Annotated in this window: 105 protein-coding genes, 1 other RNA gene and 3 pseudogenes (1 of these 109 only partly in view); 58 read left to right on the top strand and 51 right to left on the bottom strand. The window is 60.5% G+C overall.

Annotated features, from left to right (window positions below; translation table 11 throughout):
- Positions 1 to 8, top strand: the final stretch of a protein-coding gene (locus NJC38_RS00545; protein ID WP_253110307.1) for a hypothetical protein. 1,138 nt of this gene lie to the left of the window's left edge; only the last 8 of its 1,146 coding nucleotides appear in the window; its start codon lies beyond the left edge, outside the window; the stop codon is at positions 6 to 8.
- Positions 9 to 174: 166 nt separating this feature from the next.
- Positions 175 to 543 (top strand): c-type cytochrome, encoded by a 369-nt coding sequence (locus NJC38_RS00540; RefSeq protein WP_253110305.1) that lies wholly within the window; start codon positions 175 to 177, stop codon positions 541 to 543.
- Positions 544 to 549: 6 nt separating this feature from the next.
- Here NJC38_RS00540 and NJC38_RS00535 read toward each other — a convergent pair whose 3' ends face one another.
- Positions 550 to 711 (bottom strand): DUF6021 family protein, encoded by a 162-nt coding sequence (locus NJC38_RS00535; RefSeq protein ID WP_253110303.1) that lies wholly within the window; start codon positions 709 to 711, stop codon positions 550 to 552.
- Positions 712 to 856: 145 nt separating this feature from the next.
- Between NJC38_RS00535 and NJC38_RS00530 the strand changes: the two genes are divergently transcribed.
- The 4 genes from NJC38_RS00530 to NJC38_RS00515 all read left to right on the top strand — a co-directional run bounded on the left by NJC38_RS00530 (position 857) and on the right by NJC38_RS00515 (position 3,535).
- Entirely contained in the window at positions 857 to 1,324 is a 468-nt protein-coding gene (locus NJC38_RS00530; RefSeq protein ID WP_253110302.1) for a DUF4124 domain-containing protein, read from the top strand.
- Between the two features lie 50 nt (positions 1,325 to 1,374).
- Entirely contained in the window at positions 1,375 to 1,668 is a 294-nt protein-coding gene (locus tag NJC38_RS00525) for a DUF6388 family protein (RefSeq protein ID WP_045489949.1), read from the top strand.
- Positions 1,669 to 1,804: 136 nt separating this feature from the next.
- Positions 1,805 to 2,494 (top strand): crotonase/enoyl-CoA hydratase family protein, encoded by a 690-nt coding sequence (locus NJC38_RS00520; RefSeq protein WP_253110292.1) that lies wholly within the window; start codon positions 1,805 to 1,807, stop codon positions 2,492 to 2,494.
- Positions 2,495 to 2,563: 69 nt separating this feature from the next.
- Positions 2,564 to 3,535, top strand: coding sequence for a magnesium and cobalt transport protein CorA (locus NJC38_RS00515; RefSeq protein WP_253110289.1), 972 nt, complete (start codon positions 2,564 to 2,566; stop codon positions 3,533 to 3,535).
- 83 nt (positions 3,536 to 3,618) lie between these two features.
- On the opposite strand, the gene NJC38_RS00510 is transcribed toward NJC38_RS00515, so the two are convergent.
- On the bottom strand, positions 3,619 to 4,335 hold the full coding sequence (locus tag NJC38_RS00510) for an amidotransferase (protein ID WP_045494564.1): 717 nt from the start codon (positions 4,333 to 4,335) through the stop codon (positions 3,619 to 3,621).
- Positions 4,336 to 4,994: 659 nt separating this feature from the next.
- Between NJC38_RS00510 and NJC38_RS00505 the strand changes: the two genes are divergently transcribed.
- Positions 4,995 to 5,366: a rhodanese-like domain-containing protein gene (locus NJC38_RS00505; RefSeq protein WP_045489942.1), complete on the top strand. Its 372-nt coding sequence runs from the start codon at positions 4,995 to 4,997 to the stop codon at positions 5,364 to 5,366.
- 23 nt (positions 5,367 to 5,389) lie between these two features.
- Here the strand turns inward: NJC38_RS00505 and NJC38_RS00500 are convergent, their stop codons facing one another.
- Positions 5,390 to 6,460 carry a transposase gene (locus tag NJC38_RS00500; protein ID WP_253110286.1) on the bottom strand — a complete coding sequence of 357 codons (1,071 nt, stop codon included), beginning with the start codon at positions 6,458 to 6,460 and terminating at the stop codon, positions 5,390 to 5,392.
- A 63-nt stretch (positions 6,461 to 6,523) separates the two neighbouring features.
- On the opposite strand from NJC38_RS00500, the pseudogene NJC38_RS00495 reads away from it, so the two are divergent.
- Positions 6,524 to 6,685 (top strand): annotated as a pseudogene (locus NJC38_RS00495) (transposase); the annotation flags it as partial.
- A gap of 101 nt (positions 6,686 to 6,786) precedes the next feature.
- Here NJC38_RS00495 and NJC38_RS00490 read toward each other — a convergent pair.
- The 7 genes from NJC38_RS00490 to NJC38_RS00460 all read right to left on the bottom strand — a co-directional run bounded on the left by NJC38_RS00490 (position 6,787) and on the right by NJC38_RS00460 (position 13,985).
- The gene (locus NJC38_RS00490) at positions 6,787 to 7,605 is read right to left on the bottom strand and encodes a transglutaminase family protein (protein ID WP_253110283.1); all 819 of its coding nucleotides are present in this window, start codon (positions 7,603 to 7,605) and stop codon (positions 6,787 to 6,789) included.
- Positions 7,602 to 8,561: an alpha-E domain-containing protein gene (locus tag NJC38_RS00485; RefSeq protein WP_045489938.1), complete on the bottom strand. Its 960-nt coding sequence runs from the start codon at positions 8,559 to 8,561 to the stop codon at positions 7,602 to 7,604. Before NJC38_RS00485 ends, NJC38_RS00490 begins: the two co-directional genes overlap by 4 nt.
- Before the next feature lie 12 nt (positions 8,562 to 8,573).
- Positions 8,574 to 9,983 (bottom strand): circularly permuted type 2 ATP-grasp protein, encoded by a 1,410-nt coding sequence (locus NJC38_RS00480; RefSeq protein ID WP_253110280.1) that lies wholly within the window; start codon positions 9,981 to 9,983, stop codon positions 8,574 to 8,576.
- A 428-nt stretch (positions 9,984 to 10,411) separates the two neighbouring features.
- Complete coding sequence (locus NJC38_RS00475; RefSeq protein ID WP_045489934.1) at positions 10,412 to 10,750, bottom strand: ribonuclease E inhibitor RraB; 339 nt, start codon at positions 10,748 to 10,750, stop codon at positions 10,412 to 10,414.
- A gap of 248 nt (positions 10,751 to 10,998) precedes the next feature.
- A complete protein-coding gene (locus tag NJC38_RS00470; protein WP_045489932.1) occupies positions 10,999 to 11,235 on the bottom strand; it encodes a hypothetical protein in 237 nt (78 codons plus the stop codon).
- A gap of 209 nt (positions 11,236 to 11,444) precedes the next feature.
- Complete coding sequence (locus NJC38_RS00465; protein ID WP_045489930.1) at positions 11,445 to 13,532, bottom strand: LTA synthase family protein; 2,088 nt, start codon at positions 13,530 to 13,532, stop codon at positions 11,445 to 11,447.
- 261 nt (positions 13,533 to 13,793) lie between these two features.
- Positions 13,794 to 13,985, bottom strand: a complete 192-nt coding sequence (locus NJC38_RS00460; RefSeq protein ID WP_253110277.1) for a PLD nuclease N-terminal domain-containing protein — start codon at positions 13,983 to 13,985, stop codon at positions 13,794 to 13,796.
- Positions 13,986 to 14,130: 145 nt separating this feature from the next.
- Between NJC38_RS00460 and NJC38_RS00455 the strand changes: the two genes are divergently transcribed.
- Positions 14,131 to 15,057: a ZIP family metal transporter gene (locus tag NJC38_RS00455; RefSeq protein WP_253110273.1), complete on the top strand. Its 927-nt coding sequence runs from the start codon at positions 14,131 to 14,133 to the stop codon at positions 15,055 to 15,057.
- A gap of 1 nt (position 15,058) precedes the next feature.
- Here NJC38_RS00455 and NJC38_RS00450 read toward each other — a convergent pair whose 3' ends face one another.
- Both NJC38_RS00450 and NJC38_RS00445 read right to left on the bottom strand, forming a co-directional pair.
- A complete protein-coding gene (locus tag NJC38_RS00450) occupies positions 15,059 to 15,583 on the bottom strand; it encodes a hypothetical protein (RefSeq protein ID WP_253110271.1) in 525 nt (174 codons plus the stop codon).
- 74 nt (positions 15,584 to 15,657) lie between these two features.
- Positions 15,658 to 16,182: an ankyrin repeat domain-containing protein gene (locus NJC38_RS00445; protein WP_253110268.1), complete on the bottom strand. Its 525-nt coding sequence runs from the start codon at positions 16,180 to 16,182 to the stop codon at positions 15,658 to 15,660.
- 326 nt (positions 16,183 to 16,508) lie between these two features.
- Here NJC38_RS00445 and NJC38_RS00440 point away from each other — a divergent pair, with 326 nt between their 5' ends.
- A complete protein-coding gene (locus tag NJC38_RS00440; protein WP_253110265.1) occupies positions 16,509 to 16,787 on the top strand; it encodes a DUF3509 domain-containing protein in 279 nt (92 codons plus the stop codon).
- Between the two features lie 100 nt (positions 16,788 to 16,887).
- Here NJC38_RS00440 and NJC38_RS00435 read toward each other — a convergent pair whose 3' ends face one another.
- The 4 genes from NJC38_RS00435 to aroC form a co-directional block, all read right to left on the bottom strand.
- A complete protein-coding gene (locus NJC38_RS00435) occupies positions 16,888 to 17,577 on the bottom strand; it encodes a LuxR family transcriptional regulator (RefSeq protein WP_253110262.1) in 690 nt (229 codons plus the stop codon).
- Between the two features lie 239 nt (positions 17,578 to 17,816).
- On the bottom strand, positions 17,817 to 18,353 hold the full coding sequence (locus NJC38_RS00430; protein WP_253110259.1) for an acireductone dioxygenase: 537 nt from the start codon (positions 18,351 to 18,353) through the stop codon (positions 17,817 to 17,819).
- A gap of 76 nt (positions 18,354 to 18,429) precedes the next feature.
- Positions 18,430 to 19,590 carry an MFS transporter gene (locus NJC38_RS00425; protein WP_045489916.1) on the bottom strand — a complete coding sequence of 387 codons (1,161 nt, stop codon included), beginning with the start codon at positions 19,588 to 19,590 and terminating at the stop codon, positions 18,430 to 18,432.
- Positions 19,587 to 20,678, bottom strand: a complete 1,092-nt coding sequence (aroC, locus tag NJC38_RS00420) for a chorismate synthase (protein WP_045489914.1) — start codon at positions 20,676 to 20,678, stop codon at positions 19,587 to 19,589. The genes NJC38_RS00425 and aroC overlap by 4 nt, the downstream gene beginning before the upstream one ends.
- Positions 20,679 to 20,789: 111 nt before the next feature.
- On the opposite strand from aroC, the gene NJC38_RS00415 reads away from it, so the two are divergent.
- Together NJC38_RS00415 and NJC38_RS00410 are read left to right on the top strand one after the other, a co-directional pair.
- A complete protein-coding gene (locus NJC38_RS00415) occupies positions 20,790 to 21,776 on the top strand; it encodes an alpha/beta fold hydrolase (protein ID WP_253110256.1) in 987 nt (328 codons plus the stop codon).
- Between the two features lie 91 nt (positions 21,777 to 21,867).
- A complete protein-coding gene (locus tag NJC38_RS00410; RefSeq protein ID WP_253110253.1) occupies positions 21,868 to 22,656 on the top strand; it encodes a hypothetical protein in 789 nt (262 codons plus the stop codon).
- A gap of 42 nt (positions 22,657 to 22,698) precedes the next feature.
- Here NJC38_RS00410 and prmB read toward each other — a convergent pair whose 3' ends face one another.
- Positions 22,699 to 23,607: a 50S ribosomal protein L3 N(5)-glutamine methyltransferase gene (prmB, locus tag NJC38_RS00405; RefSeq protein WP_045489908.1), complete on the bottom strand. Its 909-nt coding sequence runs from the start codon at positions 23,605 to 23,607 to the stop codon at positions 22,699 to 22,701.
- A 299-nt stretch (positions 23,608 to 23,906) separates the two neighbouring features.
- Between prmB and NJC38_RS00400 the strand changes: the two genes are divergently transcribed.
- The 5 genes from NJC38_RS00400 (at position 23,907) to NJC38_RS00380 (ending at position 27,499) form a co-directional block, all read left to right on the top strand.
- Positions 23,907 to 24,497 (top strand): cysteine hydrolase family protein, encoded by a 591-nt coding sequence (locus tag NJC38_RS00400; RefSeq protein WP_045489906.1) that lies wholly within the window; start codon positions 23,907 to 23,909, stop codon positions 24,495 to 24,497.
- A gap of 75 nt (positions 24,498 to 24,572) precedes the next feature.
- On the top strand, positions 24,573 to 25,130 hold the full coding sequence (locus NJC38_RS00395; RefSeq protein ID WP_045489904.1) for a Smr/MutS family protein: 558 nt from the start codon (positions 24,573 to 24,575) through the stop codon (positions 25,128 to 25,130).
- A gap of 440 nt (positions 25,131 to 25,570) precedes the next feature.
- Positions 25,571 to 26,116, top strand: a complete 546-nt coding sequence (gene folE, locus NJC38_RS00390; protein WP_045489902.1) for a GTP cyclohydrolase I FolE — start codon at positions 25,571 to 25,573, stop codon at positions 26,114 to 26,116.
- A 59-nt stretch (positions 26,117 to 26,175) separates the two neighbouring features.
- Positions 26,176 to 26,547 (top strand): glutathione S-transferase N-terminal domain-containing protein, encoded by a 372-nt coding sequence (locus NJC38_RS00385; protein ID WP_045494558.1) that lies wholly within the window; start codon positions 26,176 to 26,178, stop codon positions 26,545 to 26,547.
- 202 nt (positions 26,548 to 26,749) lie between these two features.
- Entirely contained in the window at positions 26,750 to 27,499 is a 750-nt protein-coding gene (locus tag NJC38_RS00380) for a YkgJ family cysteine cluster protein (protein WP_253110250.1), read from the top strand.
- 1 nt (position 27,500) lies between these two features.
- Here NJC38_RS00380 and NJC38_RS00375 read toward each other — a convergent pair whose 3' ends face one another.
- The 3 genes from NJC38_RS00375 to NJC38_RS00365 form a co-directional block, all read right to left on the bottom strand.
- Entirely contained in the window at positions 27,501 to 27,887 is a 387-nt protein-coding gene (locus tag NJC38_RS00375; RefSeq protein ID WP_253110247.1) for a lysozyme inhibitor LprI family protein, read from the bottom strand.
- A gap of 238 nt (positions 27,888 to 28,125) precedes the next feature.
- Positions 28,126 to 28,728 carry a glutathione S-transferase family protein gene (locus NJC38_RS00370; RefSeq protein ID WP_253110244.1) on the bottom strand — a complete coding sequence of 201 codons (603 nt, stop codon included), beginning with the start codon at positions 28,726 to 28,728 and terminating at the stop codon, positions 28,126 to 28,128.
- Between the two features lie 46 nt (positions 28,729 to 28,774).
- Positions 28,775 to 29,944, bottom strand: coding sequence for a PLP-dependent aminotransferase family protein (locus NJC38_RS00365; RefSeq protein WP_253110241.1), 1,170 nt, complete (start codon positions 29,942 to 29,944; stop codon positions 28,775 to 28,777).
- A gap of 82 nt (positions 29,945 to 30,026) precedes the next feature.
- Here NJC38_RS00365 and NJC38_RS00360 point away from each other — a divergent pair, with 82 nt between their 5' ends.
- Together NJC38_RS00360 and NJC38_RS00355 are read left to right on the top strand one after the other, a co-directional pair.
- The gene (locus NJC38_RS00360) at positions 30,027 to 30,485 is read left to right on the top strand and encodes a MarR family transcriptional regulator (RefSeq protein WP_253110238.1); all 459 of its coding nucleotides are present in this window, start codon (positions 30,027 to 30,029) and stop codon (positions 30,483 to 30,485) included.
- 114 nt (positions 30,486 to 30,599) lie between these two features.
- Complete coding sequence (locus NJC38_RS00355) at positions 30,600 to 31,793, top strand: benzoate/H(+) symporter BenE family transporter (protein ID WP_253110235.1); 1,194 nt, start codon at positions 30,600 to 30,602, stop codon at positions 31,791 to 31,793.
- 32 nt (positions 31,794 to 31,825) lie between these two features.
- Here the strand turns inward: NJC38_RS00355 and NJC38_RS00350 are convergent, their stop codons facing one another.
- Positions 31,826 to 33,787 carry a methyl-accepting chemotaxis protein gene (locus tag NJC38_RS00350; RefSeq protein ID WP_253110232.1) on the bottom strand — a complete coding sequence of 654 codons (1,962 nt, stop codon included), beginning with the start codon at positions 33,785 to 33,787 and terminating at the stop codon, positions 31,826 to 31,828.
- 182 nt (positions 33,788 to 33,969) lie between these two features.
- Positions 33,970 to 34,905, bottom strand: coding sequence for an LD-carboxypeptidase (locus NJC38_RS00345; protein ID WP_253110229.1), 936 nt, complete (start codon positions 34,903 to 34,905; stop codon positions 33,970 to 33,972).
- Positions 34,906 to 35,067: 162 nt separating this feature from the next.
- Here NJC38_RS00345 and NJC38_RS00340 point away from each other — a divergent pair, with 162 nt between their 5' ends.
- The gene (locus NJC38_RS00340; RefSeq protein WP_253110225.1) at positions 35,068 to 36,072 is read left to right on the top strand and encodes an NADP-dependent oxidoreductase; all 1,005 of its coding nucleotides are present in this window, start codon (positions 35,068 to 35,070) and stop codon (positions 36,070 to 36,072) included.
- Positions 36,073 to 36,075: 3 nt separating this feature from the next.
- Here the strand turns inward: NJC38_RS00340 and pyrF are convergent, their stop codons facing one another.
- Entirely contained in the window at positions 36,076 to 36,774 is a 699-nt protein-coding gene (gene pyrF, locus NJC38_RS00335; RefSeq protein WP_253110222.1) for an orotidine-5'-phosphate decarboxylase, read from the bottom strand.
- 155 nt (positions 36,775 to 36,929) lie between these two features.
- Here pyrF and NJC38_RS00330 point away from each other — a divergent pair, with 155 nt between their 5' ends.
- Positions 36,930 to 37,097 (top strand): DUF2897 family protein, encoded by a 168-nt coding sequence (locus NJC38_RS00330; protein ID WP_084710019.1) that lies wholly within the window; start codon positions 36,930 to 36,932, stop codon positions 37,095 to 37,097.
- A 51-nt stretch (positions 37,098 to 37,148) separates the two neighbouring features.
- Here NJC38_RS00330 and NJC38_RS00325 read toward each other — a convergent pair whose 3' ends face one another.
- Entirely contained in the window at positions 37,149 to 37,961 is an 813-nt protein-coding gene (locus tag NJC38_RS00325) for a transporter substrate-binding domain-containing protein (protein ID WP_253111346.1), read from the bottom strand.
- Positions 37,962 to 38,253: 292 nt separating this feature from the next.
- Here NJC38_RS00325 and NJC38_RS00320 point away from each other — a divergent pair, with 292 nt between their 5' ends.
- Both NJC38_RS00320 and NJC38_RS00315 read left to right on the top strand, forming a co-directional pair.
- Complete coding sequence (locus tag NJC38_RS00320; RefSeq protein WP_045489888.1) at positions 38,254 to 38,796, top strand: exonuclease domain-containing protein; 543 nt, start codon at positions 38,254 to 38,256, stop codon at positions 38,794 to 38,796.
- A gap of 81 nt (positions 38,797 to 38,877) precedes the next feature.
- On the top strand, positions 38,878 to 39,159 hold the full coding sequence (locus NJC38_RS00315) for a pyrimidine/purine nucleoside phosphorylase (protein ID WP_045489886.1): 282 nt from the start codon (positions 38,878 to 38,880) through the stop codon (positions 39,157 to 39,159).
- Positions 39,160 to 39,232: 73 nt separating this feature from the next.
- Here the strand turns inward: NJC38_RS00315 and NJC38_RS00310 are convergent, their stop codons facing one another.
- On the bottom strand, positions 39,233 to 40,999 hold the full coding sequence (locus tag NJC38_RS00310; RefSeq protein ID WP_253110203.1) for an ABC transporter transmembrane domain-containing protein: 1,767 nt from the start codon (positions 40,997 to 40,999) through the stop codon (positions 39,233 to 39,235).
- Between the two features lie 215 nt (positions 41,000 to 41,214).
- Between NJC38_RS00310 and NJC38_RS00305 the strand changes: the two genes are divergently transcribed.
- A complete protein-coding gene (locus NJC38_RS00305; protein WP_045489882.1) occupies positions 41,215 to 41,391 on the top strand; it encodes a PA1571 family protein in 177 nt (58 codons plus the stop codon).
- 53 nt (positions 41,392 to 41,444) lie between these two features.
- Here the strand turns inward: NJC38_RS00305 and pdxB are convergent, their stop codons facing one another.
- From pdxB to rlmM, 3 genes are read right to left on the bottom strand one after another with little or no spacing between them, the layout of a single operon-like run.
- Positions 41,445 to 42,596, bottom strand: coding sequence for a 4-phosphoerythronate dehydrogenase PdxB (gene pdxB, locus NJC38_RS00300; protein ID WP_253110200.1), 1,152 nt, complete (start codon positions 42,594 to 42,596; stop codon positions 41,445 to 41,447).
- Positions 42,597 to 42,644: 48 nt separating this feature from the next.
- On the bottom strand, positions 42,645 to 42,899 hold the full coding sequence (tusA, locus tag NJC38_RS00295; protein ID WP_045489878.1) for a sulfurtransferase TusA: 255 nt from the start codon (positions 42,897 to 42,899) through the stop codon (positions 42,645 to 42,647).
- 54 nt (positions 42,900 to 42,953) lie between these two features.
- Positions 42,954 to 44,018, bottom strand: coding sequence for a 23S rRNA (cytidine(2498)-2'-O)-methyltransferase RlmM (gene rlmM, locus NJC38_RS00290; RefSeq protein ID WP_253110197.1), 1,065 nt, complete (start codon positions 44,016 to 44,018; stop codon positions 42,954 to 42,956).
- A 158-nt stretch (positions 44,019 to 44,176) separates the two neighbouring features.
- On the opposite strand from rlmM, the gene acnA reads away from it, so the two are divergent.
- The 5 genes from acnA to NJC38_RS00265 all read left to right on the top strand — a co-directional run bounded on the left by acnA (position 44,177) and on the right by NJC38_RS00265 (position 51,321).
- Positions 44,177 to 46,921, top strand: coding sequence for an aconitate hydratase AcnA (gene acnA, locus NJC38_RS00285; protein ID WP_045489876.1), 2,745 nt, complete (start codon positions 44,177 to 44,179; stop codon positions 46,919 to 46,921).
- Between the two features lie 104 nt (positions 46,922 to 47,025).
- A complete protein-coding gene (locus tag NJC38_RS00280) occupies positions 47,026 to 47,811 on the top strand; it encodes a CPBP family intramembrane glutamic endopeptidase (RefSeq protein ID WP_253110194.1) in 786 nt (261 codons plus the stop codon).
- Between the two features lie 111 nt (positions 47,812 to 47,922).
- The gene (locus tag NJC38_RS00275; protein WP_045489873.1) at positions 47,923 to 49,488 is read left to right on the top strand and encodes a PAS domain-containing methyl-accepting chemotaxis protein; all 1,566 of its coding nucleotides are present in this window, start codon (positions 47,923 to 47,925) and stop codon (positions 49,486 to 49,488) included.
- A gap of 630 nt (positions 49,489 to 50,118) precedes the next feature.
- Positions 50,119 to 50,448: a hypothetical protein gene (locus NJC38_RS00270; protein ID WP_253110191.1), complete on the top strand. Its 330-nt coding sequence runs from the start codon at positions 50,119 to 50,121 to the stop codon at positions 50,446 to 50,448.
- A 408-nt stretch (positions 50,449 to 50,856) separates the two neighbouring features.
- Positions 50,857 to 51,321, top strand: a complete 465-nt coding sequence (locus NJC38_RS00265) for a hypothetical protein (RefSeq protein ID WP_253110188.1) — start codon at positions 50,857 to 50,859, stop codon at positions 51,319 to 51,321.
- Positions 51,322 to 51,437: 116 nt separating this feature from the next.
- Here the strand turns inward: NJC38_RS00265 and NJC38_RS00260 are convergent, their stop codons facing one another.
- Entirely contained in the window at positions 51,438 to 53,585 is a 2,148-nt protein-coding gene (locus tag NJC38_RS00260; protein ID WP_253110185.1) for an autotransporter outer membrane beta-barrel domain-containing protein, read from the bottom strand.
- Positions 53,586 to 53,970: 385 nt separating this feature from the next.
- On the opposite strand from NJC38_RS00260, the gene NJC38_RS00255 reads away from it, so the two are divergent.
- The 3 genes from NJC38_RS00255 to NJC38_RS00245 all read left to right on the top strand — a co-directional run bounded on the left by NJC38_RS00255 (position 53,971) and on the right by NJC38_RS00245 (position 59,368).
- Complete coding sequence (locus NJC38_RS00255) at positions 53,971 to 55,809, top strand: hypothetical protein (protein ID WP_253110182.1); 1,839 nt, start codon at positions 53,971 to 53,973, stop codon at positions 55,807 to 55,809.
- A 59-nt stretch (positions 55,810 to 55,868) separates the two neighbouring features.
- A complete protein-coding gene (locus NJC38_RS00250) occupies positions 55,869 to 58,808 on the top strand; it encodes an Ig-like domain-containing protein (protein ID WP_253110179.1) in 2,940 nt (979 codons plus the stop codon).
- A gap of 80 nt (positions 58,809 to 58,888) precedes the next feature.
- Entirely contained in the window at positions 58,889 to 59,368 is a 480-nt protein-coding gene (locus tag NJC38_RS00245; protein WP_253110163.1) for a hypothetical protein, read from the top strand.
- Here the strand turns inward: NJC38_RS00245 and NJC38_RS00240 are convergent.
- Positions 59,365 to 60,054, bottom strand: coding sequence for an alpha/beta family hydrolase (locus NJC38_RS00240; RefSeq protein WP_253110160.1), 690 nt, complete (start codon positions 60,052 to 60,054; stop codon positions 59,365 to 59,367). The genes NJC38_RS00245 and NJC38_RS00240 overlap by 4 nt on opposite strands.
- Before the next feature lie 85 nt (positions 60,055 to 60,139).
- Here NJC38_RS00240 and ccoN (NJC38_RS00235) point away from each other — a divergent pair, with 85 nt between their 5' ends.
- The 18 genes and pseudogenes from ccoN (NJC38_RS00235) to NJC38_RS00150 all read left to right on the top strand — a co-directional run bounded on the left by ccoN (NJC38_RS00235) (position 60,140) and on the right by NJC38_RS00150 (position 76,755).
- Positions 60,140 to 61,564 (top strand): cytochrome-c oxidase, cbb3-type subunit I, encoded by a 1,425-nt coding sequence (ccoN, locus tag NJC38_RS00235; RefSeq protein WP_045489866.1) that lies wholly within the window; start codon positions 60,140 to 60,142, stop codon positions 61,562 to 61,564.
- A 10-nt stretch (positions 61,565 to 61,574) separates the two neighbouring features.
- Positions 61,575 to 62,183 (top strand): cytochrome-c oxidase, cbb3-type subunit II, encoded by a 609-nt coding sequence (ccoO, locus tag NJC38_RS00230; RefSeq protein WP_045489864.1) that lies wholly within the window; start codon positions 61,575 to 61,577, stop codon positions 62,181 to 62,183.
- A gap of 3 nt (positions 62,184 to 62,186) precedes the next feature.
- Positions 62,187 to 62,384 (top strand): cbb3-type cytochrome c oxidase subunit 3, encoded by a 198-nt coding sequence (locus tag NJC38_RS00225; RefSeq protein ID WP_045489862.1) that lies wholly within the window; start codon positions 62,187 to 62,189, stop codon positions 62,382 to 62,384.
- A complete protein-coding gene (gene ccoP / locus NJC38_RS00220) occupies positions 62,381 to 63,328 on the top strand; it encodes a cytochrome-c oxidase, cbb3-type subunit III (RefSeq protein WP_045489860.1) in 948 nt (315 codons plus the stop codon). Before NJC38_RS00225 ends, ccoP (NJC38_RS00220) begins: the two co-directional genes overlap by 4 nt.
- Before the next feature lie 221 nt (positions 63,329 to 63,549).
- Positions 63,550 to 64,998, top strand: a complete 1,449-nt coding sequence (ccoN, locus tag NJC38_RS00215) for a cytochrome-c oxidase, cbb3-type subunit I (protein ID WP_162484336.1) — start codon at positions 63,550 to 63,552, stop codon at positions 64,996 to 64,998.
- The gene (gene ccoO / locus NJC38_RS00210; RefSeq protein WP_253110144.1) at positions 64,995 to 65,603 is read left to right on the top strand and encodes a cytochrome-c oxidase, cbb3-type subunit II; all 609 of its coding nucleotides are present in this window, start codon (positions 64,995 to 64,997) and stop codon (positions 65,601 to 65,603) included. The genes ccoN (NJC38_RS00215) and ccoO (NJC38_RS00210) overlap by 4 nt, the downstream gene beginning before the upstream one ends.
- Positions 65,604 to 65,607: 4 nt before the next feature.
- Entirely contained in the window at positions 65,608 to 65,784 is a 177-nt protein-coding gene (locus NJC38_RS00205) for a cbb3-type cytochrome c oxidase subunit 3 (RefSeq protein ID WP_253110141.1), read from the top strand.
- Positions 65,781 to 66,743 carry a cytochrome-c oxidase, cbb3-type subunit III gene (ccoP, locus tag NJC38_RS00200; RefSeq protein WP_253110138.1) on the top strand — a complete coding sequence of 321 codons (963 nt, stop codon included), beginning with the start codon at positions 65,781 to 65,783 and terminating at the stop codon, positions 66,741 to 66,743. The genes NJC38_RS00205 and ccoP (NJC38_RS00200) overlap by 4 nt, the downstream gene beginning before the upstream one ends.
- Positions 66,744 to 66,916: 173 nt before the next feature.
- Positions 66,917 to 67,069 (top strand): annotated as a pseudogene (locus NJC38_RS00195) (type II toxin-antitoxin system VapC family toxin); the annotation flags it as partial.
- Between the two features lie 162 nt (positions 67,070 to 67,231).
- Positions 67,232 to 68,647, top strand: a complete 1,416-nt coding sequence (gene ccoG / locus NJC38_RS00190; RefSeq protein ID WP_253110119.1) for a cytochrome c oxidase accessory protein CcoG — start codon at positions 67,232 to 67,234, stop codon at positions 68,645 to 68,647.
- A gap of 15 nt (positions 68,648 to 68,662) precedes the next feature.
- Entirely contained in the window at positions 68,663 to 69,190 is a 528-nt protein-coding gene (locus NJC38_RS00185; protein WP_253110088.1) for a FixH family protein, read from the top strand.
- 38 nt (positions 69,191 to 69,228) lie between these two features.
- Positions 69,229 to 71,697 (top strand): heavy metal translocating P-type ATPase, encoded by a 2,469-nt coding sequence (locus NJC38_RS00180; protein ID WP_253111344.1) that lies wholly within the window; start codon positions 69,229 to 69,231, stop codon positions 71,695 to 71,697.
- Positions 71,676 to 71,876, top strand: a complete 201-nt coding sequence (gene ccoS, locus NJC38_RS00175; RefSeq protein ID WP_045489846.1) for a cbb3-type cytochrome oxidase assembly protein CcoS — start codon at positions 71,676 to 71,678, stop codon at positions 71,874 to 71,876. The genes NJC38_RS00180 and ccoS overlap by 22 nt, the downstream gene beginning before the upstream one ends.
- Complete coding sequence (locus NJC38_RS00170; protein ID WP_045489844.1) at positions 71,869 to 72,543, top strand: sulfite exporter TauE/SafE family protein; 675 nt, start codon at positions 71,869 to 71,871, stop codon at positions 72,541 to 72,543. The genes ccoS and NJC38_RS00170 overlap by 8 nt, the downstream gene beginning before the upstream one ends.
- An 81-nt stretch (positions 72,544 to 72,624) precedes the next feature.
- Complete coding sequence (gene hemN / locus NJC38_RS00165; protein ID WP_253110085.1) at positions 72,625 to 74,007, top strand: oxygen-independent coproporphyrinogen III oxidase; 1,383 nt, start codon at positions 72,625 to 72,627, stop codon at positions 74,005 to 74,007.
- 101 nt (positions 74,008 to 74,108) lie between these two features.
- Positions 74,109 to 74,843, top strand: coding sequence for a fumarate/nitrate reduction transcriptional regulator Fnr (fnr, locus tag NJC38_RS00160; RefSeq protein WP_045489840.1), 735 nt, complete (start codon positions 74,109 to 74,111; stop codon positions 74,841 to 74,843).
- Positions 74,844 to 75,080: 237 nt separating this feature from the next.
- The gene (locus tag NJC38_RS00155) at positions 75,081 to 75,629 is read left to right on the top strand and encodes an adenine phosphoribosyltransferase (protein ID WP_045489838.1); all 549 of its coding nucleotides are present in this window, start codon (positions 75,081 to 75,083) and stop codon (positions 75,627 to 75,629) included.
- Positions 75,630 to 75,948: 319 nt separating this feature from the next.
- On the top strand, positions 75,949 to 76,755 hold the full coding sequence (locus NJC38_RS00150) for an NAD(P)-dependent oxidoreductase (RefSeq protein ID WP_253110083.1): 807 nt from the start codon (positions 75,949 to 75,951) through the stop codon (positions 76,753 to 76,755).
- Positions 76,756 to 76,847: 92 nt separating this feature from the next.
- Here NJC38_RS00150 and NJC38_RS00145 read toward each other — a convergent pair whose 3' ends face one another.
- The 5 genes from NJC38_RS00145 to dnaX all read right to left on the bottom strand — a co-directional run bounded on the left by NJC38_RS00145 (position 76,848) and on the right by dnaX (position 82,981).
- A complete protein-coding gene (locus NJC38_RS00145; RefSeq protein WP_253110081.1) occupies positions 76,848 to 78,152 on the bottom strand; it encodes an MFS transporter in 1,305 nt (434 codons plus the stop codon).
- A 463-nt stretch (positions 78,153 to 78,615) separates the two neighbouring features.
- Complete coding sequence (recR, locus tag NJC38_RS00140) at positions 78,616 to 79,218, bottom strand: recombination mediator RecR (protein ID WP_045489836.1); 603 nt, start codon at positions 79,216 to 79,218, stop codon at positions 78,616 to 78,618.
- Positions 79,219 to 79,280: 62 nt separating this feature from the next.
- Positions 79,281 to 80,315 (bottom strand): NADP-dependent oxidoreductase, encoded by a 1,035-nt coding sequence (locus tag NJC38_RS00135; RefSeq protein ID WP_253110079.1) that lies wholly within the window; start codon positions 80,313 to 80,315, stop codon positions 79,281 to 79,283.
- A 130-nt stretch (positions 80,316 to 80,445) separates the two neighbouring features.
- Positions 80,446 to 80,772, bottom strand: a complete 327-nt coding sequence (locus NJC38_RS00130) for a YbaB/EbfC family nucleoid-associated protein (protein WP_045489832.1) — start codon at positions 80,770 to 80,772, stop codon at positions 80,446 to 80,448.
- A 64-nt stretch (positions 80,773 to 80,836) separates the two neighbouring features.
- Complete coding sequence (gene dnaX, locus NJC38_RS00125) at positions 80,837 to 82,981, bottom strand: DNA polymerase III subunit gamma/tau (protein WP_253110077.1); 2,145 nt, start codon at positions 82,979 to 82,981, stop codon at positions 80,837 to 80,839.
- Positions 82,982 to 83,153: 172 nt separating this feature from the next.
- Between dnaX and NJC38_RS00120 the strand changes: the two genes are divergently transcribed.
- Positions 83,154 to 83,897, top strand: a complete 744-nt coding sequence (locus NJC38_RS00120; protein ID WP_045489828.1) for a transporter substrate-binding domain-containing protein — start codon at positions 83,154 to 83,156, stop codon at positions 83,895 to 83,897.
- On the opposite strand, the gene NJC38_RS00115 is transcribed toward NJC38_RS00120, so the two are convergent.
- The 7 genes from NJC38_RS00115 to NJC38_RS00085 all read right to left on the bottom strand — a co-directional run bounded on the left by NJC38_RS00115 (position 83,873) and on the right by NJC38_RS00085 (position 94,425).
- Positions 83,873 to 84,616: a GNAT family N-acetyltransferase gene (locus tag NJC38_RS00115; RefSeq protein WP_253110075.1), complete on the bottom strand. Its 744-nt coding sequence runs from the start codon at positions 84,614 to 84,616 to the stop codon at positions 83,873 to 83,875. The genes NJC38_RS00120 and NJC38_RS00115 overlap by 25 nt on opposite strands.
- A gap of 186 nt (positions 84,617 to 84,802) precedes the next feature.
- Positions 84,803 to 84,899, bottom strand: an RNA gene (ffs, locus tag NJC38_RS00110) — signal recognition particle sRNA small type.
- A gap of 217 nt (positions 84,900 to 85,116) precedes the next feature.
- Positions 85,117 to 86,280, bottom strand: coding sequence for a putative zinc-binding metallopeptidase (locus tag NJC38_RS00105; protein WP_253110073.1), 1,164 nt, complete (start codon positions 86,278 to 86,280; stop codon positions 85,117 to 85,119).
- Positions 86,281 to 86,680: 400 nt separating this feature from the next.
- Positions 86,681 to 89,041, bottom strand: coding sequence for an NAD-dependent DNA ligase LigA (ligA, locus tag NJC38_RS00100; RefSeq protein ID WP_253110071.1), 2,361 nt, complete (start codon positions 89,039 to 89,041; stop codon positions 86,681 to 86,683).
- A gap of 101 nt (positions 89,042 to 89,142) precedes the next feature.
- Positions 89,143 to 90,033 (bottom strand): cell division protein ZipA, encoded by an 891-nt coding sequence (gene zipA, locus NJC38_RS00095; RefSeq protein WP_045489821.1) that lies wholly within the window; start codon positions 90,031 to 90,033, stop codon positions 89,143 to 89,145.
- A gap of 239 nt (positions 90,034 to 90,272) precedes the next feature.
- Positions 90,273 to 93,761, bottom strand: coding sequence for a chromosome segregation protein SMC (gene smc, locus NJC38_RS00090; protein WP_253110069.1), 3,489 nt, complete (start codon positions 93,759 to 93,761; stop codon positions 90,273 to 90,275).
- A 4-nt stretch (positions 93,762 to 93,765) separates the two neighbouring features.
- Positions 93,766 to 94,425 (bottom strand): GntR family transcriptional regulator, encoded by a 660-nt coding sequence (locus tag NJC38_RS00085; RefSeq protein ID WP_045489817.1) that lies wholly within the window; start codon positions 94,423 to 94,425, stop codon positions 93,766 to 93,768.
- 156 nt (positions 94,426 to 94,581) lie between these two features.
- Between NJC38_RS00085 and guaD the strand changes: the two genes are divergently transcribed.
- On the top strand, positions 94,582 to 95,904 hold the full coding sequence (guaD, locus tag NJC38_RS00080; RefSeq protein WP_253110067.1) for a guanine deaminase: 1,323 nt from the start codon (positions 94,582 to 94,584) through the stop codon (positions 95,902 to 95,904).
- A gap of 10 nt (positions 95,905 to 95,914) precedes the next feature.
- Here the strand turns inward: guaD and NJC38_RS00075 are convergent, their stop codons facing one another.
- Entirely contained in the window at positions 95,915 to 97,948 is a 2,034-nt protein-coding gene (locus NJC38_RS00075; protein ID WP_253110065.1) for a methyl-accepting chemotaxis protein, read from the bottom strand.
- 460 nt (positions 97,949 to 98,408) lie between these two features.
- On the opposite strand from NJC38_RS00075, the gene NJC38_RS00070 reads away from it, so the two are divergent.
- Positions 98,409 to 99,473: an LLM class flavin-dependent oxidoreductase gene (locus tag NJC38_RS00070; RefSeq protein ID WP_253111342.1), complete on the top strand. Its 1,065-nt coding sequence runs from the start codon at positions 98,409 to 98,411 to the stop codon at positions 99,471 to 99,473.
- Between the two features lie 13 nt (positions 99,474 to 99,486).
- A complete protein-coding gene (locus NJC38_RS00065) occupies positions 99,487 to 100,434 on the top strand; it encodes an ABC transporter substrate-binding protein (RefSeq protein WP_045489811.1) in 948 nt (315 codons plus the stop codon).
- Positions 100,435 to 100,463: 29 nt separating this feature from the next.
- Here the strand turns inward: NJC38_RS00065 and NJC38_RS00060 are convergent, their stop codons facing one another.
- From NJC38_RS00060 to NJC38_RS00045, 4 genes are all read right to left on the bottom strand, one after another.
- On the bottom strand, positions 100,464 to 102,662 hold the full coding sequence (locus tag NJC38_RS00060) for a TonB-dependent siderophore receptor (protein WP_253110063.1): 2,199 nt from the start codon (positions 102,660 to 102,662) through the stop codon (positions 100,464 to 100,466).
- Positions 102,663 to 102,847: 185 nt separating this feature from the next.
- Positions 102,848 to 103,795, bottom strand: coding sequence for a DNA-binding transcriptional regulator DsdC (gene dsdC, locus NJC38_RS00055; RefSeq protein ID WP_253110061.1), 948 nt, complete (start codon positions 103,793 to 103,795; stop codon positions 102,848 to 102,850).
- 32 nt (positions 103,796 to 103,827) lie between these two features.
- Positions 103,828 to 105,177 (bottom strand): D-serine ammonia-lyase, encoded by a 1,350-nt coding sequence (locus NJC38_RS00050; protein WP_290447094.1) that lies wholly within the window; start codon positions 105,175 to 105,177, stop codon positions 103,828 to 103,830.
- Positions 105,178 to 105,195: 18 nt separating this feature from the next.
- Positions 105,196 to 106,539, bottom strand: a complete 1,344-nt coding sequence (locus tag NJC38_RS00045) for a gluconate:H+ symporter (RefSeq protein ID WP_253110059.1) — start codon at positions 106,537 to 106,539, stop codon at positions 105,196 to 105,198.
- A 323-nt stretch (positions 106,540 to 106,862) separates the two neighbouring features.
- On the opposite strand from NJC38_RS00045, the gene NJC38_RS00040 reads away from it, so the two are divergent.
- The 3 genes from NJC38_RS00040 to NJC38_RS00030 all read left to right on the top strand — a co-directional run bounded on the left by NJC38_RS00040 (position 106,863) and on the right by NJC38_RS00030 (position 110,135).
- A complete protein-coding gene (locus tag NJC38_RS00040; protein WP_253110057.1) occupies positions 106,863 to 108,494 on the top strand; it encodes a methyl-accepting chemotaxis protein in 1,632 nt (543 codons plus the stop codon).
- Between the two features lie 145 nt (positions 108,495 to 108,639).
- Positions 108,640 to 109,461, top strand: coding sequence for an aldo/keto reductase (locus tag NJC38_RS00035; protein WP_253110055.1), 822 nt, complete (start codon positions 108,640 to 108,642; stop codon positions 109,459 to 109,461).
- Between the two features lie 146 nt (positions 109,462 to 109,607).
- Entirely contained in the window at positions 109,608 to 110,135 is a 528-nt protein-coding gene (locus NJC38_RS00030) for a hypothetical protein (RefSeq protein WP_253110053.1), read from the top strand.
- 30 nt (positions 110,136 to 110,165) lie between these two features.
- Here NJC38_RS00030 and NJC38_RS00025 read toward each other — a convergent pair whose 3' ends face one another.
- Positions 110,166 to 111,146, bottom strand: coding sequence for an arsenic resistance protein (locus tag NJC38_RS00025; protein WP_253110051.1), 981 nt, complete (start codon positions 111,144 to 111,146; stop codon positions 110,166 to 110,168).
- Between the two features lie 36 nt (positions 111,147 to 111,182).
- Positions 111,183 to 111,803: a hypothetical protein gene (locus NJC38_RS00020; RefSeq protein ID WP_253110048.1), complete on the bottom strand. Its 621-nt coding sequence runs from the start codon at positions 111,801 to 111,803 to the stop codon at positions 111,183 to 111,185.
- Between the two features lie 254 nt (positions 111,804 to 112,057).
- Here NJC38_RS00020 and NJC38_RS00015 point away from each other — a divergent pair, with 254 nt between their 5' ends.
- Complete coding sequence (locus NJC38_RS00015; protein WP_253110046.1) at positions 112,058 to 112,804, top strand: transporter substrate-binding domain-containing protein; 747 nt, start codon at positions 112,058 to 112,060, stop codon at positions 112,802 to 112,804.
- 19 nt (positions 112,805 to 112,823) lie between these two features.
- Here the strand turns inward: NJC38_RS00015 and NJC38_RS00010 are convergent, their stop codons facing one another.
- The gene (locus NJC38_RS00010) at positions 112,824 to 113,453 is read right to left on the bottom strand and encodes a LysE family translocator (protein ID WP_253110045.1); all 630 of its coding nucleotides are present in this window, start codon (positions 113,451 to 113,453) and stop codon (positions 112,824 to 112,826) included.
- Positions 113,454 to 113,585: 132 nt separating this feature from the next.
- Positions 113,586 to 114,021 (bottom strand): annotated as a pseudogene (locus NJC38_RS00005) (transposase); the annotation flags it as partial.

Here is a 114,021-nt window from a genome sequence, read left to right as displayed (position 1 = left end):
CCGTTTGAAAACCAGATCTAAACCAGCGAGGACCTGCCGTCCTTCAAGCAGGCTTTGGCTGGGGTGACAACCCGGCTGACATAGGTTGTCCACGCTCATGACCACAGACCCGGTTTTCCTCATCATCGGTGTGGGTTAGCATCCCGGCCTTGAAAATCGTGCTGACGAGGCCCCATGAACAACACCGTATTACTGCTTTTGGCGCTGTTGGCGGCCGGCAGTGCCTATGGCGCGGGGGATGCCGAGGCCGGCAAGGCGGTATTTACCAAACTGTGTGCCGGCTGCCACAAGATCGGCCCGCATGCACGAGCCGCCTTCGGCCCCCAGCTTAACGGGGTGATCGGCCGTAACGCCGGGGCTACGGCCGACTACAAATACACGGACGCCATGCACAACTCCGGAATTGTCTGGACCCGCGAGAACATCGCAACACTGGTCAAGGATCCCGACGGCATGGTGCCAGGCACCCGCATGAAGCTCTGGTGGATGGGCAATGAGCAGCGCATGGAAGACCTGCTGGAGTATCTGCAGGCCAATCCATAGCGCCGATTACTTATTCTCGTTATAGGGCGGGTAATCGCCTGCCGGTGGCTTGTCGTCAGGTGACTTGGCAGGTTCTGGCGGGTCGATCTGCGGGTCTTCCAGATCCGGTGAATCGGGGTCGAAATCCGGCTTGTCGGTGGGTAGCGGGTCACTTTTATGGGTCGGCATGTGCAGCCTCCGCGACAGGAATGAATGGGCTCATAGCTGTGGGAACCAGGTCGCTGACAATGGTGCAGCCCGGCAGACGAACGGTGCCAGGGACTGTTCCCTGAAGCGCGGCAATGGTAGCCTTGCGCCACTCAGGGAGGAGCACATGAAACGCCGTTCATCATTGATCGCATTCGCGCTGGCTGTTGTTCTGTGCGACTACGCGCAGGGCGAAATATTCAAGTGTGTTTCACCGGAAGGCAAAATCGGCTACGCCGCCACGCCCTGCCCGCTCAATCGTGGTGAAACCACCGTGCAGCGCCCCGGCCCGCCGCTGATGACCCCGGACACGCCTCGTGAGCATGTCCATGAAGTTCATCTGCGGGCAATCAAGAACCTGCAGATCAGCGGCAAGACCAACGCCAAAGTGATTGAGGGCGAGAACTACAAGAAGCTGCAGGAGAACCGGCTTCCCGCGCCCACCGTCGCCTCCAAATGCGCCGGCAAGCAATTTTACAGCGAGTGCTTCGACCCCAGTGCCGGCCAGTCGTCGTTCGACGAAGCGCTGCGCCGCGCGATGGGTAGCAACGAAGCGATACCGCAAGGCTTGCCAGGCAGCATGCGCCAACGATAATGGCGCCCTTGGGCATCAACCGTGATGCCACGCACCCGAGGAGCCGCATGATGAACATGAACGAGTGGCAAGAAGCCGCCTTGGCCAAATACCTGGCCACCCACCCGACGCTCAAGGATGAAATCAGCCAGCTCAGCGCCAAAGAGCAACAGCAACAGGTGCAGTGGGCCTTTGAAGATGCGGCTGATGAACAAGGTATCGAGGCCTGGGAGCTGGCCATCGAGCTGATTGCCGAGTCTGAGCAGCAACGCCAGCAAATGCGCCTGGAAGCCCACCGTCAGGTTGCCGAAGCGCTCGGCATGGAATGGGATGAGTACTGCTCGTTCAACGACATCCAGTCCTGATCCATACCCAGACCGGGTGCAGCAGCCAGCAGCGGTGGCGTGTCCAATCGGGCTTTTGATGACCGGTTAGTCAGTTCTTTACCTGCACCCTTTGCATGGGTAACGTCTGCCGAATACGCCAATAAGGAATTGCGCCATGAGTGATCTGATCTCGTACCAGCTCGAAGAAGGCATTGCCACCCTGACCCTGAACAATGGCAAGGTCAATGCGATCTCGCCGCTGCTCATTGATGCGTTCAATGCCGCGCTGGACCAGGCCGTGCAGGATCGCGCAGTGGTGATCGTCACCGGCCAGCCGGGCATTCTTTCCGGCGGCTACGACCTCAAGGTGATGACCTCAGGCCCGGAAGCGGCGATCGCGCTGGTCGCCCAGGGCTCGACTCTGGCCCGGCGGATGCTGGCCCACCCCTTCCCCATCGTGGTGGCCTGCCCTGGCCATGCCGTGGCCAAAGGCGCCTTCCTGCTGCTGTCGGCCGACTACCGGATCGGTGTCGAGGGCCCGTTCCAGATCGGCCTGAATGAAGTGCAGATCGGCATGACCATGCATAACGTCGGCATCGAGCTGGCCCGCGACCGGCTGCGCAAATCAGCCTTTCACCGCGCGGTGATCAACGCCGAGATGTTCGGCCCGCAAGCGGCACGTGAGGCCGGCTTTCTCGATCAGGTGGTCGCCCCCCAGGATTTGATTGAAACCGCACGCCAGGTGGCCGGGCAGTTGAAAAAAATCAACATGACCGCGCATCGCAACACCAAGCTCAAGGCCCGCCGCGCACTGCTGGAAACCCTCGACGCAGCCATAGAGCTCGATCGCCAACATCTTGTCTGATGCCCGAACTCGCGGCTGCTGCAATACTCTGATCAACCTGAACCAGCATCCGGAAGAAGCGATACCGATATGGGCCGAGTAGTTGCAGCAGCGGTTTACAGCGCAGGCAGAAAAGTTAGCGATATTACTCTGGAAGAAGGTGCAACCTGGGCCGCCAAGCCAGGTCACTTTGTCTGGATTGGCCTGGAAAAGCCCGACCCGCATGAGCTGGCCAGCCTCAAGAAGCAGTTCAACCTGCATGAGCTGGCCATCGAAGACGCCCTTGAGGTGCATAGCCGACCAAAGCTGGAAACCTTTGGCGATGCCTTGTTCATCGTCACCTATGCGCCGGTCAGGGAAAACGGCAAGCTGGTATTCATCGAAACCCACATCTTTGCCGGCAAGGGCTATGTCATTACCTCGCGCAATGGCCATTCGAAGTCCTACAGCGCGGTGCGCCAACGCTGCGAAGCGCGCCCGCTGCTGCTGTCTCACGGCGAGGACTTCGTGCTTTACGCGCTACTGGACTTTGTCACCGAGAACTATCAGCCGGTCGCCGAAGCCATTCATTGTGAACTCGAAGAACTGGAACAGAGCGTGCTCAATGGCGTGATGACCGATGCGCAGATCCAGCGCATTCACGGCCTGCGCCGTGATTTGCTGCGTTTGTGGCGCTACCTGGCGCCCATGGTCGAGGTCGGCGAAGAACTGCAAAAGCTCAGTTTTCCATTCATCGACAAGAACATGCGTCCGTATTTTCGGGATGTCGAGATTCACGTCAAACGGCAAATGGAAGACCTGGCCAACCTGCGTGACCTGGCCAGCCAGACCATTGAAATCGGCTTGCTGCTGGAGTCATCACGCCAGGGCCTGATCCAGAGAAAGTTCGCCGCCTGGGCGGCGATCCTGGCCTTCCCTACCGCGATTGCCGGCATCTACGGAATGAACTTCCAGAACATGCCGGAACTGAACTGGCACTACGGCTACTTCATTGTGCTGGGGGTGATCGTCGGCGGCTGCACCGCGCTGTTTGCCAGTTTCAAGCGCTCAGGCTGGCTGTAGCAGATCATCAGCTCAACACAATACTGGTCAATTAGGTGCTGCTCCCACCGAGGGCATACAGTACCTAATTGAATGTATTGCGACTAAACGGTCTTGTGCGCCACAAAGCGCATCATCCATTCACCCACGATACTGCCGTGGTGATCCTCCACCAGGCTGGTCACTGCGCGGTCGTACAGGGCCGCGCCCAGTGACTCCTGACGAATGTCCATCAACGCTCTGGAATAGTCATGGATGAACTCGGGGTGGCCCTGGAAGCACAGCACCTGATCATTAATGTGATAGGCCGCGAACGGGCAGAACTCGCTTGAGGCAATCACTGTCGCGTTTTCCGGCAGGCGGGTGACCTGGTCCTGGTGGCTGATCAGCAGTGTCAGGTTCTCAAGCGCCGGAGTCATCCATGCCGCCTCATTGCCCAACCGGTAGTGATGAATGCCGACGCCCCAACCCTGGGCAGCACGCTCGCTCTGGCCGCCCAGCAGCAAGGCCAGCAGTTGATGGCCGAAGCAGACACCCAGCAGTTTTTCACCACGCTCGTACAGCCCCAGAAGATAGACCTTGAGGGTCTGGATCCACGGATCGCTCCCAAACGAATCAGCCTTGCTGCCGGTCACCAGGTAGGCATCGAAGCGCTCGCCTTCGGCCGGGTAATCGCCCTGCATCACATTATGGATAACGAACCGGGCCTCGATCGGTTGCCGGGCGAACAGCCGCTCGAACATGCGGCCGTAGCTTTGATATTGATCGACCAGTTCCGGGCGCAGGACATCGGTTTCCAGGATGCAGATACGTAACGGCATGAAGAATTGACCTGAAGCGGTGAAGTTGAGGAGATCGGCGCGCCAAGCCTGCCCTGATACCCCTTGTAAATCAAGGTGTATACGCCGCGCTGCCAGTTCGCTGACAGGTACAGGGTTGTCGCTGGCAGGCCCACCCCGTAAACAGCTTTGCTCCAACCTGAGCTTCAAGGCCGCCAGACGAACGGTAAAGCGCAAACCGAAGTGTCTAATCAGAGGATCGGCCAGATGGCGGTCGGCTTTTGATATTTTTTAGATCTTTCAATAAAAACATAAAGACCAAATAGTTCTAAGCCTTATGAAACGCGGGCTCTAAGGTTAAATCTGTAGAAAAGGCAGGGCGCAATAATTCTTTATACAGCGCCGGGGAACGTCGGTCGGAGACCACACCCAACTGCCCAGATGGCTTTACCTTTGCCAGTCCAACCGATTTCCCGCAAGAAATCCGGTGGGCTGTTGTCGCTCAGGAATAACAACAAAAGGCAGTCAGCCATGCTCAAACACACGAAACTGCGGCAAGCGGGGCTCATTCTGTTCGGCACCCTACTGGTACTTATCGTGCCGAACCTGACCCGTCTGTTCGGCTGAAATAACACCACGTGCTGTCGAATGGCCCAAGTCTGTGCCACTCTTTATCCATCAGGATCAAGGGAGACAGGCTCATGCGTCAGTGGATAGCCCTGGTAACGCTGGTTGCTTGCGCAGGCGCGCAGGCCGGTGAGGTCACTCAGGCCGTCGCCGTGGCCGCTTTGAAAGAAGGCCGCCTAGCGGTGGATGTGCGCAGCCAGATCGAATATGACGCAGGCACTGTCCTCAACGCAGTGCGGGTCGACCCGGTGCGGCTGGTCAACCAGATGAAGCAGGTACTGACCGACCGCAATACGGTATTCGTGATTTTCGCCAGCAGCGATCAGAAAGCCAACAAAGCCCAAGACCAGCTAAACAAGGCCGGTTACCTGAGCGTCATCAATGGCGGTAACTACGAAGAGCTGCACAACGCGCTCTATGACATCACCGACGACCCCGCCGAGTAGTCGTCATTGACATCCTCCCCGCCCTAAAGAGCGGGGATTCCTACAGCTAGACGGCGATGCCCCGCCGCAAGAATGTTCAGGGCCGCGTTTACATCGCGGTCGTGGGCTGTACCGCAGCACACGCAGGTCCATTCTCTTATTCGCAAACCGGCTCTACCTTTCGGACTGCTGGTGGAAATGCTTCCACAGCACGAGCAGGTCTGGGTGGTATAACGCTCGGCTACAACCTCAAAAACAACGCCTGCCCGTTGGCATTTCTGCTCCAGCATTGTCTTGAGTTGGCCCCATCCTGCATCAAGCGTGGATTTGGCCATTCGGGTCTTTACGAGTTTGGCGCTGGCTACATCGCCAACGAAAATGGCGGCGCAGCGCTCAACCAGGGCGGTTGAGAACTTGTGTTGCGCATCCTTGCGCCGGTTCCTGATCCTGGCATGGAGGGCGCGAACACGTGCCCTCTTGCCAGCACGCTGAGCGATGCCCAGCTTCTGCTCCAGGGTGCGATATTGGCGCCCTATCAGCACCTGGCCCTCAGACGTTGTCGCCGCCGCTTTAAGGCCCAGGTCGATGCCAACTGCGGCAGTGCCGATGCACAGCTTGCTCTCAACCTGCACGCAGATATTGAGATACCAGCGCCCCCTGGCATCTTCACTGAAACTGCCGGCCCGCAGGGCATACTGACTTAAACCGTAGCTGTCCCACAGGCCAAACCTGAACCCGGCGAACTGAATCTGACCATTCTTGTATTGCAAGGCACGCGCCTTGAATGGAATCCAGCCCAGACTGTATTTGGGGTTGCTCCTGCTGGACACCCGCCAATTGAGCCTGGAACGCTTGAACTGCTTACGGACCTTGGCGTAGTCCTCGCAAACCTGCTGCACAGTTGGCGAGCCGATCTGCACGCCGTCGCATTTGCTTAATCCATTGGTCAGCTTTTGCAGGTCAAAACCGGAGAGCCACTGGTAGCGTTCCCGGATGGCGCGATGACTCGTTTCATTGCAGTAGTTCCACACCTGATTGACCTCGCGCGCCATCGCAAGCAGCGTTTTCGCGTGCTTGTCTTTGATTCGGAGCTTGAGGGTCCTGGTGTGGTTCATGGCATGAATTATGGTTTGGTCTTTCAAGCTATGGGTGGCGTTGTCGAATCGGGTGGCTTCACTCAGAGGGTATCATCCAGACTGCTGCGTAAGCAGTTCGGGGATTTCCACCCCTGGCTCAAGCGAAGGGGTGTCCTCTGGTCGCCATCCTGCTTCGCCTCTAGCTGCGGCGGTGCGCCGATTGAAATCCTGCGCCAATACATCGAAGAACAGCAGACTCCCAACCAGGACGCCTACGGCGTCCGCGCTCTCGACCTCGGGCTAAACCCCCGAGGCTTCTCGCGCATATGGTGAAATGGCGGGCGCTCAGACAGCCCGCCCGGCCCTCACTGGTGCTGCACTTGCGTCTGCGCAGCGGCAATCGGTGCTGCAGGCGACACCAGCACTCGGGCATGCATCTGCTCGAAGCCGCCGCCACGGCGCATACCGCGCACCGGGCACGCATCCAGGTAATCAAGCCCAACCGCCACCTTCAGATGCCGCTCAGGAATGGCCAGTTGATTGGTCACGTCAAAACTGTACCAGCCGTCATCAATCCAGGCCTCGGCCCAGGCATGGCTGGACAGGTGGTCGCTGTCTGCAGTGCACAGGTAACCCGACACATAGCGCGCCGGCACGCCCAGGCTGCGCGCGCATGCCAGAAACGCATGGGTGTGGTCCTGACAGACCCCGCTGCGGCCGGCGAAGGCTTGCGCCGCACTGGTCTCGACTTCGGTACTGCCCGGCGTATAGACCATGTGCTGGTTCAAGGCGTGCATCAAGTCGATCAGGGCAGTCCGGTCGGTGCCACGCTGACACTGGCTGGCAGCAAACGAGCGCAGTGCTTCGTCAGCCTCGGTCAGCCGGGTCGAGCGCAGAAACGGCAACGGCGACTGGCTGTCAGGCTCGGCCTCGCAGCGCGGATCGATTTCTACCTGACCACGAGCACCGATCACAATGGCCTGATGCGGCTCGTCGAGGGTCAGCACGTGCAGGATATTGCCGTATGGATCGACCTGGGGGCGCACCGGGCGCGGCAGGTTCAGTTGCCAACTGAGAATCTTTTGGCGCTCGCTGTCGTGTGGGGTCAGGCGCAGGTACTGGATGCTGGCTCGTACCTGAGCCTCATAGTGATAACTGGTCTCATGACTGATGGAGAGTCTCATGCAGCCTCCAGATAGGAAGTGTGGATCGCATCGCCCAGATCGGCGACCAGAGGGATGAAGTCGTTCAACCATGCATGCAGCCCTGCTTCCAGAACCTCATCAATGCCGGTGAAACGCAACCGCGCATGCAGCTCGGCGGCCATGCGCTGGGCGGGCCGCCCGTTGATGCCGGGCAAGCTGCTAAGCACTTCATCGAGTTCTTCCAGGCACGCCAGCAATGAACGTGGCGTATCGGCGCGCAACAACAGCAACTCGGCCACATGCCGGGCTCCAGGCGCCTCGCGATAGAGCTCGGTGTAGGCCTCGAAGCACGACAAGGCACGCAGCAACGCACTCCATTGGTAATAGCCGGCAGCAGAGCTGTCAGCCGCCGCTTTCACATGCGAACCACGCAGCTCGAGCATCTCGTAGCGCGCATCGAGCATGCGCAGAGTGTTGTCGGCACGCTCGATGAATGTCCCCAGGCGAATGAAGCTGAAGGCATCGTTGCGCATGATGGTGCCGTAGGTTGCACCGCGAAACAGATGGGCACGCTCCCTGACCCACTCGCAAAAGCGGCTCATGCCATAGCGGTTCAGGCCCTGCTGGGCGATGTCGCGGATTTCCAGCCAGGTGGAGTTGATGTTCTCCCACATATCAGCGGTAATTCGCCCGCGTACCGCGTGGGCACAGGCCCGTGCGGCACCCAGGCAACTGTAGATGCTGGCCGGGTTGCTGGCATCCAGAGCAAAGAAGTGCAGCATGCGTTCGGCATGCCGTTCGCCATGACGCTCTCGATAGGCATCCAGGGTGCCGGTGATCAACAGCGGCATGGCGATTTCATCCAGGCCGTCACCACGCCCGTCCTGGGGCATCAATGACAACGAGTAACTGACATCAAGCATCCGTGCGAGGTTTTCAACCCGCTCCAGGTAACGTGACATCCAGAACAGATCAGAGGCAGTTCTACTCAACATAGGCAGGCATCCTTAATCCTCGACCACCCAGGTGTCCTTGGTTCCGCCGCCCTGAGACGAGTTCACCACCAGCGAGCCTTCACGCAGGGCCACACGGGTGAGCCCGCCGGGCACTACGCGAGTTTCGCGGCCAGACAAGACAAAGGGGCGCAGATCAATGTGTCGCGGGGCGATGCCGTTCTCGACGAAAGTCGGACAGGTCGACAGGGACAGGGTGGGTTGGGCGATATACGCATGTGGCCGGGCAATCAGGCGAGCCCGGAAGGCTTCGATCTCGGCTGCCGTAGCCGCCGGGCCGACCAGCATGCCGTAGCCGCCGGAGCCTTGGGTTTCCTTGACCACCAGATCTTTCAGATTGGCCAGCACGTGAGACAACTCGTCAGGCTTGCGGCACTGCCAGGTTGGCACGTTCATCAGGATCGGCTCTTCATCAAGATAGAAGCGGATCATGTCGGTCACATACGGGTAAACCGACTTGTCATCGGCAACGCCGGTACCCACCGCGTTCGCCAGCACCACGTTGCCGCTGCGGTAGGCTGCCAGCAGGCCCGGAACGCCCAGCACCGAATCAGGCCTGAACGCCAGCGGGTCGAGAAATGCATCGTCCAGACGTCGGTAGATCACGTCGACCGGCCGCGGACCGGAAGTGGTGCGCATATAGACCCGGTCATCACGCACGAACAGGTCAGCCCCCTCTACCAGCTCGACGCCCATTTCCCGCGCCAGGAACGCATGCTCGAAAAATGCGCTGTTGAAGCGCCCCGGCGTCAGCACGACGACTCTGGGGTTATCCAGCGGGCTGGCACTTTTCAGGGTATCGAGCAACAGGTTCGGGTAATGATCGATCGGCGCGATGCGCTGCGCCGCAAACAGCTCGGGAAACAGGCGCATCATCATCTTGCGGTCTTCGAGCATGTAGCTCACACCGCTGGGGGTGCGCAGGTTGTCTTCGAGCACGTAATAAGTGCCGTCACTGTCGCGCACCAGGTCCACGCCGGAAATATGCGAATACAGATCGCGGTGCAGGTTCAGCCCCTGCATTGCCAACTGGTACTGCTCATTGGCAAGTACCTGTTCGGCAGGCACGATCCCGGCCTTGATGATCCGTTGCTCGTGATACAGGTCGGCCAGAAACATGTTCAGCGCTTTGACTCGCTGAATACAGCCGCGCTCGACAATCCGCCACTCAGTGGCCGGAATGCTGCGCGGAATGGTATCGAAAGGAATCAACCTCTCGGTGCCCTGCTCGTCGCCATAGAGCGTGAAGGTAATTCCGGCACGATGAAACAGCAGATCGGCCTCGCGACGCCGCTGAGCCAACAGCTCAGGCGGCGTATTTCCCAACCACCGGGCAAACTCCCGGTAATGCGGGCGAACCTGCCCGCCAGCATCGTACATCTCATCGTAAAAGTTGCGGATCATGCCGAACTCCTTGTCACCCAGGACGCCAAGGCCTTCGCAAGCCTCGTGCCACCGGCATAAATCTTTATTTTTCAATTAGTTATTTTTACGCAACGCCCACCGCGCACCCTCCTTGTGCAAAATTGCGCCCGCTTTTATCGCCCGCGCCTCATAACCATGCATCAAAACTATAGGCGCTATAGAACGAGTTGATTTCCAGCCTTGCCATTAGTTCGCCACAATCGCTCACATCAACGGAAGCCACCACCTGCAAGGCGTCACTCATCAAGCGCCTTCTACCACTCATCCGTCAACCCGATTCCCGTTATGGCCACTGTTTTCAGTGGCTTTTTTTTGCCTGCCTGTTGCACATCAATCCCGCTCTCTACAACGCAAACGGCCCGGCGGGAGCAATGTTCCCGCCGGGCCGTCAAGGGTGAATCTGCGGTTCAGTTCAAGCGTCTGAGTTCATGTTTGACTCCCCAGCCTTCAACCTCCCCGTCAAGCGGGGAAATCGCAGACTGCAGGTCTTGCTCAAAGTCCCCGATCCCGTGGTAAGTGGCGTACATCATTTTGCTGACCTGTAAATGCCAAGCACCGTCATCGCGCTCGTTGACCTGAGCGTTCAGCGATTCGCCGCGAAATTTTTGCGCGGCCTGGCGAGCGCGTTTTTCGTCGGGAAAGATGGCGTAGAACTCAATGGGATGAATCCGGGCAAAATCAAAACCGCCCTCTTTCATGCAACGCAGCACGTGAGTGCTGATGTCTTCAGGGTGGGCTGTGCTCATGAAACATCCTCCTATGCAACGATAGATAGAGTTTCAACGCTGGCTGTGCGGCCGTGCCGCCAGCCTGGCGATCAAGCATGGAGCTGGGTGAAGTCGGCCTGCAAAGGGCCGGACACCCGCCGGGAAGAGTCCGTCAGACGATGCACTCAAGTGGCTGTTCAGCGACTTTACGTACGCCCTCTGGCGGCCCCGTTTGCAGAGTAGCCTTAGCCTGAGCACCTGCCAAGCGGTTGGCAGAGCATGGTCGCTCAGGAAAGCTCTGTAATCGAAAGGATCTGCACGCTGTTCTGCTCTCTGAGCGTCTTCACCGTCGGCTCTGACGCTCGCCCCTCCAGATCATTGAGATCGAGTTCACCGGCCACCGGGAACAGTTTCGGGCGCAGCAGACGGGCAGCCTCCTCATGTGTAGGGCACTGCTGCGAATCAATCTCCAGGCGTTGTTGCACGCCATCCTTATCCAGATACGAAACGGCCCACAGTTTCATCAGTACCTCCGCAACAGCCGGACAATCGGCTTACGTGATCTTGACCGGTCCGTGAGGCGGTTTGTTCAGCCTGATACAGGGTGTTTTTTACCAGACGGCGGCAAGGTCGGGCAGACACTTGGGTGACGCCCAAGCAAACGGGAATCTGCATGTCGGCGGTTTTTACACCGGCAGAAAAAAGGCCCCGGAGGGGGCCTTTTTCATGCTGCTCAGTTCTTGCTGGCCTCTACGCCTGCGGTGTTGTCCAGCAGGCTCTTGGTCGCGGTTTGCAGGAAGCTTTCAAGTTTTTGCTTGAGTTCTTCAGTCTGAGCCGCATTTTCGATCACTTCGGCCGACGGTGTAGTGCCCAAGGTGTACTTGAGAACCTTGGCAGGCATGTCTACCGGCTCGATCAGGATGTGATTGCCACTGAGAATGGCCACCACCTGCTCACTGCCAGACGGCTTGATCACGCCAAAGCCCTGATCACCCTCGGGCAGGTTCAGCAGGTCACGCCCCCAGCATTGATGACGGGTCTTGCCACCCAGACGGCCCATGATGGTCGGCACCACGTCCACTTGAGTGCCGACGATGCTGCTGCGCTTGCCGAACTTGTCCTGAATACCCGGTGCGATCAACAACAACGGCACGTTGAAGCGGCCCAGGTCCATTTCGGTCAGTTGGCGGTTGTTGCCAAAGCCATGGTCGCCCAGCACCACGAACAGGGTCTCGTTGTAGTAAGGCTCTTTCTTGGCCTTCTCGAAGAACTGCCCCAGCGCCCAGTCAGAGTAACGCATCGCCGTCAGATGCTCGTCCATCGAGCCATAGCCGGTAACCCGCTCGACCGGCAAATCCTTGGGCAAGGCATACGGCGTATGGTTGGACAGACTCTGCAGCAAGGCATAGAACGGCTTGCCCTGGCCCTGACGGGCTTTGAGCTCTTCAGCACCACGGTCGAACATGTCCTGGTCGGACACACCCCAGGTCGGATCGGAGAACACCGGGTTGACGAAGTCATTGCGACCGACAAAGTTGGTCATGCCCTGATTGCTGAAAAAGCCCGACTGGTTGTCCCAGGCGAAATCGCCGTTATAGACGTAGACGTCGTCGTAATCGCGACCGGTACTGAGCAACTGCGGCAGGCCGGACAACTTGTGGCTGCCTTCAGGTTCTTGCATCAGGTATTCGAAGCCCGGCAGGTTCGGGAAACAGGCCATGGTCGCGAACATGCCCTGATGGGTATGCGTGCCGTTGGAGAAGAAGTGATCGAACAGCAGACCCTCTTCGGCCAGCTTGTCGAAGTACGGCGTAATGTTCGCCTGGCTGCCCAGGGCACCCACCGAGTGACCGGCGAAGCTCTCCAGCAGGATGACCACCACGTTGCGAATTGGCAGCGTGTTCTGCGCCGGCGGGTTGAAGTCACGGCGCACGGCAGCGATATCCGGCTCGACCAACTGGTCGTTGGCAGTCAACAGCATGTCACGCACGGTCTGTTGGGCCTGATCCTGTGGCAGGGTGGCTTTCCAGATATTGTCACGGTCCTCCGAGAACCGGCTCTTGCCTGCTGCAATCAGGGTCAGGGTGCCATTGAGGCCCAACTGGTTGGCGAAGTTCGAATCGGTTGTGTAGGCATCGCCCCAGCGCAGTGGCGGGCCTTGACGCAAGGTGCCACGGGCGGCGACCACAGCCACCAGCAGGATGACCACGAACACGCTGGCGCGCATGTACCAAGGGGCGACGGCACCAGAAAAACCGCGGCTGGCAGTCACGCCCTGCGCAGGCCGGGCCAGACGATCGAAACCTTTGAATACCAGGCTCAACAGCCAGGTGACCAGCGCCCAGGCCAACAGGTAGCGAACCACAGGGAAGCCGTACCAGAGCATGCTGAGTACAGTTTTCGGATCTTCTTTGACGTACTGGAACACCAGACCATTGAGGCGCTGGTGGAACTCGCGATAGAAGTCCATTTCCATCAGGCCCAGGAACAGCGTGATACTGCCGACCAGGGTCAGCCAGAAACGGAAAAAGCCCCGGGCACGCATCGCCCGCACGCTGAACACCGAGAAGAACAGCGGAATCAGCAAGTAGATGGTCAGACGCAAGTCAAAGCGCATGCCATTGATCAACGCCTCGACGAAGGTCGATATCGGCGTATCGCCGATCATCTCGCGGTTATACACCAGCAGTGCAATGCGCAGCAGCGTGTACATGACCATCAGGGTCAGCCCGCTAAGCAGTGTATAAAGCAGATGATGTTTCAGCGTTGGGTCAGGCAGCCGGGACAAGGCATGCCGACTCTGGGCGTCCGATTTGGCCATAGAGGGAGATCCGAAGGATTCAGGGTTGGAATTGTTACAGACCACAGAGGGGTGCAATGCCGATCAGGCTGAAGTGCGCACCGCCCCATCCATGGTGTGCTGCCGACGCACTGCGACGGCGGTCAATGATCGCCGCGCATCATGAGCCACGCAATGTGAAAATTGTGTGGGCTTACAGTCAGTTACGAACAATGTGAAGATAAACAGGCTGTCTGCCGGATCAGACCGCCCACACCCAGCCGCGCCAGGCCTGATAATCGCTCAGACACGCAGGTCGCCGCGCGGCCCGGCAAGGGCCCAGATGATCAACCCCAGCACTGGCAGCAGTGCGATGAGCAGGACCCACAACACCTTGATACCCGCCTCGCTGCCACTTTTAAGTACTTGCAGAATGGCCCAGATATCCAGGGCCAGAATAATCAAGCCGATCAGGCTGTTGAAAGTCGATCCCACCGATATTGCTCCAAAGCATTTATTGGTACAGGTTGTACGCCAGCAAACCGCTGCGCGAGAAAAAGTTTGCATTGAACCAACCTGCCACCTGCAGGCTCGGACATCCAGATAGCCGCCGTTGCTTCCCTATTAAGGTGCCGTTTTCATGCCTACACCTGCGCCATTGCGCTCGTTACGTTCGACCTGGACCGCTCAGTTCCAGTCTTCGCCGCTGCTGAGCCTGGGGTTTTTCCTGGCCCTGCTGATGATTCTGGGCCTGGGCATCGCCAGTCTTTACAACGCCTTTCAGGGCGCCAACAAGATTAACCTTGAGCACGCCCTGCTCGGCGGCAGCGCCGGCTTCGCAGCCACGGCATTAGGCGCTATCGCGGCGGTGTTACTGCGCGACATCAGCCAGCGCACCCAGGACATCATGCTCGGCTTTGCCGCCGGGATGATGCTGGCGGCCAGCTCTTTTTCGCTGATCCTGCCAGGCCTTGCAGCGGCCCGGGAAATCACCGGTAGCGGGCCTCTGGCAGCGACCACGGTCGTCTGCGGGCTGGGGCTCGGGGTGCTGCTTATGCTGGGCCTGGACAAGTTTACCCCGCACGAGCACGAGAGCGTGGGCCGGCAAGGCCCGGCTGCGGAACGCATCAACCGGGTCTGGCTGTTCGTTCTGGCAATTACCCTGCACAACCTGCCCGAAGGCATGGCCATTGGCGTGAGCTTTGCCGGCGGCGACATGAATGTCGGCTTGCCGCTGACCAGCGCCATTGCCATTCAGGACATCCCGGAAGGGCTGGCCGTGGCCCTGGCGCTGCGCTCAACCGGGCTTTCTGCGCTGAAGGCGATGTTGGTGGCGATAGGCTCCGGGCTGATGGAACCACTGGGGGCAGTGGTCGGCCTGGGCATCTCCAGCGGCTTCGCCATCGCCTACCCGCTGAGCCTGGGTCTGGCCGCTGGCGCGATGCTGTTCGTGGTGTCCCATGAAGTGATTCCGGAAACCCATCGCAACGGCCACCAGACCTCTGCCACCCTGGGCCTGATGGGCGGCTTTGCGGTGATGATGTTCCTCGATACCGCACTGGGCTGAATCAGGCCTCGCCGCGCAGCGCCTTCAGAGCGGGCGCGGCATGAATACCCACCTCGGCGGCCAGTTCCAGCACCCGCTGCTCGTCGCAGCCATACACCAGCACTGCCTGCAATTCATCGTCCAGTGGCTGGCTGAAGTCCATCAATACATAGCCACCCGCCTCTTTGTTCATGCTGCTCAACTGCACCTGAATGCGGTTGAGTGCCGTCAGTGGCTCGGTTTTGGCCAGTTGTTTAGGCTTGATATTGAACGCGACGCCCGGACCAAAGGACGCAGTGATCTGGCTGAACAGGTCCATGTAGTTGTCGGCCTGGAACAGCACGGTATCGGGCAGGCTGCCCACCACCACCCACTCTCCCAGCGCAATTGGAAAGGTATCGTCATAATTGATGTCGGGATTGGCGGCCAGAAAGCCATCGGCATCGGCGTAAGCCTGGGCCGCTTCATCGGCGATGCGCTGGATGTCCTGCTCGCCCATGCAGCCGGAGCTGATTTTACTGATGAGTTCGACGAGTGCAGCGTTCATTGGCGCAGATCCTTGGGCAAGCGTAAGAGGCGCGCAGGATAGCGGGAAATCCGGCACGCCTCTATCAAATGCGCTCAGATACGAGCCAATTGCTCGGCGGTGTCTGTCGCACCCATGGCCTGGGCCGCCCCCAGCGGGGTGACACCGTGGGCATCGCGGGCTTGTGGGTCAGCGCCGTTGGCGATCAGGTAATCAACCATCGCGGTGCGGTTGAACATCGCTGCCATCATCAACGCGGTACGCCCGTCGGCCGAGGCACCTTCAACTTGCGCCCCCGCCTCGACCAGCGCCTGAACAACCGCCAGATCGCCCTTGAAGGCGGCCCCGGCAATCGGGCTCTGGCCGTTGTCATTACGAATTTCCGGATCGGCCTTGAACCTGAGCAGCACCTGCACGGCAGCCAGGTGGCCGTGGTAACAGGCCAACATCAGCAAAGTGTCGCCTTTGTGATTACGCAGATTGACCGGCAGGCCTTTTTCCAGCAGACGCTCAAGCATGTAGGCATTGCCTTGGCGAGCAACATCGAACACCTGCTCGGCAAACTCGGCAGCCTCATCGTCGGTCATCAACTGCGGCGGGTTGCGGTGGGCATTGGTCATGAATCACTCCTTGGCAGAATCAGGCTTTACACACTGTGCAAACAATGACCGCCAGTCTGTCCGGGGGTTCGCCTGGGGTCAAAGCAGTGTCTTCTATGGCGCTGATAGAAAACACGTTGTTCAGGGAACCATTCGCGCTTGCAAAGGTACTACGACTGGCAAAATGCAGTGCCCAGGATGGCCATTCATGCAATTTGCACGAAGAGTGAAAAATCAGAAAAATATAAGTTATTGATTTATAAGCATTTTATTTAAATTCAATACTGGCACAGACACTGCAATCCATTGATCAAGTTTGTTAATACTGATCAACGGAGCCGCCAGACATGACTTTCATCCAGGAAAAATTCGCTTCTGTATTCTCCGACTACAACGTCAGCACCCAGGCTCGTCCTGATGGCGGTGTACTGCTGACCCTGCGCGATCAAGAAGGCAAAGTGACCCGCCGTTGTGTGTCCTATGCTCAGCTTCATACCCCGGTCCATCTGGAATGGGTAATCAGCGCCATCCGTCGTGACCTGGCCGCCCAGGCCAGTGAGTTGCCAGCCATCTCCATGCTGCAAAGCCAGCATCGTTTCGACCTGCCGACCTACCACAGCCGTTGATTGGATTCTGCTGCCTGAGTGCAGCGCTGTTCGCTTTGCGTTTCCACACCCTCGCTTGTACCGCGGCCTCAACGCCGCGGTTTTTTTTGCATGGCAAAAACTAGATCAGGCCGCGGCACAGCGCCTCGCCGACCGCTTGCGCTCTGTTGGCCACTCCCAGCTTGCCGTAGATGGTCTTGAGGTGATATTTCACCGTCGACTCGGAGACCTCGCGGATCAGGGCGATTTCTGCGGTCGTGCGGCCCTCTCGTGCCCAGCGCAGAATTTCCAGCTCACGCTCGGTCAGACTATGGCCACGCATCCGGGTTCCGCGCCCGACCATGTGCAGCACCGGCACCAGGCTGCTCAGCAGGTACTTGTCGTCACTGTTAAGGCTGCGTTGCATAGCGCCCAGGGTACAGACCGAAATCACCCCGGAGGTTGCACTGCACTGGCTGGTATACCCGTAAGACTGCGCCGGCAACAACCCCGAACGCTGGAGCATCTGCAGGTACTCGACAGACGCCGGGTACTGGCGCAGCGCATCGCGCCAGTCGAGAAAACCCAACTGGTTGCGATAGCAACGAATGACCGGATCTTCTGCAAGCTGGCGTTCGCCACGGAAAAAGTCGGCTTCGGCCGGCGCCAGATTGGACGCCGCGAACGTCAGCAGCAGCGAGCCCTTGAACTGGTAGAACATGGCCCGCTCGCAACGGCACTCTTGCCTGAGCCACTGCAGTGCGTTTTCGATGGCCAACAGACCATCGCGTTCGGAAATGCTGCTGACCATCTGTCGTATCAGTAAGTCCATTGTCGTCTTGATTGTCCTGGCCCTTGCCGGTCGCAGCCATGGCTAAAGTCGCCGCAGCCCGCGTGGTGATGAGTGATCCAGAACCAACTTACACGAATAAATCCGTTTAAAACCCTAAGGCAAAACAAACAGGATTTACTGACTTTTATACGAAAAACGTCCTACTTTCCGAACGGATATACCTGACACTCAACACAGACAATGAGCATCAATAGCGCGCCAGTGAGGCCGCGGTGCAATCAATCATCCAGGCGTGGAAAGCGACTGGCCAGCCCGTCACCGCTGGCAACCGCGCGCAGCCCATCTGCGCTGGCCGACAGACGAATGGCCACCAGATAAGGATGCTCACCGACATCGAACCACTGCGCCGTCCCGGCGGGCAGGCTGATCAGGTCGTGCTTTTCACACAGCACGGCGTAGACGTACTCTTCCTTGCGCAGATAAAGCAGTCCGCGACCGGCCACAAACCAGCGCACTTCATCGCCCGCATGATGATGCTCCTCACTCAGCAGTTCAGCGCCCTGCTCGGCAGGCCGGTCAAGGCTGATGACCTGTTGCACGCTGACCTGGCGCTGCCGGGCAAGTTGCTCAAGCGACGCCTGGCAACTGGCAAGCACCTGTTCGCTGGAACTGCCCGCCGCCACCGCAGCCGAGACCGGCCAGCGCTCGAAGGTGATGCCCTGTTCGGCCAGCGTCGGTGCAATGTCCTCCAGGTGGTTGAGCACTTTCAAAGGGACTTCGGGGCTGGAAACGTGATAGACGAACAGACTGCTCATCAGGCAACTCCTGAACGGAAAATGCAGCGCCACAACGACGCCTGCGAAAAACAACGGCAGAACCGATCGGCAAGGCTCATACCGCCCGCCCTCGCCTGCCAGACAGTATCAATGCGCTTGCCAGCAGCGCCGCCAGACTGGCGATCGCGAACGTCCAGGCCGGCCCCAGGCTGTTCCAGCTATAGCCGGCATACAGTGCGCCCAGCGCCCCACCGGTTCCGGACAGCGCGGCGTACAGCGCCTGACCCTGGCCTTGCTGGCGTCCGGCAAAACTGCGGCGTACGAAATCAATGGCAGCGGCATGAAAACTACCGAAAGTGGCGGCATGCAGCAGTTGGGCAAACAGCAGCACGACTGGCAGTTCGGCCCATTGGCCGAGGATCATCCAGCGCAGTGCGGCCAGCAGGAAACTGACCACCAGCACCTGGCGCACGGAAAAACGCTGCAGGATACGGCTCATGACCATGAAAATCAGCACTTCAGCCACCACCCCCAGTGACCAGAGCAAACCGATTGCACCGCGGCCATAGCCCAGGTACTCAAGGTGCAGGGTCAAAAAGGTGTAGTATGGACCATGGCTGAACTGCATCAAGGCGACACTGAGGTAAAACGCAATGACGCCCGGGCGGGTCAACTGACGAAAAAAACCGTCGCCATCGACCTTGCTCTGTTCATCGACAGGCCGGGCGTTGGGAACCTGCCAACTGGCCAGGACAATACCGGCCAGGATCACCAGCAACAGGTACGGATACAGGTCAAGGCTGAAGTGTTCGAGTAAAAAGCCCACCGCCACCACTGCCAGCAGGAAGCCGACCGAGCCCCAGACCCGCACCTGACTGTAGCGGCCGGGCTGGTCGTGCAAATGCGCCAGGGTAATGACTTCGAACTGGGGCAATACCGCGTGCCAGAAAAAGGCATGCACAGCCATGACCATCGCCAGCCACGCATAGCTTTTATCAAACACAATCAAGGCGAACGCCAGCAGCGTGCAGACCGCGCCGAAGCGCACGATCGCCAGCCGCTGGCCACTGTAATCGCCCAGCCAACCCCACAGGTTCGGCGCGATGCAACGCATCAGCATCGGAATGGCGACCAGTTCACCGATACGCGCACTGGAGAAGCCTAAATGATGGAAATACAGGGCCAGAAACGGCGCCGAAGAGCCCAGCAGGGCGAAATAGAACAGGTAAAAGCCGGACAGCCGCCAATAAGGCAGCTGCCCGCCATGCTCCGTCACAGCTGGCCCAGCACCGGTGTAGTCACTTGCACATCGGCGTTCTGCCCACGATGGCGCAGCAGGTGGTCAAGCAGCACGATGGCCATCATGGCTTCAGCAATCGGCGTGGCACGGATGCCGACGCAGGGGTCATGACGGCCCTTGGTGATCATCTCCAGTGAATTGCCATCGACGTCAATGGAACGGCCCGGCGTGGTGATACTGGAGGTCGGTTTGAGCGCCAGATGAGCCACGATGGGCTGGCCCGAAGAGATACCGCCGAGAATGCCGCCCGCCTGGTTGGACAGGAATCCGTCCGGTGTCAGTTCGTCGCGGTGCTCGCTGCCACGCTGAGCCACACAGGCGAACCCGGCGCCGATTTCGACGCCCTTGACGGCGTTGATGCTCATCAGCGCGTGGGCCAGTTCGGCGTCCAGGCGGTCGAAAATCGGCTCGCCAAGCCCCGGCATCACACCTTCGGCCACCACGGTGATCTTCGCCCCGACCGAGTCCTGGTCACGGCGCAACTGGTCCATATAGGCTTCCAGCTCAGCAACCTTGTCCGGGTCAGGTGAGAAGAAGGCGTTCTGCTCGACGCTGTCCCAGGTTTTGAACTCGATCGGGATCGGCCCCAACTGGCTCATGTAGCCGCGTACGGTAATACCCTGGCTGGCCAGGTACTTCTTGGCGATCGCACCGGCCGCTACGCGCATAGCGGTTTCCCGCGCAGAGCTGCGGCCACCGCCACGGTAATCGCGGACCCCGTACTTGTGGTGATAGGTGTAGTCAGCATGCGCCGGGCGGAACAGGTCCTTGATTGCCGAGTAGTCTTTGGACTTCTGGTCGGTGTTGCGAATCAGCAGACCGATCGAGGTACCGGTGGTCTTACCCTCGAAGACGCCGGAGAGAATCTCGACCTGGTCGTCTTCCTGGCGCTGGGTGGTGTGCCGACTGGTGCCGGGCTTGCGCCGGTCCAGGTCGCGCTGCAGATCATCGAGCGACAACTCAACGCCAGGCGGGCAGCCATCGACGATAGCGACCAGCGCCGGGCCATGGCTTTCGCCGGCAGTGGTTACAGTGAAAAGCTTGCCGAAAGTGTTGCCGGACATGCGGGGGCTCCGAGAAAAACCAGTTCGATTTAAGCAGGTGCGCAGTATACACACTAGAACCTTCGCCGAACGCATGCGTCCAAGCGTTACCTTCCTGATGATGGCTTTGTGATGCACCCGAAACGAACCACGATTCAAGCCCTGTCAGCATGGCTATTGCTGGCTGTGGCGCTGCTCAGCACCGCAGCCCAAGCCGCGACACCCAGTGTTATGCAGCGCCCGATCAGTGTGCAGACCGGCAACGGCACGCTGTATGGCACCCTGCTGCTGCCCCGCGCCAGCAGCCCGGTGCCGGTGGTGCTGTTGATTGCCGGCTCCGGCCCCACCGATCGTAACGGCAACAACCCTGAAGGCGGGCGCAACGACAGCCTCAAGCAACTGGCAATCACCCTGGCCAGGCACAACATTGCCAGCGTCCGTTACGATAAACGCGGTGTGGCCGCCAGCAAGCCTGCGACCCCTGATGAGCGCAATCTGAGCGTTGAGCGTTACGTCGCCGATGTCGTGGCCTGGAGTCGCCTGCTCAAGGCCGATTCGCGGCTCGGCCCGCTGATACTGCTCGGCCATAGCGAGGGCGCACTCATGGCTTCGCTGGCCGCGGGACCGGCCGGCGCCAGCGCGGTGATTGCCATTGGTGGCACGGGCCGGCCGGTGGATCAGGTCCTGCGCGAGCAACTCAATGATCGACTGCCACCGGAGCTGGCGCAGCGCAGCCAACAGTTACTCGACAGCCTCAAGGCCGGCCGCACCGATACGCAAGTGCCGGCCGAACTGATGGTGGTGTTTCGGCCCAGCGTCCAGCCGTATCTGATCTCGCTGTTACGCCAGGACCCGGCTGCGGCATTCGCCCGGATCAAGGTGCCGGCACTGATCGTGCAAGGACGCAACGATATTCAGGTCGGGGTAGAAGACGCGCAACGCCTGCAGCAAGCCAAGCCGGATGCGCAACTGGTGTTGATCGACGGCATGAACCACGTGCTGCGCATCGTACCTGACGATCTGCAGCAACAACTGCAGTCGTATCGCAACCCCGATTTGCCGCTGGCCAGCGAGCTGACCAGGCAAATCCTGCAGTTCATCGAAAATCTGCAGCCTTGACGGCTGCGCGCTTAAGTGTTGCTGCTGCCAGCCGATAGCGAGGCACTGGCAGAGTGTGTGCCGCAACAGGCCATGGACAGGATCGCCACGAATGACCGATACCATTGACGCTGTAGAAAAGACCGCTGAAAGCGAAAACGCCGCACCGCCAAAACCGTGGGACGATGTCGTTCCGGAGCATTTCCAGATGCTGCGCCTAGCGCCCTTGCCCACCGATCGCGCGACCGGCGGCCGCCCGCTGCGCTTCGTCCAGATGGGTCAGGCTGAGCGGCACAGCAAAGAATTGAGCCTGTTGCGCCTGAATATCCAGTTGCCGGGGCAGCGGGTGCGGCGCGAACAAAACCACCTCGATATCTGGGTCGACCACCTTGAGCATGTGGTGCGCTTCGGGCCGGACTCGGGCCTGCAGATCGAGCCCTGGAACCGCGGCCTGGGTCGCTTTCTGATCGCAGCCGGGATCCATTGGGCGCAAAAACGCTGGGCAACCTACAAGGTCGAGAGCTTTGACCTGGCCAGCAAAGACGGCTTGAATGAAGACACCCGGATGCGCCGCGACCACTTCCTGCGCACCCAGGGCTTCGAGGTCGGCTACGCTGACGCGCAGCACATGAAGGGCAGCATCAAGCAAGTCCAGGTCGGCAACCTGCACAGCACCTGGAACAACGAAAAAGTCCAGATCGTTGAAATACTCGATGCGGCGCAGATGCTTGAAAAAGCCGAGCAGCGGCTACAAGAGCAGGATGTGACCATTCGCAAACATGAAGAGCGGGTCAACAAGTACCGCCGCGATGATGCCGGTTTGCGCTTTACCATCGCCTGCCTGGTGACCTTTGCGGTGTTTCAGGCCGGGCTGTTGATCTGGATCGCCACGCATCGCTAAGCCGCCAAGGCCGGGAATTGGCCCGGCCTTGGCGGTAGCGTCTTACAGACGCGACTCGAACAGCGCGCGATGCTCGCGGCACTGCTCGGCCGAGAGCATGAACACTCCGTGACCACCGCGTTTGAAGTCCAGCCAGGCGAAATCGACCTCTGGATACAGCGCCTGGACATGCACCTGGCTGTTGCCTACCTCAACGATCAGCAAGCCTTTCTCGGTCAAATGGTCAGCCGCCTCGGCGAGCATGCGGCGCACCAGGTTCAAGCCATCGCTGCCGCAGGCCAGGGCCAGTTCAGGCTCATGCTGGAACTCATCCGGCATGTCAGCGAAATCCTCGGCATCGACATACGGCGGATTGGACACGATCAGGTCGAAGCGCTGCCCTGGCAGGCCATCGAAGCCATCGCCCTGCACGGTGTAGACCCGCGAATCCACACCATGACGCTCGATATTCTGATTAGCCACTTCCAGCGCGGCATAGGACAGGTCGGCCAGCACCACCTCTGCATCCTGGAACACGTCGGCACAGGCAATACCGATACAGCCCGAGCCGGTGCACAGGTCCAGAATCCGCGCTGGCTCCTGGGCCAGCCAGGGTTGAAAACCGTCCTCAATGAGTTCGGCAATTGGAGAACGCGGGATCAACACACGGTCATCGACAATGAACGACATGCCGCAGAACCACGCCTCGCCTAACAGATAAGGGGTTGGCACGCGCTCATCGATACGGCGGCGAATAAGCCGCTGCAGTTCGGAAATCTCGTCGATTTCCAGGCGGCAATCCAGATAGCTGTCGGCAATTTCCCAAGGCAGGCTCAGGGCGCCAAGCACCAGTTGCCGTGCTTCGTCCCAGGCATTGTCGGTGCCGTGCCCGAAAAATACGTCTTCCTCGTGAAAGCGGCTGACGGCCCAGCGGATATGATCGCGTATGGTGCGCAAACGGGAAGTGATCATGGGCAAGCTCCTTGGAGGAAAACGGCGGGCGATTCTAGCAGGACTCGCAAACCCGCGAGTGACGTAAAGCAACGGAGTGTCTACCATTGCGCAACATCCAGCAAGGCAAACAGCCATCACCTTTTGCTCCATCTTCTGCCCTGCAGCCCGCTAAAACCGCGGTTCTCAATTGTCAAGATTCACAGAATGACTCGGGGAGAGGACAATGCGCCAAAAAGGGCACCTCTAAACGTGTTGGCAAGGCCGGCAACGCGGGCAGTTTTTAGAGGCGTCCCCAAGCCCCACTTGAAGGAGCCCCCATGTCTTCTCCCAAGACCATGTTTCAACTCAGCGGCCGGGTTCACGCCCAGGCCAGCCTGAGCAATGCCACGCTGATTATCATCGATGCCCAGAAAGAGTACCTCAGCGGTCCGCTGGCGCTGAGCGGCGTCCATGAGGCACTGACCAACATCGGCCTGCTGGTAGAAAAGGCACGTGCCGCCAAATGCCCGATCGTGCACATCCGCCATCTGGGTACTGTGGGCGGTCTGTTCGACCCGCAAGGCGAGCGTGGCCAACTGGTCCCGGAACTGCTGCCGCTGCCCGGTGAACACGTCGTCGAAAAACGCCTGCCCAATGCCTTCAATGGCACCGGCCTGCATGATCTGCTGCAAAGCCTGGGCCGCCTGGACCTGATCGTGTGCGGTTTCATGAGCCATTCGAGCATCAGTACAACCGTGCGTGCCACCAAGGACTACGGCTATCGCTGCACGCTGGTCGACGATGCCTGTGCCACCCGCGACCTGCCGACCCCAGACGGCGTGGTCAGCGCGCACGTCGTGCACCGTACCGAAATGGCGATCATGGCGGACAACTTCGCCACCCTCGCACTGACCAAAGACCTGATTTGACGCTTCCCGGGCTGTTTGCCATGAAACAGCCCGCATCATGGCCCGTTGAACTGGATGGCTTAGGGGAGGCCCTGCATGCAAGACGATGATTTTTCCCTGTTCAAGAACGAGATGCGTGGCGTCAAGCGTATCGAGCAGGCTTATGCCGACACCGGCAAGGCAAAGGCTGACCGCCGCCAGCTCAGTCGTTTGCGCGAGTCGGCCACCGCCAGCCACGAGTCGATCAAGGTCGATGGCCTGTCCGATCAGTTCGTTATTGATGTAGGCCCGGAGGACGTTCTGCACTGGGCCCGTGACGGGGTTCAGGAAGGGCAGATGCGCAAGCTGAAACTGGGCCAGATCAGTTTCGAAGGCAGCCTGGACCTGCATGGCATGAACGTGGAAGTCGCTCGCGAAACCCTCTGGGCGTTTCTTGCCGAAGCCACCAGGCTTGAAATCCGCTGCGTGCGTGTCACCCACGGCAAGGCGGTGCGCCTCGATGGCAAGCGGCCGATGATCAAAAGCCACGTCAACACCTGGCTGCGTCAGCACCCGCAGGTGCTGGGCTTTTGCTCATGCCAGGCACGGCATGGCGGAGCGGGCGCGGTCTATGTGATGTTGCGGCGGACCATGCTTGAAGGGCGCGACGAGTAACGTCGCGCCGCAGCCCCCCACATGGCAGACTCAGCGCGGGCCAAAACCTGGCCCACCGCCGCCCGGCCCGCCATGGCCGCCCGGCCCACCCTGATGATGGCCACCACCACCGCCACCCCCGTGCCCACCCGGCCCCGGTCCCCAGAACGGCCAGCAACCGGATACGGCCGACAAGACGGCAACGACCATCGCAATTTTCACTACTCGACTCAACATGCGTTTCATACTCTCGAATCAGGGTCAGGAATGACCTGCCGCATGAGACTGCATGGCGGGGTAAAAGTAGGTAGCGAACGAGTCGCACGATGGTAAGCAAACGGATACACGGACGTAAGACGAGGACATTGTGCCTGACCGATTTGCACAGCGGCCATACACCTGACCGTCCGGCTCGGGTAATATGTGCGCCCTGATCGCTATCCATACGGAAACACAGCCCCGTGACACTGGAACAGAATTACACCGACATCTTGGGTCAACTGGGTGAAGACGTCACCCGCGAAGGCCTGCTCGATACGCCAAAACGCGCTGCCAAGGCCATGCAGTACCTGTGCCGCGGCTATCAGCAGACCCTCGAAGAAGTCACCAACGATGCGCTGTTCAGCTCCGATGCCAGCGAGATGGTGATGGTCAAGGACATCGAGCTGTATTCGCTGTGCGAACATCACCTGCTGCCGTTCATTGGCAAGGCTCACGTGGCCTATATCCCCAACGGCAAGGTACTGGGCCTGTCCAAGGTCGCACGCATTGTCGACATGTATGCCCGCCGCCTGCAGATCCAGGAAAACCTCAGCCGCCAGATTGCCGAAGCCATCCAGCAGGTCACCGGCGCCCTGGGCGTTGCGGTGGTCATCGAAGCCAAGCACATGTGCATGATGATGCGCGGCGTCGAGAAGCAGAACTCGGCGATGATCACCTCGGTGATGCTCGGTGAATTCCGCGACAACGCCGCCACGCGCAGCGAGTTTCTCAGCCTGATCAAGTAAGCCCAACCCTGCAGGGCACCTGGTGCCCTGCCCGCTCCGCCACACTCAGAGGTATGCCTGTGATCATCAAAGCCCTGCGGGTTGGTCTTGGCCAACTTATCGTCTTCGGCGACTTCATCACCCGCCCGGCCCGCAAGAAGCGCAGCCCGCAGGCCCAGGCCAGTGTCGAGCAGGCCGCCCGAGAGCTGAGCCTGTATCAGTTCCATGCCTGCCCGTTCTGCGTAAAAACCCGCCGCACCCTGCACCGTCTCAATGTGCCAGTGGCACTGCATGACGCAAAGAACGACCAGACCGCTCGCCAGGCTTTGCTCAACGAAGGTGGCCGGATCAAAGTGCCCTGCCTGCGCATTCAGGAAGGCGAGAAAGTGACCTGGATGTACGAATCCAAAGTCATCATCGACTATCTCAATCAGCGCTTCGGCGCAGTCTGAACCGCTAAATCCTCCTGCCTTGAATACAGCCCCCTGGCCGTCCTGAACGGCACGGGGGCGGTTGTATTCATTTTGATACAAATGTTAACGGTACGGATACAAATCCGCCGGATAAGCTGCCTGCCTCGATAAATCAGCGGGTCGCGGCGTGTTCATCTAATGCCCAAGCCAAAGCGACCGCTCCGGCAGAAGATCGATTGCGATGTCAGATGATGGCTTGAGGTACAACTGCACGGCCTGTGGCAAATGCTGCCGTGGCAAATACGTGCCACTGACGGTCGATGAGGCGCAGGCCTGGGCAGCGCGCGGCGACAATGTGGTACTCATGACCGAAACCATCAGCGACTCGCTGTGGTCAGGAAGGCCAGGAGAGTACCAGCACCAGACCTTGCGCGCGTTTGCGGCCAGCTTTGGAGATCAGGACGCAGAGGTCATCACCCTGCTGGTAGCCGATATCGTTGCCGGCTGCCCCAATCTGGGCGCCGACAACCTGTGTACCATTTATGAACAGCGCCCATTGGTGTGCCGCATCTATCCGCTGGAGATCAACCCGACCATTCTGCCCTCGCCTGTCGGCAAGGACTGCCCGCCCGAAGCATGGGGCACCGGTGACATCATCTGGCGCGAGGGCAAGTACACCGACCCTCAAGCGGTCGAGCTGATCGAGCGCTCCCGCCAGCAGGATCGACAGGACGCTGAGCGCAAAAAGCGTCTATGCGAAGCGCTGGGCATTCATAAGGCAGGATGGAAAAACGACGGCATACTGGCCTGGCACATTACCCCAGAACAACTGCTAGAGGCCCTGAGCAGCCTGGACGAGCCAAACCTGCCAAGCGAGCAACCCTGGGCAGTGGTCAGTCACTCAGCCAACCTCAAAGCGCATTTGCTGGCTGCCGGGCTCAATGTCACCGACCACATCAGTTCGGACGCGGTGTTTCATTCAATGCACTGAATCAACGCGGGCACCCCTGCTGGCGACAGGCCGTGTAGGCCTGCAACTGCCTGACTCTTGCCTCGGTATGCGCGGCCAGACAACGGGCTTGCAGCATCGGCCCAAGGGTTCCGGCATCCGCCAGCTTACCCACCTGATACAGACAGTCAGCATCACGAAAGGCGATCCACTGCCGCTGTGCACTGCGCAATTCGAGTTTTTTCCGGGCATCCTGCAACCAGGCCAGCTGGTTCTTGAACGTCTCGTTCAGTTGCCGGTCAAGCCTGGCCAGCTCAACCGCCGCACAGCGATTCATCGCCGCCTGGTTGTCTTCGCAGTCGTCGGCCCGTGCCTGAACGGCAAACGTCAGCAAAACGATGAGCGCCGCGGTCCGGATTACGTCGAGCATGAGCCCTTACTCCCCTGCTGGAAAAAGCCATTGTGTTGTCGACCTTTGCCAGCAGTGGGCCATGAAAAATCATTGCGATTGATTCCGGAGCGAGAGCGAGTATTGCAGAAACTGCGCCACTGCAAGCCCTACTGAAAAGCCCCTCATCAGTAGGTAAAAAATCTTACGCAAGGCGACGCAGTTTCTATTCGTGTGCGTCTAGGTTTCACTCGCTCGGGCAAGGCGATCCAGCGTCGGATCAGTCCAGCATTCCGACATAACCAGGCTGAGCCCGGACCCGCTCCAGCCAGCTCGAAATGGCCGGATACTGCGTCAGATCAAAACCACCCTGGTGCGCGACATGGGTGTAAGCGTAGAGGGTGATATCGGCAATCGAGAACTGCTCAGCCACCAGAAACGGCGTACGTTGCAGTTGCTGCTCCATCACCGCGAGCGCACGGTAGCCTTCCTTGAGCTTGCGCCGATGCTCTTCAGCCCGCTCGGCAGGCAGGCCAAGATAAAACTGGATAAACCGCGCCACCGCGACACTGGGCTCGTGACTGTATTGCTCGAAAAACTGCCATTGCAGCACCTGGGTGCGCAAACGCGCATCGCTTGGCAGGTAGGCGCTGCCATCGGCCAGAAAATTGAGAATCGCATTGGACTCCCACAGGCAGGTGCCGTCTTCGAACTCCAGTACCGGAATCTTGCCGTTGGGGTTCTTGTGCAGGAACTCCGGGGTCTGTGTCTCACCCTTGAGAATATCCACCGGCACCCATTGATAAGGCTGGCCCAGCAAGCTGAGCATCAGCTTGAGTTTGTAACAGTTGCCGGAGTTGTAATCGCCATGAATCTTGTACATCAGCCGTTCCCCATTAAATCAATGCACTTTTGAAGACGATCGACACTTACTTGACCAGCCCCTTGGCCAGAGCTTGACGCACCACGTCAGCCAGACGCCGTAGCCCCTCGTCCAGACGTGACGGATCAATATGGCTGAAATTCAATCGCAGGTATCCAGGGTTCGCCTGCGGGTCAGCAAAAAACGGCTCACCCGGCATGAACGCTACATCCTGGGCCAACGCCGCATCCAGCAGGGTGCGAGTGTCCAGCGGCTGCTTCAGGGTGAGCCAGAAGAACAGCCCGCCTTGCGGTGTGTTCCACTCAGCCAGATCAGCGAAATGGGTCTGCAGGGCGGCGTCAAAGGCATCACGGCGCTCGCGGTAAAAGTCGCGCAAAACACCCAGATGATCGCGATATTGCTGGGTGCCGATCCATTGCAGCGCCTGCCACTGACCCATGCGGTTGGTGTGCAGATCGGCCGCCTGCTTCAAGCGCAGCAGGTGCGGAAACAGATCAGGACTGGCAATCAGGTAGCCGACCCGCAGGCCGGGCAACAGGGTCTTGGACACAGTGCCGGTGTAGATCCAGCTCGACTTGCGCAAGCGCGCCACGATGGGCCGGGCACGGCCATCATCGAAGGTCAGTTCACGATAGGGTTCATCCTCGATCAGGGTCACACCGAACTCATCGAGCAAGGCCGCTACCGCCTCGCGACGTTGTTCGCTGTAACGCACGCCGGACGGATTCTGGAACGTCGGAATCAGGTAGGCGAACGCGGGTGCATGCTGTTCGAGCTTCTGGCGCAACGCTGCCAGGTCGGGCCCTTCGGCTTCTACCGGTACGCTAAGGCAGGCAGCACCGAACAACTGGAAGATCTGCAAGGCGGCCAGATAGGTAGGGCCCTCAACGAGAATCTCGGTGCCTTGATCGATGTACAGCTTGGCGGCCAGATCCAGAGTCTGCTGCGAGCCGCTGACAACCAGTACCTGGCTGGCCTGACAGTCAAGCCCCAACGCCCGCGCTTCGGCCGCCAGCGCTTCGCGCAACGCCGGCTCGCCCTCACTCATGCCGTATTGACCCAGACCCACCGGCATCTCGGCCCACTGTACGGCCGGCAGCATCGACTCGGCAGGCAGACCACCGGCAAACGACATGACCTCGGGACGCTGGGCAGCGGCAAGGATCTCGCGAATCAAGGAACCTTTGAGGCGTGAAACTCTTTCAGAAAAAGCCATCACTTTCACCTGTAGCCGGGTAGAAGGGAATACGTCAAAATTGTTGACCAAAACTTACGATGCTATTGACAGATACGTCAACATGCTTGACCTTAAAAACTGCACCAATCAACAAATGGCCATGGAAGCTTTTTTCTTCGGCTATCAGGCGTTCACCGCAAAACCGGATGAAATGCTGGCCAAACGCGGGTTCAGTCGCGTTCACCAGCGCATCCTGTTCTTCATCGCTCGCTACCCGGAACTCAGCGTCAAGGAGCTGCTGTCCGTGCTCGGGGTCAGCAAACAGGCACTGAATGTGCCCTTGCGTCAGTTGATTGCCATGAACATGGTGCACACCACCACGCCCGAAACGGACAAACGCAAGCGTCTGCTGGGGCTCAGTGCCGAGGGGCAGAAGTTCGAGGCTGCCCTGCGTCGCGAGCAGGTCAGGCTCTTGCAGCGAGTATTTGCCGAGGTGGGCCTGGAGGCTGTCGAGGGCTGGCTGACCGTCAACCAGGCACTGGGCAAGACCCGGCATCCAGGCGACGGCCCGCTGGGCTGACGACAGGCGGCCAACTGTACGGGCCAATACGCCTGTCGCTGTATCGCAATACGCTGCCGGGCTTGGGTTTAGGCTGTGCGCCCTGTTACCTGCGCGCTTTAAGGAAATTCCCGCATGTCCGAGACCGCCCTGCAGACTCCTCTGCGTCCATTGGCTGACTCTTCGCTATCTTCGGTAGTCGCCGGCTTTATCGCGATGATGACCGGCTGCACCAGCTCACTGGTGCTGATGTTCCAGGCCGGCCAGGCGGCGGGCCTGACCGGCGGGCAGATTTCTTCATGGCTATGGGCGCTGTTCATGGGCATGGCGGTGTGCAGCATCGGCCTGTCGTTGCGCTATCGAACACCGATTACCGTCGCCTGGTCGACACCGGGTGCGGCGTTACTGGTGACCAGCCTGGGCGGTGTAAGTTACCCGGAAGCTATCGGCGCGTTTATCACCTGTGCGGTGATGGTGACCCTGTGCGGCCTGACCGGCAGTTTCGAGCGGCTGGTCAAGCGCTTGCCGGCCTCGCTGGCCGCTGCGCTGCTGGCCGGCATTCTGTTCAAGATCGGCAGTGATATTTTTGTCGCCGCGCAACACCGCACCGGCCTGGTGCTGGGCATGTTCTTTACCTATCTGCTGGTCAAACGCGTTTCGCCGCGCTACAGCGTGCTGGCAGCGTTGCTGGTAGGGATTGTGCTGGCCGCCACACTGGGGCTGTTGAACTTCAGCGGCTTCGCCCTGGAGCTGGCCGTCCCCGTGTGGACCACACCCAGCTTCTCGCTGGCCGCCACCATCAGCATCGGCATCCCGCTATTCGTGGTCGCCATGGCCTCGCAGAATATGCCAGGGATTGCGGTACTGCGCGCCGATGGCTATCACACCCCCGCCTCGCCACTGATCACCACCACAGGCCTGGCCTCGTTGCTGACGGCACCGTTTGGCTGCCACGGCATCAACCTGGCGGCCATCAGCGCAGCCATTTGCACCGGCCCGCATGCCCACGAAGACAAAAGCAAACGCTATACCGCTGCGATCTGGTGCGGGGTGTTCTATGCCATTGCCGGCCTGTATGGCGCGACCCTGGCCGCGCTGTTCGCGGCCTTCCCGAAAGAGCTGGTGCTGTCGATCGCTGCGCTGGCGTTGTTCGGCTCGATCATCAATGGCCTGACCGTGGCCATGAGCGAGCCCAACGAGCGCGAAGCGGCGTTGATCACCTTTATGGTCACGGCTTCAGGCCTGACCCTGTTTTCGGTCGGCTCGGCGTTCTGGGGAATTGTTGCCGGCGGCCTGACCCTGTTGATTCTCAATGTACGCAAGGGCTGAGCAAACGCTACCGCAACGCAGCAGCGCAGGCGCTACAAACGAAAATGCCCGACCATGCCTTTGAGTTCATTGCCCAGCGCCGCCAACTCTACGCTTGAGGCGGCGTTGCCGCGCATGGCCAGCGCCGATTGATCGGCGCTGCTGCGAATGCTGGTGACGCTGCGGTTGATTTCCTCGGCCACCGAGCTTTGTTGTTCGGCGGCGGCGGCGATCTGCTGATTCATCTGCTGGATGGTCGATACCGCACTGGCAATACTGCTCAATGCATGCTCGGTCTGCTGCGCTTCACCCACCGCGCGCTTGACCAGCTCACCACTGCTTTGGATCTGCTCCACCGAAGCCCGTGCACCGCCACGCAAGCTGGCCACCAGGCTTTCGATTTCCTCGGTGGACTGCTGGGTACGCCGTGCCAACGCCCTTACCTCATCCGCCACCACGGCAAAACCCCGGCCCTGTTCACCGGCCCGCGCGGCTTCGATGGCGGCGTTGAGCGCCAGCAGGTTGGTCTGTTCAGCGACACTTTTGATCACCCCCAGCACCTGATCGATGTTCTGCACCTGCGCGCTGAGGTTCTCGATCCCCTCACAGGCAGACGCCGAAGAGCGTGACAGCGCATCGATACACTGCATGCTCTGACGCACCACAGCCTGGCCACTGCTGACTTTCTCATCAGCGCTCTGCGCGGCCAGCGCGGCCTCTTCGGCATTGCGCGCCACATCATGCACGGTAGCGGTCATCTGGTTCATGGCCGTGGCAACCTGCTCGGTTTCTTCCTTCTGACTGCCGACCTCCAGATTGGTCTGTTCGGTCACTGCCGACAGCTCATGGGCCGAGTTGGCAAGCTTCTCGATGCCCGCCTGCAGACCACTGACGATCTGGCTCAGGCCGTTACTCATCTGCTGCATGGCCGCCATCAACTGACCAATTTCATCACCCCGGTCCACCTCAACACGGCCACTGAGGTCACCGGCTGCGATGCGCTGCGCCTGACCGATCACCAGCCGCAGTGGCGCGACAATCAGCCGGGTGATCAGCCACGAAGCCAGCAGCCCCACCAGCAATGCGGCAATGGAGGAGCCAATGATCAACAGGGTGTCGGCACGCAGCTGAGCTTGCATCGACTGGTCTTCAGCAGCGTAGGCTTGCCCCACCAGCTCGACCACCTGACGAGCACTCTCGCCCAGTTGTGTCGCCACGCCCGCCTGCTTGCCCAGCAGCTCGGTGTACTCCTTGAGTTTTTCGTTGAAATTGGCGATATGACCGACCACCTCATTGATCACGGTCTGGTAGCCAGGATCGGTGATCGCTGACTTGAGTTCCTCGGCCAGCGCCCTGGCCTGCTGCGCTTGTTCGATCGTGCCGGTAGCGGCCTCTTCGCCTGTTCCAGTGCGGCGGTTTTTTTCCAGGCGCACCCTGGCCTCGTCCATGGCAAGCAACATCAGGCGCCCGACCTGGCTGATCTTGCCGGCCTGTTCGATAAATTGCGCGCCATCCTGGCCCTGAGTGTCCTTCAGGGTCCAGGTGCCATCGTCGGTCAGTCCTGACTGCAATAACTCCAGACTGTTGGACACACTGGAGACTGACCAGTTGGCCATTTCCAGTGCCAGGTCTTTGCTTTGGTTGATATCTACATAGGCATCGAACGAACTGCGATAGGCCACCAGGGCTTGTTGCACGCGCTCCACCACCGCGGCATTGCCAGGCATGAGGATCTTGAGGGCCGCAGCACGCTCATCAAGAGCCTGCAACTGCGCATGCAACTGCTCGACGAGCTTGGGATCACTGCGCAGCGCGTAATCCTGCTCCAGCACACGCACACTCAGTACCGCGGTATTGAGCGCCGAGGTCTGTTTGAGGCCATCGAAATGCTGAGTGATACGCTGCAGCGACCAGACACCGATACCGGCCACCAAGGCGGTGAGCAGCAACACCAGGCCAAAGCCCAACCCCAACTTCTTGGCCATCCCCAAGTGGGTAAATCCGGTCGACCTCATAGCGTCCCATCCCCATGTAAGCTCGTCATGCCACGCAAGCCCGCGATATCCGTGCAGATTCGCGCCCGGCGGTCAGCCGCACAAGCGGGGAATGGGTCATAGGTGGCAATTAGCTATGCGAAGGTCGCTTTCAGGATCAGCAAAGGCCGCCAACGATCGTTGCGGACCTATGCGGGGGCAGCTCAGGCCACGTTCGCAGACTCGACCAGCAAGGTACCGGCTTCGACGTCCAGCACCGCCCGAGTCCCCAGCGGCAGCGCCTGATTGACCTCACCGTGGCCGACCGGCAAACCGCCCAGCACCGCAATGCCCAGGCTGCCAAGACGCTCGAGCAACACATCGGCGGGGCTAATGCTGCCTGCGGCATGCGCCGGTACGCTGAAATCGCCCAAGGCAATGCCGTTGAGCCGCTGCAGCAAACCGCAATTACCCAAATGAGTCAACAACCGGTCCACCCGATACGCGGCCTCACCCACATCTTCCAGTAGCAGAATTGCACCGTCCATATACGGCATGAACGGTGTACCGACACAGGTGCTGAGCATGCTCAGGTTACCGCCCAGCAAGGTGCCGGTCGCCCGACCGCAGGTGCGTACGCTGCCAGTGCCGGCGTTGGGGTCAGCCTGCAGCAAAACCGGTTCGGTGCTCATCAACGCATGGCGCAGACCGCGGGCCATCAGTGGATTGTGACCAAGCTGGTTGGCCACCGGCCCGTGCACGCTGGCCAGCCGCGCTTGCGCCCAGAGCAGCCCGTGCAGTGCCGTGATGTCGGAGAAACCACTGAGCACCTTGGGATCACGGCGCACCGCCTCCAGGTCAACCTCATTGAGAATTCGTTGCACGCCATAGCCGCCACGATTGCAGATCACTGCACGAATGTGCGGGTCGCCAAGCGCGTGGTTGAGGTCGCTGATGCGCTGCGCGTCAGTGCCGGCATAGAACGAATGACGCTCACAAGCATGGGGGTAGATGCGGGGCCGCAGCCCCCAGCTTTCGAGTACCCGTGCGGCGGCCTCGATCTTCTCGGCGGCCACCGGCCCTGAAGGCGAAACCAGCGCCACCGCATCGCCCGGACGCAGAACCTTGGGGTGAACGGTAGGCAGCGTCAGGCTAGACATCAAGACATTCCAGGCAGTTGGCAAACCTGCAATGTAGAGCAGCCACGCCTGCGACTCAAGCGTGGTGATTGCGCCAGAACGCAGCACAGCAGCTCTTGGCATTTGCTCGCAGGCGCATCAGCGGCTTCAATGAATTTTCACTCTGTCGACCGAGCAACCACCATGACCCAGCCGACCAACCGCCGCTTTGTACTTGCCAAACGCCCTGTCGGCCCGGTAACCCGGGACGACTTCCACTTCGAGCAGGCTCCGCTTGCAGAGCTTGAAGAAGGCCAGATCCTGGTGCGTAACCACTACCTGTCACTGGACCCGGCTATGCGCGGCTGGATGAACGAGGGCAAGTCCTATATCGAGCCTGTGGGCCTGGGCGAGGTAATGCGCGCGCTGGGCGTCGGTGAGGTGCTGGCCTCGCAACACCCGCGCTTTGCGGTGGGCGATCATGTGCAAGGGGCACTGGGCGTACAAGACTACTTTCTCGGGGCGCCCAAAGGCTTCTACAGCATCGACCCGCAATTGGCGCCCCTGCCGCGCTACCTTTCGGCACTGGGCATGACCGGCATGACCGCGTACTTCGCCTTGCTGGAGGTCGGCCAGCCACAAATGGGCGAGACCGTGGTGATCTCCGGTGCGGCCGGTGCGGTGGGCAGCATTGCCGGGCAGATCGCCAAAATCAAAGGCTGCCGGGTCGTGGGCATCGCTGGCGGCGCTGAAAAATGCGCCTGGCTGGTCGACGAACTGGGCTTCGACGCAGCCATCGACTACAAAAACGAAGACATCCCGGCAGCCCTGAAACGCGAGTGTCCCAACGATGTGAACGTGTTTTTCGATAATGTCGGCGGCGAGATTCTCGATCACGTGCTGGCGCGTCTGGCGCCCAAGGCCCGAGTGGTGATCTGCGGCGCTATCAGCCAGTACAACAACACCACGGCGATCAAAGGCCCGGCCAACTACCTGTCGCTGCTGGTCAACCGCGCGCGCATGGAGGGCTTCGTGGTACTGGACTACGCGGCACGCTATCCCGAAGCCAGCCGGGAGATGGCTGGCTGGATGGCCGAGGGCCGCCTGAGCAGCCGCGAGGATGTGGTCGAAGGACTGGAAACCTTTCCCGACACCCTGCTCAAGCTGTTCAGCGGCGAGAACTTCGGCAAACTGGTGCTGAAGATCTGAACCTCAAGCCAGCTCTGCAACCACTGCGGCCAGCGCCTGGGCCGGATCGGCGGCCTGACTGATCGGACGGCCGATCACCAGGTAATCGGAACCGGCTTGCAGCGCCTGGCGCGGCGTCAGGATGCGGCGTTGATCGTCCTGGGCGCTGCCGGCCGGGCGAATGCCGGGGGTCACCAGTTGCAGCGCCGGATGCACCGCCTTGAGTGCGCGGGCTTCCTGGGCCGAGCACACCAGACCGTCCATGCCAGCCTTTTCGGCCAGGGCCGCCAGACGCAGAACCTGCTCCTGCGGATCGATATCCAGACCGATACCGGCCAGGTCTTCACGCTCCATACTGGTCAGTACGGTCACCCCGATCAGCAACGGCTGCGGGCCGCTGCGCTGGTCAAGGACCTCGCGGCAAGCCTGCATCATGCGCAAACCACCGGAACAGTGTACGTTGACCATCCATACGCCCATTTCTGCTGCGGCCTTGACCGCCATGGCGGTGGTGTTGGGGATGTCGTGGAATTTCAGGTCGAGAAATACTTCGAAGCCGCGCTCGCACAGGCTGGCGACGATGCCCGAGGCGCTGCTGGTGAACAGTTCTTTGCCGACTTTGACCCGGCATAGCTTAGGATCGAGCTGATCGGCGAGGCGCAGCGCTGCCTCACGGGTCGGGAAATCCAGGGCAACAATGACAGGGGACTGGCAAACGGACATGAGCGGGTTCTCAGGTAAGTCGAAATCGGCGCGCATTGTAGCCGATCCGCTCGCCCCACGGGGCATTGGCTGCACGACCGGCGCAAGGGTTAACGCACTGGAACCAATAGCCTCAGCAACATCTCAAACGAGTATCAGCAAAAGGAGTGCACGCTATGCCCTGGTATGCCTGGTTGATCCTGATCATCGCGATCGGTTCTATTGTCGGCGGATTGCTATTGTTGCGTGACACTGCGCACAAACTGCCCCTGACCGAAGAGCAGCTCAAGCGCGTCCATGAACGCAATGCCGAAATGGATGCCAAGGAAGCCAAAGACCGCTAACCCAGTACTGTTCAGTCAGGCCGGTGGGAGCAGCCCGACAACTCACAGTATCTACTGCAAATGTGCCGCCGCGTTCGCTGACAAGCCCAGCGGGGCTTTCGAACGGGCGGCACTGACCTGCCGAATGTCATAGGGGCTGAAAATCTGCTTCATCTGCCCGCTGTCATGCAACAGGCGCAGCAGTCGGGTCAGTTCGGCACCACTGATAGGGCTGCCGGGCTGTATCAGTGCATAGTGACGATAGACTTGATCCACGCGCTCTGAAATCAGTAATTCATCGGCATTCACCACCCCACGCAGTGCCGCGTCACGCAAAAATGACCGGGTCATCGGGGCAATATCCACCCGCCCCCGGTTGAGCATCAACAGGTTGCTCTCATGCGAGTAGGTAAGTGTCACCTTGAAATGGGCCGTCAGGTAATCGGGGCTGGCATTAAACTGGGCAAACGCATAGTGATAGCCGTTGAACAGCGCCAGATGCTTGCCAGATAGCTCATTAAAGTAGTCCTGCCCACGCCCCGGCAGCTGGCGCGCAACAAACACTTCTTCGTCTTCCAGGCCCAGGTCCACCGCGGTATGTGCAATGTCGCGCCAGCCCCATTGCGGGTTCTCAAATATCGCCAGGTCCACGCGCCCTTGGGCAAAGTCGCGAAAGCGACGGGTGACCGAGGTCGGGACCATCACAAAATTGTACGTGGACTGGCTACGGTTGAGGCTGGCCAGCAGTTGCGGGAGCAACCCTTGCTGATCGCTTTTCTCGGGGCGCACGACATAGGGCGGAAAATGCGCAGCGCCGACCCTGACCAACTGAGCAGCGCCAGCATGATCTGCGGCTGTCAGCAAGACTCCTGCTGCCAGGAACATCAACGGGCGAGATAAAGTCATCATGGAACGCGTACAGTGACAAATTGCCACACGCTATGCGGTTTTATCCGTTTACACAACAAGGTCATGTACAACCAGCACGCTCCTGACGCTTCGCCTATGCTGCCCGACGCATCAATGCCCCGGCATAATTCAGACCAATGATCGTCCAGCCTGGCACATTTAATGGTGTTCGCGGTCGATGTAGAACCTCCTTGCGCATACCGGGGCGAACATGACTACGCTGGAGGCTGTTGTCTGTATATCGAAACCGTTGGATGGGAGCTAGAGCATGCCGCATTGGCTGGTGATTGACCTGGAGGCCACCACCGAGGAAGGCGGTTGGCCGGTCGCGGAAATGGAGATCATCGAAATCGGTGCCACCCTGGTGAATCAGTATGGGCGGGAGCTGGACCACTTCGAACGGTTTGTGCGTCCGGCGCGCCGACCGCTGCTGACCCACTTCTGCCGCGAGCTGACGCATATCAGCCAGCACGATATCGACAGCGCCGAGCCGCTGGAGAGTGTCTGGCCGCAGTTCGAACGCTGGCTGAGCCATCATCAGGCGCGGGTGGTGGGCTGGGCCAGTTGGGGTGATTACGATCATCGCCAGTTGCAACAGGAATGGCGCAGCCATCAACTCGATAGCGCCTTGCACGAATTACCCTACGTCAATCTGAAAGACCGTTTTGCCCAGGCCCGCCAGCTGCAGCGCCCGGTCGGGCTCAATAACGCCCTGCAACTGGCCGGCATGCATTTCAGCGGCCAGCAACACCGGGCCCTGGTCGATGCACGCAATACTGCGCGTCTTCTGCCCTTGATACTGCCCAACTGACGCCCGCCTGATAAGAGTGACGCAGGCAAACGGCTTGGGCATACTGAGCGGCCATTTTTCAGCCTTTTCCAAGGATTCACCATGTTCAAGGTCAACGAGTATTTCGACGGCACCGTCAAGTCCATTGCATTCGCTCAGGCTGAAGGTCCGGCTACCATTGGCGTGATGGCCAAGGGCGAATATGAGTTCGGTACCGCACAGGCCGAAATCATGCACGTCATCTCTGGCGAGCTGATCGTCAAGCTGCCGGGTAGCGAACAGTGGCAGACCTTTGCCTCGGGCAGCCTGTTCAACGTACCGGCCAACAGTAAGTTCCAGTTGAAGGTCAGCGTCGACACCGCTTACCTGTGTGAATACCGCTGATTGAATGCCGCTCAGGACCGGTCAGGCTGCTTGACGGCTCATGCGGCTCGCGCCCGGCCGGTCCTGCCCCCAACTACCCCTCCACATTGAATTGCAACGCCGCCAGCCGTGCATACAGCGGGTTGCTGGCGATCAGTTCGCGATGCGTGCCTACCGCGACCAACTGCCCCTGATCCAGCACCGCGATGCGGTCGGCGTTTTGTACGGTCGACAGGCGGTGGGCGATGACCAGCGTGGTACGGCCCTGCATCAGGCCGGGCAGAGCCTGCTGAATCAAGTGTTCGCTTTGCGCATCCAGGGCACTGGTGGCTTCGTCGAGCAGCAGGATTGGCGCATCGACCAGCAGCGCACGGGCAATCGCCAGACGTTGCCGCTGCCCGCCTGACAGTCCCAAACCACCTTCACCCAAGTGGGTACCATAGCCCTCCGGCATCTGCTGGATAAACTCATGGGCGTGGGCCATTCGCGCCGCAGCTTCAACCTGCTCGTCCGTGGCATCGGGGCGGCCATAACGAATGTTGTCTGCAACACTGCCGAAAAACAGTGCCGGAGCTTGCGCGACGATGGCAAAGCTGCGGCGCAGCTCGTGCAAATCCAGTTGCCGCACAGGCACGCCTTCGATACGGACTTCACCCTGCTGCGGGTCGTAGAAGCGCAACAGCAGATCGAACAGCGTCGACTTGCCAGCCCCGGAGGGACCAACCAGCGCCAGCGTTTCTCCGGCCTCGATCTCCAGGCTCAGGCCCTTGAGCACTGGATGCTCGGGCCGCGACGGATAGCTGAAGCCGACATTGTCCAACGCCAGGCGACCGCTGACCCGCCCCGGCAAGGCCTGCATCTGGGGGGCGGGGGCAACAATTTCACTGCGTGCCTGCAATAGCTCGGCAATCCGTTGCGCGGCCCCGGCAGCACGTTGCAACTCGCCAATCACTTCACTGATCGTTCCAAATGAGGTGCCGACCACCAAGGCATAGAACACAAAGGCGGCCAGCTCACCGTGGGTAATGCGCCCTTCTATGACGTCCATGCCGCCAACCCGGAGCATGACCGCCACCGCGCCCAACACCAGCACGATCACCAGCGTAATCAGCCAGGCTCGTTGCAAGATGTGCCGACGCGCGATATCGAACGCCTGCTCCACCGTCCCGCTGAAGCGCTGCCGGTCCTGGGCCTGATGGTTGTAGGCCTGCACGGTCTTGATCTGACCCAGCGTCTCGGCCACGTAGCTGCCGACATCCGCGACCCGATCCTGATTGAGCCGTGACAGGCGCCGAACCCGCCGGCCGAAAATCAGGATTGGCGTCAACACCAAGGGCAGGGAAACCACCACGATACTGGTCAAGCGCGGGTTGGTGACGAACAGCAACACAATGCCGCCAATGACCATCAAGGCGCTGCGCAAAAACATTGACAGCGATGAACCGACCACTGACTGCAACAAGGCGGTATCGGCGGTCAGCCGCGACTGTATTTCCGAGCCGCGATTGTGCTCGTAAAACCCCGGATGCAGGTCGATCAGGTGCTCGAACACCGCCTTGCGCACATCGGCGACCACCCGCTCGCCGATCCACGAGACCAGATAAAAACGCACGAACGTACCGACCGCCAGCCCCAGCGTCAGCAGCAAAAACAAACCAATGGACTGGTTCAGCAGTTCGGTCGAGCGGGTCATGAAGCCCTGATCGACCAGCAAACGGATGCCCTGCCCCATCGACAGGGTAATCCCTGCCGTGACCAGCAGTGCCAATAGCGCCGCCCCGACCCGCCAGCGATAAGGAGAAATAAAGCGCCACACCAGGCTCAGGGACTGAGCCGGATTACCGCGTAACACTGAAACCATGAACTTTGGCCACCTGTTAAGCTCACACAATAGGCGCAGGCTACACACCTTGTGACGGCGAGTCTGCCCGCAAGCGCTGTGTTCGCTGGTCACTGACTGGAGATTTACGCAAACCTCTGCTGCAATCAGGCATCGGCCCAACGGTGGGCGGATGTCATGGCGCAGTCACAGAGCATGGCTAGTTTGAACGGCTACACCTGATAAGGAGAAGGATCATGAGCTTGCAAGACAACAGCAACCAGGTCGAAGTCATTCGTTCCACTCCGAGCCTGCCGGTCGGCGGGGCAGTATTGGATGAGCACGGCAAAGAAGTGCTGATTACCGAAGCGATGGTGCAGCAGGCCTGTCAGGAATGCGACAAGCACTGGATCACTCCTGACAAACAGGAATAACCACCGCTCAAAAAAAGCCCGACTTTTCAGTCGGGCTTTTTTTTGCCTGCTGGTCAGAGCAGCGTGGCACCCAGTGCCTTGACCATCTGCTGCAACAGCTGAGCATGAGCGCCCTGCCCTTGCAGCCGGACCTGCAACGCATCGATCTCACGGCGCGGCGGGTAGTGCTTGCGCAGCGCATCGAATGCCAGGCGCTGGCTATCGGTGCCGCCTTCCAGAGTGCGCCGAAAATCCGCATCGTCGCGGCGCGGGTCATAAACCCCCCGGCACAGCATGGCCAGCGCCCAGGCCGGGTCCGTTTCGGCATCCAGACCAACCTGGGCCAGCCATGGGCGAGGCAGCAGGTCTTGCAGTTCAATGCTGGCCGGCTGACCGAGAAACGCGCACAGCGCCTGATAGATCTGTGCGGTGCCGCGCTGCCGGCCATCAAGGCTGTAACCGGCGATGTGTGGGGTCGCCAGTGTACACAGCTCGGCCAGCGCAACATGCACCTGCGGCTCACCTTCCCAGACATCCAGCACCGCCTGCAGGTCATCGCGGGCAAGCAGCACATCGTGCAGCGCCTGGTTATCCACCACCGCACCGCGACTGGCATTGATCAGCCAGGCGCCTGGACGCAGGTTTTGCAAGCGCTGGCGGTCGAACAGGTGCCAGCTCGGATGGTCCCCGCCACGCTCCAGCGGGGTATGCACGCTGATGACGTCGCACCGGCGGATGATCTCTTCAAGGCTGACAAAGTCGCCACCTTCGGCCTTTTGCCGAGGCGGGTCACACACCAGCACGTTCCAGCCCAGGCCACGCAGGACGCTGACCAGCCGCCCGCCCACCTGGCCGGCGCCGACCACGCCGTAGGTGCGGCCGGGCAACTCGACGCCTTCGATTTCCGCCAGGGTCAGCAGGCTGCCCAGCACATAGTCCACCACGCCACGGGCATTGCAGCCCGGCGCGCTGGCCCACTGAATGCCGGCCTCGGCAAAGTAACCAAGCTCCAGGTGATCAGTGCCGATCGTGCAGGTGCCGACAAATCGCACCGGGCTGCCTTCAAGCAAGGCGCGGTCGACCTGGGTCACCGAACGCACCAGCAGGATATCGGCATCCGCCACCGCCGCACGGTCGATGGCCCGGCCGGGCAGGCGGCGAATGCTGCCAAGCCCGGCGAAGAAGGCGTCAAGCAGCGGGATATTTTCGTCAGCAACGATCTGCATGGGATGCTCCGCAATCGGGAATAAAATGATAAGCCGCCGTTATGACCGTCAATCGGCTTTCTTGCGGATCCAGTACAGGTAAGTGCTGCCAGCCACCTGCTGCTCGATCAGTTCGTGGCCCAGAAACACACAAAACTTGGGAATGTCACGCTGGGTCGAGGGGTCGGTGGCGATCACCTTGAGCAAACCGCCGGCAGCCAGGTCACGGACCTTTTGGTGCAGCATCATCACCGGCTCGGGACAATTGAGGCCGCTCGCGTCCAGGGTGGCGTCGGCAGCAAGGTTTTCAACGGGTTCAGACATGGATGACTCCACAAACGAGCAAATAGTGTCGGGATGCTTCAGCTATCGGATCGCTCAAGAGCGAACCAGATCCAGCCGACGCAAATGGCAGGTCACTTCCTCGCGGTCGTGATACAGCTGCTTGCAGCCGATCGAAACCCTCACCCCGCGCGCCTTGAAACCCTCTTCAATGCGATCGAGCAGGCGCCGCACCTCAGCGTAGCGCTGTTTCATCGGCAACTTGAGATTGACCACCGCTTCACGGCACAACCCCTCGCCCAGCCAGGTTTCCAGCAGCGCTGCGCTGCGCGCCGGCTTTTCGACGATATCGCAGACCATCCAGTCGACGGTCTGGCGCGGCTTCCAGGTAAAACCGTCGGTCATCAGGTGCTGCACCAGGCCGGTGTCCATCAGGCTTTCGGCCATCGGGCCGTTGTCGATGGCGGTGACCAGCATGCCGCGACGCACCAGTTGATAGGTCCAGCCACCGGGTGCTGCGCCCAGGTCGACACCGGTCATGTCATCAGACAGCCGCTGCTCCCATTGGTCGCGCGGGATGAAGTGGTGCCAGGCCTCTTCGAGCTTGAGGGTCGAGCGGCTGGGCGCCTCGCGGGGAAACTTCAGGCGCGGGATGCCCATCGGCCACATGGCGCTGTTAGCGGCCTCAGCCAGCCCCAGAAACACCTCGCGACCACTCTTGAACGTCAGCAGCAGGCGCGGCAGGCTGGCGTCGTCGCGCAGCTTGCCAGCCTTGCTCAAGGCTTTGCGCAGCGGCACTTCGAACTTGCGGCAGAAGGTCGACAGCTCTTTACCGTCATTGGTGTCCAGCACCTCCAGCCACAGGCTGCCGCACACCGGCCACTCCTGCAGATGCTCCAGCAGCACGCTGATGCGGTCGGTCTCCGGTAACTCGACAAACGAACCCCGCGCCCACTGACGCGGGAAGATCAGCCGGTCAAAGCGCTGGCCTTGCATCAGCCTCGCAGCGCCGTCGGGCTCCAGGCAAATGAACTGCGCGCAAGCACTGTCAGGTTTGGCCTTGGCGTAACCGGCCACATTCAAGCGGGCTGCGACATCGGATATCTCCGAACAGACTTCGCCCTCGAAACCCGGCCGGCAATGCATAAACAGCGTATTCACGGGCAACTCCCAGCCTGCGCAATCAAAGCCGCGCATGATAGCTGAAAAGCTGAACCTCTGACGTGCCGCGTGGGTCCACAACAACAGTAGCGCTTGAGCCAGACCTGTCACAAAAGCTCGCCTGCCACCGTTCGCTTACCGTTTGAAGGAGTCGTTAAATGCCCTCCCTGGATAGCCTGAAAAGCCACAAGACCCTGGACCTTCATAACAAGACCTACCACTACTTCAGCCTGCCCGATGCCGCGCGCACCCTGGGTGATCTGGACAAGCTGCCCATGTCGCTCAAAGTGCTGCTGGAAAACCTGCTGCGCTGGGAAGACGGCCAGACTGTCAGCGGCGAGGACTTCCAGGCGCTGGCCGACTGGCTCAAAGAACGCCGCTCGGATCGGGAAATTCAGTACCGCCCGGCCCGGGTCCTGATGCAGGACTTCACCGGCGTGCCGGCGGTGGTCGACCTGGCCGCGATGCGCGCAGCAGTGGCCAAGGCCGGGGGCGACCCACAGCGGATCAACCCGCTGTCGCCAGTGGATCTGGTGATCGACCACTCAGTGATGGTCGACACCTATGCCTCGGACGACGCATTCAAGCAGAACGTCGACATCGAGATGCAGCGCAATGGCGAACGCTATGCGTTCTTGCGCTGGGGCCAGGACGCGTTCGACAACTTCAGTGTGGTGCCGCCGGGCACGGGTATTTGCCATCAGGTCAACCTTGAATACCTGGGCCGCACGGTGTGGACCAACGAACAAGACGGCCACACTTACGCATTCCCTGACACGCTGGTGGGCACGGACTCACACACCACCATGATCAACGGCCTGGGGGTGCTGGGCTGGGGCGTCGGCGGTATCGAGGCGGAAGCGGCAATGCTGGGCCAACCGGTGTCGATGCTGATTCCTGAAGTGATTGGCTTCAAGCTGACCGGCAAACTCAAGGAAGGCATCACCGCCACCGACCTGGTGCTGACCGTGACCCAGATGCTGCGGAAAAAGGGCGTGGTGGGCAAATTTGTCGAGTTCTACGGCGACGGCCTGGCTGAACTGCCGCTGGCGGATCGCGCCACTATCGCCAACATGGCCCCGGAATACGGCGCCACCTGCGGCTTCTTCCCGGTTGACGAGGTCACTCTGGAATACCTGCGCCTGTCGGGCCGCCCTGCCGAGACGGTCGAACTGGTAGAAGCCTATTGCAAGGCTCAGGGCCTGTGGCGCCTGCCAGGCCAAGAGCCGCTGTTCACCGACACCCTGGCGCTGGACATGGGTGAAGTACAGTCCAGCCTGGCCGGGCCGAAACGCCCGCAAGACCGGGTTGCACTGGCCGATGTTGCCCAGGCTTTCGATGATTTTCTCGGCCTGCAACTCAAGCCGGCCCAGGTCGAAGAAAGCCGTCTGGAAAGCGAAGGCGGCGGTGGCGTGGCAGTGGGCAATGCCGAACAACTGACCGGTGAAGCCGAATACCAGCACAACGGCCAGAGCTATCGTCTGAAAAACGGCGCGGTGGTAATCGCGGCGATTACCTCGTGTACCAACACCTCCAACCCCAGCGTGATGATGGCCGCCGGGTTACTGGCGAAAAAAGCCGTGGAGAAGGGCCTGCAACGCAAGCCATGGGTAAAAAGCTCGCTGGCGCCAGGTTCCAAGGTGGTCACCGACTACTATAACGCCGCCGGGCTGACCCGTTACCTGGACGAACTGGGCTTCGACCTGGTCGGCTATGGCTGCACCACCTGCATCGGCAACTCAGGTCCGCTGCTCGAACCGATTGAAAATGCTATCCAGCGCTCCGACCTCACGGTGGCGTCGGTGCTGTCAGGCAACCGTAACTTCGAAGGCCGTGTGCATCCGCTGGTCAAAACCAATTGGCTGGCCTCCCCGCCGTTGGTGGTCGCCTACGCGCTGGCCGGTAACGTGCGCGTTGACCTCAGCCGCGATCCGCTGGGTGAAGGCAGCGATGGCCAGCCGGTCTACCTGCGCGATATCTGGCCCAGCCAGCAGGAAATCGCCGAGGCCGTGCAACAGGTCGACACTGCCATGTTCCACAAGGAATACGCCCAGGTCTTCGAGGGCGACGCGCAATGGCAAGCGATCGAGGTGCCGCAGGCCGCGACGTATGTCTGGCAGGCCGACTCGACCTACATCCAGCACCCGCCGTTTTTCGAGGGTATCGATGGCCCTCTGCCGGTGATTGAAGACATCCAGAACGCACGCATCCTGGCCTTGCTGGGCGACTCGGTCACCACCGACCATATTTCGCCGGCCGGTAACATCAAGGCCGACAGCCCGGCAGGCCGTTACCTGCGCGAGCAAGGCGTGGAACCGGTGGATTTCAACTCCTACGGCTCAAGGCGCGGCAACCATGAAGTCATGATGCGCGGCACCTTCGCCAATATCCGCATTCGTAACGAAATGCTGGGCGGCGAAGAAGGCGGCTATACCCTGCATATCCCTACCGACGAGAAGCTGCCGATTTTCGATGCCTCAATGCGCTATCAGCAGGAAGGCACGCCACTGGTGATCGTTGCCGGTCAGGAATACGGCACCGGCTCCAGCCGTGACTGGGCAGCAAAGGGCACCAACCTGCTGGGGGTCAAGGCGGTGATCGCCGAGAGTTTCGAGCGAATCCACCGCTCCAATCTGGTCGGCATGGGCGTCTTGCCGTTGCAGTTCAAAGCGCCACACACCCGCAAGAGCCTGGGCCTGACCGGCCGGGAAACCCTGAGCCTGACCGGTTTGAGCCAGGCTGAGCTGCGCCCCGGCATGAGCCTGACGCTGCACATCCGCTTCGAAGACGGTCGTCAGCAAGAAATCGAATTGCTATGCCGGATCGATACCCTCAATGAAGTCGAGTACTTCAAATCCGGTGGCATTCTGCATTACGTGCTGCGCCAGTTGATCGCTGCCTGACCGCTCTGCCCGCCGTCCACCAAAAAGGGCGGCGGGCAGCAAACTCTCACCCGCTCATGCACCCGTCTCAGTAGAATCGCCCGCTTGATCTGCGGGAGATTCTGATGAGCATTACGCGCTGGGTGGCCCTGGCTTTGCTGGGCCTCGGGTATGGCATCGCCCTGAGTCACGGCGCACTGCAAGCGCCAGCGCTGCTCGCCTTCGGGCTGCTGGTGTTGGCCGCCATGGCAGTGCGCCACACAAACCCGCCATGGCTGCGCTGGCTAGGTCATGTGCTGTTTATTGTCACCGGCCTGGCGCTGGCGTTGCATGGGCTACCGGGCTTCGATAATGCGCCGATCATGGAATACAGCCGCTCCAGCCCGGATGCAGCACCCTTTATCAGCAACCTGAACCTGGACAAGCCGCTGATCGGCCTGTGGCTGCTGTTGGCCTGCCCGTGGATCTTGCACGGCCAGAGCAGGGCCTACCGCCAAGCAGCGGTCGTCGTCATTGCAACCATCAGCCTGACTCTGGCCCTGGCCTGCATGGCCGGCCTGACCACATGGGCGCCGAAGTGGCCGCCCTACGCCATGCTCTGGCTGCTCAACAACCTGCTGTTGGTGACCCTGACGGAAGAATTGCTGTTTCGTGGCTACATTCAGGGCGCGCTGCAACATTACTGTCATCATCGGCGACTGCAGGGCATACTGCCAGTAGGCATTACCGCCTCATTGTTTGGCCTGGCCCATATCGGCGGTGGCTGGCTTTGGGCAGTGCTGGCCGGTTTGGCCGGCGTCGGTTATGGACTGGCCTGGCGCTATGGAGGGCTCTGGGCTGCGGTGTTGGCCCACTTTGGCCTGAACCTGGTGCATTTCTGCCTGTTTGCCTACCCAATGCTGGCACCTTGAGTATTGATCGCTGACAAGCATTGCGCTCATAAATGTGAACGACACCTCAATTTTTTATCGTCCCTGCCGATAACACGCCAAAGCCTATTGGATCGAAGGATCGAACAGCCCATGCGCAACAATCAGCCCATCACCCAACGTGAGCGGACATTCGCAGCACAACAGCGGTTGATTTCCACGACCGATACCAAAGGCGTGATCACTTACTGCAATGAAGCGTTTCAGCAGATCAGCGGCTTCAGCCAGGATGAACTGCTCAGGGCGCCGCACAATCTGGTCCGCCATCCCGATGTTCCGCAAGCCGTCTTCGAACACATGTGGAGCACCCTGAAAAAGGGCCTGCCGTGGATGGGGATCGTCAAGAACCGGTGCAAGAATGGCGACCACTATTGGGTCAACGCCTACGTAACGCCGATTCTGGACGGCGGCAAGGTTGTCGGTTACGAGTCAGTGCGGGTCAAACCGACTGCCGAACAGGTACGCCGCGCCGAGGCCCTGTATGCCCGCCTCAATGCCGGCAAGTCGGCGTTGCCCAAACGCGATACCTGGCTGCCGGTGCTACAGGACTGGCTGCCATTTATCATGGTCAGCCAGATCGGCTTCTTGATCGGCATCTGGCTCAACTCCTGGTGGGGCTTCATCCTCGCCGCCACCCTGTCGGTCCCGCTGGGGCTGCTTGGCCTGAGCTGGCAGCAGCGCGGTATCAAGCGTCTGTTGCGGCTGGCTGAACAGACCACCTCTGACGCCCTGATCGCGCAGATGTACACCGACAGCCGCGGTGCGCAGGCACGTCTGGAAATGTCGATCCTCAGCCAGGACGCACGCCTGAAAACCTGCCTGACCCGTCTGCAGGACACCGCCGAGCACCTGAACACCCAAGCGCGGCAGTCCAACGATCTGGCCAACGCCAGCTCTGTCGGCCTGGAACGCCAGCGCGTCGAAACCGAGCAAGTGGCCGCCGCCATTAACGAAATGGCCGCGACCACCCAGCAGGTGGCCGGGCATGTGCAAAACACCGCCGACGCCACCCAGCAGGCCAACGCTCTGACCCGCCGGGGTCGCGACATCGCCGGGGAAACCCGCGAAGCGATTGAGCGCCTGTCGGCGTCGGTGGGCGAGACCGGCCTGACCGTCACCCAACTGGCCAAGGACAGCGATGAAATTGGCGGCGTGGTCGATGTGATCAAAGGCATCGCCGACCAGACCAACCTGCTGGCCCTCAACGCGGCTATCGAAGCGGCCCGCGCCGGTGAAATGGGCCGTGGTTTTGCCGTGGTCGCCGATGAGGTCCGGCAATTGGCGCAACGCACCAGCGAATCCACCGGGCAGATCCACAGCCTGATCGCCAAGCTGCAGCAAACCGCCAACAACGCCGTGCAAACCATGAACGCCGGCCACCGCCAGGCTGAAGAAGGCGTAGCCCGGGTACTGGAAGCCGACCAGGCATTGGTGGGCATCAGCGAAGCAGTGGCCAACATCACCGACATGGCCACCCAGATCGCTGCAGCCACTGAACAGCAAAGCTCGGTGGCCGACGAGATCAGCCGCAATATCTCCAACATTGCCGACCTCGCCGACCAGACCTCCGACGGCGCCCAGCGCTCGGCAGTGCTCAGCGCCGAACTGACCCATACCGCCAACTCGCAATACTCGTTGGTAGAGCGTTTCAACCGCTAAGTCGCGCGTTTATAAAAACCCCGTCAGGTGCAGGCCTGACGGGGTTTTTTATTGGTTTTTGCTCAGGGTCCTGGCGGGACAGAACAGTAACTTATGGATAGAACAAAGTAGGCTCTTTCAATTAGAGCCAGTAGGAGATTTCTTAAATTTCTTATAAACAGGGAAAGTTCTCGCAGAGGTGTTGACAGAGGGATTACCACGCTATTAGGTAATTTACCAGGCAAGTCAATTGACCGCCGCATAAATCAAACCTTGCCTTAAGCAATTGCAAAGTCATGACCTTCTACGAACCCCACAGTGAGAGCACCTATGTACAACCAAAAAAACTTTCCACTCATGCCACCCACCGTCCCTGTAGCCGAAGCAGATGGACTTATCAAACTAATCGATCTGGCGCATGACCTTCTTGTCATGTGTCCTATCTGGCAAGAACCGAAACCAGGAGATATCTGTCAATTAATAGTCAACCATTCGCCAGTTGGAGTAGCGTTCCCCTTACCCGGTACGATTCCAGAAGACCCCATCAAACTGAAACTTCCCCTTGAGGCACTACAAGCAGAAGGTACTTACCGAGTCGGTTATCGTTTGACGGGCTATCCTAGCGGAGTCGCTATCGATTCTCCGACCGTAATGATCCGCATCGACCGAACCGCCCCCGGCGCCGCCCTGCTCGCCCCCATGATGTTCCGGCAGATCAATTTCGGCGACGCGCTGGCCGGCCATGTACCGGGCTACGCGCACATGGCTGCCGGTGACACGCTCATGACCCTGTGCAATGGCGTGCAGGGTCCGATCTATCAGGTCGGCAACGAAGACCTGGCCGAGCGAGCCATGCAGATCAGCTTCAGCCGTGATTTTCTGCAAAGCCTGCAGAGCCCTACCATCACCATGACCTATCAGGTCACCGACCGGGCCGGTAATCAATCCCGGCTGGCCAGCCCCGTCACTCTGTCCATGTAGCAATGAAACAAACGACAGGCCAGTCCGTTTGAGCACCAAAAAACTCATCCTGCACCTATTTGAGTGCAGGATGACTTGCAAAATGTTGAAGGATTTTTCTGATGATTTCAGGGGATTCGAGACACTGGGGATTATTCCTACTTATAAATAAGCAGCTCTGTAATCCTCTTCCTACCTACAGAGCCGTATGAAATTTCAGCACTTATTCCTGCACAATCGGAAAACCCTTTAACTACGGGGCTATGCTAGACGCCACTAATAGCCACCGAGAAATAATTGAAATATCCAGAAACACCAAAACAAAAACCGCTCAAGAAAACCATCATTTTGGCATCTCTTGATCAAAGCACTGACAGATGGATTAAATATCCCCGCACAATCGCAACCACTCACAACATAGAGGCTCTAATGGACGACATAGAAAAAAACACAACCAACACTGGCAAGCCACTCGCCACCACTCAGGAACAACAAACCATCAAACGCCAGTTCATTAAAGACCCTGATCTGCTGCGCTCATTGCCGACCATTTCAGCCAGTCTCAAAGCGCCACAATTGCCCAACGCCAACCCCGAAGCCATCACCCTGGAACAGGCCAATAGCGGCGTCACCGTACTGATTCCGGGCTCGCCACAGATGCGCAAGGAAGACGTCATTCTGTTCTACTGGGGCAACCATGAATGCTACCAACCCCTGCATCACAACAGCGGCGATCAGGACGTCGTCTGGCTGCTATGCCTGGCATATCCACTGATCGACCGACCGCAATACGGCACTTTGAACCTGTACTACGAGGTTTATCGCGCTGACCAGTTGATCGGCACATCACCCGTCCTGCAAGTGGTCGTGGAGCAGCCAACGACCATCGGCTAAAGCACAAAGCCCCCGGTGATCACTCACCGGGGGCTTTGCTCAACCAAGGTTCAGATGGATGCCTCTAACAACGCAGGCGAGGCCGCCTGCAGGCAGAGTTTAAAGATGCCCTATTGTCAGAATGCAAAACGCAGCCCCACATTAGCCCCCCAGGGTTGCTCGACCCGCTTGCCGTTCATGTAATCGAAATCGGCATGCAACTGCAGGCGCTCAGACAACGACACCGACACCCCGGCGCCGACCTCCATCCGCGACCCGGACAGGTCGTTGTCAAAGTGACGATCATTGACCTTCACCTCATTATTGCGTGAGAACTCCTGGGCTGCGGCCAGCCGCACATAGGGTTGCAATACGCCACCGTCCTTGAGCGCAATATCCCGCCCCAACGAGGCACCGGCCTTGGCCAGCACCGATCGGGTGTGGCTGTTATCGGCCCGCAAACCATTGTCCATCCGGTAGCCCTCGCCCTGCACATCCACCATTGCCAGTTGCGTATACGGCTCGACGAACCAGCCATCGGCCAGGCGGATCTGGCGGCCAAATTCCAGTGAAGCGCCCACCGCGGTATTGTCGTAATCGCCCTTGGCCCTGGTATTGTCACTCATCGCCACCTTGGCTTTGTTACGCAGCCGGTTGAGCTTGAGCACCGCATCCAGGTAGTAGCCCTGCTCACTCAACCAGGTGCCATAGGTGCCGACATACACACTGTCAATCGTGCCGCTGGAGCCGCGACTCAAATCCAGATCCGACTGGCTATGACCCGCCATCACACCCAGCGACAACTGACCATTGCCCACCGGTACCGGCACATCGGCTCCCAGACTGAAGCCTTGCTGCTTGTGCCGGTAATCGATGCCGTCACTGGTCGAGGCCTCGAACCGGTTGCCATAGGCGCGCATCCAGCCGCCGCCCAGACCGGTGCCGCGCACCTCCCCCATACGGCTGCGCAGGGTCGACAGCTCACCCATCCACACCACCGGTGCAGCATTGAACAACGCCAAAGCGCTGCCCGTGGAAGGGCTGATGGTTTTGTCCTGGCCGACAATGAACCAGTCATTGCCCTGCTGCTCCAGACCATAGGAGTAAACCCCCAGGTCAACGCGATCACCGATCAGGTTGAACTGAGCGTTGCCGCCCTCGGTGTGCACCACCCGCAGCGGCTGCAGATCCGGCGAAACCACCTCAAGGCCGGTGTTCTGCACCCGCAAACCGAATTGCCCGTTGGCCTGACCATTGACGTTCAGCAGATCGCCAATACCGTGGTCCAGATCGACCCGCATAGCGAAATTACCATGCCCCGAGAGCTCGTTCAGCGACAGCGTTTTGAAGGCCCCGTCACCAAAACCGACCGCACCGCCATCCATGTTCAGCGTCTTGAGGCTGTTATCCCCGGTCATTTGCCAATAGCCACCGGAAGCCAACGCCAACCGGTTGCCGTTGATGATATTGCCGGTGAGTTGCGCGTTGTTTTGTAGCGTGATGTTTAGGGTGCTGGTTTCATCGGCGACCAGATTGCCGGTCAGGCGGCTGTTGTCGACGGTAAAATGGGTGGTGCTTTGATTGAAGGTTTCTAGAAGGTTGCCATTGCCGGAGAGTAAAATAGAGCCAGCACTGATATCAATATCGGCTTTGTGAGCGATTCCATCCCGCCCTTCTACCCTGATCGCAGCCCCCTTAAAAGACTCAAGAGTAGAGTTGTTAACCTGAACTTTTCCGTAGTTGTAATTAACTCCGACAGCTGTCTCAGGATGAGTCATGTAAATCGCATACTCATCGCCTGTTATGTGGCTACCGCGAGAAATACTTGCCTCCCCCCCCAAAACGCCAATCCCCCAACCTGACCAATGGTCGAAAACGCCTCCGGTCCCAAAGACCTTTACATTTTCCAAATAAGCATAGCTAAACGCTACGCTTAGCCCAGCCCCATGACCAGCGAGCACGCTATCGGTGATATAAGCTCGAAACCCATTATGAAGAGTCAGTCCAATCGCGCGCTCGTTGGTTATAGATGAATCGCTGACAGTCAGCCTTCCTTTGCCACCAATTTGCATTCCACCAAATATTCGGGTACCACGCTCAACATCTACATCAGAGTTCATCACTGACATGTGCTTTATTTCAGCTCCTGTCGCCAATACGTATGCCCCATTAATCACACTGTAAGACTCAACCGGATAAGAGGCATCAATGGTAAAACGCTCATTATCTATAGGCACCCAATAGGCACTACTTTCAGCCATCAAAGGAGCACAGACCAACATCATCCCACCTCCAAGCCCGCTCCTAAAACGCTTTTTTTGCATTGTATTAACGCTCAATCCTTTACTCACTCTAATTAAACAGATGACAGCCTCACTCTAGAGATCAGAAACGTCCTTCAGACCGTCCTACATTTCCATATTTTGTAGTCTTTTTCCTAGCCTCCAAGCCAATCTCTCCTACAGAAAAAAGACTCCATAAACACTTGCAAAAAACAGCACCGACTATTTTCTAAAAAACCCCTGGAGGCTCCAAAAAAATCATTGACACAGAAAGATAGTTGCGATTACGTAATTAACAGTTGCGAAGACCTTCACTCATGAAAGTGACATCTCAACTTATAGACATACAGTTATTTTCAAATACCATTCACAAACCAGGAACAACAACATGAATAATAGCCACATCAACAAACGTGCTCGACGCCCCAAGCTTCTTAAAGAGCTAATTATTCCACCACCGCTGGTCCCGATTGCTGACCCAGTAGATGGTTTGATCAAGACAGCTGACCTTGCATCAGACATTACCGTTGAGTTCCCTCTGTGGGAGGGCGCCAGAGAGAACGACACTTACCAGCTGCGATTGAATGATCATACAGTCGGGATAGAGGGTTTGCTTAAGCCAGTCCCCCCTATCGGAACAATCTTGCAACTCGATATCCCCGTAGACACTGAGTTGCAAGCAGACGGCGCCTACAAACTTGATTACGTGGTAACTGGTTTCCCAGGAGGCGTGCCCGATGAGTCACCGGCTACAACAATTATTGTCGACCGGACCCCGCCCGGCACTCACCAGCTCGGTTATATGGATTTCCCTGCTGAAGCCAAGGATGGCCTTACCGCCGAAGAACTACTTAACATGGGGGATGTACTGACAGGCAGTATCTTCGGCTACTCCGGCCTGCAGCGCGGCGATGTAATCAAATCATATTGGGGAGAGGTACCTGGCCCGGAACTTATTTTGAGCGGTGAGGAAGATGAAAATGATTCTATTGATATTGGCTTTACCAAAGCATTTCTTGGAAGCCTCCCGAACCCTGCAGGCGCGACCTATTACACCGTGACTGACCGGGCAGGAAACACCTCGGCCGACTCAAAGAAAATTACAATCCCACTGTTCCTGACAGAAATCACACCCGACCTGCCTGCGCCAGTGATTGACGACAATGATGGTTTAATCACTCACATTGAAGCTCTGAACGGTATTGAAGTAAAAATCCCAAGCTCCGAGATCATCATGGATGGAGATCAAATCGTCCTGCATTGGGGGAGTGAATTGCTGGGTCCCGTTCCCGTTGCTCCGGAAGATCTTGAGGAGCCTTTCATCCTGATTTTCGACGTCGAGTATCGCACCATTGAAATCGCTGGAGATGGTGTCATTCAGCTTAAATATGAAGTTCTAAGAGAAGGCCATCCTGTCGGCATTTCAACCCAACTTCCAGTCAACGTTCACATCACACTCCCCGTCCCAACGCCTTTAAGTAGCCCAATCATCAAGGGTGCCAGCAGCACGCCAAGCAACGAAGACAACTTCATCGATGAAAATGACTTCGAGCTAAACGCGACCATCATGATTAATTGGAACCCCGGCTTCAAGGCTTCACAGCTGATAACTGTATTCTGGGAGGGGGTAACGGTGCTTGAACAACCTTACCTCATCACCAATACCGACGTCGTCGCCGGTCGCCCGCTGCTCTTAACTGCACTGAACTCGCTATTCACGCCTGTCGGCACAGGAAGTGACATTCGGGTTAATTACACAGTCTCGTCATCGGGTAATCCAAACGTATCAACTTCTGAAACGCAGTCAATCGTCGTCCAATCCAAGGATGAACTTCCGGGCGGCCCTGACGGCCCCGCAGCACCCGAGTTTACTGCAATTGGTGATAACAACACCCTCAACCGTATCAATAGCATCAATGGTGCACCTGTATTTATCAAGCCCTATCTAAATATCGCACCAGGACAAACTGTCCATTTCATCTACGAGGCTTATGACAGCTTGGTCGGCGGCGAAGTTAAATTTGAATGGACACACACATCGGCCGAGCTAACAGAAAACGAAGTCCAAAATGGTTACCACTTGCTTATCCCTCGCAGCATTTTGAATCAGCATTGCTTCGGCCACACCGAAGCTCACTTCAAAGTCAGAAGCGACAAAGGTCAAGGAAATTCGAAGAAGCAAAATAGTTTTGTAGACATGCGTGAATTTGGCATCTGCCCAATTTAACCCCTCAGAAAAGAGGTGAGTTCAGCTCACCTCTTCCTCAACGATAAAGACCAATCATTATGAATACCACAAGAGCCTTGCCCGAACTGAACATCCTGAGTCATTATCCGGAAGGTGTCGGCGATACTGACGTGGCCGACCCGTCAAAATCACTTGAGGTTCTCATCGGCCCCCTTCTTCTAAGCCAACAAGATCGCCTCGATCTTTTTTGGGGAAATAGTGAATTACCGGTGGATAGCTATATTCACTCTCCTGACGCACCAAATACCAATGGCATTTTCTCGTTGTACGTCGATCCACGGTGGATCCAGTCAGGCACCACCCATGTCAGATACATCTACACGCCCTATCCTGCGAATATTCCTGAACCCTCCCCCATCAAAACCGTCACCGTTAAACTCTCCATCCCCGGCGGTCGGGACCCTGACCCCGAATCGCCTTACGAAAACGAAAAACTGCCCAAGCCTGCCGTTAATCCCCCAGGCGTTATCATCTCGCCAGACGGGGTTTCGGTCACGGTATTGCCATGGGAAAACATGAGTGAAGGCGATCTGCTTTCAGTTTACTGGCATGGCCTTCAAGTGCGTGTGCCTGCGCTGCAACTCGGGCAGGTCGGTCTTCCGGTGGTGGTGGATATTCCCCGTGAGGTGGTCATCGAAGCCGGTGACTCGGAAAACATCGTGGTGCGCTACGACATTCGTGATGTGGTGAACAACTGGTCGCGCTTCTCACTGCCAACTTATGTGGAGGCCGAGGCCGGTAATTCGACGCTGCCTGCCCCCATCGCGCCTCAGGCTCCGAACATGGAACTGGATCTGGATAAGTTGGGCGGTGCTGGCGTTCAAGCGCTGGTGTTGGCCAATGCGAACATCGGCATTGGCGACATCATCCAGTTCACTGTCGAACGTAATACTGCCGAGGGTATTGCACTGCAGCCTTATACCGATACAAGGCAGGTCAGCATTCCGGGCAGCTTTGTCGAATTTTTGATCCCCAATGAACAGTTTCAGCCGATTGCTCAGGGTCGTGCGCGGCTGAAGTATGTGGTGAGAAAAGCATCCGGCGAGCAACTGCGCTCCAAGAGCTTGCCGCTAAGCATCCTGGGCCGTGCGCAGGAGTTGGCGCTGCCAGTCGTTCCTGCTGCGGTGAACGGTTTGCTGGATCCAACCTTGCGCAAGGTGATCGCTCAGGTTCCGGCCTACCATTTCATGGCCGATGGACATGATGTGACGCTGGTATGGAGGGGTAAGACCGCCAGTGGGTCTACGGTGGTTCACGAAGAAGTCAAAAATCTCAATCAGGCGGATGTCGGCAAGACTCTGGAATTCCTGATCCCGGATGAGAAAGTCATCACGCTGGCCGGGGGGACGCTGGAAGTCAATTACACCGTCAGCACCTTTGCCAAGGAATTTTTCAAGTCTCCTGTCCTGCATCTGCTGGTCGACACCGATCACAACGATCTGTTGCCCGCCCCGCAGGTGGATAAGGTCAATGAAGAGGGCGTGCTTGACCCGGACGACGTGGTGCTTGAAGCCGTGGTCAGGGTGCTGCCTTATCAGGCCATGGCGGTGGGCGACCGGGTCGCGGTGCACTGGGATGGCCGCAATGCGGATGGCAGCTATAACACTTACACGGTGATCAACAGCGGTACCGTGAACAAAGAGGTCATCTTCAGGGTGCCACGCAGCTTCGTTATCGCCAACCTCAATGGCAGCATCGACGTCTGGTATGACGTGCAGCGCGGCGGTCGGACATCGGCATCGGTCAAGCAACGGATCAGCATTCGGCAAACGGCGCCTGCCCCATTGCCCACCCCAACAGTAAAAGAAGCACAAGGCAACCAGCTCGACCCCGCCCTTGCGCCTTACGGTGCCACTGCCCAGGTCGCAGCCAGTGCCGACTTGCGAGTCGGTGACCGGGTAACCATGACCTGGCAAGGCCCCAAGGGCAGTGACAGCAAGGAAAAAACCATTGCTCAGGACGAGGCCGGCAAGCCGCTGGCGTTGCTGTTCGCCTATGCCTTGGTCATCGCCAATGCCGGTCAGACTGTGGCCATTGCCTACACCGTGAACCGGGTCAATGGCCAGGTTCAGACTTCCGAAACCCTTAACCTGCATATTCTCGACCGGCTCGATGACCTGCCGGCCCCGAGCATGGACACTGTCGGGGCCGACGGTGTGGTGGACCCGGCGCGCATCCCTGAGTCGGGCGCCACGGTGCGGGTGCGCTATCCGGGTATGAGCAGTGATGACCGGGTGGTGGTCAACTGGCGCGGTGCGGTGCATCAGGACACGCCCGAGCAAAGTGTCGGCAACCAGCCTGAGTTGTTGTTCAAGCTGCCCAAAGCGCTGATCCTGGCCAGTATAGGCAGCACGGCAACCCTGGGCTATACCGTCACCCGGGCCGGTCGCCCGCAGAGCTCGGCACCGTTGTGGCTGACCGTTCGTCAAGGCTTGAGCCTGGACACCCGGCCGGTGACGCTGGACGGCAAGGTGTACCTGCTACCCGGCACGCCCGACCTGCTGCCGAATATGCCGGCGGGCACGACGGTTCAGCGTACCGCCAGTGGCGGCCAGGCGCCTTACACCTATAGCACCAGCAATCCGTTGGTGGCCAAGGTCGATGGCAACGGGTTGGTGACCGTCCGTGGCAAAGGCATCGCACATATCACGGCAACCGACAGCCGCGGAGAAAAACTCAGCTATCAGGTTACCGTGACCGGGGTGATTCATGCGCTGGGCTTGGGCAACGGCAGCGTTGCCACGGTTGTCGCGGCGGCCACTCAACTGGGCGCACGGCTGTGTTCGATCCATGAATTGCGGGAGTTGCACACTGCCTATGGCAGTCGCTGGCCGATGGGCAACGCCTTGTACTGGTCGTCAACCGTCGCCCAACAGAACCTGGCGGGCTGGCAGTGGTTCTTCCTGAAAAACCTGGTGACCGGTACAGAAACCAACCTGCTGCACCATAAACCCGCGCTGGGGGTTGGCCTGCGCTGACCGCTACTCACACCACAGCAAGGCGCTACCGACTAGGTAGCGCCCTTTTGTTCGTCTTTATTATTGCCATGATGCATACCATGCCCGAACTCTGTACCCGCCACCCCGGTAATGTCCCGCCGGTTATCAACCCTGAGCTTTTCCGTGTTTGTGTCAATGGCACGCCGGTCCATATCGACGCGCTGCTCGGCTGCCTGACCTTGCGCCCGGAACTGTCCCAACCCAGCGGCCACTGGATCTGGAAGATCATCGCCAAAGGCAAAGCCGGCCGAATGCGCGTCAGTATTGGTCTTTATCTGGACCACGATCTGCAGCCGGGCCACCACGCCCTGGTAGGCAACCCGAAAATCCAGGTGGTCTATAACGACACGCCCAACGCCCGCAACCGGATCTATCACTCCCGGCATCTGCAAAGTGGCACCCTGAACTTACAGAGGGTTGATCGGGAACACCGCCACTTGCAGGGTGAATTCGAGTTCGGGATTTCCGCGCTCGGCTTTCGGGTCAGTGGCGGGCGCTTCAATTTGCCGTGTCCGTGGCAGGCTGAGCCACAACGTTAGCGGCGCAAGAATCGGGCAATGCGTTGCGCCGTTTCGCTCAAGCATTGGGCGTGGCTCAGGCCGCTGGCTTTCAATGGCTTGAGGTCGTGGTCCGCTGTCGGCAACCAATGCACGTCGATGGCGGCCGACAACGCATAACCCTGCACCGCGTCTTTATTACCCAGCGCATCACGCTCGCCTTGCACGATCAGGGTCGGAGTCTGCAGATCGGCCAGATGCGCAACCCGGGGCTTCTCGGGTTTGCCCACTGCATAGAACGGATACCCCAGACACACCAGTGCATCGGCATGCAGCTCATCGGCCAGCAGGCTGGCCATCCGCCCGCCCATCGACTTGCCGCCTACGGCCAGACGCCCAGCGACATGAAGTCGCACCCTGGTATACACCCCACGCCAGACATCAAGCAGTTGGCCTTGCGGGTTAGGTGGCCTTTTGCTGCCTCCGAGCCGCCGCTGAGCCATGTAGGGGAACTCGAAACGCAGCACGTTCACCCCCAGTTCTGCCAGGTATCGGCTCATTTCGCTCATAAATTCGCTATCCATGGGCGCACCAGCGCCATGCGCCAGGATCAGGGTCGGCGGCGTCTGCCCGTCGATGACCGCCCCCCTGGTCCATAACCAGCCCTGGTCATGCGCCCATTGTGCGCATTGATCCCTGTCAATACAGGCAATTAGCCCATTACCCATGCTTGCCTCGCTTCTGATGAGTCTGCCAACACCTTTGGACCGTAGGGCGCTGGCTCCGACCACGCTGGATGGGATACCGCTAAAAATGAATACAACACACCGCTCTGCCTATCACTATCAGGTGGTTCGCCAGTTCGCCATTATGACGGTGGTCTGGGGAATTGTCGGGATGGGGTTAGGCGTTTTTCTGGCTGCACAGCTTGTCTGGCCAGAGTTGAACTTTGATCTGCCATGGACCAGCTTCGGGCGCCTGCGACCGTTGCACACCAACGCCGTGATCTTCGCCTTCGGCGGCTGCGCGCTGTTCGCCAGCTCCTATTACTCGGTGCAGCGCACCTGCCAGACGCCGCTGTTCATGCCCAAACTGGCAGCGTTCACCTTCTGGGGCTGGCAACTGGTGATCGTGCTGGCGGCCATTACCCTGCCGCTGGGCTACACCTCTTCCAAGGAATACGCCGAGCTGGAATGGCCGATCGACATTCTGATCACCATTGTCTGGGTCGCGTACGCCGTGGTGTTCTTCGGCACCCTGGCCACGCGCAAGACCAAACACATCTATGTGGGCAACTGGTTCTTCGGCGGTTTTATCCTGACCGTGGCGATCCTGCACATCGTCAACAACCTGGAACTGCCGGTCAGCCTGACCAAGTCCTACTCGATCTACGCCGGCGCCACCGACGCGATGATCCAGTGGTGGTACGGCCACAACGCCGTGGGCTTTTTCCTCACCGCAGGTTTTCTGGGCATGATGTATTACTTCGTGCCCAAGCAGGCCGAACGTCCGGTGTATTCCTACCGGTTGTCGATCGTGCACTTCTGGGCGCTGATCACCCTGTACATCTGGGCCGGCCCTCATCACCTGCACTACACCGCGCTGCCAGACTGGGCGCAGTCGCTGGGCATGATCATGTCGCTGGTGCTGCTGGCACCGAGCTGGGGCGGAATGATCAACGGCATGATGACCTTGTCCGGCGCCTGGCATAAGTTGCGCAGCGACCCGATCCTGCGCTTTCTGGTGGTGTCGCTGGCGTTCTACGGCATGTCGACCTTTGAAGGGCCGATGATGGCGATCAAGACCGTCAACGCCCTGTCGCACTACACCGACTGGACCATCGGCCACGTACACGCCGGGGCGCTGGGCTGGGTAGCGATGATTTCCATCGGTGCCATGTACCACATGATCCCGCGCCTGTTCGGCCGCCCGGCCATGCACAGCATCGGTTTGATCAACGCGCACTTCTGGCTGGCGACCATCGGCACCGTGCTGTACATCGCCTCGATGTGGGTCAACGGCATCGCTCAGGGCCTGATGTGGCGGGCGATCAACGACGACGGCACGCTCACCTACTCCTTCGTCGAAACCCTGGTGGCCAGCCATCCGGGCTTTATCGTGCGGCTGGTCGGCGGTGCGGTGTTCTTCAGCGGCATGTTGCTGATGGCCTGGAACACCTGGCGCACGGTGCGCGCCGCGCAGCCTGACGAAATCGCATCTGCCGCGCAGATGGCCTGAGGAGAGCGCCATGAAACATGAAGTGATCGAAAAGAACGTCACCCTGCTGATGATCCTGATGGTGCTGGCCGTCAGCATCGGCGGCCTGACCCAGATCGTGCCGCTGTTCTTCCAGGACGTGGTCAACACCCCGGTCGAAGGCATGAAGCCCTACACCGCGCTGCAACTCGAAGGCCGCGACATCTATATCCGTGAAGGCTGCGTGGGTTGCCACTCGCAGATGATCCGCCCGTTCCGCGCTGAAACCGAACGCTACGGGCATTACTCGGTGGCCGGCGAAAGCGTCTGGGAGCACCCGTTCCTGTGGGGCTCCAAGCGCACTGGCCCGGACCTAGCCAGGGTCGGTGGCCGTTACTCGGACGACTGGCACCGTGCCCACCTGTACAACCCGCGCAACGTGGTGCCGGAGTCGAAGATGCCGTCCTATCCCTGGCTGGTGGAGCACCCGGTCGACAGCCGTGACACGGTGGCCAAGCTAAAAGCCATGCGCACGCTGGGCGTGCCATACACCGACAGCGACATCGAAGGCGCCGTGGCCAGCCTCAAGGGCAAGACCGAAATGGACGCGCTGGTCGCCTACCTGCAGGTGCTGGGCACCGCCATCAAGAGCAAGAGGTGAAACATGGACATCGCAGACCTGCGCGGGCTCGGCACCCTGGTGGTGGCCATCGCGTTCCTTGGCATGTCGCTGTGGGTATGCAGCAGCCGCCGCAACGAGGACTTCGCCAAAGCGCGCATGGCGCCCTTTGCCGACGAACCCCTGGCCTCACAGCCGCCAGTCGATAAAGCACAATCCGTTGAGCGGAGTAACCAGCCATGAGTACCTTCTGGAGTATCTACATCAGCGTGCTGACCCTGGGCAGCCTGTTTGGCCTGACCTGGTTGCTGATCGGTACCCGCAAAAGCCAGCCGGCCGACGGCGCCGACAAGACCATGGGGCACAGCTTCGATGGCATCGAGGAATACGACAACCCGCTGCCACGCTGGTGGTTTCAGCTGTTTGTCGGCACCCTGGTGTTCGCGCTGATCTACCTGGTGTTCTACCCAGGCCTGGGCAACTGGAAAGGCATCATGCCCGGTTATGAAAACGGCTGGACCAGCGATGCCGAGTGGCAGAAGGAGATGCAGCAGGCTGACGCAAGGTTCGGCCCGATCTTTGCCCGCTATGCCGCCATGCCGCTTGAGGACGTGGCCAAAGACCCGCAGGCACTGCGCATGGGCGCTCGGCTGTTCGCCTCCAACTGCTCGGTGTGTCACGGCTCCGACGCCAAGGGGGCTTTCGGTTTTCCAAACCTGACCGACGACAACTGGCGCTGGGGCGGCAATGCCGACACCATCAAGGCCAGCATCATGGCCGGGCGCATCGCCGCGATGCCCGCCTGGGGGCCGGTGCTGGGCGAAGAAGGCGTAAAAAATGTTGCAGCCTATGTACGTCACTCACTGGCGGGGCTGCCACTGCCGGAAGGCAATCAGGCTGACCTGGCCGCCGGGCAGCAAGCGTACAGCACTACCTGCGTGGCTTGTCACGGCGCGGGCGGCAAGGGCATGGCGCTGATGGGCGCGCCCGACCTGACCCAGCCAGGCGGTTTTATCTACGGCACCAGCCTGGCGCAACTGCAACAGACTATCCGTCAGGGCCGTCAGGGTCATATGCCGGCGCAGGCTGAGCTGCTCGGTAACGACAAAGTGCAGTTGCTGGCGGCCTATGTCTACAGCCTGTCCAAACCCACCGCAGCGACCCAGGCTCAGGCAGGCGCCCACTGAGACCCTGGCTCCTGTAACCCTGTCTCTTGTGAGAATGACGCACCCCGATCGGGGTGCGTTTTTTTTGCCCGCGATTTAGCCGCACACTGCGCGCTTCCCTCCCCGCATTCGAGGCATTAAGCTGGCCGGCGTTGAATTTTCCAGCACCCTGCTCGTCCATTGCGAATGTCGCGGTGTTCGGCTGCCTTGTTGTCGTTTCTTCAGGAGTTTTGACCCCCTTAATGAATAGCACCGCCTACAACTACAAGGTGGTCCGCCAGTTCGCCATCATGACGGTGGTCTGGGGGATCGTGGGCATGGGGCTCGGGGTGTTCATCGCCGCGCAACTGGTCTGGCCGCAATTGAACCTCGACCTGGAGTGGACGACCTTCGGCCGGCTGCGGCCGTTGCACACCAACCTGGTGATCTTCGCTTTCGGCGGCTGTGCGCTGTTTGGCACCTCCTATTACGTGGTGCAGCGCACCTGCCAGACACGGCTGATGTCCGACCGGCTGGCGGCCTTTACTTTCTGGGGCTGGCAGGCGGTGATTGTCGCAGCATTGATCAGCCTGCCGATGGGCTACACCACGACCAAGGAATACGCCGAGCTGGAATGGCCCATCGCAATCTTGCTGGCGGTGGTCTGGGCGGTATACGCCACTGTATTTTTCGGCACCCTGATGCGTCGCCGCACGCCGCATATTTATGTCGCCAACTGGTTTTACGGTGCGTTCATTGTGGTGACCCTGATGCTGCACGTGGTCAATCACCTGGCCGTACCGGTCAGCCTGTTCAAGTCATACTCGATCTATGCCGGGGCCACCGACGCGATGATCCAGTGGTGGTACGGCCACAACGCGGTGGGCTTTTTCCTCACCACCGGTTTTCTCGGCATGATGTATTACTTCGTGCCCAAGCAGGCTGAACGCCCGGTGTACTCGTACCGGTTGTCGATCGTGCACTTCTGGGCGCTGATCACCCTGTACATCTGGGCCGGCCCACATCATTTGCACTACACCGCCCTGCCAGACTGGGCACAGTCGCTGGGCATGGTCATGTCGGTGATCCTGCTGGTGCCGAGCTGGGGCGGGATGATCAACGGCATGATGACCCTGTCCGGCGCCTGGCATAAGTTGCGCAGCGATCCGATCCTGCGCTTTCTGGTGCTGTCGCTGGCGTTCTACGGTATGTCGACCTTCGAAGGGCCGATGATGGCGATCAAGACCGTCAACGCCCTGTCGCACTACACCGACTGGACCATCGGCCACGTACACGCCGGCGCGCTGGGCTGGGTGGCGATGATTACCATTGGCGCGACCTATCACATGATCCCGCGGCTGTTTGGCCGCACGGCGATGCACAGCGTCAGTCTGATCCACGCGCATTTCTGGCTGGCGACCATCGGCACGGTGCTCTACATCGCCGCCATGTGGGTCAACGGCATTACCCAGGGGCTGATGTGGCGGGCAGTGAATGCCGACGGCACCCTGAGTTTTTCCTTCGTCGAGTCGGTGGTCGCCAGCCATCCCGGCTATGTGGTGCGGATGATCGGCGGCGCGCTGTTCGCCAGCGGCATGCTGCTGATGGCCTGGAACACCTGGCTCACCGTACGCGGCGCCGACCCGCAGGCCGCCGCCGAGGCCGCGCGCATTCAGGTGTCAAAGGCACCCGCGTCAGGTGCTCAGTCATGAAGCACGAAGTCGTCGAGAAAAACGTCGGGCTGCTGACCCTGTTGATGGTGCTGGCGGTCAGCATTGGCGGTCTGACCCAGATCGTGCCGCTGTTTTTCCAGGACACGGTCAACACCCCGGTGGACGGCATGAAGCCCTACACCGCCCTGCAACTCGAAGGCCGCGACGTCTATATCGCTAACGGTTGCGTGGGCTGTCACTCGCAGATGATCCGCCCGTTTCGTGCTGAAACCGAGCGTTACGGCCATTACTCGGTGGCCGGTGAGAGCGTGTGGGACCATCCGTTTCTATGGGGTTCCAAACGTACCGGGCCGGATCTTGCGCGGGTCGGCGCACGTTACTCGGATGAGTGGCACCGCATTCACCTGATCAACCCGCGCGATGTAGTGCCCGAGTCGAAGATGCCGGCCTACCCGTTCCTCGCCCATAAACCGGTGGACGCCAGCCAGACCGCAAAGAAGATGCAGGCCCTGCGCAGCCTGGGCGTGCCGTATACCGATGCCGATATCGCCGGTGCCCAGGCCGCCGTGACCGGCAAGACCGAACTGGACGCCCTGGTGGCCTACCTGCAAGGTCTGGGCGTGCAGATCAAGAGCAAGAGGTGAGCGCATGGACAGCGGAATGATTCGTGGCCTGGGTACGCTGGTGGTGCTGTTGGCGTTCATCGGCCTGGCGCTCTGGGTGTTCAGTCCCAAACGCAAACAGGACTTCGACGAAGCGACCCTGCTGCCGTTCGCCGACGAGCCCGACAGCCTTGACCCAGACCGCCGGAAGCCCGACGCATGAGCAGCGGCTGGAGCCTGTACGTTACCCTGCTGACCCTCGCAACCCTGGCGGGCCTGACCTGGCTGTTGCTGGCGACCCGCAAGGGCGAGCGCCAGGATCAGACCGATGAAACCCTCAAACACAGCTTTGACGGCATCGAGGAATACGACAACCCGCTGCCGCGCTGGTGGTTCAACCTGTTCATCGCCACCTTGGTGTTCTCGCTGATCTACCTGCTGCTGTATCCGGGCCTGGGCAACTGGCGCGGGCTTTTGCCAGGCTACCAATGGCTGGATGCCGACAATAAAGTGCGCTTCGCCGACGGCCAGCAAGGCTGGAGCGGCGTGCATGAGTGGGAAAAGGAAATGCAGCAGGCCGAGGCGCGTTATGCGCCAACCTTTGCGCGCTTCGCCGCGATGCCGGTCGAGGCCGTCGCCAAAGACCCCGAGGCACTGCAAATGGGTGCGCGCCTGTTCGCCTCCAACTGCTCTGTGTGTCACGGCTCTGACGCCAAGGGCGCCTACGGTTTTCCCGACCTGACTGACGAGCATTGGCGCTGGGGCGGCGATCCGCAATCGATCAAGACCAGCATTCTCAATGGTCGCCAGGCGGTGATGCCGGCCTGGGGCGCGGTGCTCGGCGAGCAAGGGGTGAGAGACGTCGCGGCGTATGTGTACACCGGCCTGGGCCGCGAGCTGCCGGCCGATGCCAAGGCCGACCCGCTGGCCGGCCAGAAGCTCTACGCCACGACCTGCATCGCCTGTCATGGCCCTGAGCTCAACGGCCAGCCGCTGCTCGGCGCGCCGGGCCTGAAGCACCCTGAGGCGTTTATCTACGGCACCAGTTTTGCCCAGTTGCAGGAGAGCATCCGCAATGGGCGCCAGGGACAGATGCCGGCCCAGAAAGCGACTCAGGGTGATGACCGGGTGCATGTGTTGGCGGCTTATATTTATAGCTTGTCGCAGAAACCCGAGCCGTAGCAGATCACCCACCGGAGCCGTGTCATGCCCACTTTCTGAGTACACCGTTCCCGCGTCGGGCTCAAGTAGCCGGCACGACTCTGATCCGGTGGGAGCCAGCTTGCTGGCGAAGGGGCCGGCGAGATCACCGCATCCGCTATGTCTGTATTCGTTGGCAAGCTCGCCCCCCAATGCAATGCGATGCCCTGATCGCCGCCACCGCGCGGGTTCATGGGTTGACGGTGGTGACCCGTAACACTCAGGATCTCCAGCATTGCCGCGTGCCGGTTCTCAACCCATGGGGCAGCCAGTGGCATGAAGATCGGCCCGGCTATTCGTCTATTTAGTGTGTCAATTGATCCAGGTCACCCGCACAGGGCGCCACAAGGGGGCAAAGCGACCCAATGTCGCAGGCCCCTGCCAAGGTCCGGGCGTATCATCGAGGCATAAGAAAGCACTGCTCGACCCGGCCTGAACCGGGCACTTTCGTACTGCCGTGGGACGTTGCGATGAGTCATCGGATACCGCTTCAAGACATTACCCCGCCACCTGACAAGGGCAACAACAGCGTCGAGCTGTACGCCGCCCGTGAAAAGATCCATACCCGGGCGTTCAAGGGTTTGTTCCGCAACCTGCGCATGGCCGGTGGTGCGCTGCTGTTTCTGATCTACTTCGGCACCGTATGGCTCGACTGGAACGGCCGCCAGGCGGTGTGGTGGAACCTGCCGGAGCGCAAGTTCTACATTTTTGGTTCAACCTTCTGGCCCCAGGACTTCATCCTGCTGTCGGGTATCCTGATCGTCGCGGCCTTTGGCCTGTTTTTCATCACCGTCTATGCCGGCCGGGTGTGGTGCGGCTACACCTGCCCGCAAAGCGTGTGGACCTGGATTTTCATGTGGTGCGAGAAGGTCACCGAAGGCGACCGCAACCAACGCATCAAGCTCGACAAGGCGCCGCTGAGTGCCAACAAGCTGCTGCGCAAAGGCGCCAAGCACAGCCTGTGGTTATTGATCGGCATTGCCACCGGCCTGACCTTTGTCGGCTATTTCGCGCCAATCCGTGAGCTGTGCATCGAATTGCTGACCGGCCAGGCCGACGGCTGGGCGTATTTCTGGGTGGCGTTCTTCACCCTGGCCACCTACGGCAACGCCGGCTGGCTGCGTGAGCAGGTGTGCATCCACATGTGCCCGTACTCGCGCTTTCAGAGCGTGATGTTCGACAAGGACACCCTGATCGTCTCCTATGACCCGCGCCGTGGCGAGCAACGCGGCCCGCGGCGCAAACAGGCCGATCACAAGGCCGAGGGCCTGGGTGACTGCATCGACTGTACCTTGTGCGTGCAGGTGTGCCCGACCGGTATCGATATCCGTGACGGCCTGCAAATCGAATGCATTGGTTGCGCGGCCTGTATCGACGCCTGTGACAACGTGATGGACAAGATGAACTACCCGCGCGGGTTGATCAGCTACACCACCGAGCACAACCTGTCCGGCCAGGTCACCAAGACCCTGCGCCCCCGGTTGATCGGTTATGCCGTGGTCTTGCTGGTGATGATCGGCGCGCTGGTCAGCGCGTTCCTGTTGCGCCCGCTGGTGGGCTTCGATGTCAGCAAGGATCGCATGCTGTATCGTGAAAACGCGCAAGGCCGGATCGAGAACGTCTACAGCCTGAAAATCCTCAACAAGGACCAGAAACCGCACAGCTATCTGCTGCAAGCCAGCGGCCTGCCTGACCTGCGCCTGCAGGGTCAACAGGAAATCCGGGTGCCGGCCGGCGAAAGCCTGAGCCTGGCGGTGGAGCTGTCCAGTGCTCCGGAGCAGATGCCGTCGACCACCAACGAGGTGACGTTCACCCTTCAGGATATCGACGACAACAGCAGCCGCGTCGAAGCCAAGAGCCGTTTCATTGGCCCGCAGATTCGCTAACAGGAAGTACTCGACATGCACCTCACCTCCCCCGTCGCCCCCTGGTACCGGCATCGCTGGCCCTGGTTCATCATCGGCCTGCTGGCCTGTTCGGTGACCCTGAGCCTGAGCATGGTGGTGATCGCGGTGAATAACCCGGTCAATCTGGTCAGCGACAATTATTACGACGCCGGCAAGGGCATCAACCGCTCGCTGGAGCGCGAACAACTGGCGGTGGCCCTGAAGCTGCGCGCCAGTCTGCAACTGGACGAACTGACCGGCGAAGTGGACCTGCGCCTGAGCGGCGAGCACCTGCCCGCCACGCTGGAGCTGAACCTGTTGTCGCCAACCCAGCCGGACAAAGACCGTCATGTGGTGCTTAATCGCAGCACGGCCGAGCCCGGCCGTTATGTCGGGCAGCTCGATGACAAGGTCCAGGGACGGCGCTTTATTGAACTGCTGGGCCGCGAGCAGAACCGTACATGGCGGTTGTTCGAAGAGGAATTCATCGCCCAGGGGCGCACTTTGAGCCTGGGTGACGAGCCTTTGCAGGCGGCACCTTGAGCCACCCCGCTGCGTCAGATGCAGTGGCAGACGGCGGCCTGGCTGACCAGCAAGCCTGCGCCACACCCTGCTACCACTGCGACCTGCCAGTGCCCGGCGCCCGCCCTTTCACGACAGTAGTGCTCGGCGAACCTCGGCAGTTCTGCTGCCCCGGCTGCCTGGCCGTGGCCGAGACCATCGTGGCCAGCGGCCTGGAACACTACTACCAGCACCGCAGCGCGGCGGCCAGCAACCCGCAACAACTACCCGACCTGCTGGCCGATGAGCTGCGGCTCTACGACCGGCCCGAGGTCCAGCAAGGCTTCGTCCGCCAGGACGGCCCACTCAGCGACACCACCCTGCTGGTCGAGGGCATCAGTTGCGCGGCCTGCGGCTGGCTGATCGAGCGCCAGTTGCACAGCCTGCCCGGCGTTGCCCACGCACGGCTGAATCTGACGACACATCGTCTGCACCTGAGCTGGGACGCCGCGCAGTTGCCGCTGAGCCAGATTCTCGAACGGCTGCGCCTGATCGGCTACCTCGCGCATCCCTGGCAAGCCGACCAGGCCAGTGAGCAGTTGGCCCGTGAAAACCGCCAGGCCCTGCGCCGCCTTGGCGTGGCCGGCCTGCTGTGGTTTCAGGCGATGATGGCAACCATGGCGACCTGGCCGGAGTTCAATGTCGACCTCAGCGCCGGGATGCATACCATCCTGCGCTGGGTGGCGATGTTTCTCACCACACCGATCGTGTTCTATAGCTGCGCCCCACTGTTCAGCGGTGCACTGCGTGACCTGCGCAACCGGCAATTGAGCATGGACGTATCGGTGTCGCTGGCCATCGGCCTGGCCTACGGCGCAGGGATCTGGACCGCCATCACCGGCAGCGGCGAGCTGTACTTCGATGCCGTAGGCATGTTCGCGCTGTTTCTGCTCTCTGGCCGCTATCTGGAGCGCCGCGCCCGGCAGCGCACCGCCGCAGCCACCACGCAACTGGTCAGGTTGCTGCCGGCGTCATGCCTGCGCCTGACTGCCGATGGCCAGCAGCAACGCATTCTGCTCAGCGAACTGCATCTTGACGACCAGGTGCTGGTACTGCCCGGCGCGGTGCTGCCCGCTGACGGCACGATCATCGAGGGGCATTCGAGCATCGACGAATCACTGCTGACCGGTGAGTACCTGCCGCAACCCCGTAACCCCGGCGATGCGGTCACTGCGGGCACGCTGAACGTCGACAGCCCGCTGACCGTGCAGGTGCGGGCGCTGGGCCAAAACACCCGGCTGTCGGCCATCGTCCGTTTGCTGGAACGCGCCCAGACAGAAAAACCCCGACTGGCACGCTTGGCCGACCGCGCCGCACAGGTTTTTCTGGTCATCTCGCTGGTGGCGGCGGTGCTGATCGGCGCGTTGTGGTGGCAACTGGACGCCGACCGCGCCTTCTGGATTGTCCTGGCCATGCTGGTTGCCACCTGCCCCTGCGCACTGTCGCTGGCCACCCCCACCGCGTTGACCGCCGCCACCGGCAGCCTGCACAGCCTGGGCTTGCTGGTGACCCGTGGCCACGTGCTCGAAGCACTGGAGCAAGTCGACACCGTGATTTTCGACAAGACCGGCACCTTGACCGAAGGTCGCCTGCAACTGCGCCGTGTCTTGCCGCTTGCAGCCCTGGATGCCGATACCTGCCTGGCACTGGCGGCTGCGCTGGAAAGCCGCTCCGAACACCCCATCGCCCGCGCCTTCGGACCTGCCACGCAACGCGCCACGCACACCCAGGCCCATGCCGGAATGGGTCTGGAAGGCCAGGTCGACGGCCGCACCCTGCGCATCGGCCAAGCCGCGTTTGTCTGCGCCCTGAGCGGCCATACGGCGCCGCCCATGCCTGATCAAGCCGGGCAATGGCTGCTGCTGGGCGACCAACACGGGCCGCTGGCCTGGCTGGTGCTCGACGATCGCCTGCGCCGCGATGCCCCGGCGTTGCTCAATGCCTGCCGGGCACGGGGCTGGAAAACCCTGCTGTTGTCGGGCGACAGCTCACCGATGGTCGCCAGCGTGGCCACTGAGCTGGGGATCGATCAATATCAGGGCGGTCTGCGCCCGGCTGACAAACTCGCCGTGCTGCACAGCCTGCATCAGCAAGGTCGCAAGGTGCTGATGCTCGGTGACGGGGTCAACGACGTGCCGGTGCTGGCCGCCGCCGATATCAGCATCGCCATGGGTTCGGCCACCGACCTGGCCAAGACCAGCGCCGATGCCGTACTGCTGTCCAACCGGTTGCAGACGCTGGTTGATGCCCTGCGTCTGGCGCGGCGCAGCAAACGAGTCATCATCCAGAACCTGCTGTGGGCTGCGCTGTACAATGGCCTGATGCTGCCGTTCGCCGCGCTGGGCTGGATCACCCCGGTGTGGGCGGCCATCGGCATGTCGCTCAGTTCACTGGCCGTGGTGCTCAATGCCCTGCGCCTGAGCCGCGTGCCGGCCACCTCCGATTCACCTGTGGTCACGGAGCAAACATGCCTGCGCTCTACATCATGATTCCCGCCGCGCTGTTACTGGTCGCCTTGGCCATCTGGATTTTTTTCTGGGCGGTGGACAGCGGCCAGTACGACGATCTCGACAGCCCGGCGCACAGCATCCTGTTCGACGATCAGGACCCCGGTCACCAGGCCGCGATCCGCCAACAACAGGACAAGGACCGCGACCGGCATGCCTGAAATCCTTGCCCTGCTGGGCTCGGCCGTGATGTTCGGGCTGCTCGGCGGCGGGCATTGCATCGGTATGTGTGGCGGGCTAATGGGCGCGCTGAGCCTGTCCGCCCCGAACCCGCGGCGCTGGCCACTGCTGCTGGCCTATAACCTGGGACGGATCAGCAGCTATGGCCTGGCCGGGCTGCTCACCGGGCTGCTCGGTCACGCGGTGGCCAACGGCCCGGCGGCCATGGTGCTGCGGGTCATCGCCGCCCTGTTGTTAATTGCCATGGGCCTGTACCTGGCCGGCTGGTGGAGCGGCCTGACCCGCATCGAGCGCCTCGGCCGTGGCCTGTGGCGCCATCTGCAACCGCTGGCCAGCCGTTTGCTGCCGATCAGCACCCTGCCCCGCGCCGCCGCGGTGGGTGCACTATGGGGCTGGCTGCCATGCGGGCTGGTGTACAGCGTCCTGCTGTGGGCGGCGATTCAGGGCAATGCACTGACCAGCGCCGCATTGATGCTGGCGTTCGGTCTGGGCACCTGCCCGGTACTGCTGCTTACCGGCGCAGCAGCCGAGCGCACCCGTGCACTGCTGCGCCGCCGTGGCCTGCGCACCGCCGGTGGCCTGCTGGTGATTGGTTTTGGGTTATGGAGCCTGCCAGGCCCGCATCAACACTGGTTGATGGGGCATTGACTGCATTGATGTACATCAAGATCCGCCTGCCCACGCTGATCTAGACTCGGGCATCGCCAGCCTAACCAGGGGAATGCCCGCATGCTCGACGTCATTCGTTGGGATTCTGACCTGATCCGTCGCTACGATCTGGCAGGACCGCGTTACACCTCCTACCCCACCGCCGTGCAGTTCAGCACGCAGGTGGGCACGTTCGACCTGCTGCATGCCCTGCGTGACAGCCGCAAGGCGCGTCGCCCGTTGTCGCTGTACGTGCACATCCCGTTCTGCGCCAACATCTGTTACTACTGCGCCTGCAATAAAGTGATCACCAAGGATCGCAGCCGCGCCCCGGCCTATCTGCAGCGCCTGGAGCATGAAATCAAGACCCTGGCCTGCCATCTGGCACCCGATCAGGTGGTCGAGCAACTGCATCTGGGCGGCGGCACGCCGACCTTTCTCAACCATGGTGAGCTACGCCAATTGATGGCCTGCCTGCGCAGCCACTTCAACCTGCTGGAAGATGACTCCGGTGACTACGGCATCGAAATCGACCCCCGCGAAGCCGACTGGTCGTCCATGGGCTTGCTGCGCGAGCTGGGCTTTAACCGGGTCAGCCTCGGCGTGCAGGACCTGGACCCGGCGGTGCAACGCGCCGTCAACCGCCTGCAAAGCCTGGAGCAAACCCGGGCGATTGTTGAAGCGGCGCGCACCCTGCAGTTTCGCTCGGTCAATATCGACCTGATCTACGGCCTGCCCCTGCAAACGCCGGAAGGCTTCGCGCGCACGGTGGAAGAGATGATCGCCCTGCAGCCAGACCGGCTGTCGGTGTTCAACTACGCCCACCTGCCCGAACGCTTCATGCCGCAGCGGCGCATCGACGATAACGCCCTGCCCAAACCGGAACAGAAACTGCGCATGCTTGAGCGCACCATCGAACAACTGACCGGGGCCGGCTATCGCTACATCGGCATGGACCACTTCGCCCTGCCCGACGACGAACTGGCCATTGCTCAGGAAGAAGGCACGCTACAACGCAATTTCCAGGGCTACACCACTCACGGCCATTGCGACCTGATCGGCCTCGGGGTCTCGGCCATCAGCCAGATCGGTGACCTGTATTGCCAGAACAGCAACGACCTCAGCGACTATCAGAGCCTGCTGGCCAGCGATCAACTGGCGACCAAGCGCGGGCTGCTGTGCAATCAGGACGACCGTATCCGCCGTGCGGTCATCCAGCAACTGATCTGCCACTTCGAACTGGATTTCGCCGCCATAGAGCAAGCCTTTGCCATCGAGTTTCGCAGCTATTTCCATGAACTCTGGCCACCGTTGCTGAACATGTGCCGCGACGGTTTGATCGTGATGGATGACCACGGTATCCGCGTGCTACCGGCCGGTCGGTTGCTGGTGCGCGCCGTGTGCATGCTGTTTGATGCTTATCTCAACCCTGCGAGCAGCCAACGGTTTTCACGCGTCATATGATATCAATAAGACATCAAGGTAGAGCTGCCATGCTGGCCCAAGTCATCACGCCTGAGTTACCCTTACATCCTATGTGTGCTTCTCCCACAAGGAATCAAGTGATGTCCGAGCCAGTCAAGGTACGTGCTCATAATCAGGCTCACTGCAAGGATTGCAGTCTCGCCCCGCTGTGCCTGCCCCTCTCGCTGAACATGGAAGATATGGATGCGCTGGACCAGATCGTCAAGCGAGGCCGTCCTTTGAAGAAGGGTGAGTTCCTGTTCCGTCAGGGCGATACGTTCGAGTCAGTCTACGCCGTGCGCTCAGGCGCCCTGAAAACCTTCAGCATCAGTGACGGCGGCGCCGAACAACTGACCGGTTTCCACCTGCCCAGCGAGCTGGTCGGTATGTCGGGCATGGACGCCGAAGCCTATCCGGTATCGGCCCAGGCACTGGAGACCACCTCGGTGTGTGAAATCCCCTTCGAGCGTCTCGACGAGTTGTCGGTGCAACTGCCGCAACTGCGCCGCCAGTTGATGCGCGTAATGAGCCGGGAAATTCGTGACGATCAACAGATGATGCTGTTGCTGTCGAAAAAAACCGCCGATGAGCGTATCGCGACCTTTCTGGTCAACCTGTCGGCGCGCTTCCGTGCCCGCGGTTTTTCGGCCAACCATTTCCGCCTGAGCATGTCGCGCAACGAAATCGGCAACCATCTGGGCCTGGCCGTGGAAACCGTATCGCGGGTCTTTACCCGCTTCCAGCAGAACGAGCTGATTGCCGCCGAAGGCAAGGAAATCCACATCATTGACCCGATCCAGCTGTGCGCCCTGGCCGGTGGCGCGATGGAAAGCTGAGCCACTGCCGGTTGCACGCTGAAAGTTGAGAACAACTGGGCGCCTCTAAAAACGTAAGCGAGGCAGCCAGCGCAAGGCGAAGACAGGCGAAGAAGCAGAGTTTACGGGTTGTAAATGAGCATTCTGAGCCTGGCTTCAACGCAGCGATGGCAACGTAGGTAGTTTTTAGAGGTGCCCAACTGCGATCCAGAGCAGCACGGCTTATACTGTCGGGCAAACCTGTTCTGGATTGTACGCATGTCTTTCGATGTCTCCCTGCTCAAGTCCCATATCCGGCCTGTCGTGGACTTTCCCAAGCCCGGTGTGGTGTTCCGCGATATCACCCCGCTGTTCCAGTCGCCCAAGGCGACCCGCCAGGTGATTGATCATTTCGTACAGCGCTATATCGACGCTGATTTCAACCAGATCGGTGTGATGGACGCGCGCGGCTTTCTGATCGGCTCGGTGGTGGCTTACGAGTTGAACAAACCGCTGGTGCTGTTTCGCAAGCAAGGCAAGTTGCCGGCCGACGTGTTGTCGGAGGGTTACCAGACCGAATACGGCGAAGCCTTTCTGGAAGTGCACGCTGACAGCCTGTGCGACGGCGACAGTGTGGTGCTGTTCGATGATCTGATTGCCACGGGCGGCACGCTGACGGCGGCGGTTAACCTGATTCGCCGCATGGGCGCCAGGGTTCATGAGGCGGCGGCGATCATCGACCTGCCGGAGCTGGGTGGCTCAAAACGCCTGAATGACCTGCAGGTGCCGACCTTCAGCCTCACCAGCTTTGCGCTGGATGAGCTTTGAGCTGACGTGCAGCGGTAAGAGCGGCGCCCTCCGATAAAATCCGGGTCGCTCGCAGACTCAGCGCCAGACACGTGATGTGGGAAGGCGCTCTGCTCGCGAAGAGGCCGGATCAGAATAGCTTCTACAAATAATCGTGGTCCGGCACTCCGGCAACCGGAGCGCCGGGGCAGCATGTTAACGGCCTGCCCCACCCTGGCTACACGACCAAAGGCTGGCCTGCCGTGCTGGAACAGTCGTTGACAGGCGCTTTTGCGGCCATGGATAATTTCCAAGTCATACGATAACGCACAACATTAATAACAGTTAGGTAACCCTGGCGATGACTACTCCCCGCTTCAACCGCCTATTGCTCACGGGAGCTGCCGGCGGGCTGGGCACCCTGCTGCGTGAACGCCTCAAGGGCTGCGCCGAGATCCTGCGTCTTTCCGATATCAGCGTAATGGCCCCGGCTGCTGGCCCCCATGAAGAAGTGGTGACCTGTGATCTGGCCGACAAGGCTGCCGTTCACGAACTGGTGGCTGGTGTGGATGCCATCGTGCATTTCGGCGGTGTGTCCACCGAGCACTCCTTCGAAGCCATACTCGGCCCGAACATCTGCGGCGTGTTCCACATCTACGAGGCAGCGCGCAAACACGGCGTCAAGCGGGTGATCTTCGCCAGCTCCAACCACACCATCGGTTTCTACCGGCAAGACGAGCGCATCGACGCCCACTCGCCCCGTCGTCCGGACAGCTATTACGGCCTGTCGAAGTGCTATGGCGAAGACATGGCCAGTTTCTATTTCGACCGCTACGGCATCGAGACGGTGAGCATCCGCATCGGCTCATCGTTCCCGGAACCGAACAATCGGCGCATGCTGTGCACCTGGCTGAGCTACGACGACCTGGTGCAGCTCATTGAGCGCGGGCTGTTCACTGCCGATGTCGGCCACACCATCGTCTATGGTGCCTCCGACAATACGCCACAGTGGTGGGACAACCGCCATGCCGCGCACCTCGGCTATACACCCAAGGACAGCTCTGAGCCATTTCGCGCCAAGGTTGAAGCGCAGCCAGCACCCGCGGCTGACGATCCGAGCATGGTATACCAGGGCGGGGCCTTCGCGGCGGTCGGCCCGTTCGACTGAACCCTGCGTTCAAGGGCCGGCATGCAGAAGCCTGATATTGCTGCTCTGAAACAAAGAACCCCGCCATTTGGCGGGGTTTGTCGTTACATCAATCAGTGACCGGGCGTGAGCGTCCCGCCGCTGGCCAAAGGCGCTTCACGGACAGGTTCGCTGCGAATCTCCCGCGCAACCTTCCAGACCAGCACCGCAGCAACGATATCGAAGGCTGCGAGCACTACGAACAGCGGGCTGTAGCCAATCTGGGTAACCAGGATGCCGAACACCAGGGTGAACACTGCGGCGCCCAGGTAACCGAACATGCCGCCCATGCCAGTGGCAGTCGCCACCTGGTCTTTGCTGAAAGAGTCGGAGGTGATTGAGTACAGCGCGCCAGACAGAGTCTGGTGCGCGAACCCGCCGATGCACAGCAGCAGGATGGCGGTGTAAGGGCTTTGCACCAGACCGATGCAGGCCGGGCCGATCATGCAACTGGCCCCGAACACCAGGACCATCTTGCGCGAGGTGAACAGCGAGACCTTGAAGTGGCGATGAAAGAACGGGCTCAGGTAACCGCCCAGTACACAGCCGATGTCAGCCGCCAGGAACGGCAGCCAGGCGAACATGGCCACTTCCTTGATGTTCATGTGCCGCTCGGTCATCAGGTACAGCGGGATCCAGGCGTTGAAGGTCTGCCAGGCCGGCTCGGAGAGGATGCGTGCCGAAGCGATGGCGTAGAAGTTGCGCTCTTTGAAGATGCGTTTCCAGGCGCCCTTCTCACGCTTCTCGACTTTAAAGTGGGACTCCTGACCGCTCAGGATGTAGTCGCGCTCGGCCTCGCTGAGGCGCTTTTGGTCGCGCGGGTGCTTGTACAGCAGCATCCACGCCACAGTCCACACCACCCCGGAGCCACCGACCACCAGAAAGGCCAACTGCCAGCCGCTGTGCAGGATCGCCCACACCACCAGTGGCGGTGCCAGCAATGCGCCCAGCGAGGAACCGATATTGAACCAGCCGATAGCCACTGAGCGTTCCTTGGCCGGGAACCACTCGGTAGTGGCCTTGACCCCCGCCGGCAGGCCGGCTGCTTCGGTGATACCCAGTAAGCCGCGCATGAACGCCATGCTCTGCCAACCCGTGGCCAAGGCCGCACCGGCACAGGCGACCGACCAGGCCAGGGCAAACACCGCAAAGCCCAGTTTGGTACCGATGAAGTCGATGATCCAGCCGGCGACCGGCTGCATGAACGCGTAGCAGAGCTGCCAGGCAGCGACGATCTTGGCGTATTGCTCGGTGGTGATCGACAGATCGGTCATCAACGTAGGCGCGGCCACGGACAGGGTATTGCGGGCTAGATAGTTGACCACCAGGCCAGCCGTCACGAGGCTGACCATCCACCACCGGATGCCTTTTATTTTCATGTTTCACCTGAATTATTTTTAGATTGCTGGTGATCGCCCCTTACCGTCTTCCAGCGACGAGGCAATTTGTTTCAAAATAATTCTGGCATGATATATGTTATCGTACAACGCATTTTGAAAGCGCGCCGACATCGACTAAAGGCTTATATACCGGAGGTTTTCGGAGGTACGGCGAAATGCCCCGGCGAGGGCAAAGAGCTTTCTATGGGTGTGGTTGTACGACCAATGCAGTGGTTTTTCGGCGAGACGTGGTGGGCTCGAGCCTGGTCGCGAAAGCTGCGCAAGATATATCGCTAATGCGCCGCCGCCTTCGTTGGCGACCGGCCGGCGCTCCGGTTGCCAACGAAGACGGCGGCACATTCGCAGCAGATGTAGTGTTTTTACCGGCCTCTTCGCGAGCAGACCGGGGCGCCGGCCGGCTCTTCCCACTGGGTCCGCAGTGCTTACCTGAACAGCATTGGGCTTACAGGGTAATCGGCTTGCGCCCGGCAAAGGAATGCGCGAGGGTGCCGCCGTCGACCAGGTCCAGCTCGCCGCCCAGCGGTACGCCATGGGCGATGCGTGAAGCGATCAGGCCTTTGTCGTTGAGCAACTGGGCGATGTAGTGCGCGGTGGCTTCGCCTTCGACAGTGGGGTTGGTCGCCAGGATGACTTCCGTGAAGGTGCCCTGGCTGTCGATGCGCTCGATCAGTTGTGGAATGCCGATAGCCTCGGGGCCAAGCCCATCGAGGGGCGACAGGTGGCCTTTGAGGACGAAGTAACGACCTCGATAGCCGGTCTGCTCCACCGCGTACACGTCGGTCGGCCCCTCCACCACACACAGCAGCGTATCGTCGCGGCGCGGGTCGGCGCATTGCGGGCAGAGGTCTTGTTCGGTCAGGGTCCGGCAGCTCTTGCAGTGCCCGACCCCGTCCATGGCCTGTTGCAGCGCCAGTGCCAGCCGCGAGCCGCCGCTGCGATCACGCTCCAGCAACTGCAATGCCATGCGCTGGGCGGTCTTCTGGCCGACGCCTGGCAACACACGAAAGGCATCGATCAGTTGGCGAATCAGGGGGCTGAAGCTCATGAACAAAGATCCCGGATAATCGAAAGACGCGGTTTATACCCGCGCCTTGTCGTCAGCGTCAATCAAAGCCGGGAAACCTCGACCACCAGTTTGCCAAAGTTGCGCCCCTCAAGCAGGCCGATCAACGCCTCTGGCGCAGCTTCCAGACCCTGTACCACGTCTTCGCGGAACTTGACCTTGCCGCTGGTGACCAGCGGGGTCATGGCGTCGATGAACTCCTGACGACGGCTGGCGTATTTCTCGAACACGATGAAGCCTTCGATGACGATGCGCTTGGTCAGCAGCGTACGCATCAGCAATGGCAACTGATCGGGGCCAGCAAATTCGCCCTGAGCGTTGTACTGGGCAATCACCCCGCACAGCGGAATACGCGCACGTGGATTGAGCAGCGGCAGCACCGCTTCGAAGACCTTGCCGCCCACCAGTTCATAGTAGACATCGATGCCCTTGGGGCAGGCCTCGGCCAGTTCACTGGCAAAGTTCTCGCTGCGGTGGTCGATGCAGGCATCAAAGCCCAGCTCCTGGACCACATAACGGCATTTGTCCGTGCCACCGGCCACACCGACCACCCGCAGGCCGTGCAGCTTGGCGACCTGACCTACCACTGAGCCGACCGCGCCGGACGCCGCCGCGACCACCAGGGTTTCGCCGGCCTGAGGTTTGCCGATGTCCATCAGGCCCATGTAAGCGGTCATGCCTGGCATGCCGAGCACACCCAGCGCCAGTGACGGGTTGGGCAAGTCGGCAGGCAGCTTGATCAGGGCCGAACCATCGCTGATGCTGTGGCTCTGCCAGCCGGTCTGGCCAACCACCAGGTCACCGGGCTGAAACCGCGAGTCCAGCGACTGCTCAACCACACTGACCGCACCACCTTCCATCACCGCATCAATCGCCACCGGATCGGCGTAGGACGGCGCGTCGCTCATCCGGCCACGCATGTAGGGGTCGAGGGACAGATACAGAGTACGCAGTTGCACCTGGCTGCCCTTGAGCTCTGGCAGTGCTTCACGCTCCAGACGAAAGTTCTCCGGAACCGGACGGCCTTTCGGGCGTGAAGCCAGCACAATACGTTGGTTGAGGATCAGCTCTTGGGTCATCGGGACCTCTCCTTGAATGCATTGGGGGTATAAAAAGCAGACCACCTTCGCCGTCTGATGTTCGATCAACAATGGCCAGAAAGCACGATGCCAGGGCAAGCCTGGCATCGTGTACAGCAGTGAACGGCCGTCAGAACGGCAGCTTCATGCCTGGCGGCAGCTGCATGCCAGCAGTCATGCTGGCGGTCTTTTCGGCACTGGACTGCTCGATCTTGCGTACCGCGTCGTTGACGGCGGCGGCGATCAGGTCTTCGAGCACTTCCTTGTCTTCCTGCATCAGGCTGTCATCCAGCGTGATGCGCTTGACGTCGTGACGGCCGGTCATCACCACGCTGACCAGGCCTGCGCCCGACTGGCCGGTGACTTCCGCGTTGGCCAGCTCTTCCTGCATCTTGGCCATTTTTTCCTGCATTTGCTGGGCCTGCTTCATCAGGCCAGCCATGCCACCTTTCATCATGGGATATCTCCTCGAAATAGGGGGTTACTTGGTTTGCACGCCGTCACTGACAGCGTGCCGTCAATCATTGCGCGGCGTCCACCGGAGTGATCGTATCTTCACGCACCACCGCGCCAAACTGCTGCATCAGCTGCTGGATCAGCGGATCGGCGTGGATCGAGGCCACCGCCAGGCGCTGACGTTCGGCACGCCGACGTGACGCCGCTTGCGCCGGGGTTTCCTGCTGCGGACGGATCAGCTCGATAGTCAATTGGATCGGACTGCCGTGGTACTGGTTCAACGCCTCACTCAAGCGCCGCTGCTGGGTCGAGTTGAACAGCGCGCCGTGCCCAGGGTCCAGATGCAGCAACCAACGGTCGCCCTCAACGCTGATCAGCGTGCAGTTGGCGGCAATACTGCCGGTCAGGCCAGAAATCGGCAATTGCGCAAAGATTTCCAGCCATTGCGCGGCAAGCCCGGTGGCCGGCATTGCCGCCGGTTCAGGCTCAGGCTCCGGGGCTTCATCGGCGTGCACATGATCCTGGGCCAGCTCGTCCAGGTAGCTGAACGAGGCCGGGTCGATATCGATATCCGGCTCGACATAATCGTCATCCTGCGGCGGCTCGTCATCACGCTGCTGCGGGGCCGACAGGTAGGCGCTGTCGGGGATGTCTTCGAGCGCACCGGCACTGCGCTGCGCGAGCGCCTCAGGCTCGACCACTTGCGGCGCATCCGGCACCGGACTGGCCGGCGTGGGCACCGGCATCGACGGCAGCTCGGGAGGCTCGGCGACGGTGTCCAGCACCGGCTCAGGAGTGATCGGCGTGGCCGGGACTGGCTGGGCACTGGCAGGCGAGTCTTCCCACGGCAGATCAACGACCTCGGCAGCCTCGACGACTGGCTCAGGCGCCATAACCGGCGCAGGCTCAACCACCGGAGCAGCCGCGGGCTCAGGCCGGGCAATGGCCGGCTGGGCCGCCTGCGGTGCCGGGCGGGCGGGCTCGATGGCGGGCGCCGGTGCCGGCGCGGACTGTTGGCTGGCGGCAGAGACCGGGCTGACCGCGGCGGCCGGTGTCGGGCGGGGATCAGCCTTGGCCTGGCTGACCCCCACTGGCTTTAACGCCTGGCTCGGCGCATCGCTGCTGTCGGCGGGACGAAATGCCAGCATGCGCAGCAGGACCATCTCGAAACCACCTCGCGGGTCCGGTGCCAACGGCAGGTCGCGGCGGCCGATCAGGCCCATCTGGTAATAGAACTGCACGTCTTCGCCGGGCAGGGTCTGGGCCAACGCCAATACCCGGTCGCGGTCACCATGGCCGTTATCGACCGCCTTAGGCAACGCCTGGGCAATCGCCACCCGGTGCAGCACGTTAAGCATTTCCGCCAGCACGCCGTTCCAGTCAGGGCCTTGCTCGGCCAAGTGGCGCACGGCTTCAAGCAGCGCCCGGGCATCGCCTGCGAGCAACGCACCGAGTACGTCGAACACCTGACCATGGTCCAGGGTGCCGAGCATCGCCCGCACGTCAGCGGCCAACACCTTGCCCTCGCCGAAGGCAATCGCCTGGTCGGTGAGGCTCATGGCATCACGCATCGAGCCGTCGGCGGCGCGGCCCAGCAGCCACAGGGCATCCTCTTCAAACGGCACGTTCTCGGCACCGAGCACATGACTCAAGTGCTCGACCACCCGCTCCGGGGTCATGTTCTTCAGGGAAAACTGCAGGCAGCGCGACAGAATGGTGGCCGGCAGCTTCTGCGGATCAGTGGTCGCCAGGATGAATTTGACGTAGGGCGGCGGCTCTTCCAGCGTTTTGAGCAAGGCATTGAACGAGTGACTGGAGAGCATGTGCACTTCGTCGATCAGGTAGACCTTGAAGCGCCCGCGGCTCGGTGCGTACTGCACGTTATCCAGCAGTTCACGGGTGTCTTCGACCTTGGTGCGGCTCGCGGCGTCGATCTCGATCAGGTCGACAAAGCGCCCTTCGTCGATTTCCTGGCACACCGAGCAACTGCCGCACGGGGTTGAAGTGATCCCGGTTTCGCAGTTCAGGCACTTGGCAATGATCCGCGCGATGGTGGTCTTGCCCACCCCGCGCGTACCGGTAAACAGATAAGCATGGTGCAGCCGCTGACTGTCCAGAGCGTTGATCAGGGCCTTGAGCACATGGGTCTGGCCGACCATTTCGCGGAACGAGCGCGGACGCCATTTACGTGCAAGAACCTGATAACTCATTGAAATCCGTCGCGACTGGTAGCAGAAAGACCGCCAATGCTAATGGAGGAAGGCTAAAATTGCATCTGCTCTCGGCTACCCTGAGCAGCGAGAGTACGAACAGAGCCCGATCTACACTGTCAGAATCTTTGCCGATGCCGTCAATTCAATCCGTTGATCCCCGCGAGGCTCCATGCACCGCATTCTGCTGAGCCTGTTATTGCTGGTCAGCCAGGCCAGCACGGCCAATGAGCCTGCGCTGCGGTTTGCGGTGTCCGAAAGCTGGTCGATGCCACTGGCCGAGATCGACGAACATCAGCCTACTTCCGGCATTCTGTTCGATATCATGACCCGCGTGGCACAGCAGGTCGGGCGCCCGGCCGAATTTCATGTGTTGCCGCGCCTGCGCATCCAGGCCGCCCTGGAAAGCGCAGAAATCGACGTGCGCTGCTACACCGCCAAAGCCTGGATCACACCCTTGAAAGGTGATTTTCTCTGGAGCCAGCCGATCCTGATCCAGCGTGACCTGCTGCTTGCCTCGCCGGTCACCGTCGGCCCTTACCCGGACCAGTTCGACAACGAAGTGGTCGGCACCGTGCTGGGCTATAACTACCCGCAACTGCAACACTTGTTCGACCGCCACAATCTGGTGCGTGAAGATGCGCGCAACCAGGAGCATGTGCTGCGCAAATTGGTAGCCGCTCGCTATAACTATGCAGTGAGCAACGAACTGACGATGAACTGGATCAACCGTGAACTGCCCGCCGCGCAGCGCCTGAAAGTGGTGTCAGTAATCAGCGAACAGCCCACCGCCTGCGTGGTACGCAACGACCCGGCACTGCCGGTCAGGCAGATTCTGGACAGCTTGCAGAACATGACCGAATCCGGAGAGATTCAGCAGATCATCGAGCGTTACACGTCCGTACCCGGCGCCTGAACCAGGCGCAGCGGCCGCCGGTCGGCATTCAACGCGCCCTCGCCCAGCCGCTCGGCTACCAATGCATCGGCCTGGCGCGCCAGGCGATCAAGGTTGCGGTCACGGCTCTTCTCGGCATCGATCATCGCTCGCCGACCATGACGGTTAAGCAGGTAAGCGTGGATCTGTTGCACTTGCTCGCTGCGGTAGATCGGCTCGACATCCAGCACCGCCAGCCGCCCATCGGAACTGCGCGAATGGCTGTTCATCAACACCTGCGGCCCGCGCGCGCCCAGCACCTGAAAGCCCAGTGCCTCAAAGCATGGCACCTTGCTGGCAAAACAGGCCAGTTCGGCGTGCGGATAACGCGCCAGCATCGCCGCCAGCATGCCCCGCGCCACACCCTGCCGACGCCGGCTGGCCAGCACCGCCATATAGGCGACCGCGCAAGCCTGGGGATCGTCTTCATAAGGCAAATAGAGCAAAAAGCCGACGACCATGGCCGGATCTTCAGCATCCAGCGCCAGTACCAGCTCCACCGACAACCCCAACGACCCGTCCATGGCTTCCTGATACCGGTTGACCTCAAAGCCGACCCCGTACTGGTACAGCGGGTACAAGGGGTTGCTGGGCAAGATGCCCGCCATGCCGATATCGGTCACGTAATCGACGACCATCTGCATGATCTGGTTCTTGATCGACTCGGGCGGCGGGTTTTCCAGACGGGTGATGGTGAACATGAATATAGAAAGGCTCGCGGTGGACTGGGCGGCATGATAACCCGGTTATGAGCCTGAAAGAGGCGTATTGGCGCGACAACAAGCCCGGCCGAAGACATACTCACGATTGACGGAGATGACGGTACTAATGGCCTGAGATTTGTTTTAAGCAAAGACGGCTTGAACAAGCCTTGAGAAAGGTGGCAACCCCACCAGCCACACCCCGGCACACAATGTTCCCGCTATGGCTGCTTCCTTCCGGACCTGACCAGGTTAACGGGTAATCGTTGCGGGGGGACCGGTGGGGTCACCATAACGCAGCTCGCCATCAGCGAGCCGCGCCATTGTACCGGTCTGACGCGAAGTTACAACCTTTGATTGAGATTAAAAATTTTAAGGGCTTCAAGCACTTGGGTGCTGGCGGTGGCGGCGGTTCAGACGATGAAGATGCATTGCCCCAACCGGCCTTTTCGCGAGCGAGCTCGCTCCTACCAGGCTCGACGCTGTCCCTTGCGAGTTCTTCAGACCTGCACCACCTCATCCGCCTTGCCGCCCGCTTCCTGGATCACCAGGTGGATAAAGTGCAGCTTGGCGATCACTGCCGGGGTCAGGACGAAGGGGTAGAAGTCCGGCTGGCCCATGCTGCGCGACAGTTCGTTAAGCATGCTGGCCAGTTCAATCCAGGCGTTGACGAAGGCCAGGAACGCAGGACCGCCGGGGTGCTGCGGCTGGTAGAGGGTGTCGAGCGGGAATGGCTGGTAGTCCAGCTCCATGTCACGGGCGCTCATGCCAAAACCCAGTGCAGTGTCGACCGCATCGACCATGTGCAGGTAATGCGCCCAGGTTTCGGCCCAGTCTTCCCAAGGGTGCATGGTGGCGTAGGCACTGACATAGCGGGCCTGCCAGTCGGCAGGTGCACCATTCTGGTAATGCCGCTCCAGCGCATCGGCGTAGCTGGCTTGCTCGTCGCCGAACAACTGGCGAAACGGCGCTTGCCAGTGAGTATTGGCAATCAGCCGGTCCCAGTAGTAGTGGCCGACTTCATGGCGAAAATGCCCGAGCAAGGTCCGATAGGGTTCGCGCATCTGCACCCGCACCGCCTCACGGTGAGCGTCGTCGGCCTCTTTGATATCCAGCGTGATCAAACCGTTGGCGTGGCCAGTGGTGGGCTTGCGGCCCTCCAGGTCGATGCCGATGAAGTCGAAGGCCAGGCCGCGCTGTTCATCCACGCTCTTGGGAATGACCTTCAGGCCCAGGCCGATCAGCTGCGCCACCAAGCGCCGCTTGGCGGTCTCGACCTTGCGCCAGCGCTCGTGGTTTTCCGGGATGCTCATGTCAGGGATGGTGCGATTGAGGCTGCAGGCCACACAGAAGTCTCCGGCATCGTGCACCGGCAGCAGCCAGTTGCAGGCCGCCGGCGTTGCCAGGTTGGCGCAGCGCCGATAAACACCCTCGCCCGCCTCATCCGCAACCCGCCAGCTACCGGCTTCACCGGCCGGTTCCAGCGCCACGACCCGGCCCTGCTCCGGCAGCCAGCCAAGCGCGGCTTCGCAGGCCAGGCATTGGGTATTGGGGAAAAACACCGACTGGCCGCAACGGCACTGCCAGACTTTGCTATTGCGCCGGGTTTCACCGATGAACGGCGCGGCGATGCGCGAACTCAACTGCTCGAAGAACTGGAACATGGCGGATTCCCCTGTAGGCCTGCATGACTAGATCATGGGTGTTTACAGGGGTTCCGTTTATTCGCTGCCTGGTTTAGGGGCTGTTGCCGTTTCATCACAACCGCGCCGAGGTCTGTTTTGTCGGCCAGCATAGAGGTCACTCTGTTGGAGTGCGTGTGACAAAACAGCCACGGCCCTGCGGGTTGCGCCCCAAATCGCGTCATGCGTCGTTGAAGGACTTGAAAAGGGAGCGACCATTTCCTGCGCCCTTCGCCTCGCCTGACACGATTTGGCGCTGCAACGCGGCCTGCACTGAAACGGCAACAGCCCCTACTGACAACTGCCACAACAGGTTTAACGATACAGCGCCCCATTCGCTCCCGCAGAGGCAGCATGAGCGCCGCAAAAAAGCCATGCCGCGTCAGACGCTGATGCCCTGCCCGGCCAGAAACTCAACGAAAGCATCTTCATCCAGCACCTTGACCCCCAGCTCGTTGGCCTTGGTCAGCTTGGAGCCGGCACCGGGGCCGGCGACGACGGTGTGGGTCTTGCCCGACACTGAGCCTGAGACCTTGGCACCGAGGCTTTCCAGTTTGTCTTTAGCGATGTCGCGGCTCATGCGCTCCAGCGTGCCGGTCAGCACCCAAGTCTGACCGGCCAGCGGCAAGCCTTCGACCACTTTCTTTTCGCTTTGCCAGTGCATGCCGAAGTCCTTGAGCTGGGCTTCGATGGCCTGGGCGCGCTTGACGTTGTCTTGATTGGCAAAGAACTCACGCACCGAGTTGGCCTGTTTCTCTGGCAAAGCCTGGCGCATGTCCAGCCAGTCGGCCTGTAGCAGGCCCTCCAGCGAGCCGAAACGCTCGGCCAGCTTCTGCGCACCGCCCGGCCCTACAAACGGGATGTGCAGCTTGTCGAGCAGGCTGCCCAGGGTCGCACTGGCGGCGAAGTCCGCGCTCAGTTCGCCTTCGTCCTGCAGCTTCAGGCCCCGCTCGCCCAGTAAGGCGTCGATGACGTTGCGGTTGTGCTGGTCTTCGAAGAAGTTGTGGATCTCGTGGGCCACTTCCAGGCCGATGTCCGGCAGGTAGGTGAGCACTTGTGGCAAGGCCTGCCTGACCCGCGCCAGCGCGCCCAGCGAGCGGGCCAGAACCTTGGCGGTCTCTTCACCGACATCCGGGATGCCCAACGCGTAGATAAAGCGGGCCAGCGGCGGCTGCCGGCTGTCGTCAATGGCCTTGAGCAGCTTGTTGGTCGACACCTCGGCAAAGCCTTCCAGGTCGATGATCTGCTCGTACTTGAGTGCGTACAGGTCCGCTGGCGAGCCGATGAGTTTTTCATCGACCAGTTGCTCGATGGTCTTGTCGCCCAGCCCTTCGATATCCATGGCGCGGCGCGATACGTAATGGATGATGGCCTGTTTGAGCTGTGCACCGCAGGCCAGACGGCCAATACAGCGATACACCGCGCCTTCACTAAGGGTTTCCTTGCCCTTGCTGCGCTTGACCAGCTGGGTGCGCTCGACATGCGAGCCACACACCGGGCAGGCTTCTGGCACTGCGACCGGCCGGGCGTCCTCGGGGCGCCGCTCGGTGACCACTTGTACCACCTGCGGAATCACGTCACCGGCCCGGCGGATAATCACGGTGTCGCCAATCATCACCCCCAGACGGGCCACTTCATCCATGTTGTGCAGCGTGGCGTTGGACACCGTGACCCCTGCCACCTTGACCGGCTTGAGGCGTGCTACAGGCGTGACTGCGCCGGTGCGGCCAACCTGAAATTCCACATCCAGCAGTTCGGTCAGCTCTTCGAGGGCCGGGAATTTGTGAGCAATGGCCCAGCGCGGTTCACGGGCACGAAAGCCAAGTTCACGCTGATAACCCAGGTTATTGACCTTGAACACCACGCCGTCGATTTCATAGGGCAGGGTTAAACGCCGCTCACCGATATCACGGTAGTACTCAAGACACTGCTCAACGCCATCAGCCAGTTTCAATTCGCGGCTGACCGGCAACCCCCAGGCTTTAAGTTGCTCAAGTACACCTACATGCGTGTCGGAAATATCTGCAGTGACCTGGCCCAGTCCATAACAGCAGAACTCCAGCGGGCGACTGGCAGTGATCTTCGAATCCAGCTGCCGCAGGCTGCCAGCCGCCGCGTTACGCGGGTTGGCAAAGGTCTTGCCACCCACTTCGGCCTGGCTGGCATTGAGTTTTTCGAAACCGGCCTTGGACATGAACACTTCACCGCGCACTTCAAGCAGCTCAGGCCAGCCCGTGCCGTGCAACTTGAGCGGCACATTGCGAATGGTCCGTACGTTGACACTGATGTCTTCACCGGTCGTGCCGTCACCACGGGTCGCGCCGCGCACCAGTGCGCCATCACGGTACAGCAGGCTGACCGCCAGACCATCGAGCTTGGGTTCGCAGCTGTACTGCACCGTGGCACCGCCGCCGAACAGATCGCCGGCCGGCAAATCCAGCCCTTCAGCGACCCGCCGGTTGAAGTCCAGCAGGTCGGTTTCTTCAAAGGCATTGCCCAGGCTGAGCATCGGCAGCTCATGACGGACCTGGCTGAACGCGCTCAGGGCAGCACTGCCGACCCGCTGGGTGGGCGAATCCGGGGTCACCAGATGCGGGTGGTCGGCTTCCAGCGCCTTGAGTTCATGAAACAGTCGGTCGTATTCGGCGTCCGGGATGCTCGGCTCGTCCAGCACGTGATAGCGGTAGTTGTGCTGATCCAGCTCTGCACGCAGTTCCAGGATTCGGGTCTCGACTGCCTTCATGGGAAGTGTTCTCTCAATCTCAAAAAGCAAAAGAGCAGCCGGGGCTGCTCAGTACGCAAGGGGTGAAACGCGGGCGGGCCTGCATGCCGCGCCCGCCTCGCTCAGCGGCGCTGGGTCAGTGCGCGGCGCTCGAATTCGACGATGCGCTGGCGATAATGTTCGATGGTCTGGGCGGTCAGCACGCTGCGCTGATCGTCCTTGAGTTCACCGTTAAGCTCATGGGCCAGCTTGCGCGCCGCCGCAACCATCACGTCAAACGCCTGTTTGGGGTGACGCGGACCTGGCAGCCCCAGGAAGAAGCTCACCGCACGGGTGCTGAAATGGTCGATGTCGTCCAGATCGAACACACCCGGCTTGATCGCGTTAGCCATGGAAAACAGCACTTCGCCGTTGCCAGCCATGCTTTCGTGGCGGTGGAAAATGTCCATTTCACCGAAACGCAGGCCGCTTTCCAGGATGTTCTGCAGCAGCGCCGGGCCCTTGAAGCCGCTTTCGTCGCGGGAAATCACGCTGATCACCAGCACTTCTTCCAGCGGTGTCTGCTCTTTGTCGTCAGATACATTGCCATAGCCGGACGAGGTGCGTGAGGCCGGTTTTTCTTCCGCGACCAGCACTTCTTCGCGGTCACGCTCACGATCACGGGCCGAGAAGCTGGGGGTTTCGTCGTCCAGCTCAAGGTCGCCCGCCTGCGGCTCGTCCTTGCGCGGCTTCTTGTCGTTGTAGCGCCGACGCGGCTCGCGCGTTTCGGCGCTCATCGATGGCAGGTCATGCTCGTCGAGTTCCGGTTCTTTTTGCGACTCCAGCACCCGGGACGGGCCCAACAGCTCAGGCGACGTGGCTTCGTCGTCATCCGGCAGGTTGGAGTAGCTGCGGTCAAGCCTGAATTTCAATTTACCCTTGCCGCCGCGCATACGGCGCCAGCCGTCGAAGAGAATGCCGGCGATGACGATAATGCCGATGACGATCAGCCACTCACGCAGACCGATTTCCATGTAATCCAGTGCCTCAAATGAGAAATTCGAAAACCAGGGGGTTAAACCCCTTTAAAACGTGGAGCCAAGTCTATGTTCTAACTGGCATTTTGCCCACGCCGAAATAAAAAAGTGGTCATTAAACTAGCACGACCTTCGGTAACTTAACACCGTCTGTATCACCTGTTGTGTCCTGAACCGTTATCTGGCGCACAACCGTCCTATCAAAAAGCCATATTTGCCGCCATGGCGGCCCGCAATCAGGCGTCCACCATGGCCATGGCTTCCTCGACATCCACCGCCACCAAGCGCGAACATCCGGGTTCGTGCATGGTGACCCCCATCAATTGATCAGCCATTTCCATGGCAATCTTGTTGTGGGTGATGTAGATGAATTGCACGGTTTGTGACATTTCTTTCACGAGACGTGCATAGCGGCCCACGTTGGCGTCGTCCAGCGGCGCATCGACTTCGTCGAGCATGCAGAACGGCGCCGGATTGAGCTGGAATATCGAAAACACCAGAGACAAAGCAGTCAGGGCTTTCTCGCCACCGGACAACAAATGAATGGTGCTGTTCTTCTTGCCTGGGGGGCGCGCCATGATTGTCACCCCTGTATCGAGTAAATCTTCGCCCGTCAGTTCCAAATAAGCCGAGCCGCCACCGAAAACTTTTGGAAAAAGCGTCTGCACGCCGCTGTTGATCTGATCGAAGGTGTCCTTGAAACGGTTGCGGGTTTCCTTGTCGATCTTGCGGATCACGTTCTCCAGCGTGTCCAGAGCTTCGACCAGATCGGCGTCCTGGGCATCCAGGTAACGTTTACGCTCGGACTGCTGCTGGTATTCATCAATGGCCGCCAGGTTGATCGCCCCCAGGCGCTGGATGCGTGCGGCGATGTTTTCCAGCTCTTGCTCGGCCTGACGCTCGTCGGCATCGGCCGACAGGGTGGCCAGCACCCCATCGAGATCGTAACCGTCCTCGTGCAGTTGATCCCGCAAGGCGGTGCGCCGTACGGTCAGCGACTGCCAGTCCATGCGCTGCTGCTCCAGTTGCCCGCGCAACAGCTGTGCCTGTTGCTCGGCCTGGCTGCGGCGCTTCTCGACCTCGCGCAATTCGCGGTCGGCATCTTCCAGAGCATTTTTGGCGGTGCGCATTTCGTCATCGACGACCATGCGCCGCTCCAGCAGCTCTTCGAGCTTCATGCGTAACTCTTCCAGCGGCGCCGCGCCCTCCTCCAGGTTCAGGCTCAGTTGCTCGCGGCGTTCGCTGAGGCGCTCGGACTGCATGCGCAGCCGCTCCAGGGCCTGATGGGTGGAGTTGTGCTGGGCCTTGAGCGAACCGAGGCGTACCGCCAACTGATGGCTACGGTCCTTGTGCTGGCGCGCCTCCTGGCGCACCCGGTCGAGCCGCTCGCGCAAGCTGTCGCGGCGCTCTTGCAGCACCTCACGCTGCTCGGTGTCCAGCGCCATGCTGTCGAGCGCTTCCTGCAATTGCAGGCGCGACTCACCGAGGTTTTCATGCTCCAGGCTGCGTTGCTCGGCCAGTTCGGCCAGTTCCTCTTCAAGCCGCACGCGGCGCAGGGTCAGTTGCTCGGCCTTGGCTTTGGCTGCCGACAGGCGTGCCTTGAGCTCGCCCTGCTGGCGATTTTCGTCCTGCAGCTTGCGGCGCAGCTCCTCCCGCTGCTGTTCCTGCTGAGTCTGCTGCTCGCGCAACCCCTGCAGACGCTCGTCAAGCTCAGCCAGCGCCGCTTCACGCTCGTCACGCTCGACCTGCAACTGCTGGATTTCCTGACCACGGGCCAACACCCCGCTCTGCGCCTCGCTGACCCGTCGAACCCGGAGAAAGTCCCGGCCTACCCAATAGCCATCACGGCTGATCAGGCTTTGCCCGCTGCTCAGGGCGCTACGTTTGGCCAGCGCTTCGTCAAGATCCTGCACTGGCATCACCTGGCCCAGCCAGGCCGACAGGTCAGTATCGCTGCTGACTTTATCCAGCAGGCTACCCGGCAGCCGCGCCGCGTCACCGGCCGGGCTGACCAGCCGCAGGTCGCCCTGGCTGAAAGCGGCCAGATCCAGCCCAGCGAAATCATCGACCAGCACCGCCTGCAAATCGGCGCCCAGCACGGTTTCGACCGCCAGCTCCCAGCCTGATTCGACGCTCAGCCCTTCAGCCAATCGTGGCCGCTGGCTCAACTGCTGATCACGCAGCCACTCGGCAGTACCGCTATCGGGGTCCAGCGCAGCCTGTTGCAGGGCCTCCAGCGAAGCCAGGCGACCGTGCAGCCGCTGCAGTTCGCCTTGCGCCTGCTGCTGGTCGTGGCTGCTGCGTTGCAGCGTTGCACGCACGCTTTCCAGTTGCTCGACGACCTGCTCCTCGCTCATGTGCAGGTCTTCAAGGGTCAATTGGCGGGTCGCCAACTCTTCGTCCAGCGCCTGGATCGCCGCGTCTTCAGGGTCGGCTGCGAGCAATTGCAACTCTTCTGCCAGCCGGCGCTGGCGCTCGGCCAGCCGTTCCAGGGCCTGCTCCAGTTGCTGAATGCGCGCCTGCTGCACCTGGGCGTGGCGCTGTGGCTCGGCGGACTGCTGGTTGAACTGGTCCCATTGCTCTTGCCAGCCATGCATGGCGGCTTCGGCGTCTTCCAGCGCCACGGCCGACTCTTCGGCAGCGGCGGCGGTCATTTCCTGTTCGGGTTCGAGCATTTCCAGCTCTTCGTTCAGGGTCGCCAGCAAGGTGGTGTCATGGCCCAGGTGCGATTCAGTCTCTTGCCGCGCCCGTTCGGCCTCGCGCAGGTCGTCCTGCAACTGGCGCAGGCGTTGCTGGCCGTGCTGAATGCTTTGCTCGACCCGGGCAATGTCGCCGCCCACCGAATAGAAGCGGCCCTGCACCAGATTGAAACGCTCTGACAGCTCGTGATGGCCGTCACGCAGCCGCTCGATCCCGGCGTCAGCGTTACGCTGCTCAGCCACCAGAGCCTCGAAAGCCACTTCCTGGTCGCCGATCACCGACTCGCGCTGGCGAACCTGATCGTTGAGTGCCTGCCAGCGCAGGGCCGACAGTTGCGCCTTGAGCTGACGCTCCTCGGCCTTGTACTGCTGGTACTTTTCGGCCGCCTGGGCCTGACGGTGCAGACGCTCGATCTGGCGTTCGAGTTCTTCGCGCAGGTCGGTCAGGCGCTCCAGGTTTTCCTGGGTGCGGCGAATACGGCTTTCGGTCTCGCGGCGGCGCTCCTTGTACTTGGAAATGCCGGCGGCTTCTTCGATAAAGTTACGCAGTTCTTCAGGCTTGGCTTCGATCAGCTTGGAGATCATGCCTTGTTCGATGATCGAGTAACTGCGCGGCCCCAGACCGGTGCCCAGGAAGATGTCGGTGATGTCCTTGCGGCGGCATTTGACGCCGTTGAGGTAATAAGTGTTCTGGCTTTCGCGGGTCACCTTGCGGCGAATCGAGATTTCCGCGTAAGCGGCGTATTCACCGACCAGGGTGCCGGCCGAGTTATCGAACACCAGCTCGATACTGGCCTGGCTGACCGGCTTGCGGCTGGTCGAGCCATTGAAGATGACGTCGGTCATCGACTCGCCGCGCAGGTTTTTCGCTGAACTCTCGCCCATCACCCAGCGTACCGCGTCGATGATGTTGGATTTGCCGCAACCGTTGGGGCCGACCACCGCCGCCATGTTGCTGGGGAAGTTCACCGTGGTCGGGTCGACGAAGGATTTGAACCCCGCCAGCTTGATGCATTTGAGGCGCATGGGGTCAGGCTGCCGTCAAAGCAGCCAGCACCAGCTGGCAATTGCGCTGGCCGTATTCGGCGAGCACGCTGCGGATGCGCGCCGGCTCGCGATCAATCACCGCCTGCAGCAATTGCGCGAACAGCACCAGGAAATCGCCCATTTCGGCCTTGCGCTGCTCCAGGGCCAGGTAATAGTTGCGGCTCATCGACGGCTGCAGGTTCTCGATGGTTTCTTGCAGGTACGGGTTGTCGGCGAACGGAAACGCCGCGCGCATGATGCTGAAGCTGTCATCGACAAAGGCCTGGACGTCCTGACGCTCGAAACTGGCGGTCAGGCGCTGCTGGATGGCCAGAAACCCATGCAGGTCACTTTCCGTTTGCCAGCGCTCGGACACCGCGATGGCCAGCAGGATGTACAGCTCGCTCATCAGCTTGCACAGGCTGGTCACATGGTGGGCGTTGAGCGCCGTGACCTGGGCGCCACGGCGCGGCAGGATCACCACCAGGTGCCGGCGCTGCAGCACCAGCAGTGCTTCACGTACCGAGCCGCGGCTGACATTCAGCGCCTGGGTGACTTTCTGCTCCTGGATACGCTCGCCGGGTTTAAGCTCGCCACGGATGATCCGCTCGGCCAAATGTTGGGCAATTTGCTCTGCCAGACTGTCCGGCGCCTTGAACATCATGTAATTCCTTCAGATTCCGCGCTACACATGGCGGCGCAGTGTATCTCAAGCGCACAAACATGGATGAGCAAAACATCCGGAAACTCCAGCGCTGCAAACACGTCGAACCGGCGTCCTGTAACCTGTATTTATCAACCGGTCTTGCAAGAGGTATTCATGAGTCCTGCTTCAGCCCATCGCACCGCTCACCGCGGGGCTTTGCTGCACAGCATCGAGGATCCTGCCCAGGTCGGTATTGAGGCCAGTTACCAGTATTTCGCCGACGGCCTGCTGCTGGTCGAGGACGGGCATATCAGCGCCATGGGCGAGGCTGGCGACCTGCTGCCGACGCTGGGCAGCGAGGTCAGCGTGATCGAGCACCGCGATGCACTGATCACGCCTGGTTTTATCGACACCCATATTCATTTGCCCCAGGCCGCAATGATCGGCGCCTATGGCGAACAACTGCTGGACTGGCTGAACACCTACACCTTCCCGTGCGAGCGGCAATTTGCCGACCCGCACCATGCCGCCACGGCTGCGCAGTCATTCATTGATGAGCTGCTGCGTAATGGCACTACGACTGCCATGGTGTTCGGCAGCGTGCACCGTGAGTCGGTCGAGGCGTTTTTCCGGGCCGCCGAGCAGCATAACCTGCGGATGATCGCCGGTAAGGTGATGATGGACCGCAATGCCCCCGACGATCTGACAGACACGGTGGCGTCAGCCTACGCCGACAGCAAGACGCTGATCGAGCGCTGGCACGGCAAGGGCCGCCTCAGTTATGCGGTGACGCCACGCTTCGCGCCGACCAGTTCCCCTGAACAACTGGCCATGGCCGGACGCCTGCTGCAGGAATACCCCGGTCTGTACCTGCAAACCCACCTCAGTGAAAACCTTCAGGAAATCGACTGGGTCAAGGCGCTGTACCCACAGCGCAGCGGCTACCTGGATGTTTATGACCATTATCAGTTGCTCGGCGAGCGCTCGGTGTTTGCCCATGGGGTACACCTGTGTGATGCCGAGTGCGCACGGCTGGCGCAAACCGGGTCGGCCATCGCCTTTTGCCCGACCTCGAACCTGTTTCTGGGCAGCGGCCTGTTCAACCTGCCGATGGCCGAACGGCATCGGGTTCGGGTGGGGCTGGGTACCGATGTTGGCGCAGGCACCAGCTTTTCGATCCTGCAGACCCTCAACGAGGCCTACAAGGTAATGCAGTTGCAAGGTGCAAAGCTGCACCCGTTCAAGTCGCTGTACCTCGCCACCCTGGGCGGCGCCCGCGCGCTGCGCCTGGACGACCGGATCGGTAGCCTCAAGCCTGGCAATGAAGCTGACTTCGTGGTCCTCGATTATCACGCCACGCCGTTGCTCAGCCAGCGTTTGCAACAGACGCGCACTATTGAAGAGATTCTGTTTGTGCTCATGACCCTGGGCGATGACCGGGTGGTGCGCGAAACCTGGTCGGCCGGGCAGCAGGTGCACCGGCGCGACCAGGTGTAATCAATGCGGCTCAGACCTTGAAGCTGTCTACCTGGCGGCTGAGTTCCTGGTAAAGCGCGGAAATCTGCCTGGACTGGCTATGCACCTGATTGGACATGCCGCGCACACCGTCAGTCTGTTCTCTGAGTGAGGTCAGGTTCTCGCTGATGTGATGGGAAACCTTGGCCTGCTCATCGGTGGCCAGCGCAGTCTGCGCCGCCATCTCCTGAACCCGGTCGAACGAGGTGTTGAGGGAGCTGAAAATCGTGCTGACCTGATTGATATGCTCCACCGTGTTACGCGCGTTGCTGCGGCTGTTGCGAATCGCCGTGCTCGACTCGCTGACACTTTGGCGCAGCCGCTCGATCATGGTCTCGATCTCACGGGTGCTGTCCTGGGTACGGGTCGCCAGGGTCCGCACTTCATCGGCCACCACGGCAAAGCCGCGGCCCTGCTCGCCGGCCCGGGCCGCCTCGATGGCGGCATTGAGCGCCAGCAGGTTGGTCTGCTCGGCGATGGTACGGATCACTTCCAGCACCGAGGTGATGGCCGCCGAGCTCTGCTCCAGATCCACTGAGCGCTCCAGAGCCAGTTCGATATCGACCACCAGGCGTTCGATGGCGCTATTGGAAAGACTCACCGCCGTGCCGCCCTGATGGGTCAACTGGCTGGAGTGGCTGGCCTCATCGGCGGTGCCCTTGGCCAGATCGGCCATCTGCTGGTTGGAGACGTTCATCTGGTTGCCGGCGCTGACCATCGAGTCGGACGCGCTCACCAGCCCTTCACTGATCCGCCCGGCCTGGTCGGAAACGGTATTGAGCTCGCCGGTCATGCCACCCAGCGTGACTGACTGGCTCTGGATGGCGCGGATGATTGCGCGCAAGTGCTCGACAAAGCCGTCGAACTCCCTGGCCAGATCACCGAGTTCGTCACGCGAGCCCGAATTGATGCGCTGGGTCAGGTCGCCATCGCCTTCAGCGATTTCCCGGATCCGCCGCGTCACATGCTCGACCTTGCGGGTCAGCATCAACGGCATGTAATAGCCGATCAACAAGGCCACGCCGAAGGCCAGGGCAATGACCACAATCGCAATGTGCTCATAGCTGGCAACCTGCTTGCGAACCGCCTCTTTCTGCTGGCGGGCGTGGGCGGTCACGGACTCACCGGCCTTGTTCAGCACCTCTCGAATGGCGGCAAAGCGCTGATCGGCAATGATTCTGGCCTGCGGCACGCTGGCCTGGGTGCGCGCTGGCGGCGAGTCGAACATCGCCCGGCTGGCTTGCACCCATTGATTGAAAAGCAGATCGAATTGCGCTGACGGCGCGACCAGCTCAGGCTCGCGGATCAGGTAACTGCGGTAGTTATGGAAACGCTGCAGCGCCTGCTCGACATTCTCTTCGAAAAACGCGCGATTTTCCGCTACATCGCCGGAGCCTGCGGCCATTTTTTGCAGCGCCAGCCGCGCCTGATAGACATCACGGTCGGCATTGAGAACTTCCGAGAGCGCTTCGACATACTGCTGCAAGTCAGCACTGCCATCCGCTTCGGCCTTGCGCTGGCTGGTGTGCTCACGCAAGCGCTCGCCGGCCTGGTCAAGCATATCGCGGATGATCTGAAACTGGCTGTCCTGCTGTTGCAAGGTGTTGGCCAGCGAGCGTCCCGCTTCGGCCGAGGCATTCAATGAGGTGCTGGCGTCCAGCCACTCACGATACAACGAGTCGAAATTGACGAAGGGGGCCAGCACCTGAGGTTCATCGGCCATGAAACCGCGAAACTTCTGGAACCGATCAAACACCTGCTGGGCGTTTTCAGTGAATTCGCGCTGGTTGTCGGCGACCTTGCCCTCGCCAGCCATCAGCCGCTCTTGCGCGATCAGTGCCTGATAGATATCCCGATCAGCGTTGAGCACCACCGCCACCGACTCGAAATAGGTCTCCGCCTGACGGCGCATTGCATCCTGCTGCACCTGGGTCATGAGAAACATGAACAGCAGCAAGCCCACCATAATCAGGGCCAGCAGCGCTATGGGCAAAATCATCTGAACACGAATCGAGTGCAGGCGCATCGCAGACTCCTAAAATACCGGCTATTGAGAGCGACCTTGATTCCAGGTGAGATTGAAGCGGGGTCAGGCTGGAGAATAGCTGCATACCAGCAGAGATAAAGTTCAAGAGGCAATGATCTTTCGCCCAGTGCCACTATTTTGATATCTAAATTTATAAGTCTTTGTTCCTGCTGAGAATTTTACCTACCAGTGCGTGCCTGTACGCTATACCGGGACAAGTAGGCCTGCTCATGCATGACGGCCACGCATGATGACCCCGCTTAAAATTTACTTATTGCATCTTAAATATTGGTTTTGATGCATTTTTAAAATATTAGCTTATATCAAAAACGAATTTCCCTTCGCACAGACTCGCCAATATTCTTATAAGCATCAGGCAGGCTGCATCGCCTTGCTTATAACAGACGACCATATCCTGGCAAACAGCGAAGGAGTTTTCATGAGCGTGGAAATCATCGGCATGATCACCGCCACCCCCAGTGCCGAGGTGGACCAGCCGCTGGGCGACGCAGTAGACGCCGACTTCGTGCGTCGCTTCGCCCAGGCTCATGAACAAGCCGGCTTCGACAAGGCGTTGGTGGGCTATTTCTCCAACGGTGCCGAAGGCGCAGTGGTCAGCTCGTTCATTGCGGCGGCCACGGAGCGTCTGGGTATCCTGCTGGCCTATCGTCCCGGCGTGATCGCCCCGCCACTGGCCGCCCGGCAACTGGCGACCCTTGACCAGTTCAGCAACGGCCGCCTGTCACTTAATGTGATCAGCGGCGGCAGCGACGTCGACCAGCAGCGCGATGGCGATTGGCTGAATCACGATCAACGCTATGCGCGCACCGACGAATACCTGCAAGCGCTCAAGGCGATCTGGACTGCGCAAGGTCCGGTGGACCATCAGGGTGAGTTCTATCACTTCAAGGGCGCGTTGCCCAACGTGCGGCCCAGGCAGAAGCCGCACATCCCGATCTACTTCAGCGGCTCGTCCCCGGCCGCGCTGCAAGTGGCCGCCCGGCACGCCGACACTTACATGCTGTGGGGCGAGCCATTGGCCGATTTTGCCGAACACGTGCAGCACCTGCGCCGGGCCACTCGGGCCAGTGGCCGCCAGCCGCGGATCTCGGTGTCGTTCCGGCCCATCGTCGCCGACACTGAAGAGGCCGCGTGGAAACGCGCCGCCGAGATTCTCGAACGCATCCGCGATAACCGCGAACGCTTTGGTCTGCCCGTAAACGGCCATGCACCGGGCAATACCGGTTCACAGCGTCTGCTGGCCGCAGCTCAACGCGGCGAAGTGCTGGACGAACGCCTGTGGACCGGCGTGGCGCGGCTGACCGGTGCGCAGTGGAACTCCACCGCGCTGGTCGGCACGCCTGAACAGGTCGCCGCGTCGCTGGGCCGCTACTGGGAGCATGGGGCGAGCACCTTTCTGATTCGCGGTTTCGATCCGCTGGACGATGCCGAACTCTACGGTCGGGGCCTGATCCCGGCGATCCGTGAACATATTGCCACCTTGCAACCGCGCAAGGTCGGCTAAGGAAACCTGACCTATGAAACTGCCTCGTGTACTGCGCCGCAGCCTTGCGGCGCTGGCGATCATCACCCCGCTCGCCCATGCCGCCGACACCACGGTGCTGCGCATTGGCGATCAGAACTACTACAACGTGCGCGCCTCTGTGGAAGCCTCCGGGGTACTGGAAGGCGCACCTTACAAGGTGGAATGGAAACACTTCCAGTCCGCCGCGCCGGTGGCCGAAGGCCTGGAGGTGGGTGCCCTGGACCTGGGTTTTCTGGGCGACTCGGGCTTTTTGTTTCTGGCCGCCAAAGGCGCACCGGTCAAGCTGATCGGTGTGTCCCGGCAGAACCCGGACACCATCGCCCTACTGGTGGGCAAGGACTCGCCGATCAAGACCATTGAAGACCTCAAGGGCAAGAAGGTCGCCTACTGGCCGGGTGCCTGGAGTCAGCAACTGACCCTTCGCGCCCTCGATAAAGCCGGCCTGCCCCATGACTACGTGGAGTTTGTCAAACTGATGCCGATTGACGCGGCAGCCGCCTTTCCACGGGGCAGCATCGACGCCTTCCCGGTCTGGGAGCCCTATATCTCACAGCAGGTAGTGTTCTCAGGCGCCAGGCCGATCATCACTGCCCGTGACCTGATGCCCGGCCTGTCGAGCATCGCGGCCAATGCCGACAGCATCGAGCCCAAGCGTGAAGCCATTGCCGACTTCCTCGGCCGCCTGCACAAAGCCCGCGCCTGGGTCGAAGCCAACAAGCAGACCTACGCTGACCAGTGGGCAAAAAAGGCCAACCTCGACCCGGCCGTGTCACGCCACTGGATCGGCCAGGCCAACATGACCGTCGGCCCGGTGGACGAACAGGCAGCCAGGGATTATCAAGGCACCGCCGATTTTCTGGTGCAGACCGGTGCGCTGCCCAAGGCGTTCGATACCAAGGGCATTATCGATACTTCGTTCAGTGGGGCGTTCAAGCAGTAGTCCATGGTGACTGCTGCCCACCTGAACGTTTAGAAATCAATCGTCCCCGAGAACTTCACCAGACGCGGCTCACCCTGGGTCAGGTAGCCGCCGTTGGCCGAGGCCCAGTAGTTTTTGTCGGTGATGTTTTCCACATTCACACGCAGGGTCAGGTCTTTCCAGGCCTTGAAGCTGTAGCGGGCGCCGGCGTCGAAACGATTCCAGGTCGGCAGGCTCAGGGTGTTGCTGGCGTTGGCGTACTGGCCGCCGGTGCGCAGGGCGCGGGCGTTGAGGGCCAGACCTTCGATACCCGGCACGTCCCAATCGACGCTGGCATTGAGCTGGAAGGTCGGCACGCCAATGGCGTGGTTGCCGTCATTGGTGCCGCCTGCGGTGTTTTCCAGCTGCGACCTCATACGGGTGCCGCCGGCCATCAGGCGCAGGCCTTCGACCGGCTCGCCGAACACGCTCAGCTCGATACCTTTGTTGACCTGCTCGCCGTCGCGAATATAAAGCTGCTGGTTGCTGTCAACGTAACCGTCGCTGGGCTTCTCGATGCGGAACACCGCCAGGTTTGCGCCAAAGCTCTGCAGGTCAAGCTTCACACCGGCTTCCAGTTGCTTGGTGCGGCCCGGCGGGAAGGCCTGGCCCAGGTTGGTGATGTTGGTCCCTGAAGCGATGGGGCCACGGGCCAGACCTTCAATGCGGTTGGCGTACAACGAAACGCTTTCAACCGGTTTGTAGACGATGCCATAGACCGGAGTGGTAATGGACTCGTCATAGAGCGAACTGCGGCTGCCGTTGTTGGCCGGGTTGATAACCCCGTTGGAACTTGTGCCGTCATACAGGTAGTTTTCGACACGCAGTTGCTGACGGCGCAAACCATAGGTCACCAGCAGCTTGTCATCGAACAGCCCCAGGGTGTCGGAAATCGCCAGGCTGCGGTTGCGGGTCTTGCCGGTCACGCCCGGATCACCCATTTCACCACCGGTGCTGGAAACCACCGTCGGCATCGGCAGGCGCCCGCCGCTGTAGATATTGGTGTTGCCCGGTGTCGAGCGGTAAAAGACGTAGGCGTTTTCCTGCTGGGTCCAGATGGTCGACGCACCAACAGCAATCTGATGGCTGACCGGACCGGTCTGCAGGCGGCCGTTGAGGCCGGCACTGAAGGTGGTGTTGTCTTCGTTGTGCGGAATTTCCGAACCGCCGACGGTTGCCGCGCCGTTGTTGCCTACCAGGGTCGGGGTGCCGTAGATCCCGGTTTCACGGGTGTGCTTGACGCCACCGGCCAGGTAGGCGGTCCAGTTGTCGCTCAGGTCCCACTCGCCGCGCAGCATGCCGAAGGTGTCTTCGGTCTCGCTGTAGGTCCAGTCCTGGCCATAGTTGTGGCTGGCACTCGGCGCGCGGGGTACACGAGTGGCATTGCCGATCTGCACGGTGTTGCGCAGGTGGTTGATGCCCTCTTTCTGGTAACCGAAATCGCTGGATACCCTGAAATTGTCGCCACGGTAGTCCAGGCCGGCCACAAACAGCTTGCTGCGCTGGTCCTGATCGTCGATGGCGGTTTCGCCCTCGCGCTGGCTCAGGTTGACGCGCGCGCCAAAGCGGTTGTCTGCGCCGAAACGCTGGCCCAGATCCAGGTGTTCGCCAATCCGGCCATCAGTGCTGATGTCTTGGGTGTAGCGACGAGTCGGGGTGTCGCCGGCGCGCTTGGGCTGCAGGTTGACACCGCCGCCCAAGCCGCTGCCGGTGGGGGTCACGCCGTTGATAAAGGCGTTCGGCCCTTTGAACACCTCGACCCGCTCCAGCGCATCGATCGAGAGAATCTGGCGTGGCAGCACGCCGTATAGACCGTTGTAGGAAATGTCGTCACCGCTCAGAGGCATGCCACGAATCACGAACACCTGAGACTGGTTGCCGAAACCGAACGACTGACGCACCGACGGGTCGTTGAGCAGCACGTCGCCAACGTCTTCAGCCTGCTGGTCTTCGATCAGCCTGGAGGTGTAGCTGGTCATGATGAACGGCACATTCATGTTGTCCTGATTGCCCAGAATGCCCATCTGCCCGCCGCGCGCGACCTGACCGCCGGCATACGCCTCGGGCTGGGTGCTGGTATTGGCTTTAACGGCCGTGGCATTGACATCAGTAGCGCCCAGCTCGACGACCTGATCAGCAGCGTGAGTGGTGAAGCTTGCGCAGCAGCAGAGTGCGAGCAGGGTCGGGCGGGAAGGAAAACAAAGGGCCATGAAACGGGGTACCTGGGCAAGAGTGATTGAGGCCTTCCTGGCAATACGGACGCTTCTCAAAAGACAAAGAGTAATAAGCGCTTTTGAGAACCGTTCGTATGAAATCACAATTTTTTCACATCTGCCCGAACCTTTTATCGGAAATGCTCTGAAATACTTCTTTCAAGCGCTCTGCGCTGCCGGTTTCAGGGCTGTGTTGCCTCCCCGGCCAGTGCCCGCAGCCAGTCGATCAGCACCTGCAGGCGCTTGGGCATGTTTGAGTGAGCAGGATGGACCAGATAGTAGCCATGGTTGCCACAATCGACGAAGTCACCGAAGGGCAAGACCAGTTCACCGCGCTTGATATGACTACGCACCAGACGTTCGCGGCCAATCGCGATGCCGCCATGGCCCAGCGCACTGGTCACGCACAGGTCTGACCGGTCAAAGGTGATCGAATGTTCCGGCAGATAATCCAGCGCACCCGCCGCCTTGGCCCAGAGTCGCCACTCGGCATCGAACGCGGCGTTTTCCCAGGCTTCGACGTCATGCAGCAAGGTGCAGGCATGCAAGCGAGACGGGGTGTGGAGCAGCGCTAGCCGCCTTGCATACTCCGGGCTGCACACCGGGGCGATGCGTTCGCTCATCAGCAACGTGCTGACCAGACCGGGAAAACCGTCGCTGGCATAGCACAGCGCCAGATCGATCTTGCGTGTACGGTAGTCGATTCGTTCGTTACCGACCCGGATGTCCAGTTGCACCTGCGGATACTGTGCGGCGAACCGGCCCAACTGCGGGACCAGCCAGCAACGCGCAATCGAAGGCCTGACATACAGGGTCAGCGGGCCGGCCACCGGCGCGTCGGCCTGCTGCTGGAACACTTCAGACAAGCTGTCCATGGCGTCCTGCATAATCAGGAAGATCCGCTCGCCATCATCGGTCAGGCTGATTTCCCGGGGCAGGCGCCAGAACAGTTTTACATGCAGGCTGCCTTCGAGCCGGGCAATCCGGTGGCTGACCGCACTGGCCGTAAGACACAGTTCATCGGCGGCCCGGGCAAAGCTCATGTGCCGGGCCACCACCAGAAACGTATGCAAGTTGGTCAGGTTGCGGCCGGTCAGCCGCTCTCCTGCCCGGTGTCCCCAGTACGGCATACTCACCCCCTTCGCGAAACTGCGGGCCGCGATTATAGGAGGGTCGGCGCTGGCTGAGCCTTGCGCAAATAGTCACTGAATTCGTCAGCCGGTACCATGCTGCCGCCGGTGGCCCAGATCAGGTGCGTTGCCCTGGCGGCTGTTTCTGGATCAAGTCCGATACGCTGCCGGTACGGTTGGTCCTGCAATACCCTGAGCATCCCCGGCGCGCCAGCCAGTGCCGACGGCTCAAGACGTATGCCTTCGTGCTCGAAAACCCAGCGCAGCAGCCGATAGAGTTGCGCATCGTCCACCGTGTAGTAGCCGTCGATCAGCCGCTGCATGGCCTTGCCGACAAACCCCGACGCACGCCCCACCGCCAGCCCGTCGGCGGCGGTGAGGTTGTCGATGCCGAAATCCTGAACGCTCACCGCATCGTGCAAGCCGGTGTACACCCCCAGCAACATGCACGGGGAATGAGTGGGTTCAGCAAACACGCAATGCACAGCGTCACCGAATACCAGCTTCAAGCCAAACGCCACGCCGCCGGGACCACCGCCCACGCCGCAAGGCAGATAAACGAACAACGGATGCTGCTCGTCGACGACGATGCCCGCTTCGCTCAACTGCCCGGCCAGGCGTTCAGCGGCCACGGCATAACCGAGAAACAGATGTGGCGAGTTTTCATCATCGACGAAGTAGCACATCGGGTCCGCCTCGGCCTGACGCCGCCCCTCGGTAACCGCAACACTGTAGTCAGACTCGTACTCCAGCACCTGCACACCATGCGCGCGCAGCCGGTCTTTCTTCCATTGCCGGGCATCGGCAGACATATGCACGCAAGCCTGGAAGCCCAGCGTGGCACTGATGATGCCGATCGACAGCCCCAGATTGCCGGTCGAGCCTACCGCGATGCGGTACTGGCCGAAAAATGCCCTGGCCGCGTCGCTGTCCAGTTTGCGATAGTCATCGCCCGCAACGATCAGACCGGCCTGCAGTGCGAGGTCTTCGGCGTGCTTGAGCACTTCATGAATACCGCCGCGGGCCTTGATCGATCCGGACACCGGTAACTGGTTGTCGGTCTTGAGCCATAACCTGCCGCTGTCGTCCAGACCGGCCTCACTCAACAGGTGTCGACGCAACGACTCGACCGGCACCACGCCAGATTCGATGATCCCGCCAGCCTCGGCCGTCTCGGGGAAAACACTGGCCAGGTAAGGCCCGAAGCGGCGCAGCCGGGCACTGGCGGCAGCCACATCCTGCGCGGTCAGCCCTACATCGCCCAAGGCTTGGGCCGTCGGCACGACAGCCGGGTTGAACCACTGGGTTTCGCGCAGTGCGACCATCGTCTCCAGCACCGGGTGAGACTGGTACCAGGCGGGCAGGGTCTTGTTGTGAATCATGGGTTATCTCCAGATAGATCAGACAAACCGGGCCAGCAGCAGCGTGGCCAGCAATGCAGTGAACGACGCCACAACCGTCGCGCCGGTAAATTTCTTGATGGCCTCCGACAGCGACAACCCCAGATACTCTTTCACCACCCAGAACGCCGAGTCGGTGACGTGGGTCCAGCCAATCGCACCGGCGCCGATCGCAATGACCATGATTTCCGGGCTGTATTGCGGGTACTGGGCCATGACCGGCAAGACGATGCCGGCAGCACTGATCATCGCCACAGTGACCGACCCGACGGCAAAATGCAGCAGCCCCGCGATCAGCCAGGCCAGGATGATCGGGTTCAAGGATGACTGCTGCAGCACTGCGGCCATTGCCTTGTCCATACCACTGCCAATCAGCACCTCGTTGAACGCCCCGCCAGCACCGATGATCAGCACGATGCCAGCCAGTGGCGCGAGGCAACGTCCGGTCAGCTCAAGCAGTTGTGCCATCCCCTGGCCCTGACGCAGACCGAACGACCAGTAGGCGAAGGACACCGCGATCAGCAGCGCGATCAGCGGGCTGCCGAGAAAAGCGACCCATTCATACGCCACGCTGCCTTGCTCCAGCACGGTGATCGCCAGCGTCTTGCCGACCATCAACAGCAGCGGCAGCAACACGGTGAACAGGGTCAGAACGACACCCGGCGCACGAACCTCAAGAGGCTGTTGCTCGTTGTGCCCGGCAAGAAAAGCCTGCTGGCCGGGCGGCGCCAGGCGCGGGCAGAACAATCGGGCCCACAAGGGACCGGCGATGACCGCGGTCGGCAGCCCCACCAGTACGCCATAGATGATCACCTTGCCAATGTCGGCGCCGAGCAGGCTGGTCACTGCGGTGGCCGCCGGGTGCGGCGGCAGGATGGCATGCACCACCATCAGCGACACGGCCAGCGGCACCCCCAAGTAGACCAGGCTCAAACCGGTCTGCCGGGCAACCACATAGATAAGCGGGATCAGCAAGACAAAACCGACTTCGAAAAACACCGGAATGCCGACAATGAACCCGACCAGCATCATGACCCAGGCTGCGCGCTGGCTGCCCAGCGATGACAGCAGGGCTTCGGCGATGCGTCGGGCGCCGCCAGACACCTCCAGCAGCTTGCCGAGAATGCTGCCCAGGCCAATGATTGCGGCCAGAAAACCCAGGGTGCCGCCGACGCCTTTTTCGATGGCGGCCAATACCGCCAGCGGCGCCATGCCAGCCCCGACGCCGACCATGAGGCTGGCGGTCAGCAACGCCAGAAACGGGTGGATGCGAAAACGACCGATCATGACGACGATCGTCACGATGGCAGCGCCCAGGATGAGCAGTGAAGTGGTGGGACTCATGCAGTGACCTCCGTGATGCATCTGGCAGTGGATCTGTTGTGCCAGGCAGATTGGAGGCTGGGCAGGCAAGGCTCAAACGATGATCCGTCAGCCCTTGCATGAGCGCAGATCAGCATCAATAGCCTTAACGAAAAACCATTAGAAACAAAAACTTACAGATTTAATCCGGCAAAACGGACACGACTAAAGTAGTAGCAACATGACATAAAAATTAACGTGACCGAATTCTAAACTTTGGTCAGCATACGCCGACAGCCTTGATAACAGAGTGCCTTGCTGCCAGCCCCTCCCCCCAATAACAACAACATAAGGCGACCAATGCCATGAGCATGCGTAATCTCTCTATCAGCCGGCGCTTGTGGCTGATTCTCGTCGTCTGCATCCTGATGCTTTTCGTGCTTGCTGCAGCCTTGCTCAAGCAGACCCGTGACGATCTCTACCAGGCCAAAACCCTGAAAACCATGCATGTGGTGCAGACCGTCAGCGGCATCCTCAAGTATTACAACGGTCTGGAAACTGCCGGCACCCTGACTCGCGAAGCCGCCCAACAGCAGGCGCTGTCAGCCGTGCGCGGGCTGCGCTACGACCAGAACGACTACTTCTGGATCAACGACCTGCGCCCGTTCATGGTCATGCACCCGATGAACACCAAGCTCGAAGGCCAGGACCTGTCGGCCATCAAGGACCCGGACGGGCTGGCGCTGTTCAATGAAATGGTCGCCATAGCCAAGCGCCAGGGCGCAGGGGTCGTCGACTATCGCTGGCCCAAACCCGGTGCCAGCGAGCCGGTGCTCAAGACCTCCTACGTGCAACTGTTCGAGCCATGGGGCTGGGTACTTGGCTCCGGGGTGTATGTCGATGATGTGGCCGCCGAGTTCCGCGGCCAGGTGATCAAGGCGGCGCTGGTGTGCCTGGGCATCAGCCTGATCATGGCGCTGCTGGTGATCGTCATCGTGCGCAGCATCGTATTGCCATTGCGCAAGGCGGTGCAGGCCATGGCCAACGTGGCGAGCGGCGAAAGCGACCTTACCCGTACCCTGGAAACCGACGGCAACGACGAAATCACCCTGCTCAGCCAGCACTTCAACACCTTCACCGCCCAGTTGCGCCATGTGATCAGCCAGTTGCAGCAATCGGCCGTCGCGCTGGGCGAAGCCTCGCGGGAAATGGGCGGCAGCGCCGAGCAGGCCCAGGAGCGCAGCCAGCAACAATCACAACAGATGGAGCTGGTCGCCACCGCAATCAACGAAGTGACCTATGGCGTGCAGGACGTGGCGCGTAACGCCGAACACGCCGCCAGCGAAATGCGCAATGCCGAATCCGAGGCGCAACAGGGTCTGGTGAACATCGACGGCAGCCTGCGGCAGATCCAGCAGTTGTCTGGCACCATCGAACAGGCAGTCGAAGTGATTCGCACCCTGTCCAGCGAAACCACCCAGATCGGCGGCGTGCTGGAAGTCATCAGCGGTATTGCCGAGCAGACCAACCTGCTGGCGCTCAATGCCGCCATCGAAGCGGCGCGGGCCGGTGAGCAGGGCCGCGGTTTTGCCGTGGTGGCCGATGAAGTGCGGCTGCTGGCGCAGCGCACGCAGAAGTCCACGGCGCAGATCCAGACCATGATCGAAAGCCTGCAAGGCCATTCCGCCGCCGCCGTGAAAGTGATCGGCGACAGCAGCCGCGCCTCGCAACTGACCATCGACCAGGCCAACCTGGCCGGCCAGAGCCTGAACTCGATCAGCCAGGCATTGCGCAACCTCAATGGCCTGAACGCCTCGATCGCCAGCGCCACCCTGCAGCAGTCCCATGTGGTGGATGACATCAACCAGAATGTCACCCAGACCGCGCAACTGTCGCAGAACACCACCCTGGCGGCCGAGCAGTCCAGCGCCGCCAGCCTCAACCTCGCACGCCTGAGCCAGCAGTTGAATGACTGGCTGCGGCCATTCAAGGTCTAGGGGACTTGAAAAGGGAGTGGCCATTTCCTGCGTCCTTCGCCTCGCCTGACACGATTTGGCGCTGCAAGGACCGGCCTGCCGGGGTTGAACCCGGCGGGCAATTGCCTATCCAAGCCTGTTATCCAGACCAACAGGAGCCCTTGATATGCGTACTCTGAAACTGGCGGGCCAGACCGTGCCGACGCTGGGCCAGGGAACCTGGCACATGGGCGAGAAAAGTCATCAGCGCTCGGACGAAATTGCGGCGCTGTGCCAAGGCATCGATCAGGGCATGACCCTGATCGACACCGCCGAAATGTACGCCGATGGCGGCGCTGAAGAGGTCGTTGCACACGCCATTCGCGGGCAACGCGACAAGCTGTTCATCGTCAGCAAGGTCTACCCGTTCAACGCCAGTAAGCAGGGCACGGCCAAGGCTTGCGAAGCCAGCCTGCGCCGACTGGGCACCGAACATATCGACCTGTATTTACTGCACTGGCGCGGCCAGTATCCACTGGCCGAAACCGTGCAAGCCTTCGAGCGCCTGCGCGAGCAAGGCAAGATTGGCGCCTGGGGCGTGTCCAATTTCGACGTCTCAGACTTGCTGGAGCTGGACGACTCGCGCTGCGCGAGCAATCAGGTGCTGTACAACCCGTCACAGCGCGGGATCGAATTCGACCTGCTGCCATGGGCCGCCGACCGTCATCTGCCGCTGATGGCGTACTGCCCGATCGGCCAGGGCGGCGACCTGCTCTGGCACCCGGCCCTGCAAGCCGTTGCCCGTCGCCACAACGCCACCCCCGCGCAGGTCAGCCTGGCCTGGGTATTGCGCCAGGACAATATGATCGCGATTCCCAAGGCGGTGAATCCCGAGCATATCCGTCAAAACGTCGCGGCGCTGGACATCCGTCTGAGCGAACAGGACCTGGCCGACCTTGACCGCGCCTGGCCCGCGCCGCAGAGGAAGATGCCGCTGGAGATGGTGTAAACACCCGGCACCGTGTGAAAACGCACCGACCTGGCAAGCAGCAGAACTCATCCTTTAATCGGCGGTCAGAGGGGGCGCCCAACGGGATGTTTTCTCGATATCGGTGGCGCGCCTGCTGCGCCGCCAGACCTGCCAGGGAGCGGATGATGCGTTCAAATTTCAAGACCTTCGGCACCTGCCTGTGGCTGGGGGCCGTGCTCGGCATGAGTGGCTGCAGCTCGCTGATGATGGGCAAACAGTATGTCTTTCCCAAGCCCGAAGAACCTTCAGCCACGGTGCGCCTGCAATACACGCCAGGCACTAATCTGCGGCTGATCAGCATTGGCGAAGACCGTTGCTATGCTGGCTACACGCCTGCCCCTGGCGCCAATGGTTTCTTCGACACCCCAGTACACGTCGGCAAAGAATTGGTTCTGGCCTATGCACTGAGCAGTGGCGACAAGGTTTGCCAGGTGCCCTTCTCGTTCATTCCTGAACCGGGCGCGATCTATACCCTGCGAGCCGGAAGCTGGACCCAGCCCAAACAAAGCTTCCTGTTCAATCAGACGGTCGACCAGGAGTACTGCGGCGTACAGGTCATCAAGAGCCAGAACGGCGTAGAGAGCGTCGAGCCAGTGCAACACCTGCGCATGCGCCCGGGGTTGTGTGTGAAGTTCCTCAAGACCGGCACCTGAACCACGGCTGCGGTGCCACCCAGCCGGGTGTTACTGATCAGCCAGCGTGCCCGCGCTGGTTGCACCAAGTCTTGGCAACACGCGCACATACACCAGCTCACTCAGCAACTCGACCAGGGTCTGGGTGATAATCACCGCTGGCAGTACCGCAAGTGCACCTGGCACCGCCAGGCCCAGCGGCAGCACCACCAGCGAATTGCGCGTCGCACTGCTGAACGCCACCGCCCTGCCCGCCGCTGACTCCAGGCGCCAGCAGCGGGCGACCCACCATCCTAGCAACGGCGCCGCCACGGCAAACGCCAGGTACACCGGAATCACCGCCAGCGTGGCTGGCAGCGCAGTCTCGATACGCGGGCCCACGGCCGCCACCACGATAAACAGCACCAGCGCAGTGGCCGGCACCGGGCACAGGCCCAACACGCTATTGATGCGCGCAACTGGCGGGCTTTTGCCAGCCAGCAACTGCACCGCAGCGGCCAGCAACAGCGGCGCCGCAATCAGCCAGGCAAACGCATGGGCAAACGGCCCGACCTGCACCACCGCCGCTGCCGCTTCACCGAGAAAGGCATTGAGGTACAGGGGTAAGGCCAGCATCTGGGCCAACAACAGCGCCGGGGTCGCCGCCAGCAGCAAGCGGGCATCACCACGCCCCAGATGGGTGAACGTCACCACATAGTCGATACAAGGCGCCAGCAGCACCAGCAGCACACCCAGCCGGATCAGCGGATCGGCGGGCATCAATGGCAGCAAGGCGAACACCAGCAGCGGCACCACAATGAAATTGGCGGTCAATAACGCACCGAGAAACCTCAGCCGGGTAAAGGCCTGGCCCAGTTCAGCGACCGGCACCTGCAAAAAAGTGACGAACAGCATGAACGCCAGCGCGGGATTGATCAGCGCCTCTAGCTCAGCAGTCGCCGGCAACGCAAACGCTGAAGCACCAGCCAGCAACACGGCAATGAAATAGAGGCTGGTTTGGTTATTTTCCAGAGCGTCACGAGCGGCCTGCATGCAGGAGTTCCTTTCAAGAGTGAAGACGGCAGGCCTTCAGAAGTCCCCTGCCGGGTTGGCTGCACTGGGCGGATCATCCTTCCAGCACTTCGGGTAGCGCGCGCATACCCCGTAACGCCGATCAAGATCGGCCATGCGTGCCTGATGAATACGGCCATACTCAAGCAGCGCAACCTGAAACTCACGCTTGTATTTATCAGCGAAGATCAGGTTACTCGCCCTGATGGCACGGTAATCAGCATGTTCATTGCCTGGCACGCCGTACTTGAGAAGCGCGGGGTCCCTTTTTTGCAGGCTATCGCGATACCAATCGATGGTCGACTGCAATACACGGTCTTTGCCCGCTTCGACTTCGGTCAGCGCCAGATCCATGTTGCGCCGGTACTCGCTCCAGTACTGAGGACTCAGAGCAATGCCCATTGTCTCTTTGCGTTCGGTGATCGCAGCCTCCAACGCGGCCTCCCGCGCCGACTGCATTGCAGGGCCGGTGAGTGGCTTCATGCCATCGACCACCGCGGCATTGATCGTTTGTTCAATCATTGCCTCGCGAGTCTGTGGGTCAGGCTGTGAGCCCCCCCTGTGATTACACGCGCTCAGCACAATGGCAGCGCCTGCCACCATCGCCAGCAGCGCTGTTTTTTTCAGAACAGCAATCATGGGTTATCTTCCTTGAGAAGAAAGCGCAGGGTCCAGCCAGGCATTGTCCTGGCCAAGGTTCAGCGCACTGACTCACACAGCTCGCTCAAGTTCCCTCATGGCAGCCATGCCTGCCTGAAAACCTCCTGCACGTGAGCGTTGCATTGATCCACCCGCCGCAATAGCGATAACAGAACACTACGACGGGCTATTCTTAGCCTGCTGCTTCAAACGATACACGCCTTTGACAGCATTCCCTTGGCCAGGCAGAACACGTGAAAAAATCGACACTCATTGCCGTACTGTTCTGCCTGTCGCTCGGCACCTTCGCCAAGGCCGGGCCGTATCAGGTCGTGACCGAAGAGTGGGCGCCGTACAACTACCTGGAGGGCGACCGGCTCACCGGCATGACCACCGAGATCGTGCGTGCCATCATGAACCTGACCGGTGACGACTTCGAGGTGACACTGCTGCCGTCCATGCGCGCCAGCCTGACCTTGCAGACCCGCTCAAAGACCATCATGTATTCGATGTTTCGCACCGCTGCGCGCGAGCCGTTGTACAAGTGGGTCGGCCCTATCGTCGAAGAGTCCATCCATGCCTGGCAACGAGCCGATGCTGCGCCCCTCGAGACCCTTGAACAACTGATGCGGGCCGCGCAAATCACTACCCGGCACGCCGGCCTGCTGCCAGACACGCTGCAAGCACAGGGCTTCACCAACCTCGACAGAAGCGCCACCGAAAACCTGCAGTTGTACCGCATGCTGCTGGCCGGGCGCACCGCAATCATCGTCGGCGACACCGACGCCGGGGTGGCGCACTACAGCCGCCAGTTGCAGATCGCCCCCGGCATGCTGCGGCGGATTCCCGTCGAGTTGTATCGCTCAACGCTCTACATTGCCTTCAGCCTCGACAGCGAAGACCAACAGGTGGCCGCCTGGTCCAGCGCCCTTGAGCAACTGCGTGCGTCGGGCGAACTGGCGCGGATTCAAAGGCGCTATGAACAGCCTGACGGCCCATGAGTGACCTTTGCCAGGGCCTTCAGCCCGAACGCTCAAGAAACAGCAAGCGCACCGCCAGGGCCGTCATCACCCCGGCAAACCCATAATCCCCCCAGCGTCGGGCCATCCGGCTTCCGCCAAGGCTGGCGCCCAGCCGCGCAGCGCAGATTCCCAATACGGTATTGAAGATCAGTGCAATCAGCGCCAGCAAGGTGCCAAGCATCAGCAATTGCAGGCCAACCTGTCCGTTGGCAACGTTGACGAACTGCGGCAGAAAGACCATGAAAAACAGCAGCGCCTTGGGATTGAGCAGGCAGTTGAGTGCGCCGCGGATGAAGACCTTGCGCAGTGAGGCCAGCCTTGCCGGAGCCTGATCATCAGCAGACGCGGCGCGCAAGGTCTGCCAGGCAATCCATAACAGATACCCGGCGCCCAACAGGCGCAGCACATCAAACGCGGGCTGCCAGCTCATCACCAAAGCCCCGACGCCGGCACTGACCAGCGCAGTCATCAGCAGATCCGCCACAGAAATCCCCAGTGCCGCGGCAAAGCCGCCCCGCCAGCCATGCGCCATGGCGTGACTGGTGACAAACAGCATGTTCGGGCCGGGAACGATCAGCAGCAGCATCGCCGCGATCAGGAACAGGTACAGATTGGTCGCGTCCAGCATCAATGCCTCTCCATAGGCTCAGGCTCCGGACAATAGCTCAATGCGCAGACCTGGCAACAGGTACAGTGGCAGGCTGTTTAAGGCCAACATTGACATCCTCCCCGGCCTGAAGGCCGGAGATTCCTACGGCGCTCAGGCGCGGCACCGAGCCGCCCCCGAGTCGCTTCGGTGGGTTCCTGCTGCTGGCGCCATGACCTCTGCGCTCACTTCACAGGCTAACCGGGCGTGTCCCGCCCTTAGTACATTGATCGCCCCGACCACATCGGCGTTGCCTTCAAAACCACATCCCACGCACCTGAACAGCGCTTGCGTCTGGCGGTTGGCCGCCGACACATGGCCGCAACACGGGCACCTGCGGCTGGTATTCTGCGGAGGCACGGCAATCAGCCAGCCGCCGCGCCACGCCAGCTTGTAGTCCAGTTGGCGACGGATTGCGTACCTGCAAGTCTTCGATACACACCATCGCGTGGTTTTGGCTGATCGTGGTGGAGCACTTGTGCAGGTAGTCGCGGCGGGCATTGCCGATGCGCGAGTGAATGCGCTGGACGCGGGCTTTCGCCTTCTTCCA

This window comes from Pseudomonas sp. 21LCFQ010 (assembly GCF_024129905.1).
Classification (GTDB): domain Bacteria; phylum Pseudomonadota; class Gammaproteobacteria; order Pseudomonadales; family Pseudomonadaceae; genus Aquipseudomonas.
Note: the sequence above shows the minus strand (reverse complement) of the source record. Positions and strands in the feature narration are given on the sequence as shown.

Coding starts and splice junctions, on each gene's coding strand:
- NJC38_RS00540 (WP_253110305.1), top strand. CDS start 175: ATGAACAACACCGTATTACTGCTTTTGGCGCTGTTGGCGGCCGGCAGT.
- NJC38_RS00535 (WP_253110303.1), bottom strand. CDS start 711: ATGCCGACCCATAAAAGTGACCCGCTACCCACCGACAAGCCGGATTTC.
- NJC38_RS00530 (WP_253110302.1), top strand. CDS start 857: ATGAAACGCCGTTCATCATTGATCGCATTCGCGCTGGCTGTTGTTCTG.
- NJC38_RS00525 (WP_045489949.1), top strand. CDS start 1,375: ATGAACATGAACGAGTGGCAAGAAGCCGCCTTGGCCAAATACCTGGCC.
- NJC38_RS00520 (WP_253110292.1), top strand. CDS start 1,805: ATGAGTGATCTGATCTCGTACCAGCTCGAAGAAGGCATTGCCACCCTG.
- NJC38_RS00515 (WP_253110289.1), top strand. CDS start 2,564: ATGGGCCGAGTAGTTGCAGCAGCGGTTTACAGCGCAGGCAGAAAAGTT.
- NJC38_RS00510 (WP_045494564.1), bottom strand. CDS start 4,335: ATGCCGTTACGTATCTGCATCCTGGAAACCGATGTCCTGCGCCCGGAA.
- NJC38_RS00505 (WP_045489942.1), top strand. CDS start 4,995: ATGCGTCAGTGGATAGCCCTGGTAACGCTGGTTGCTTGCGCAGGCGCG.
- NJC38_RS00500 (WP_253110286.1), bottom strand. CDS start 6,460: ATGAACCACACCAGGACCCTCAAGCTCCGAATCAAAGACAAGCACGCG.
- NJC38_RS00490 (WP_253110283.1), bottom strand. CDS start 7,605: ATGAGACTCTCCATCAGTCATGAGACCAGTTATCACTATGAGGCTCAG.
- NJC38_RS00485 (WP_045489938.1), bottom strand. CDS start 8,561: ATGTTGAGTAGAACTGCCTCTGATCTGTTCTGGATGTCACGTTACCTG.
- NJC38_RS00480 (WP_253110280.1), bottom strand. CDS start 9,983: ATGATCCGCAACTTTTACGATGAGATGTACGATGCTGGCGGGCAGGTT.
- NJC38_RS00475 (WP_045489934.1), bottom strand. CDS start 10,750: ATGAGCACAGCCCACCCTGAAGACATCAGCACTCACGTGCTGCGTTGC.
- NJC38_RS00470 (WP_045489932.1), bottom strand. CDS start 11,235: ATGAAACTGTGGGCCGTTTCGTATCTGGATAAGGATGGCGTGCAACAA.
- NJC38_RS00465 (WP_045489930.1), bottom strand. CDS start 13,532: ATGGCCAAATCGGACGCCCAGAGTCGGCATGCCTTGTCCCGGCTGCCT.
- NJC38_RS00455 (WP_253110273.1), top strand. CDS start 14,131: ATGCCTACACCTGCGCCATTGCGCTCGTTACGTTCGACCTGGACCGCT.
- NJC38_RS00450 (WP_253110271.1), bottom strand. CDS start 15,583: ATGAACGCTGCACTCGTCGAACTCATCAGTAAAATCAGCTCCGGCTGC.
- NJC38_RS00445 (WP_253110268.1), bottom strand. CDS start 16,182: ATGACCAATGCCCACCGCAACCCGCCGCAGTTGATGACCGACGATGAG.
- NJC38_RS00440 (WP_253110265.1), top strand. CDS start 16,509: ATGACTTTCATCCAGGAAAAATTCGCTTCTGTATTCTCCGACTACAAC.
- NJC38_RS00435 (WP_253110262.1), bottom strand. CDS start 17,577: ATGGACTTACTGATACGACAGATGGTCAGCAGCATTTCCGAACGCGAT.
- NJC38_RS00430 (WP_253110259.1), bottom strand. CDS start 18,353: ATGAGCAGTCTGTTCGTCTATCACGTTTCCAGCCCCGAAGTCCCTTTG.
- aroC (WP_045489914.1), bottom strand. CDS start 20,678: ATGTCCGGCAACACTTTCGGCAAGCTTTTCACTGTAACCACTGCCGGC.
- NJC38_RS00415 (WP_253110256.1), top strand. CDS start 20,790: ATGCACCCGAAACGAACCACGATTCAAGCCCTGTCAGCATGGCTATTG.
- NJC38_RS00410 (WP_253110253.1), top strand. CDS start 21,868: ATGACCGATACCATTGACGCTGTAGAAAAGACCGCTGAAAGCGAAAAC.
- prmB (WP_045489908.1), bottom strand. CDS start 23,607: ATGATCACTTCCCGTTTGCGCACCATACGCGATCATATCCGCTGGGCC.
- NJC38_RS00400 (WP_045489906.1), top strand. CDS start 23,907: ATGTCTTCTCCCAAGACCATGTTTCAACTCAGCGGCCGGGTTCACGCC.
- NJC38_RS00395 (WP_045489904.1), top strand. CDS start 24,573: ATGCAAGACGATGATTTTTCCCTGTTCAAGAACGAGATGCGTGGCGTC.
- NJC38_RS00380 (WP_253110250.1), top strand. CDS start 26,750: ATGTCAGATGATGGCTTGAGGTACAACTGCACGGCCTGTGGCAAATGC.
- NJC38_RS00375 (WP_253110247.1), bottom strand. CDS start 27,887: ATGCTCGACGTAATCCGGACCGCGGCGCTCATCGTTTTGCTGACGTTT.
- NJC38_RS00370 (WP_253110244.1), bottom strand. CDS start 28,728: ATGTACAAGATTCATGGCGATTACAACTCCGGCAACTGTTACAAACTC.
- NJC38_RS00365 (WP_253110241.1), bottom strand. CDS start 29,944: ATGGCTTTTTCTGAAAGAGTTTCACGCCTCAAAGGTTCCTTGATTCGC.
- NJC38_RS00360 (WP_253110238.1), top strand. CDS start 30,027: ATGCTTGACCTTAAAAACTGCACCAATCAACAAATGGCCATGGAAGCT.
- NJC38_RS00355 (WP_253110235.1), top strand. CDS start 30,600: ATGTCCGAGACCGCCCTGCAGACTCCTCTGCGTCCATTGGCTGACTCT.
- NJC38_RS00350 (WP_253110232.1), bottom strand. CDS start 33,787: ATGAGGTCGACCGGATTTACCCACTTGGGGATGGCCAAGAAGTTGGGG.
- NJC38_RS00345 (WP_253110229.1), bottom strand. CDS start 34,905: ATGTCTAGCCTGACGCTGCCTACCGTTCACCCCAAGGTTCTGCGTCCG.
- NJC38_RS00340 (WP_253110225.1), top strand. CDS start 35,068: ATGACCCAGCCGACCAACCGCCGCTTTGTACTTGCCAAACGCCCTGTC.
- pyrF (WP_253110222.1), bottom strand. CDS start 36,774: ATGTCCGTTTGCCAGTCCCCTGTCATTGTTGCCCTGGATTTCCCGACC.
- NJC38_RS00330 (WP_084710019.1), top strand. CDS start 36,930: ATGCCCTGGTATGCCTGGTTGATCCTGATCATCGCGATCGGTTCTATT.
- NJC38_RS00325 (WP_253111346.1), bottom strand. CDS start 37,961: ATGTTCCTGGCAGCAGGAGTCTTGCTGACAGCCGCAGATCATGCTGGC.
- NJC38_RS00320 (WP_045489888.1), top strand. CDS start 38,254: ATGCCGCATTGGCTGGTGATTGACCTGGAGGCCACCACCGAGGAAGGC.
- NJC38_RS00315 (WP_045489886.1), top strand. CDS start 38,878: ATGTTCAAGGTCAACGAGTATTTCGACGGCACCGTCAAGTCCATTGCA.
- NJC38_RS00310 (WP_253110203.1), bottom strand. CDS start 40,999: ATGGTTTCAGTGTTACGCGGTAATCCGGCTCAGTCCCTGAGCCTGGTG.
- NJC38_RS00305 (WP_045489882.1), top strand. CDS start 41,215: ATGAGCTTGCAAGACAACAGCAACCAGGTCGAAGTCATTCGTTCCACT.
- pdxB (WP_253110200.1), bottom strand. CDS start 42,596: ATGCAGATCGTTGCTGACGAAAATATCCCGCTGCTTGACGCCTTCTTC.
- tusA (WP_045489878.1), bottom strand. CDS start 42,899: ATGTCTGAACCCGTTGAAAACCTTGCTGCCGACGCCACCCTGGACGCG.
- acnA (WP_045489876.1), top strand. CDS start 44,177: ATGCCCTCCCTGGATAGCCTGAAAAGCCACAAGACCCTGGACCTTCAT.
- NJC38_RS00280 (WP_253110194.1), top strand. CDS start 47,026: ATGAGCATTACGCGCTGGGTGGCCCTGGCTTTGCTGGGCCTCGGGTAT.
- NJC38_RS00275 (WP_045489873.1), top strand. CDS start 47,923: ATGCGCAACAATCAGCCCATCACCCAACGTGAGCGGACATTCGCAGCA.
- NJC38_RS00270 (WP_253110191.1), top strand. CDS start 50,119: ATGATCCGCATCGACCGAACCGCCCCCGGCGCCGCCCTGCTCGCCCCC.
- NJC38_RS00265 (WP_253110188.1), top strand. CDS start 50,857: ATGGACGACATAGAAAAAAACACAACCAACACTGGCAAGCCACTCGCC.
- NJC38_RS00260 (WP_253110185.1), bottom strand. CDS start 53,585: ATGATGTTGGTCTGTGCTCCTTTGATGGCTGAAAGTAGTGCCTATTGG.
- NJC38_RS00255 (WP_253110182.1), top strand. CDS start 53,971: ATGAATAATAGCCACATCAACAAACGTGCTCGACGCCCCAAGCTTCTT.
- NJC38_RS00250 (WP_253110179.1), top strand. CDS start 55,869: ATGAATACCACAAGAGCCTTGCCCGAACTGAACATCCTGAGTCATTAT.
- NJC38_RS00245 (WP_253110163.1), top strand. CDS start 58,889: ATGCCCGAACTCTGTACCCGCCACCCCGGTAATGTCCCGCCGGTTATC.
- NJC38_RS00240 (WP_253110160.1), bottom strand. CDS start 60,054: ATGGGTAATGGGCTAATTGCCTGTATTGACAGGGATCAATGCGCACAA.
- ccoN (WP_045489866.1), top strand. CDS start 60,140: ATGAATACAACACACCGCTCTGCCTATCACTATCAGGTGGTTCGCCAG.
- ccoO (WP_045489864.1), top strand. CDS start 61,575: ATGAAACATGAAGTGATCGAAAAGAACGTCACCCTGCTGATGATCCTG.
- NJC38_RS00225 (WP_045489862.1), top strand. CDS start 62,187: ATGGACATCGCAGACCTGCGCGGGCTCGGCACCCTGGTGGTGGCCATC.
- ccoP (WP_045489860.1), top strand. CDS start 62,381: ATGAGTACCTTCTGGAGTATCTACATCAGCGTGCTGACCCTGGGCAGC.
- ccoN (WP_162484336.1), top strand. CDS start 63,550: ATGAATAGCACCGCCTACAACTACAAGGTGGTCCGCCAGTTCGCCATC.
- ccoO (WP_253110144.1), top strand. CDS start 64,995: ATGAAGCACGAAGTCGTCGAGAAAAACGTCGGGCTGCTGACCCTGTTG.
- NJC38_RS00205 (WP_253110141.1), top strand. CDS start 65,608: ATGGACAGCGGAATGATTCGTGGCCTGGGTACGCTGGTGGTGCTGTTG.
- ccoP (WP_253110138.1), top strand. CDS start 65,781: ATGAGCAGCGGCTGGAGCCTGTACGTTACCCTGCTGACCCTCGCAACC.
- ccoG (WP_253110119.1), top strand. CDS start 67,232: ATGAGTCATCGGATACCGCTTCAAGACATTACCCCGCCACCTGACAAG.
- NJC38_RS00185 (WP_253110088.1), top strand. CDS start 68,663: ATGCACCTCACCTCCCCCGTCGCCCCCTGGTACCGGCATCGCTGGCCC.
- ccoS (WP_045489846.1), top strand. CDS start 71,676: ATGCCTGCGCTCTACATCATGATTCCCGCCGCGCTGTTACTGGTCGCC.
- NJC38_RS00170 (WP_045489844.1), top strand. CDS start 71,869: ATGCCTGAAATCCTTGCCCTGCTGGGCTCGGCCGTGATGTTCGGGCTG.
- hemN (WP_253110085.1), top strand. CDS start 72,625: ATGCTCGACGTCATTCGTTGGGATTCTGACCTGATCCGTCGCTACGAT.
- fnr (WP_045489840.1), top strand. CDS start 74,109: ATGTCCGAGCCAGTCAAGGTACGTGCTCATAATCAGGCTCACTGCAAG.
- NJC38_RS00155 (WP_045489838.1), top strand. CDS start 75,081: ATGTCTTTCGATGTCTCCCTGCTCAAGTCCCATATCCGGCCTGTCGTG.
- NJC38_RS00150 (WP_253110083.1), top strand. CDS start 75,949: ATGACTACTCCCCGCTTCAACCGCCTATTGCTCACGGGAGCTGCCGGC.
- NJC38_RS00145 (WP_253110081.1), bottom strand. CDS start 78,152: ATGAAAATAAAAGGCATCCGGTGGTGGATGGTCAGCCTCGTGACGGCT.
- recR (WP_045489836.1), bottom strand. CDS start 79,218: ATGAGCTTCAGCCCCCTGATTCGCCAACTGATCGATGCCTTTCGTGTG.
- NJC38_RS00135 (WP_253110079.1), bottom strand. CDS start 80,315: ATGACCCAAGAGCTGATCCTCAACCAACGTATTGTGCTGGCTTCACGC.
- NJC38_RS00130 (WP_045489832.1), bottom strand. CDS start 80,772: ATGATGAAAGGTGGCATGGCTGGCCTGATGAAGCAGGCCCAGCAAATG.
- dnaX (WP_253110077.1), bottom strand. CDS start 82,981: ATGAGTTATCAGGTTCTTGCACGTAAATGGCGTCCGCGCTCGTTCCGC.
- NJC38_RS00120 (WP_045489828.1), top strand. CDS start 83,154: ATGCACCGCATTCTGCTGAGCCTGTTATTGCTGGTCAGCCAGGCCAGC.
- NJC38_RS00115 (WP_253110075.1), bottom strand. CDS start 84,616: ATGTTCACCATCACCCGTCTGGAAAACCCGCCGCCCGAGTCGATCAAG.
- NJC38_RS00105 (WP_253110073.1), bottom strand. CDS start 86,280: ATGTTCCAGTTCTTCGAGCAGTTGAGTTCGCGCATCGCCGCGCCGTTC.
- ligA (WP_253110071.1), bottom strand. CDS start 89,041: ATGAAGGCAGTCGAGACCCGAATCCTGGAACTGCGTGCAGAGCTGGAT.
- zipA (WP_045489821.1), bottom strand. CDS start 90,033: ATGGAAATCGGTCTGCGTGAGTGGCTGATCGTCATCGGCATTATCGTC.
- smc (WP_253110069.1), bottom strand. CDS start 93,761: ATGCGCCTCAAATGCATCAAGCTGGCGGGGTTCAAATCCTTCGTCGAC.
- NJC38_RS00085 (WP_045489817.1), bottom strand. CDS start 94,425: ATGATGTTCAAGGCGCCGGACAGTCTGGCAGAGCAAATTGCCCAACAT.
- guaD (WP_253110067.1), top strand. CDS start 94,582: ATGAGTCCTGCTTCAGCCCATCGCACCGCTCACCGCGGGGCTTTGCTG.
- NJC38_RS00075 (WP_253110065.1), bottom strand. CDS start 97,948: ATGCGCCTGCACTCGATTCGTGTTCAGATGATTTTGCCCATAGCGCTG.
- NJC38_RS00070 (WP_253111342.1), top strand. CDS start 98,409: ATGATCACCGCCACCCCCAGTGCCGAGGTGGACCAGCCGCTGGGCGAC.
- NJC38_RS00065 (WP_045489811.1), top strand. CDS start 99,487: ATGAAACTGCCTCGTGTACTGCGCCGCAGCCTTGCGGCGCTGGCGATC.
- NJC38_RS00060 (WP_253110063.1), bottom strand. CDS start 102,662: ATGGCCCTTTGTTTTCCTTCCCGCCCGACCCTGCTCGCACTCTGCTGC.
- dsdC (WP_253110061.1), bottom strand. CDS start 103,795: ATGCCGTACTGGGGACACCGGGCAGGAGAGCGGCTGACCGGCCGCAAC.
- NJC38_RS00050 (WP_290447094.1), bottom strand. CDS start 105,177: ATGATTCACAACAAGACCCTGCCCGCCTGGTACCAGTCTCACCCGGTG.
- NJC38_RS00045 (WP_253110059.1), bottom strand. CDS start 106,539: ATGAGTCCCACCACTTCACTGCTCATCCTGGGCGCTGCCATCGTGACG.
- NJC38_RS00040 (WP_253110057.1), top strand. CDS start 106,863: ATGAGCATGCGTAATCTCTCTATCAGCCGGCGCTTGTGGCTGATTCTC.
- NJC38_RS00035 (WP_253110055.1), top strand. CDS start 108,640: ATGCGTACTCTGAAACTGGCGGGCCAGACCGTGCCGACGCTGGGCCAG.
- NJC38_RS00030 (WP_253110053.1), top strand. CDS start 109,608: ATGCGTTCAAATTTCAAGACCTTCGGCACCTGCCTGTGGCTGGGGGCC.
- NJC38_RS00025 (WP_253110051.1), bottom strand. CDS start 111,146: ATGCAGGCCGCTCGTGACGCTCTGGAAAATAACCAAACCAGCCTCTAT.
- NJC38_RS00020 (WP_253110048.1), bottom strand. CDS start 111,803: ATGATTGCTGTTCTGAAAAAAACAGCGCTGCTGGCGATGGTGGCAGGC.
- NJC38_RS00010 (WP_253110045.1), bottom strand. CDS start 113,453: ATGCTGGACGCGACCAATCTGTACCTGTTCCTGATCGCGGCGATGCTG.